This is a genomic window from Nocardia sp. NPDC004068, from assembly GCF_042874315.1.
GTDB lineage: Bacteria > Actinomycetota > Actinomycetes > Mycobacteriales > Mycobacteriaceae > Nocardia.
In genome coordinates, this window is record NZ_JBIAMW010000013.1 from 56,615 (window position 1) to 171,669 (window position 115,055).

General features: G+C 70.6%; 101 protein-coding genes, 4 tRNA genes and 2 pseudogenes (2 of these 107 running past the window's edge). 58 read left to right on the forward strand and 49 right to left on the reverse strand.

All coding sequences use genetic code 11. The features are described 5' to 3' along the window. The 3 genes from ACFYTQ_RS28630 to ACFYTQ_RS28640 form a co-directional block, all read right to left on the reverse strand. Positions 1-89: the start of a DUF4395 domain-containing protein gene (locus tag ACFYTQ_RS28630; protein WP_387367689.1), read on the reverse strand. 412 nt of this gene lie to the left of the window's left edge; only the first 89 of its 501 coding nucleotides appear in the window; the start codon lies at positions 87-89; the stop codon falls past the left edge of the window. Between the two features lie 264 nt (positions 90-353). Next, on the reverse strand, positions 354-806 hold the full coding sequence (locus ACFYTQ_RS28635; protein ID WP_387367692.1) for a thioredoxin family protein: 453 nt from the start codon (positions 804-806) through the stop codon (positions 354-356). Next, entirely contained in the window at positions 803-1,603 is an 801-nt protein-coding gene (locus ACFYTQ_RS28640) for an LmeA family phospholipid-binding protein (protein ID WP_387367695.1), read from the reverse strand. Before ACFYTQ_RS28640 ends, ACFYTQ_RS28635 begins: the two co-directional genes overlap by 4 nt. Positions 1,604-1,820: 217 nt before the next feature. On the opposite strand from ACFYTQ_RS28640, the gene ACFYTQ_RS28645 reads away from it, so the two are divergent. The 7 genes from ACFYTQ_RS28645 (at position 1,821) to ACFYTQ_RS28675 (ending at position 8,949) form a co-directional block, all read left to right on the forward strand. Next, positions 1,821-2,591, forward strand: coding sequence for a winged-helix domain-containing protein (locus ACFYTQ_RS28645; RefSeq protein WP_387367698.1), 771 nt, complete (start codon positions 1,821-1,823; stop codon positions 2,589-2,591). After that, on the forward strand, positions 2,588-3,496 hold the full coding sequence (gene mshD, locus ACFYTQ_RS28650; RefSeq protein WP_387367701.1) for a mycothiol synthase: 909 nt from the start codon (positions 2,588-2,590) through the stop codon (positions 3,494-3,496). Before ACFYTQ_RS28645 ends, mshD begins: the two co-directional genes overlap by 4 nt. Positions 3,497-3,712: 216 nt before the next feature. Next, positions 3,713-4,834 carry a phosphate ABC transporter substrate-binding protein PstS gene (gene pstS, locus ACFYTQ_RS28655; protein ID WP_387367704.1) on the forward strand — a complete coding sequence of 374 codons (1,122 nt, stop codon included), beginning with the start codon at positions 3,713-3,715 and terminating at the stop codon, positions 4,832-4,834. Positions 4,835-4,922: 88 nt separating this feature from the next. Next, positions 4,923-5,903, forward strand: coding sequence for a phosphate ABC transporter permease subunit PstC (gene pstC, locus ACFYTQ_RS28660; RefSeq protein WP_387367707.1), 981 nt, complete (start codon positions 4,923-4,925; stop codon positions 5,901-5,903). Beyond that, on the forward strand, positions 5,903-6,805 hold the full coding sequence (pstA, locus tag ACFYTQ_RS28665) for a phosphate ABC transporter permease PstA (RefSeq protein ID WP_387367710.1): 903 nt from the start codon (positions 5,903-5,905) through the stop codon (positions 6,803-6,805). The genes pstC and pstA overlap by 1 nt, the downstream gene beginning before the upstream one ends. 19 nt (positions 6,806-6,824) lie before the next feature. Further along, entirely contained in the window at positions 6,825-7,601 is a 777-nt protein-coding gene (gene pstB, locus ACFYTQ_RS28670; RefSeq protein WP_387367712.1) for a phosphate ABC transporter ATP-binding protein PstB, read from the forward strand. Positions 7,602-7,674: 73 nt separating this feature from the next. Further along, positions 7,675-8,949 carry an MFS transporter gene (locus ACFYTQ_RS28675; protein WP_387367715.1) on the forward strand — a complete coding sequence of 425 codons (1,275 nt, stop codon included), beginning with the start codon at positions 7,675-7,677 and terminating at the stop codon, positions 8,947-8,949. Here ACFYTQ_RS28675 and phoU read toward each other — a convergent pair. From phoU to ACFYTQ_RS28695, 4 genes are all read right to left on the reverse strand, one after another. Further along, a complete protein-coding gene (gene phoU / locus ACFYTQ_RS28680) occupies positions 8,946-9,617 on the reverse strand; it encodes a phosphate signaling complex protein PhoU (protein WP_387367718.1) in 672 nt (223 codons plus the stop codon). The genes ACFYTQ_RS28675 and phoU overlap by 4 nt on opposite strands. Positions 9,618-9,668: 51 nt before the next feature. Further along, on the reverse strand, positions 9,669-11,840 hold the full coding sequence (locus ACFYTQ_RS28685; protein ID WP_387367721.1) for an LCP family protein: 2,172 nt from the start codon (positions 11,838-11,840) through the stop codon (positions 9,669-9,671). Positions 11,841-11,957: 117 nt separating this feature from the next. After that, positions 11,958-13,106: a tRNA dihydrouridine synthase DusB gene (dusB, locus tag ACFYTQ_RS28690; protein WP_387367724.1), complete on the reverse strand. Its 1,149-nt coding sequence runs from the start codon at positions 13,104-13,106 to the stop codon at positions 11,958-11,960. A 52-nt stretch (positions 13,107-13,158) separates the two neighbouring features. After that, entirely contained in the window at positions 13,159-14,130 is a 972-nt protein-coding gene (locus ACFYTQ_RS28695; RefSeq protein ID WP_387367726.1) for an acyl-ACP desaturase, read from the reverse strand. A 553-nt stretch (positions 14,131-14,683) separates the two neighbouring features. On the opposite strand from ACFYTQ_RS28695, the gene ACFYTQ_RS28700 reads away from it, so the two are divergent. From ACFYTQ_RS28700 to ACFYTQ_RS28725, 6 genes are all read left to right on the forward strand, one after another. After that, a tRNA-Lys gene (locus ACFYTQ_RS28700) sits at positions 14,684-14,756 on the forward strand. Between the two features lie 916 nt (positions 14,757-15,672). Continuing rightward, positions 15,673-16,332, forward strand: a complete 660-nt coding sequence (locus tag ACFYTQ_RS28705; protein ID WP_387367729.1) for a TetR family transcriptional regulator — start codon at positions 15,673-15,675, stop codon at positions 16,330-16,332. Between the two features lie 113 nt (positions 16,333-16,445). Further along, positions 16,446-16,518 (forward strand) — tRNA-Glu (locus ACFYTQ_RS28710). 27 nt (positions 16,519-16,545) lie between these two features. Continuing rightward, a tRNA-Asp gene (locus tag ACFYTQ_RS28715) sits at positions 16,546-16,619 on the forward strand. 33 nt (positions 16,620-16,652) lie between these two features. Further along, positions 16,653-16,726 (forward strand) — tRNA-Phe (locus ACFYTQ_RS28720). Between the two features lie 730 nt (positions 16,727-17,456). Next, positions 17,457-18,158, forward strand: coding sequence for a polyprenol monophosphomannose synthase (locus tag ACFYTQ_RS28725; protein ID WP_387368041.1), 702 nt, complete (start codon positions 17,457-17,459; stop codon positions 18,156-18,158). Here the strand turns inward: ACFYTQ_RS28725 and ACFYTQ_RS28730 are convergent. Both ACFYTQ_RS28730 and ACFYTQ_RS28735 read right to left on the reverse strand, forming a co-directional pair. Beyond that, a complete protein-coding gene (locus tag ACFYTQ_RS28730) occupies positions 18,155-19,609 on the reverse strand; it encodes an HAD-IB family hydrolase (protein ID WP_387367732.1) in 1,455 nt (484 codons plus the stop codon). The genes ACFYTQ_RS28725 and ACFYTQ_RS28730 overlap by 4 nt on opposite strands. Further along, positions 19,609-21,987 carry a glycerol-3-phosphate 1-O-acyltransferase gene (locus ACFYTQ_RS28735; RefSeq protein ID WP_387367735.1) on the reverse strand — a complete coding sequence of 793 codons (2,379 nt, stop codon included), beginning with the start codon at positions 21,985-21,987 and terminating at the stop codon, positions 19,609-19,611. The genes ACFYTQ_RS28730 and ACFYTQ_RS28735 overlap by 1 nt, the downstream gene beginning before the upstream one ends. Positions 21,988-22,152: 165 nt before the next feature. Here ACFYTQ_RS28735 and ACFYTQ_RS28740 point away from each other — a divergent pair, with 165 nt between their 5' ends. Beyond that, a complete protein-coding gene (locus ACFYTQ_RS28740) occupies positions 22,153-23,502 on the forward strand; it encodes a salicylate synthase (protein ID WP_387367738.1) in 1,350 nt (449 codons plus the stop codon). Here the strand turns inward: ACFYTQ_RS28740 and ACFYTQ_RS28745 are convergent. Beyond that, positions 23,484-25,112, reverse strand: a complete 1,629-nt coding sequence (locus tag ACFYTQ_RS28745) for a (2,3-dihydroxybenzoyl)adenylate synthase (RefSeq protein WP_387367741.1) — start codon at positions 25,110-25,112, stop codon at positions 23,484-23,486. The genes ACFYTQ_RS28740 and ACFYTQ_RS28745 overlap by 19 nt on opposite strands. Positions 25,113-25,224: 112 nt before the next feature. Here ACFYTQ_RS28745 and ACFYTQ_RS28750 point away from each other — a divergent pair, with 112 nt between their 5' ends. From ACFYTQ_RS28750 to ACFYTQ_RS28770, 5 genes are all read left to right on the forward strand, one after another. Further along, a complete protein-coding gene (locus ACFYTQ_RS28750) occupies positions 25,225-28,692 on the forward strand; it encodes an amino acid adenylation domain-containing protein (protein ID WP_387367743.1) in 3,468 nt (1,155 codons plus the stop codon). Positions 28,693-28,702: 10 nt separating this feature from the next. After that, a complete protein-coding gene (locus ACFYTQ_RS28755; RefSeq protein ID WP_387367746.1) occupies positions 28,703-29,587 on the forward strand; it encodes an oxidoreductase in 885 nt (294 codons plus the stop codon). After that, the gene (locus tag ACFYTQ_RS28760; RefSeq protein WP_387367749.1) at positions 29,584-29,874 is read left to right on the forward strand and encodes a hypothetical protein; all 291 of its coding nucleotides are present in this window, start codon (positions 29,584-29,586) and stop codon (positions 29,872-29,874) included. The genes ACFYTQ_RS28755 and ACFYTQ_RS28760 overlap by 4 nt, the downstream gene beginning before the upstream one ends. Positions 29,875-29,973: 99 nt before the next feature. Further along, complete coding sequence (locus ACFYTQ_RS28765) at positions 29,974-30,447, forward strand: carboxymuconolactone decarboxylase family protein (protein WP_387367752.1); 474 nt, start codon at positions 29,974-29,976, stop codon at positions 30,445-30,447. A gap of 222 nt (positions 30,448-30,669) precedes the next feature. After that, complete coding sequence (locus ACFYTQ_RS28770; RefSeq protein ID WP_387367754.1) at positions 30,670-31,761, forward strand: 3-deoxy-7-phosphoheptulonate synthase; 1,092 nt, start codon at positions 30,670-30,672, stop codon at positions 31,759-31,761. On the opposite strand, the gene ACFYTQ_RS28775 is transcribed toward ACFYTQ_RS28770, so the two are convergent. Next, a complete protein-coding gene (locus ACFYTQ_RS28775; protein WP_387367757.1) occupies positions 31,755-32,918 on the reverse strand; it encodes a pyridoxal phosphate-dependent aminotransferase in 1,164 nt (387 codons plus the stop codon). The genes ACFYTQ_RS28770 and ACFYTQ_RS28775 overlap by 7 nt on opposite strands. A gap of 180 nt (positions 32,919-33,098) precedes the next feature. Between ACFYTQ_RS28775 and ACFYTQ_RS28780 the strand changes: the two genes are divergently transcribed. Next, positions 33,099-33,287 carry a hypothetical protein gene (locus ACFYTQ_RS28780; protein ID WP_387367760.1) on the forward strand — a complete coding sequence of 63 codons (189 nt, stop codon included), beginning with the start codon at positions 33,099-33,101 and terminating at the stop codon, positions 33,285-33,287. 4 nt (positions 33,288-33,291) lie between these two features. Here ACFYTQ_RS28780 and ACFYTQ_RS28785 read toward each other — a convergent pair whose 3' ends face one another. Further along, the gene (locus ACFYTQ_RS28785; RefSeq protein ID WP_387367763.1) at positions 33,292-34,206 is read right to left on the reverse strand and encodes a sigma factor-like helix-turn-helix DNA-binding protein; all 915 of its coding nucleotides are present in this window, start codon (positions 34,204-34,206) and stop codon (positions 33,292-33,294) included. Positions 34,207-34,308: 102 nt separating this feature from the next. On the opposite strand from ACFYTQ_RS28785, the gene ACFYTQ_RS28790 reads away from it, so the two are divergent. From ACFYTQ_RS28790 to ACFYTQ_RS28805, 4 genes are all read left to right on the forward strand, one after another. Then, complete coding sequence (locus ACFYTQ_RS28790; RefSeq protein ID WP_387367766.1) at positions 34,309-35,967, forward strand: DNA repair helicase XPB; 1,659 nt, start codon at positions 34,309-34,311, stop codon at positions 35,965-35,967. A 40-nt stretch (positions 35,968-36,007) separates the two neighbouring features. Continuing rightward, a complete protein-coding gene (locus ACFYTQ_RS28795; protein WP_387367769.1) occupies positions 36,008-36,673 on the forward strand; it encodes a DUF3239 domain-containing protein in 666 nt (221 codons plus the stop codon). Positions 36,674-36,704: 31 nt separating this feature from the next. Continuing rightward, positions 36,705-37,343: a LysE family translocator gene (locus tag ACFYTQ_RS28800; protein ID WP_387367772.1), complete on the forward strand. Its 639-nt coding sequence runs from the start codon at positions 36,705-36,707 to the stop codon at positions 37,341-37,343. A gap of 84 nt (positions 37,344-37,427) precedes the next feature. Further along, positions 37,428-38,858, forward strand: a complete 1,431-nt coding sequence (locus ACFYTQ_RS28805; RefSeq protein WP_387367775.1) for a M1 family metallopeptidase — start codon at positions 37,428-37,430, stop codon at positions 38,856-38,858. A gap of 1 nt (position 38,859) precedes the next feature. On the opposite strand, the gene ACFYTQ_RS28810 is transcribed toward ACFYTQ_RS28805, so the two are convergent. Beyond that, positions 38,860-39,747 (reverse strand): hypothetical protein, encoded by an 888-nt coding sequence (locus tag ACFYTQ_RS28810; protein WP_387367778.1) that lies wholly within the window; start codon positions 39,745-39,747, stop codon positions 38,860-38,862. 162 nt (positions 39,748-39,909) lie between these two features. Between ACFYTQ_RS28810 and ACFYTQ_RS28815 the strand changes: the two genes are divergently transcribed. Further along, positions 39,910-40,422: a hypothetical protein gene (locus ACFYTQ_RS28815; RefSeq protein ID WP_387367781.1), complete on the forward strand. Its 513-nt coding sequence runs from the start codon at positions 39,910-39,912 to the stop codon at positions 40,420-40,422. A 21-nt stretch (positions 40,423-40,443) separates the two neighbouring features. On the opposite strand, the gene ACFYTQ_RS28820 is transcribed toward ACFYTQ_RS28815, so the two are convergent. Beyond that, positions 40,444-42,756, reverse strand: a complete 2,313-nt coding sequence (locus ACFYTQ_RS28820; RefSeq protein ID WP_387367784.1) for a helicase-associated domain-containing protein — start codon at positions 42,754-42,756, stop codon at positions 40,444-40,446. 89 nt (positions 42,757-42,845) lie between these two features. Here ACFYTQ_RS28820 and ACFYTQ_RS28825 point away from each other — a divergent pair, with 89 nt between their 5' ends. Next, positions 42,846-43,034, forward strand: coding sequence for a hypothetical protein (locus ACFYTQ_RS28825; protein WP_387367787.1), 189 nt, complete (start codon positions 42,846-42,848; stop codon positions 43,032-43,034). A gap of 80 nt (positions 43,035-43,114) precedes the next feature. On the opposite strand, the gene ACFYTQ_RS28830 is transcribed toward ACFYTQ_RS28825, so the two are convergent. Beyond that, complete coding sequence (locus tag ACFYTQ_RS28830) at positions 43,115-43,741, reverse strand: transglycosylase family protein (RefSeq protein ID WP_387367790.1); 627 nt, start codon at positions 43,739-43,741, stop codon at positions 43,115-43,117. 279 nt (positions 43,742-44,020) lie between these two features. Further along, entirely contained in the window at positions 44,021-44,254 is a 234-nt protein-coding gene (locus ACFYTQ_RS28835) for a hypothetical protein (protein WP_387367793.1), read from the reverse strand. A gap of 178 nt (positions 44,255-44,432) precedes the next feature. Here ACFYTQ_RS28835 and ACFYTQ_RS28840 point away from each other — a divergent pair, with 178 nt between their 5' ends. Further along, on the forward strand, positions 44,433-44,849 hold the full coding sequence (locus tag ACFYTQ_RS28840) for a cold-shock protein (protein ID WP_387368044.1): 417 nt from the start codon (positions 44,433-44,435) through the stop codon (positions 44,847-44,849). A 12-nt stretch (positions 44,850-44,861) separates the two neighbouring features. Here the strand turns inward: ACFYTQ_RS28840 and ACFYTQ_RS28845 are convergent, their stop codons facing one another. From ACFYTQ_RS28845 to ACFYTQ_RS28855, 3 genes are read right to left on the reverse strand one after another with little or no spacing between them, the layout of a single operon-like run. Then, positions 44,862-45,395, reverse strand: a complete 534-nt coding sequence (locus ACFYTQ_RS28845; RefSeq protein WP_387367796.1) for a DUF2771 domain-containing protein — start codon at positions 45,393-45,395, stop codon at positions 44,862-44,864. Continuing rightward, complete coding sequence (locus ACFYTQ_RS28850; protein ID WP_387367799.1) at positions 45,392-47,080, reverse strand: MFS transporter; 1,689 nt, start codon at positions 47,078-47,080, stop codon at positions 45,392-45,394. Before ACFYTQ_RS28850 ends, ACFYTQ_RS28845 begins: the two co-directional genes overlap by 4 nt. A gap of 54 nt (positions 47,081-47,134) precedes the next feature. After that, positions 47,135-47,920, reverse strand: coding sequence for a glutaminyl-peptide cyclotransferase (locus ACFYTQ_RS28855; RefSeq protein WP_387367802.1), 786 nt, complete (start codon positions 47,918-47,920; stop codon positions 47,135-47,137). Positions 47,921-47,937: 17 nt separating this feature from the next. Here ACFYTQ_RS28855 and ACFYTQ_RS28860 point away from each other — a divergent pair, with 17 nt between their 5' ends. Continuing rightward, entirely contained in the window at positions 47,938-49,386 is a 1,449-nt protein-coding gene (locus tag ACFYTQ_RS28860; RefSeq protein WP_387367805.1) for a DUF3027 domain-containing protein, read from the forward strand. An 8-nt stretch (positions 49,387-49,394) separates the two neighbouring features. Next, positions 49,395-52,136: a sacsin N-terminal ATP-binding-like domain-containing protein gene (locus ACFYTQ_RS28865; protein WP_387367808.1), complete on the forward strand. Its 2,742-nt coding sequence runs from the start codon at positions 49,395-49,397 to the stop codon at positions 52,134-52,136. On the opposite strand, the gene ACFYTQ_RS28870 is transcribed toward ACFYTQ_RS28865, so the two are convergent. Next, positions 52,124-52,750: a TetR/AcrR family transcriptional regulator gene (locus ACFYTQ_RS28870; RefSeq protein WP_387367810.1), complete on the reverse strand. Its 627-nt coding sequence runs from the start codon at positions 52,748-52,750 to the stop codon at positions 52,124-52,126. The two genes, ACFYTQ_RS28865 and ACFYTQ_RS28870, sit on opposite strands and share 13 nt — an antisense overlap. Before the next feature lie 58 nt (positions 52,751-52,808). Next, positions 52,809-53,045 carry a DUF2530 domain-containing protein gene (locus ACFYTQ_RS28875; protein WP_387367813.1) on the reverse strand — a complete coding sequence of 79 codons (237 nt, stop codon included), beginning with the start codon at positions 53,043-53,045 and terminating at the stop codon, positions 52,809-52,811. A 63-nt stretch (positions 53,046-53,108) separates the two neighbouring features. On the opposite strand from ACFYTQ_RS28875, the gene ACFYTQ_RS28880 reads away from it, so the two are divergent. Beyond that, positions 53,109-53,546 carry a MarR family winged helix-turn-helix transcriptional regulator gene (locus ACFYTQ_RS28880; RefSeq protein WP_387367816.1) on the forward strand — a complete coding sequence of 146 codons (438 nt, stop codon included), beginning with the start codon at positions 53,109-53,111 and terminating at the stop codon, positions 53,544-53,546. Positions 53,547-53,550: 4 nt separating this feature from the next. Here the strand turns inward: ACFYTQ_RS28880 and ACFYTQ_RS28885 are convergent, their stop codons facing one another. The 6 genes from ACFYTQ_RS28885 to pdxH form a co-directional block, all read right to left on the reverse strand. Continuing rightward, entirely contained in the window at positions 53,551-53,940 is a 390-nt protein-coding gene (locus ACFYTQ_RS28885) for a YccF domain-containing protein (RefSeq protein ID WP_387368047.1), read from the reverse strand. A 46-nt stretch (positions 53,941-53,986) separates the two neighbouring features. Next, positions 53,987-55,186, reverse strand: coding sequence for a GNAT family N-acetyltransferase (locus tag ACFYTQ_RS28890; protein WP_387367819.1), 1,200 nt, complete (start codon positions 55,184-55,186; stop codon positions 53,987-53,989). A 9-nt stretch (positions 55,187-55,195) separates the two neighbouring features. Continuing rightward, positions 55,196-56,386: an AI-2E family transporter gene (locus ACFYTQ_RS28895; RefSeq protein WP_387367822.1), complete on the reverse strand. Its 1,191-nt coding sequence runs from the start codon at positions 56,384-56,386 to the stop codon at positions 55,196-55,198. Positions 56,387-56,527: 141 nt separating this feature from the next. After that, positions 56,528-57,841, reverse strand: a complete 1,314-nt coding sequence (locus tag ACFYTQ_RS28900; RefSeq protein ID WP_387367824.1) for a citrate synthase — start codon at positions 57,839-57,841, stop codon at positions 56,528-56,530. A 182-nt stretch (positions 57,842-58,023) separates the two neighbouring features. Then, positions 58,024-59,304 (reverse strand): MFS transporter, encoded by a 1,281-nt coding sequence (locus ACFYTQ_RS28905; RefSeq protein WP_387367827.1) that lies wholly within the window; start codon positions 59,302-59,304, stop codon positions 58,024-58,026. Positions 59,305-59,395: 91 nt separating this feature from the next. Next, positions 59,396-60,031: a pyridoxamine 5'-phosphate oxidase gene (gene pdxH, locus ACFYTQ_RS28910; protein ID WP_387368049.1), complete on the reverse strand. Its 636-nt coding sequence runs from the start codon at positions 60,029-60,031 to the stop codon at positions 59,396-59,398. A gap of 203 nt (positions 60,032-60,234) precedes the next feature. Between pdxH and ACFYTQ_RS28915 the strand changes: the two genes are divergently transcribed. Both ACFYTQ_RS28915 and ACFYTQ_RS28920 read left to right on the forward strand, forming a co-directional pair. Next, positions 60,235-61,380 (forward strand): citrate synthase 2, encoded by a 1,146-nt coding sequence (locus ACFYTQ_RS28915; RefSeq protein ID WP_387367830.1) that lies wholly within the window; start codon positions 60,235-60,237, stop codon positions 61,378-61,380. A 49-nt stretch (positions 61,381-61,429) separates the two neighbouring features. Continuing rightward, positions 61,430-62,311, forward strand: a complete 882-nt coding sequence (locus tag ACFYTQ_RS28920) for a polysaccharide deacetylase family protein (RefSeq protein ID WP_387367833.1) — start codon at positions 61,430-61,432, stop codon at positions 62,309-62,311. Here ACFYTQ_RS28920 and ACFYTQ_RS28925 read toward each other — a convergent pair. Next, on the reverse strand, positions 62,298-62,939 hold the full coding sequence (locus ACFYTQ_RS28925; RefSeq protein ID WP_387367836.1) for a hypothetical protein: 642 nt from the start codon (positions 62,937-62,939) through the stop codon (positions 62,298-62,300). The genes ACFYTQ_RS28920 and ACFYTQ_RS28925 overlap by 14 nt on opposite strands. 126 nt (positions 62,940-63,065) lie before the next feature. Here ACFYTQ_RS28925 and serC point away from each other — a divergent pair, with 126 nt between their 5' ends. From serC to ACFYTQ_RS28940, 3 genes are all read left to right on the forward strand, one after another. Continuing rightward, positions 63,066-64,193 (forward strand): phosphoserine transaminase, encoded by a 1,128-nt coding sequence (gene serC / locus ACFYTQ_RS28930; protein WP_387367839.1) that lies wholly within the window; start codon positions 63,066-63,068, stop codon positions 64,191-64,193. Positions 64,194-64,328: 135 nt separating this feature from the next. Further along, positions 64,329-65,393, forward strand: a complete 1,065-nt coding sequence (gene sepH, locus ACFYTQ_RS28935; protein WP_387367842.1) for a septation protein SepH — start codon at positions 64,329-64,331, stop codon at positions 65,391-65,393. A 156-nt stretch (positions 65,394-65,549) separates the two neighbouring features. Further along, complete coding sequence (locus ACFYTQ_RS28940) at positions 65,550-66,287, forward strand: DUF6928 family protein (protein ID WP_387367844.1); 738 nt, start codon at positions 65,550-65,552, stop codon at positions 66,285-66,287. Here ACFYTQ_RS28940 and ACFYTQ_RS28945 read toward each other — a convergent pair. Both ACFYTQ_RS28945 and ACFYTQ_RS28950 read right to left on the reverse strand, forming a co-directional pair. Next, positions 66,284-66,571: a DUF2537 domain-containing protein gene (locus ACFYTQ_RS28945; RefSeq protein WP_387367847.1), complete on the reverse strand. Its 288-nt coding sequence runs from the start codon at positions 66,569-66,571 to the stop codon at positions 66,284-66,286. The genes ACFYTQ_RS28940 and ACFYTQ_RS28945 overlap by 4 nt on opposite strands. Then, positions 66,568-67,371, reverse strand: coding sequence for a TrmH family RNA methyltransferase (locus ACFYTQ_RS28950; protein WP_387367850.1), 804 nt, complete (start codon positions 67,369-67,371; stop codon positions 66,568-66,570). Before ACFYTQ_RS28950 ends, ACFYTQ_RS28945 begins: the two co-directional genes overlap by 4 nt. A gap of 119 nt (positions 67,372-67,490) precedes the next feature. Between ACFYTQ_RS28950 and ACFYTQ_RS28955 the strand changes: the two genes are divergently transcribed. Further along, positions 67,491-67,853, forward strand: coding sequence for an FKBP-type peptidyl-prolyl cis-trans isomerase (locus tag ACFYTQ_RS28955; RefSeq protein WP_387367853.1), 363 nt, complete (start codon positions 67,491-67,493; stop codon positions 67,851-67,853). Here ACFYTQ_RS28955 and ACFYTQ_RS28960 read toward each other — a convergent pair whose 3' ends face one another. The 6 genes from ACFYTQ_RS28960 to ACFYTQ_RS28985 all read right to left on the reverse strand — a co-directional run bounded on the left by ACFYTQ_RS28960 (position 67,854) and on the right by ACFYTQ_RS28985 (position 74,323). Next, the gene (locus tag ACFYTQ_RS28960) at positions 67,854-69,023 is read right to left on the reverse strand and encodes a hypothetical protein (protein WP_387367855.1); all 1,170 of its coding nucleotides are present in this window, start codon (positions 69,021-69,023) and stop codon (positions 67,854-67,856) included. It abuts the gene before it with no gap. A 27-nt stretch (positions 69,024-69,050) separates the two neighbouring features. Beyond that, positions 69,051-70,442 carry a sensor histidine kinase gene (locus ACFYTQ_RS28965; RefSeq protein ID WP_387367858.1) on the reverse strand — a complete coding sequence of 464 codons (1,392 nt, stop codon included), beginning with the start codon at positions 70,440-70,442 and terminating at the stop codon, positions 69,051-69,053. Next, a complete protein-coding gene (locus ACFYTQ_RS28970; RefSeq protein WP_387367861.1) occupies positions 70,439-71,152 on the reverse strand; it encodes a response regulator transcription factor in 714 nt (237 codons plus the stop codon). Before ACFYTQ_RS28970 ends, ACFYTQ_RS28965 begins: the two co-directional genes overlap by 4 nt. 28 nt (positions 71,153-71,180) lie before the next feature. Next, positions 71,181-71,561 (reverse strand): hemophore-related protein, encoded by a 381-nt coding sequence (locus ACFYTQ_RS28975; protein WP_387367864.1) that lies wholly within the window; start codon positions 71,559-71,561, stop codon positions 71,181-71,183. Positions 71,562-71,713: 152 nt separating this feature from the next. After that, the gene (locus tag ACFYTQ_RS28980) at positions 71,714-72,121 is read right to left on the reverse strand and encodes a hemophore-related protein (protein WP_387367867.1); all 408 of its coding nucleotides are present in this window, start codon (positions 72,119-72,121) and stop codon (positions 71,714-71,716) included. Positions 72,122-72,247: 126 nt separating this feature from the next. Next, the gene (locus tag ACFYTQ_RS28985) at positions 72,248-74,323 is read right to left on the reverse strand and encodes an AMP-binding protein (protein ID WP_387367869.1); all 2,076 of its coding nucleotides are present in this window, start codon (positions 74,321-74,323) and stop codon (positions 72,248-72,250) included. 1,857 nt (positions 74,324-76,180) lie between these two features. On the opposite strand from ACFYTQ_RS28985, the pseudogene ACFYTQ_RS28990 reads away from it, so the two are divergent. Continuing rightward, positions 76,181-76,492: pseudogene (locus ACFYTQ_RS28990) on the forward strand (sensor histidine kinase); the annotation flags it as partial. Positions 76,493-77,641: 1,149 nt separating this feature from the next. Here the strand turns inward: ACFYTQ_RS28990 and ACFYTQ_RS28995 are convergent. Next, positions 77,642-77,902, reverse strand: coding sequence for a pentapeptide repeat-containing protein (locus tag ACFYTQ_RS28995; protein ID WP_387368052.1), 261 nt, complete (start codon positions 77,900-77,902; stop codon positions 77,642-77,644). A gap of 1,007 nt (positions 77,903-78,909) precedes the next feature. On the opposite strand from ACFYTQ_RS28995, the gene ACFYTQ_RS29000 reads away from it, so the two are divergent. The 5 genes from ACFYTQ_RS29000 to ACFYTQ_RS29020 all read left to right on the forward strand — a co-directional run bounded on the left by ACFYTQ_RS29000 (position 78,910) and on the right by ACFYTQ_RS29020 (position 82,780). Further along, positions 78,910-79,323 carry a roadblock/LC7 domain-containing protein gene (locus tag ACFYTQ_RS29000; RefSeq protein WP_011207200.1) on the forward strand — a complete coding sequence of 138 codons (414 nt, stop codon included), beginning with the start codon at positions 78,910-78,912 and terminating at the stop codon, positions 79,321-79,323. Between the two features lie 7 nt (positions 79,324-79,330). Then, positions 79,331-79,702 carry a DUF742 domain-containing protein gene (locus ACFYTQ_RS29005; protein WP_387367872.1) on the forward strand — a complete coding sequence of 124 codons (372 nt, stop codon included), beginning with the start codon at positions 79,331-79,333 and terminating at the stop codon, positions 79,700-79,702. Further along, a complete protein-coding gene (locus ACFYTQ_RS29010; RefSeq protein WP_171982855.1) occupies positions 79,683-80,285 on the forward strand; it encodes an ATP/GTP-binding protein in 603 nt (200 codons plus the stop codon). The genes ACFYTQ_RS29005 and ACFYTQ_RS29010 overlap by 20 nt, the downstream gene beginning before the upstream one ends. Positions 80,286-80,346: 61 nt before the next feature. Continuing rightward, positions 80,347-81,855 carry a carboxyl transferase domain-containing protein gene (locus ACFYTQ_RS29015; RefSeq protein WP_387367876.1) on the forward strand — a complete coding sequence of 503 codons (1,509 nt, stop codon included), beginning with the start codon at positions 80,347-80,349 and terminating at the stop codon, positions 81,853-81,855. A 64-nt stretch (positions 81,856-81,919) separates the two neighbouring features. Then, positions 81,920-82,780 (forward strand): aldo/keto reductase, encoded by an 861-nt coding sequence (locus ACFYTQ_RS29020; protein ID WP_387367879.1) that lies wholly within the window; start codon positions 81,920-81,922, stop codon positions 82,778-82,780. Between the two features lie 3 nt (positions 82,781-82,783). Here ACFYTQ_RS29020 and ACFYTQ_RS29025 read toward each other — a convergent pair whose 3' ends face one another. Continuing rightward, positions 82,784-83,929 carry an NAD(P)-binding domain-containing protein gene (locus ACFYTQ_RS29025; RefSeq protein ID WP_387367882.1) on the reverse strand — a complete coding sequence of 382 codons (1,146 nt, stop codon included), beginning with the start codon at positions 83,927-83,929 and terminating at the stop codon, positions 82,784-82,786. Positions 83,930-84,013: 84 nt separating this feature from the next. On the opposite strand from ACFYTQ_RS29025, the gene ACFYTQ_RS29030 reads away from it, so the two are divergent. From ACFYTQ_RS29030 to ACFYTQ_RS29050, 5 genes are all read left to right on the forward strand, one after another. Then, positions 84,014-84,739, forward strand: coding sequence for an enoyl-CoA hydratase (locus ACFYTQ_RS29030; protein WP_387367885.1), 726 nt, complete (start codon positions 84,014-84,016; stop codon positions 84,737-84,739). Then, positions 84,739-85,914, forward strand: coding sequence for an MBL fold metallo-hydrolase (locus ACFYTQ_RS29035; protein ID WP_387367888.1), 1,176 nt, complete (start codon positions 84,739-84,741; stop codon positions 85,912-85,914). The genes ACFYTQ_RS29030 and ACFYTQ_RS29035 overlap by 1 nt, the downstream gene beginning before the upstream one ends. 12 nt (positions 85,915-85,926) lie before the next feature. Further along, positions 85,927-86,211: an antitoxin gene (locus ACFYTQ_RS29040; protein ID WP_387367891.1), complete on the forward strand. Its 285-nt coding sequence runs from the start codon at positions 85,927-85,929 to the stop codon at positions 86,209-86,211. A 92-nt stretch (positions 86,212-86,303) separates the two neighbouring features. Beyond that, a complete protein-coding gene (locus tag ACFYTQ_RS29045; RefSeq protein ID WP_387367894.1) occupies positions 86,304-88,565 on the forward strand; it encodes an ATP-dependent DNA ligase in 2,262 nt (753 codons plus the stop codon). A gap of 114 nt (positions 88,566-88,679) precedes the next feature. Then, positions 88,680-89,912: a lipase family protein gene (locus ACFYTQ_RS29050; RefSeq protein ID WP_387367897.1), complete on the forward strand. Its 1,233-nt coding sequence runs from the start codon at positions 88,680-88,682 to the stop codon at positions 89,910-89,912. A gap of 55 nt (positions 89,913-89,967) precedes the next feature. On the opposite strand, the gene ACFYTQ_RS29055 is transcribed toward ACFYTQ_RS29050, so the two are convergent. From ACFYTQ_RS29055 to ACFYTQ_RS29065, 3 genes are all read right to left on the reverse strand, one after another. Continuing rightward, positions 89,968-90,621 carry an ammonium transporter gene (locus ACFYTQ_RS29055; protein WP_387367900.1) on the reverse strand — a complete coding sequence of 218 codons (654 nt, stop codon included), beginning with the start codon at positions 90,619-90,621 and terminating at the stop codon, positions 89,968-89,970. A 216-nt stretch (positions 90,622-90,837) separates the two neighbouring features. Continuing rightward, positions 90,838-91,575 carry a CbiQ family ECF transporter T component gene (locus ACFYTQ_RS29060; protein WP_387367903.1) on the reverse strand — a complete coding sequence of 246 codons (738 nt, stop codon included), beginning with the start codon at positions 91,573-91,575 and terminating at the stop codon, positions 90,838-90,840. Beyond that, on the reverse strand, positions 91,572-93,650 hold the full coding sequence (locus tag ACFYTQ_RS29065) for an ATP-binding cassette domain-containing protein (protein ID WP_387367906.1): 2,079 nt from the start codon (positions 93,648-93,650) through the stop codon (positions 91,572-91,574). Before ACFYTQ_RS29065 ends, ACFYTQ_RS29060 begins: the two co-directional genes overlap by 4 nt. A gap of 83 nt (positions 93,651-93,733) precedes the next feature. Between ACFYTQ_RS29065 and ACFYTQ_RS29070 the strand changes: the two genes are divergently transcribed. Continuing rightward, a complete protein-coding gene (locus ACFYTQ_RS29070; RefSeq protein ID WP_387367909.1) occupies positions 93,734-94,786 on the forward strand; it encodes an AraC family transcriptional regulator in 1,053 nt (350 codons plus the stop codon). Here the strand turns inward: ACFYTQ_RS29070 and ACFYTQ_RS29075 are convergent. The 7 genes and pseudogenes from ACFYTQ_RS29075 to ACFYTQ_RS29105 form a co-directional block, all read right to left on the reverse strand. After that, the gene (locus ACFYTQ_RS29075; RefSeq protein ID WP_387367912.1) at positions 94,737-95,552 is read right to left on the reverse strand and encodes a metallophosphoesterase; all 816 of its coding nucleotides are present in this window, start codon (positions 95,550-95,552) and stop codon (positions 94,737-94,739) included. The genes ACFYTQ_RS29070 and ACFYTQ_RS29075 overlap by 50 nt on opposite strands. A 126-nt stretch (positions 95,553-95,678) precedes the next feature. Then, complete coding sequence (locus ACFYTQ_RS29080; protein WP_387367915.1) at positions 95,679-96,437, reverse strand: RluA family pseudouridine synthase; 759 nt, start codon at positions 96,435-96,437, stop codon at positions 95,679-95,681. Positions 96,438-96,466: 29 nt separating this feature from the next. Then, positions 96,467-97,828 (reverse strand): wax ester/triacylglycerol synthase family O-acyltransferase, encoded by a 1,362-nt coding sequence (locus ACFYTQ_RS29085; RefSeq protein WP_387367918.1) that lies wholly within the window; start codon positions 97,826-97,828, stop codon positions 96,467-96,469. Between the two features lie 115 nt (positions 97,829-97,943). Continuing rightward, positions 97,944-99,743: an acyl-CoA dehydrogenase gene (locus ACFYTQ_RS29090; RefSeq protein WP_387367921.1), complete on the reverse strand. Its 1,800-nt coding sequence runs from the start codon at positions 99,741-99,743 to the stop codon at positions 97,944-97,946. Positions 99,744-99,858: 115 nt separating this feature from the next. Then, a complete protein-coding gene (locus tag ACFYTQ_RS29095) occupies positions 99,859-100,416 on the reverse strand; it encodes a TetR/AcrR family transcriptional regulator (protein WP_387367924.1) in 558 nt (185 codons plus the stop codon). Between the two features lie 5 nt (positions 100,417-100,421). Further along, a pseudogene (locus ACFYTQ_RS29100) lies at positions 100,422-101,653 on the reverse strand (cytochrome P450). A 55-nt stretch (positions 101,654-101,708) separates the two neighbouring features. Next, entirely contained in the window at positions 101,709-102,401 is a 693-nt protein-coding gene (locus tag ACFYTQ_RS29105; protein ID WP_387367926.1) for a phosphoribosyltransferase, read from the reverse strand. A 186-nt stretch (positions 102,402-102,587) separates the two neighbouring features. On the opposite strand from ACFYTQ_RS29105, the gene ACFYTQ_RS29110 reads away from it, so the two are divergent. From ACFYTQ_RS29110 to ACFYTQ_RS29145, 8 genes are all read left to right on the forward strand, one after another. Then, entirely contained in the window at positions 102,588-103,850 is a 1,263-nt protein-coding gene (locus ACFYTQ_RS29110) for a hypothetical protein (protein ID WP_387367929.1), read from the forward strand. A 29-nt stretch (positions 103,851-103,879) separates the two neighbouring features. Next, the gene (locus tag ACFYTQ_RS29115) at positions 103,880-104,818 is read left to right on the forward strand and encodes a glutamate ABC transporter substrate-binding protein (RefSeq protein ID WP_387368054.1); all 939 of its coding nucleotides are present in this window, start codon (positions 103,880-103,882) and stop codon (positions 104,816-104,818) included. 7 nt (positions 104,819-104,825) lie between these two features. Next, positions 104,826-106,010, forward strand: a complete 1,185-nt coding sequence (locus ACFYTQ_RS29120; protein WP_387367932.1) for a hypothetical protein — start codon at positions 104,826-104,828, stop codon at positions 106,008-106,010. After that, positions 106,007-108,193 (forward strand): tetratricopeptide repeat protein, encoded by a 2,187-nt coding sequence (locus ACFYTQ_RS29125; RefSeq protein WP_387367935.1) that lies wholly within the window; start codon positions 106,007-106,009, stop codon positions 108,191-108,193. The genes ACFYTQ_RS29120 and ACFYTQ_RS29125 overlap by 4 nt, the downstream gene beginning before the upstream one ends. Beyond that, positions 108,190-109,191, forward strand: coding sequence for a zinc ribbon domain-containing protein (locus ACFYTQ_RS29130; protein ID WP_387367938.1), 1,002 nt, complete (start codon positions 108,190-108,192; stop codon positions 109,189-109,191). Before ACFYTQ_RS29125 ends, ACFYTQ_RS29130 begins: the two co-directional genes overlap by 4 nt. Positions 109,192-109,193: 2 nt before the next feature. Beyond that, positions 109,194-110,480 (forward strand): VWA domain-containing protein, encoded by a 1,287-nt coding sequence (locus ACFYTQ_RS29135; protein WP_387367941.1) that lies wholly within the window; start codon positions 109,194-109,196, stop codon positions 110,478-110,480. Beyond that, complete coding sequence (locus ACFYTQ_RS29140; RefSeq protein ID WP_387367944.1) at positions 110,480-111,151, forward strand: FHA domain-containing protein; 672 nt, start codon at positions 110,480-110,482, stop codon at positions 111,149-111,151. Before ACFYTQ_RS29135 ends, ACFYTQ_RS29140 begins: the two co-directional genes overlap by 1 nt. A gap of 116 nt (positions 111,152-111,267) precedes the next feature. Next, the gene (locus ACFYTQ_RS29145) at positions 111,268-112,689 is read left to right on the forward strand and encodes an amino acid permease (protein WP_387367947.1); all 1,422 of its coding nucleotides are present in this window, start codon (positions 111,268-111,270) and stop codon (positions 112,687-112,689) included. On the opposite strand, the gene ACFYTQ_RS29150 is transcribed toward ACFYTQ_RS29145, so the two are convergent. Continuing rightward, positions 112,690-113,586, reverse strand: a complete 897-nt coding sequence (locus ACFYTQ_RS29150) for a DMT family transporter (RefSeq protein WP_387367950.1) — start codon at positions 113,584-113,586, stop codon at positions 112,690-112,692. Between the two features lie 290 nt (positions 113,587-113,876). On the opposite strand from ACFYTQ_RS29150, the gene ACFYTQ_RS29155 reads away from it, so the two are divergent. Both ACFYTQ_RS29155 and ACFYTQ_RS29160 read left to right on the forward strand, forming a co-directional pair. Continuing rightward, positions 113,877-114,602, forward strand: a complete 726-nt coding sequence (locus tag ACFYTQ_RS29155; RefSeq protein ID WP_387367953.1) for a ParA family protein — start codon at positions 113,877-113,879, stop codon at positions 114,600-114,602. Beyond that, a protein-coding gene (locus tag ACFYTQ_RS29160; RefSeq protein WP_387367956.1) for a hypothetical protein crosses the window boundary here: on the forward strand, positions 114,602-115,055 show its 5' portion. It continues 374 nt past the right edge of the window; 454 of the gene's 828 nt are visible here — the first part of the coding sequence; its start codon is at positions 114,602-114,604; its stop codon lies beyond the right edge, outside the window. The genes ACFYTQ_RS29155 and ACFYTQ_RS29160 overlap by 1 nt, the downstream gene beginning before the upstream one ends.

A 115,055-nucleotide genomic window follows, 5' to 3' on the forward strand; every position in this document is an offset into this window, starting at 1 on the left:
GCCGCGAAGCGGGGGCCGCGCACGTCGACGTGGCCTTCGGGGATTCGGGACGATAACGGGCTATCGGGGGTAGCGGTGTGCTCCGACATCGGAAAACTCCTGCGCTGCAATCGATTTCGGCTGTCAACGGATCCGGTGGAAGAACGGGATCATCGGACGGTGGAAAAACCGGTCGGCGTCAGAAGGAGGGTGCGAAAGGCCGACCGGCTAGATGCACAGGCAGCAACAACCGCCGAGCCGGCACAGATCGACCGTGCGGCGTCGGGTGAGCATCAGCTCTCGGCGGGTTTGCACGAGAAGCAGTTTACCCGGTTCGGCGCGGGAATTGGACCCGGGGTCCGGAACTCGCGTACCTAAGCGGCTTCGGGCACGGTCAGCGGGCTGAGCGCGCTGCGCAGGTCACCCGCCTTCGGCACCCCGGAGATGCGGAATCGCTCGCGGCCGCGGGCGTCGAAGACGAAGGTCGTCGGCAGCGACAGGACGTTGAGTTCCTTGGCGAGCGCGGGTTCGGCGTCGATGTCGACCTCGACGTCCTGCGGCGGCTGCGGGGTCTGCGACAGATCGGCGACCACCCCGGCCACCACCCGCCGGACCGCCGCGCACGGGCCGCACCACTCGGCGGAGAAGTGCACCACCGCCGGGGCCTCGCCCCGCACGCCGACCGCGGCGAGCAGTTCGGTCCGGGTGTCGTCGGAGGTCTCGATGCGCCGCGACGAGGTGCGCACGCGGCCCTCGCGCAGGCGGTAGGCCAGGCCCACCGCCAGCCCGGCGGCCAGTACCAGCACCAGAATCGTGATCTGCGTCATGATCGGGCAAACCTGTTCATATCGATCGTCATGTCCTCGCCTTCGCCCTCGACGATGATGTCGCCGCCGAGCGCCTGGACCTTGGTGGGATGCACGCCGAACGGCAGATCCCGGGTGTCGATGGTCCTGGTGAAACGGGCCAGCACCGCGGTCTTGTCCAGATCCGGGCTGTTCAGCGCGGCGGTCGTGGTGTCGGCCTCCTCACCACGATAGATATCCGTGGCGACCACGCGCACCTGGTCGCCGTCGAGCAGCAGGTTCACCTTGACGCTGACCCGCGCGGTGCTGCGCGCCTCCGGGCCGAGCGCGATCGTCCCGGTCAGCAGATAGGTATTGCCCTGGGTGGTCATTCCCGTGCCGCCCGAGCCGCCGGTGCCGTCGGATTTGTCGGCGGGCGGTCCGGTCAGCGACAGGTTGGGGATATTGAGCAATCGGCCCAGTTCCAGGGAGTCGATGCGCATCCGCCCGGCCACCTGATCCACCGGCACCGCCCGCAGATTGCCGCCGACCAGGTCGTCGACCGGGATGTGCACGCCGTTGAGGGTGGCCTCGACCAGGATCTCGCCCGGAATCTCGGGATGATTGGCGCGCGCCCGGATCTCGACGTTGCGGTAGTCGCCGCGCCAGCTCTGGACGGTGAACGGGAAACCGTGGATGGTGACCTCGGGGTCGGCGCTCAGATCGCCGCCCGCGCGCAGGGCCCGCGACACCCGGTACTCGGTGTAGGCCGCCGCGGTGAAATCGGCCACCACCGCCAGCGCCAGCACCAGCAGCACCCCGACGATCACCTTGCGCATGGACGACGGCCCTCGATTCCGGGTGAACAACGCATGCACGCACGATATCGGTTGGTACAGAGCGCGGCTCGAGCCCGCGGGGTGCGTCGGTTGCCCGGAATGCGTGGTCGATGGCGTGCACGCGCTAATGTAGGCACGGATTACCTGTGCGAACGAGCATGGAATCGCGAATGACACCGAGGTTGCCGCGGACATGCCGAGATTGGGAGGAGAGCTGATGGAGCTGCTCCTGCTGACCTCCGACCCGAATCCGGAGTCGGTGCTGCCGTCGTTGTCGCTGCTGCCGCACAACGTCCGGCCCGCGCCGACCGAGGTGGCCTCGCTGCTCGAGGCCGGGACGGCCGACGTCGCGCTGGTGGACGCGAGAACCGACCTGGCCGCCGCGCGCGGGCTGTGCCGACTGCTCGGCAGCACCGGCTCGTCGGTTCCGGTGGTGGCCGTGCTGACCGAGGGCGGTCTGGTCGCGGTGAACGCCGACTGGGGTCTGGACGACATCCTGCTGCCCGGCACCGGGCCCGCCGAACTCGACGCCCGGCTGCGCCTGCTGGTGGCGCGCAACGGCGGGGCCGCGAGCCCGGAGAACAGCGGCAAGATCACCCTGGGCGAACTGGTGATCGACGAGGGCACCTACACCGCCCGGCTGCGCGGCCGCCCGCTCGATCTGACCTACAAGGAATTCGAGCTGCTGAAGTACCTCGCCCAGCACGCGGGCCGGGTGTTCACCCGCGCCCAGCTGTTGCAGGAGGTGTGGGGCTACGACTTCTTCGGCGGCACCCGCACGGTCGACGTGCACGTGCGGCGGCTGCGCGCCAAGCTCGGCAGCGAATACGAATCGCTCATCGGCACGGTCCGCAATGTCGGGTACAAGGCCGTGCGCCCGGCGCGCTCGGCGAAAGGCGATGCGGCCCCGGCCTTTCCGGACGAGGACGACAATCCCGACGGCACCGACGATTCGCAGCTGACGCAGGTCAACGGGTCGCTGTCGTGACCGCGCCGCTGACCGGCTGGTCCGACGAGGTCGCCCCCGAGACCGCGCGCCGCGTCGCCGAGACCGTCGAGCGGGCCGCCGCCGCCGACGGCGTCGCACCCGTTTCCGAACAGGCGATCCTCTCGCTGACCCGCCCGGCCGCCGCCCGGCATCTGCTGGTCGAGCGCGACGGCGTGGTGACCGGATACGCGAATCTCGTTGCGGCGCACGGGGATCACCCCGCGATGGCGGAGGCCGTGGTGGATCCGCGTTCGCGCGGGCGGGGCATCGGGGCCGCGCTCGTGGCGGCGGTGCTGGCCGCGGGCGGGCCGGGCGCGCGGGTGTGGGCGCACGGGAATCTCGCCCCGGCGCGGGCCGTCGCGGGGCGGTTGGGGCTGACCGTCGCGCGCGAGCTGTGGCAGATGCGACGCTCGCTGGCAACGCCCGAGCTACCGGAACTGGCGGTGCCCGAGGGCATCACGATCCGCACCTACGCCGGGCCCGAGGACGACGCCGAACTGTTACGCGTCAACAACGCCGCCTTCGACTGGCACCCCGAACAAGGGGGCTGGAGCGAATCGGAGATCGCGGTCCGCCGGGAGGCCGCCTGGTTCGATCCCAAGGGCCTGTTCCTGGCCTTCGATCCGGCCGCGCCGGACCGGCTGCTGGGCTTCCACTGGACGAAGGTGCACGACGACGAGAATCCGCCCGTCGGCGAGGTCTACGTCGTCGCGATCGACCCAGGTGCGCAGGGGCGCGGGCTGGGCCGCCTGCTCACCCTGGCGGGCCTGCACCACCTGCGCGAGCGCGGCCTGTCCGAGGTGTTGCTCTACACCGAGGCCGACAACACCGCGGCCGTGCGCACCTATACCCGGCTCGGCTTCGAACCGGCCCATGTCGACGTGGCCTATGCCGCCCGCCAGTAACTGTGCGGCAAATGTCACACATATAAGACGCAATCGCGCCGGGTTGTTCACCCCGCGTTCACTTACCCTGGTCCAACTGTCAACCGGTCGAATCTAGGTTGGCTGTGGGCGGCTCTCCGCTGCCTGGTGCGCAAGTTCCCCGCGAACGCGCGCGCCACAGCACCCGCCCGGTCGTTGAGGGATCGGGCGCGTACCGATGATTCCCGGAGGAATTAGGTGAATCTCAAGCGCAGCAGCGCCCTGGTCGGCGTGCTGGCCGCGAGCGCTGCCCTGACCTTGTCCGCGTGTGGCAGCGACGACAACTCGAACTCGGGCGGCGACGGTGGCAGCAAGGTCAGCGTCGCCTGCGGCGGCAAGAAGTCGCTGAAGGCCAGCGGTTCCTCGGCGCAGAAGAACGCCATGGACCGCTTCGTCAACGCCTACGAGTCCAACTGCGACGGCTTCAACCTGGACTACACCTCCAGCGGCTCCGGTGCGGGTGTGAACGAATTCGTCGGCGGCCAAACCGATTTCGGTGGTTCGGACTCCCCGCTGGACGCCAAGAAGGGGGAGACCGACAAGGCCGCCGCCCGCTGTGGCGCCCCCGCCTGGAACCTGCCGACCGTGTTCGGCCCGATCGCCGTGACCTACAACCTGGACGGCATCACCGATCTCGCGCTCGACGGTCCCACCGCGGCCAAGATCTTCAACGGCCAGATCACCAAGTGGAACGCGCCGGAGATCCAGAAGCTGAACACGGCCAGCGCGTCGAAGCTGCCGGATTCCGACATCCACGTGATCTTCCGCTCCGACGAGTCGGGCACCACCGACAACTTCCAGAAGTACCTGGACGCCGCGAGCAACGGCGCGTGGGGCAAGGGCGCGGGCAAGGCGTTCGCCGGTGGTATCGGTGAGGGCGCCAAGGGCAACGAGGGCACCTCGGCCGCGATCAAGAACACCAAGGGTGCGATCACCTACAACGAGTGGTCGTTCGCCAAGTCGCAGAACCTGTCGGTCGCGCGCATCCTCACCGATGCCGCCGTCAAGCCGGTCGAGCTGACCGTCGACTCGGCCCAGAAGGCCGTCGCCGCGGCGAAGATCAGCGGGCAGGGCAACGACCTGGTCATCGACACCAGCTCGTTCTACAAGCCGACCGATCCGGGCGCCTACCCGATCATGCTGGCGACCTACGAGATCGTCTGCTCGAAGTACAGCGACGCCGACACCGGCAAGGCCGTCAAGGCGTTCCTCACCTCGGCGATCAACAACGGTCAGAACGGTCTGGACCAGGCCGGCTACGTGCCGATCCCGGATTCCTTCAAGACCAAGCTGACCACCGCCATCAACGCCATCTCCTGATCGCGGAACTCACATGACCGTTCACGACGAAGTCACCGCGGGCCAGTCGGACTCGACCGGCCCGCGGGCGGGCGGAGATACTGCCTCCATGCCGAGCGACAGCAAGACCGGGCCGGGCCGCACGAACCTCGAGAGCAGCAAGAGCCACAACACGCGCGCGGAGACGATCTTCCGCTCGCTGGCCACCGCGGCGGGCGCGACCATCGTCGCGGCCATCGCGCTGATCGCGCTGTTCCTGTTGATCCGGGCCGTCCCGTCGATCGGCGCCAACGAGGCGAACTTCTTCACCAGCACCGAATTCAACACCTCCGATGCCAATCACCTGCGGTTCGGTATTCGTGACCTGTTCATGGTCACGGTGCTGAGTTCGATCTTCGCCTTGGTGATCGCGGTGCCGATCGGCGTCGGAATCGCGCTGTTCCTGACGCAGTACGCGCCGAAGGTGCTCGCCCGGCCGTTCGCGATCCTGGTGGATCTGCTGGCGGCGGTGCCTTCGATCGTGTTCGGTCTGTGGGGCTACCTGGCGCTGGCCGGGGAGATCGAGCCGTTCCAGGAGTGGCTGAACCGCAATCTGGGCTGGTTCTTCCTGTTCTCCGACGGCAATGTCTCGATCGGTGGCGGCGGCACCATCTTCACCGCGGGCCTGGTGCTCGCGGTGATGATCTTGCCGATCATCACCTCGGTCAGCCGGGAGGTCTTCCACCTCACCCCGCGCGCGCACATCGAGGCCGCGCAGGCGCTCGGCGCCACCAAGTGGGAGGTGGTGCGGATGACCGTGCTGCCGTACGGGCGCAGCGGTGTGATCGCCGGATCCATGCTAGGGCTCGGCCGCGCGCTCGGTGAGACCATCGCGGTCCTCGTGGTGCTGCGCACCTCGGCGCAGGCCGGGCACTGGTCGCTGTTCGACGGCGGCTACACCTTCGCCTCGAAGATCGCCTCGGCCGCTTCGGAATTCAGTCAGGCGCTGCCCACCGGCGCCTATATCGCCGCCGGTTTCGTGCTGTTCGTGCTGACCTTCGTGGTCAACGCGCTCGCGCGGATCGCCGCCGGCGGGAAGGTGAACGGCTGATGTCTGCCACCACACTCGATCGTCCGGTCAAGGCGCCCGCCTTCCGGCAGGTCAGCGCGAGCCGCAAGGTCCGCAATTCCATTGCGACCGTGGTCATGTGGCTCAGCTTCCTGATCGCGCTGGTGCCGCTGGGCTGGGTGCTGGTCCTGGTGCTCAACAAGGGTCTGCACGCGATCACCCGCAACGGCTGGTTCACCAAGTCGCAGAAGGGCATTCTGCCCGATCAGTACGGCGGCGGCGTGTACCACGCGATCTACGGCACCATCGTGCAGTCGGCGGTGGCCGCCGTCATCGCGGTGCCGCTGGGCATTCTCGCGGCCATCTTCCTGGTCGAGTACGGCCGCGGCTGGCTCGCCAAGGTCACGACGTTCATGGTCGACATCCTCGCCGGTGTGCCCTCGATCGTCGCGGCGCTGTTCGTCTTCGCGCTGTGGATCGCCACGTTCGGCCTGCCGCAGAGCGCGTTCGCGGTATCGCTCGCGATGGTGCTGCTGATGCTGCCCGTCGTCGTCCGCAGCACCGAGGAGATGCTCAAACTCGTGCCCGACGAATTGCGCGAGGCCTCGTACGCTCTGGGCATCCCGAAGTGGAAGACGATCGTGCGGATCGTGGTGCCCACGGCGCTGCCCGGCATGATCAGCGGCATGCTGCTCGCGATCGCCCGCGTGATGGGTGAGACCGCGCCGGTGCTGGTGCTGGTCGGCTACTCCAAGTCGATCAACACCGACATCTTCAACGGCAATATGGCGTCGCTCCCGCTCATGATCTACCAGGAGCTGGCCAACCCCGAACCCGCCGGACGCATGCGGGTGTGGGGCGCGGCCCTGACGCTCATTCTCATGATCGCGGTGCTGTACCTCGGGGCGGCGATCGTCAACAGGCTGCTCACGCGGAACCGATAGAAGCGAACGGATATTCGACATGGCCAAGCGGATCGACGTCAAAGACCTCAACATCTACTACGGCAAGTTCCACGCCGTGGCCGATGTCGCGCTGACCGTGCTGCCCCGCAGCGTCACCGCCTTCATCGGTCCCTCCGGGTGCGGTAAGTCCACGGTGCTGCGCTCGCTCAACCGCATGCACGAGGTGACCCCGGGCGCCCGCGTCGAGGGCGCGGTGCTGCTCGACGGCGAGGACATCTACGGCTCCGCCGTGGATCCCGTCGGCGTGCGGCGCACCATCGGCATGGTGTTCCAGCGCCCGAACCCGTTCCCCACCATGTCCATTCGCGACAATGTGGTGGCCGGGCTGAAGCTACAGGGCGTGCGCAACCGCAAGGAGCTCGACGAGGTCGCCGAGCGCTCGCTGCGCGGGGCGAACCTCTGGAACGAGGTGAAGGACCGCCTCGACAAGCCGGGCGGCGGCCTGTCCGGCGGTCAGCAGCAGCGCCTGTGCATCGCCCGCGCGATCGCGGTCTCGCCCGACGTGCTGCTGATGGACGAGCCCTGTTCGGCGCTGGACCCCATCTCCACGCTCGCGATCGAGGATCTGATCGCCGAGCTGAAGAAGGAGTTCACCATCGTCATCGTCACGCACAACATGCAGCAGGCCGCGCGCGTGAGCGATCAGACCGCCTTCTTCAACCTCGAGGCCCAAGGCAAGCCCGGCAAGCTCATCGAGATCGACGAGACGGAGAAGATCTTCTCCAACCCGGCCCGCAAGGAGACCGAGGACTACATCTCCGGCCGGTTCGGCTGAGTTCTCGGCGAAAAGCGCAGTCCCCCAACAGAATACGCAGGGCGGCCCCGGCATCTGCCGGGGCCGCCCCGTCATGTCCGGGCTCGGGGCGCTGTCGACCGGGCTCGGGCAGGTGATCGCGGCGCGGGCCGGGATGGGCGTCTTCGCGGCCGCGGTGTTCCCGGCCACCCTGGCGCTGCTCATCCACCTGTTCCCCGAGGCGCGTCCGCGGGCGGCCGCGATCGCGCTGTGGACGGCCATGGCCGGGGTCGCGGTCGCCATCGGTCCGGTCACCGGCGGCTATCTGCTGCGCTACTTCAGCTGGCATTCGGTGTTCTGGATCAACGTGCCCGTCGCGCTGGCCGCCGTCGTGGCCGTGCTCGTGGTGGTGCCGGAGTCGCGGAGCGCGCGCGGCGGGCGGTTGGACGTCATGGGAATCGCGCTGTCGCTCGTCGCGGTCACCACGCTGGTGTGGACGATCATCGAGGCGCCGAAACACGGCTGGCTCAGCGGTATCAGCCTCGCCGGATACGCGATCTCGCTGGCGCTGCTGGTGGCCTACGCCGCGTGGGAGCTGCGCGTCGACTCACCCGTGCTGAACGTGCGCCTGTTCCGGATCCGCCGCTTCTCGATTCCGGCGGTCGCGATCACCGTGTCCTACTTCTGCGCCTTCGGCTTCCTGTTCCTCATCACGCAGTACTTCCAGGGCGTGAAGGAGTACAGCGCACTGGAATTCGGCATCCACTCCCTGCCGTTCGCGGCCGCGGTCGGAATCGGCGCGCCCGCAGCCACTCTCGTGGCCCAGCGCCTCGGAGTCACCGCGACGATCGTCACCGGCCTGCTGACGCTGGCGGCGGGCATGTACCTCGCGGGCCGCGTCACCGTCGAAACGCCTTATCTGGGAACGGTTCTGGTGTCGATGGTGCTGATGGGCATCGGCTTCGGCGTGGTGCAGGGCCCGGCCACCGCGGCCATCATGAACGCGGTGCCCGAGGCCGAGGCGGGCGCGGGATCCGCGGTCAACGACACCACCCGCGAGGTCGGCGGCACCCTCGGCGTCGCGGTGCTCGGCTCGATCATGACCTCGGTCTACACCGACCGGGTGGGCGCGCGCATCGACGCCATCCCGAACGCGATCATGACGCCCGAGCAGAAGTCCATCGCCCGCGACACCCCGATCAGCGTGCTGGAAGTCGTTCGCGCGCCGATCAACTCGTTGTTCGCCGGGGCCAAGGCCGATCTCGTGCACGCGATGAAGACGGCCGCCATGGCGGGCGCGCAGACGGCCTCCTTCGTGGCCGTCGGCGCGCTGCTGGCCTGTGCTCTCGCGGTGGCGGTGCTGCTGCCCCGGCGGGCCGGGCGGGACTAGATGCGCTCGGCCTCGGCGTCGACCTCGGACGGCAGCACACCGGTTACCAGGAAGACCACGCGGCGGCCGATCTCGACGGCGTGGTCGGCGAAGCGCTCGTAGTAGCGGCCCAGCAGGGTGACGTCCACGGCGGCGGCGACGCCGAACTTCCACTCGCGATCCATGAGCAGGGTGAACAGGTGGCGATGCAGGTCGTCCATCGCCTCGTCCTCCTCGGTGAGCTGCGCGGCCCGCTCGGGGTCGCGCGTCTCGAGGACCTCCTTGGCCGACGCGCCCATGCTCACCGCGATCCGGCCCATCTCGGCGAAGTAGCCGTTGACGGCCTCGGGCAGGGCGTGATTGGGATGCCGTCGCCGCGCGACCTTGGCCACGTGCAGCGCGAGCGCGCCCATGCGGTTGACGTCGGCGACGATCTGGATCGCGCTGACCACCTGCCGGAGGTCCCCGGCCACCGGCGCCTGCAACGCCAGCAGGGCGAAGGCCTTCTCCTCGGCCAGCGTGTTCATCTCGGCGATCCGGTCGTATTCGGTGATCACCTGCTCGGCGAGCGTCAGATCGGCCTGCAGCAGCGACTGCGTCGCGCGCTCCATGGCCGAGCCGGCCAGGCCCGCCATCTCGCCCAGGAGGTTGGCGAGATCAGCCATTTGTTCGTTGTAGATGACACGCATGGAACCCAACAGTAGTTCCTCACACTGACCGAGTCACGAACGGTGAGTGAACTATTTACACAGGTCATCGGCGGCGTTGACATGTTCGAGATCCGACGGCAGCGGCGCCGGGGTCTCCGACGAGCCACCGGCGGAGGTGGGCACGTCGGGCAGCGGCTCGCCGAAGGCGACCGGCGCGCGGACCGTGCCCGCGTAGTCCGTGCCGAGCACCACGTCCACGATGCTGCCCAGACTCGACGTGGTCTCGAGCGTCGCGCCCGGAATCGCGGAGGCGACCGTCGCCGCCTCGCTCTCGTGCCCGGCGGAGTAGCGCACCTTCGTCGTGGAAACCGGTGCGTTCGAATAGTTTCCGACGTTGTAGATCTGGAAGCCCTGATTGGCCAGCTTGTTCGCGGCCGTGGCCGCGGTGCCGCCGACGCTCGTTCCGTTGGAGACCTGCACCGAGACCGTGCTCGGATCGACCGCGGTGAGCCGCTTGGGAGCGGGCGCCTCGGTGGTCGGCGGCGGGGTGAGCGGTTTCTTCTCGCCCGGCAGCGGCTGGTCGTCGATGATCGCGTTGAAGATCGCCCTGATATCGGACTCGCGCGGAATCTCGTTGCCGTAGGACGTGGTTCCGGCCGTGGGAACGGTGAGGAACGTGATGGCCCCGGCGTCCACCTTCTGTAGCGAACGGCCCAGCGTGAGCAGGTCGTTGACCTTCACGTTGTCCATCAGGGCGTGGCCGGAGAAGGCGTTGATGAAGGCGTTCATCTTGCCCGGATCGAACAGCGTCTTGTTCGACAGCGCGCTGCGCAGCAGCGAGGACATGAACCGCTGCTGCCGGTTGATGCGGTCGTAGTCGCTGCGGAACTCGCCCTGTACGTGCCGGGCGCGCACGTAGTCCAGTCCGGTCGAGCCGTTGATGATCTGCTTGCCCGGCGTGGGCAGGATGGTCCCGAGTTCGTCGTCGACCAGCGGTTTGGACGTGCAGACCTCCACGCCGCCGACCGTGTCGACCATGGATTGGAAGCCGCTGAAGTCCAGGCCGATGAAGTGGTTGATCTTCAGGCCGGACAGTTTGTAGATCACCGAGGTGAGGCATTTGGGGCCGCCGAGGGCGTAGACGGCGTTGAGTTTGTCGCCGATCGCGGGCGGGAAGGTGGTGCCGGTGTAGCGGCGGTTCTCGTTGTCCCAGCCCTCGCACGTCGGGCGGGAGATGTCCAGATCGCGCGGGAAGGAGACCACCACGACGCGCTGCCGGTTCTCCGGGATGTTCACCAGCATGACGGTGTCGGCGCGCGCGCCCTCGGCGTCGTCGGTGGTGCCCGCGCCGATCTGACCGTCCGCGCCCGCGCGGGTGTCGTTGCCGATGATGAGGAAGTTCTCGTCGCCGAGCTGACCGGCCGGATTGACGATGTCGCTGGAGTTCTCGTCCACCGCCGACACCCGGCTGAACCCCCCGTCGGTGGCCCGCAGATAGTTCCAGCCGACCCCGGTCAACACCAGCGCGAACACGGCCACCGCCGCGGTCGTCCCCCGAGCGATCAACCGCACCCGCCGAACCCGCCGCTGCCTGCTCGCCGCCAGCCGCGACATCGCGGCCTTCCCGACCACCGCGGGTTCGGCCTTCCCCCGCCCCCGCGCCACCCCCGGCGGCGGTTCGTCCGGATCCGCCAACGGCAGAATGTCGGTCGGCTGATCCACCACCGCCGTGCGCGCCCCGCCCCGCTGCCCCCCGGCTTCATCGGCCCCGGCCGCCCGATGCCCGGCCCGTGGGGCAGCGGGTTCATCCGATGCGGGGGCGCGATGTCCGACCCGTGGGGCGGCGGGTTCGTCCGATGTGGGGGCCCGATGTCCGGCCCGTGGGGCGCTCGGTTCATCCGATGCGGGCGCGCGGCGTCCGGCCCGCGCGGCGGCGGCTTCGTCCGATGTGGGGGCGCGGTGCACGGAACGAGGAGCCGATGGCTCGTTGGAGGCGGGGGCGCGGTGCGCGGAACGTGTTGGGGCCGAATCGGTTCCGGTGGACTGGGCGGGGAGGGTGCTGTCGGTGGGGAGGTCGGCGATGCGCTCGCTGTCCACCTTCTGCACCAGGTCGTGCACCGTGACCGGGCCCGCGGCGGACGGGGTCTCCTCGGCGTGGCGGTTGCGGCGGGACGGCCGGTCGCTCTCGGTTGTGGCGTAGCGCTCCCAGGGGGCGCGACCTCCGGGCCCGGGCGGCTGCCCACGCCGATCGTCGTCACCCACCAACGAACCTCGCTTTGCTCACTCTCGGGGATCGGCTTGCCGGTTCAACGGCAGCGCCCTTCGCAATGATAACGATTGAGCCACGAGGGGCCACCGGACACGTCGGACGAGCGCGCCTCAGCCGCCCGAATGCATGACATCGGCGGCCAGCGGGACCGCTCGATCCTCCGGATCGTCGAGCCAACCGTGGGGGAGGCTGACCTTACCGGGCGACCCCTGCCGACCCCGGGGGCCCTCCGCGTCCGCGGGGAAGGGCGCGGCCGGATCCAACTGCCCGATCAGATCCCGCAATTCGCTCAGGGTCGATACCGCGGCGAAGGAGCGGCGCAGTTCGGCGCCGACCGGGAAGCCCATGAGATACCAGGCCATGTGCTTGCGCAGATCGCGCATGCCCTTGTCCTCGCCGTAGTGCTCGGCCAGCAGGGCGGCGTGCCGGTAGAGGATCTCCCCGACCCGGCCCAGATTCGGGCCCGCGGGCACCGGCTCGCCGCGCAGGGCCGCCTGGAGTTCGGCGAACAGCCACGGGCGGCCCAGGCAGCCGCGGCCGACAACGACTCCGTCGCAACCGGTTTCGGCCATCATGCGGACCGCGTCGCGCGCGGCGAAGATATCGCCGTTGCCGAGCACGGGAATCGTGGTGACGGCCTGCTTGAGCCGCGCGATGGCCGACCAGTCCGCCGCGCCGGAGTACCGCTGCGCCGCCGTGCGGGCGTGCAGGGCCACCGCGGCCGCGCCCTCGGATTCGGCGATGCGGCCCGCGTCGAGATAGGTGATGTGCTCGTCGTCGATGCCGATCCGGAACTTCACGGTGATCGGCACGCCCGCGGGTTCGGCCGCGCTCACCATCGCGCGCACGATCGCCTCGAACAGCCGCCGCTTGTAGGGCAGCGCGGCGCCGCCGCCGAGGCGGGTCACCTTGGGCACCGGGCAGCCCAGATTCAGATCGATGTGATCGGCCCAGCCCTCGCCGACGATCACCCGCACGGCCTCGCCGATGGTCTTCGGATCGACCCCGTACAGCTGCATCGAGCGCGGCGACTCGTCCGGCCCGAACGACATCATGTGCAGCGTCTTCTCGTTCCGCTCGACCACCGCGCGGGCGGTGATCATCTCGCACACGTAGATCGAGGACGCGCTGCCGAACTCCCGGCACAGCGTGCGGAAGGCGACATTGGTGATCCCCGCCATCGGGGCGAGAACGACCGGCGGATCGACCCGATAGGGGCCGATCCGCAGGTCGTTTCCGGTCTCGAGCGCGACGGTCATGAACTCCAGTCTCCCATTGCCGCGGGAGTGCCCGGAATCACGCCGGTCCGACTCAGCCCGCGGTGGATCCGGCGAACTCGCGCTCCCGCTTGGCGGCCTCGCGGGCCAGCATGCGGTCGCGCTGCTCCTCGAACTTCACGACGTCCTTGCTCAGCTTCTCGAGGAACAGGGCCAGCCGCTCCCGGGTCGCCTCGCCGCGCGCGGTGAAGTCGTCGCGCTCGAAGATGCGCCACTTCTTCAGCACCGGCATGACGACCTCTTCGTGGTGCTGACGCAGGTCGTAGATGCCGTGCTTGGCCATCAGCACGCCGTTGCGCCGGAAGTTCGGCATACCCGCGCCGGGCATCTGGAAGTTCTCCAGGATCAGGGTGATCGCGTCGAGCGCCTGATCGGGAGCCAGGTCCAGGGCCGCGCCGCACATGTTGCGGTAGAAGATCATGTGCAGGTTCTCGTCGGCCGCCACGCGCTGCAGCATCCGGTCGGCGATGGGGTCCTCGCAGACCTTGCCGGTGTTGCGGTGGCTCACGCGGGTGGCCAGCTCCTGGAAGGTCACGTAGGCGACCGAGTGCAGGAAGCCGGCGTCGGCCTCGGCCGGGGAGGCGAAGCCGTTGGTCATGTGGATCATCCGGGCCTGCTCGAGGGCGACCGGATCCACGCCGCGGGTCACCACAAGGTAGTCGCGCATGACGATGCCGTGCCGGTTCTCCTCGGCGGTCCAGCGACCGACCCAGGTGCCCCAGGCGCCGTCCTGAGAGAAGTTCTCGGCGATCTCGCGGTGGTACGAGGGCAGGTTGTCCTCGGTGAGCAGGTTGGTGATCATGGCCGCCTTGGCGACCTCGTTCAGCCTGGACTGGGACGGGTCCCAGTCGATCCCACCGAGGGCCGCGAAGTTGCGGCCGTCGTCCCACGGCACGTAGTCGTGCGGATGCCATTCCTTGGCCATGGAGAGGTGGCGGTTGACGTTCTGTTCGGCAACCGGCTCCAACTCCGTCAGCAGTTCGAGTTGAGTCAGATCCCTTGCCATATAAGTGCGCCCTTCGCTGTTGTCGTGCGATCTTGCTCGTCGACCCCCTGTGACCGTTCGGTCGCGGCCTCATACCTTACGGCACCGTAAGTGTGATGCGAAACGCATCCGAGCGACCGGACGGTATCCGTGACGGAACTCATACGGCCTCCTCGGCGGCGATTCCGATCGATACCGAGTGTAGGCGCGAGATCCGCACCGCGGTTGTATCGCTCATCACCGCTGTACGTTAGCCTGCCTGTGAAAAACCGCCTCTGCCAAGGGCAAACGGGTAGTTCACAGCGTTTCGAGACCATCCGCTGTGACCGGTCACCCCGCCCGGCCGGCCACGCGGCGGCACTGCCCGGGGGTTGCGGCAAGATCGGAAGCCGGGCCCGCCACGCGGCGACACGCCGCGGCGGTTCGCGGAACGTGCTGGGTGGCAACAAGATTGCCCAAATTTCGCTGTCCCCGGGAACAGGGGTCTGTCCCGCGGTGTCCCGCGACCGTCGTCCGCGCGCGTCGCGTCCGATGTGGGGTATACGGGGGCTGTGTTGTAGTCTGACCCAGCCGAGCCCCTATAGCTCAGTTGGTAGAGCAGCTGACTTTTAATCAGTGGGTCCCAGGTTCGAGCCCTGGTGGGGGCACCCGCTCGCGCGGAACGCCGTGTGCGCCGCGCCGATCCGTGAACCCCTACCGGTGGCGCTCTCCATATATCTGCCGGACAATCGATCAATTTCCGCGCGGTAATGGCCGCCGCGACACTTCCCCGGCGAGTCGACACGCGGCAACCGCGCGCCGGGCGATACACGAAGGCCGCTTCCGACGATAGGGCTTCGGAACACCCGGTGGAACCTCGCCGCGGCGAGCGGCCGCAGATTCTCCGGGGCTCCAATTTGTTTCGTGGCTTTAACTGTAAATATCATTCAAAGACGATGCGTGGCAACGCAATTGGTAGCGGAGGATGACAGTGTCGCAGGAGCGGTCCCGGAGGCGGTGGGGAACGGGATGGTCGAGGGTGGTCCGGGGCGGGTGGACCGCCGCCGGATCGGGCGGGGATGAACGGCGCTGGGGCGCGCGGGAATTCGCGAAAGGCGCCAATCGCCCACGCGGTTGCGAGCTATTTGCCATAAGGGATGAAACGCAATCCAGCGAACTGACTTGCCGGTACGCCCTACGGCGCGCGGTGAATCGAGGTACGGTGACCGCTCGGTGAATTCCGACGGAACCGAGTGTGCGTCGGTGGGGCGGGATTCGGCCGATGATTGATGTGCCCGAACGTGTCGCGACCGGTCTGGCCGCTCGCGATGCCCTGGAGACCGTGTCGCAGGAGGCAGATCCGAGACGAAGAAAACGCCCGGGTGCGCACCCCCTGCAGCGCACCCGGGCGTCGAGAACTATACCACTTGGTGTGCTTCAGGTTTCTCGTCATTTTTCGTACCAAAAGTTTGAAAACCGGGCGGTAGCCCGAGTGGAAGTAATTGAAAATCTCATAACTTCGCGCCGACGACCGTTCCTGCCAGGGGGTCTGCGGCGGCAAGTAGCTTCGGAGGCGTTTCGAGCATGGCACGGCAGCAAGAGCGGGCCCGCCGGACACGTGCGGCGATCATCAGGTCCGCCGCCGTTGAATTCGGGAAGAGCGGCTACGCCGCGGCATCGCTGAACCGCATACTGGAGGGGTCGCGCGCCACCAAGGGCGCGATGTACTTCCACTTCGACTCCAAGGAGGACCTGGCGCGGGCGGTGCTGGAGGCCGCCGTCGAGCGCTACCGGGCGACCACCGAAAGATGGCTCACCCGAACCGATCTCGGCCCGCTCGACGCGCTGCGCGGGCTGGTCGACGAGGTCGCGTTGCGGCTGGAGAACGACATCATCATCCAGGCCGAGTTCCGCCTCATCATCGAGCCGGAGTTCTACCGCGACGTCCAGGCCGGCGGCGGGCGCATCCTCGGGCGGGCCGCGCGGCAGCTGGCCGTGCGGGCCATCGAGCAGAAGCAACTGCGCCCGGACGCCGATCCGGACCGGTTCACCCGCACCCTCACCGCGGCGCTCGCGGGTCAGCGCTACATCGTGGACCTGCTCGGCCCCGGCGTGGATCTGCGCACCCGGTTCACCGAGGCGCTCGAGGTCATCATCGAGTCCATGGCCACCCCCGAGTGGCTCGACGAGTTCCGCCGCACCGGCTGGCGGGCCGGCGCCCGGATGGAGGACCTCAGCGTGTAGGCCACCCCATTCGGTCCATTGACCAGCCGATTTGGGTTTCCCGCGGCGGCTGTCATAAGCTATGCGGGCTCCCAACGGAAGTCGTTGAGAAACGAACCGGAGACATCCGGCGGGCCCCCTTCGTCTAGCGGCCTAGGACGCCGCCCTTTCAAGGCGGTAGCGCGGGTTCGAATCCCGTAGGGGGTACGGTGGCGACACCGTGGAGCAGAGCAAGGCCCTGTGGCGCAGTTGGTTAGCGCGCCGCCCTGTCACGGCGGAGGTCGCGGGTTCGAGTCCCGTCAGGGTCGCACGGTATGCTAGGCATTCGGTTCGGGTGCCCCGGCCAGGTAGCTCAGTTGGTACGAGCGTCCGCCTGAAAAGCGGAAGGTCGCCGGTTCGATCCCGGCCTTGGCCACCCTCTCAGGCCCTCCCTTGCTCAGGGGGGCCTTCGCTTTTTTCGAGGGTGATATGTGGGGGGCTCGCCCCCCACGCCCCCAGACCAGGGGGGGTGCCCCCCTGGACCCCCCTTTCTGGGGCTGGTATTTCGGGGGTGTCTGGGTTATAGGGGTGTTGCGGGGGCGTTGGCGATGGTTCTGTTTGGGGCGGGGTGGGTTTGGGTGGGGGGTTGTGCAAAAAGCCAAAGACGTGTCATCTTGTTTGGGGGAATGGGTTCTTTCAGGCGGGGATTTTCGGGATCTTGAAAGTTGTTTGCACTCAGTTGTTTTGGTGGGTTTGTGTTTTGGTGGGGGTTCATCGATTTGATAGTTGATGGCAATCGATGCAATAGGTATTGGTGATCTTTTGTGTGGGGGTGGTGACAAGATCTTTCGGGGGTGGTTGGGTGGGGGGTATGGGTGACTCTTCTGGGAGTTGGTACTACTGCTTGAAGCATCATCGGGCCGAGCAGGGGAAGCGGTGTTGGTTCGCGGATCGGATGGGGCCCTATCCGGATCGGGCTACCGCTGAGCGGGCGTTGGACATCGTGCGGGAGCGGAATGCTCGGGAGGATGCTCGAGACGAGTCCTGAGGTCGGGGGCGGGGCCGGGCCAGCTCAGAGTTCCCATAAGTGCGTCCGCTACGGTCTGTGCTGGCAGGATAGAGCGCTGTATCGAGCGGGAGGGCGACTTGTGAAGGTGACCGTGGTGGTGCCGACCTACAACGAGCGGGAGAACCTGCCGGTGGCGGTGGGGCGGTTGACCGCGCTACCGGTCGCCGACCTGCATGTACTCGTTGTGGACGACAACTCGCCGGACGGGACGGGGGAGGTGGCCGACAAGCTGGCCGTCGAACTGCCCGACGCGGTGGGGGTGCTGCACCGGGTCGAGAAGGACGGGCTGGGGCGGGCCTATGTCGCGGGGATCACGCGGGCGCTCGACGAGGGGGCCGACGTCGTCATCCAGATGGACGCCGATCTGTCCCATCCGGCCGAGGTCATCCCGGCCATGCTCGACAAGCTCGAGACCTCCGGGGCGGGGGTGGTCCTCGGATCCCGGTATGTCCCGGGCGGATCCACGGCCGCGGAATGGAAGTGGTACCGCAAGGCGCTGTCGGCGTGGGCCAACTTCTACGTCAACGCCATCCTGCGGCTCGGCGTCAAGGACGCGACGGCCGGATTCAAGGCGTGGAAGGCCGAGACGCTGCGCGCGATCGACGTCGCCTCGATCCAGAGCAACGGCTACTCCTTCCAGGTCGAGATGAACTACCGGACCATCAAGAAGGGCTACACCATCGCCGAGGTGCCGATCCGGTTCGAGGAGCGCACCGCGGGCGCGTCCAAGATGAGCCTGCGGGTCCAGCTGGAGTCCGCCCTCATGCCGTGGCAGCTGCTGTTCGGGCGGCGGCTCTAACGCGCGGTCAGCGCCGCGTCGGGGGCGGGCCAATCCAGCAGGGTGTCCACGAACAACCCGCGCACCCGCTCGACCTCCGCGTCCATCGCCCGCGGATCCCAGCCGCTCACATCGATCGGCGGTAGCACCGCCACGTCGACGACGCCCTTGCGCACCACCGCCGAATTGCGCCAGGCGATCTCGCCCGCGTTGCGGATCACGATCGGCACCACCGGCACCCCGGCCTGGATCGCGATGTGGAACGCGCCCTTCTTGAACGGGCCCACGCGTGGCGTGAACGAGCGCGTCCCCTCCGGCGCCACCACGATCGACAACCCGCCGCGCAGCGTGTCCACCACCGGCGCCAGCGCCGCGCGCGTGCCCGCCGAATCCGACCGATCGATGAACGTCGCGCCCGTGAACCGCAGCAGCGGGCCGAACACCGGATTGGCGGTGATCTCCCGCTTCGCGATCGCGGTGAAACCCCCGCCGAGCACCTCGCTCAACACCACCATGTCGAACTGACTTTGATGGTTGAACACGAACACCGCGGGCCGCGGCGCGAGCGCGTGCTCGCGGCCGGTCACCCGGACCCGAATCCCGGTGGCGCGCAACGTCGCATCGGCCGCCACCTCGATCATCGAATCCGCCATCGCCCGCTGATCGCGCGTGCCCGCCTTCGCCGCCACGCCGACCGCCGCGCCGCCCAGCAGACTCGCGAAACCGAGCGCGGTCCGGGCCAGATCGAGCGCGCCGGGATCGGACCGCGGCCGGAAGGTCAGCACCGGCCAGGAGCGTTCGGTGGCCTCGATCGCGGTCCGCGGATCCGGATTCACCGCCGTGGGATGCCCGACCAGTTCCAGCAGCGGCAGATCCGGGGCGGCGTCGGCGTAGGCGTGACTCGCGGCGAGCTCGAGGTCGTGGTCGCGGGCGAAGCGGCGCACCGCCTCCGCTTTGCCGCTGCGCCACAACGGTTTTCCGTCCACGTAGCCGGTGAGCACCCCGTCCTGCGCGGCCATCGGCGTGTACAGCACATGCTCGATCCCCAGCTCCGCGGCGGCGGGCAGCACCTGGAACCGGGTCAGGCAGGTGGCCAGCACCAGCGTGTGTCCGGCCGCCTCGTGCGCGCGGATCAGCCGCCACGCCTCCGGGTACAGGTGGCCGTACAGCGTGCGCTGGAACAGCTTCTCGCCGAGTTCGGTCAGCTCGGCCTCCGAGTGCCCGGCCCAGGCGTGCATGGTGCGCTGGAGGAAGCGTTCGTACTCGCCCTCGGCCCGCGCGCCGCGCACGCTGGTGAGCAGGCTGTCCGCCAACGGGTTTCGGCGCAACCAGCGGCCCGGCCCGGACGGTGGGGTGAAACCGTGCACGACCGTCCCGCCGAAATCGAAGATCGCCCCCACCCGCGGCCCCTGGGGACCCGAGCGGATCGCCTCGATCGCGGCGTCGACGCTCCACTCACCGCCCGCGCTCATCACAGCTCCACTCGATTGGACGGATCCAGCGTGGCGGCCCGCGAGATCCGCTGGCCGAGGGTGCGCAGTTCGTCGGCGAAGGCCCGCCGCCGCGCGGTCAGGTCGTCGCCGTCGGGGTGCAGCAGGCCGTGGTTGTCGGCGAGTTTCAGTGCGGTGGCGAACAATTCCGACGACACCGACTCCGGGCTGTGCAACCGCTGCTGCAACAGCATCTGCCGCCCCACGGCCAGACAGTCCTCGATGAATCGCTTCCGATCCACCGGCGTCGTGGGATCGTGGGCGGCCAGCCGCTCGGCCACGACCAGCTGCGCGTCGAAGAACGACCGCAGCACGCGATGGGCCATGATGAATCCGGTGTCGGCCAGTTTGGCCAGGATGTCGGAGCCGACCGTGCCGCCGTCCGCGGTGCGCCGGTGCCAATCCGGGTCCACCAGCAGCATTTCCGCCGAGAGCTGCTCGCCGAACTCCGCCCGCTCCGGGAAGAAGAACTCGAACTTGAGCAGATCCCGCAGCCGGTAGGCGGTGTCCCAGCCGACGCGCAGCTGATCGCCCTCCTGCGCCTCGACCGAGGTGAGCACGGCCAGTTCCAGGATCGCCCGGTTCACGAACCAGTGCACCGCGCTGTTGCGGTAGAACGCCGCCTCGAGGTGCGCGCCCGCCTCGATCGAGTAGACCGGTTCCAGTCCACCGCGATACACGGTCACGACCTTCGCCACCGACAGCTGGTCGAGCACCACCGCCAGGCCCTGATCGTCGCGCAGCGTGGCCAGTTCGCCCCCGGGCAGACCACGCCGCTCGATGTAGCCGAGCACGGGCAGCACCACCGCGCGCACCTCGCCGAGAGTCAGCGCGCGCTCGTGCACCCCCAGCAGGGCCAGGGTGACCAGCGCGTTGACCGTGATCGGGGTGACCCGGTTGATGCCGACGGCCACCTCGAACGCCAACCGCTGCACGGCCTTGCGCTCCTGCTCGCGGACCTCCTCCGGAAGTGGTTGCGCCGGACCGTGATCGGGCCGCAGCGGATCGCCGTGCGCGGCCAGCCGCTGCCGCGCCGAGAGCGGCTCGCCGAACCGCACGTACACGTGGCCCGCCGAATGCTGTTGATTGCGGATGTAGCGGGCCAGCCAGGTCAGCCCCTCGGCCTTCTTCACGCCCCCGGCCTGTTCGGTGGCGATCGCGCCGAGTTCGTTGAGCCGCTCGTAGGTGATCGACACCGGCACCAGCAGCACGTCGTCGACCCGTCGGGCGCGGATCGCGGCGGCCAGATAGTTCAGCAGGCCGTAGCGGGGCGGGCGCAGTTTGCCGGTGCGGGTGCGGCCGCCCTCGAAGTACCATTCCATATTGAACCGCTTGGCCAGCAGATACGCGAAGTACTCCTCGACGACCGCCTTGTACACCTCGTCGTCGCCGAAACTGCGGCGGATGAACACGGTTCCGGTGCGCCGCGCGATCGGGCCCATCGGCCAGAAGCTCAGATTCGCCCCGCCGATCACGTGATTGGGCGGAAAGTCGGTGCGCGCCAGCACATCCCCGAGCACGAACGCGTCCACATAGGAGCGGTGCGAGGGCAGGAACACCAGCGGATGACGCCGATTGAGGCGACGCAATCCGGCCAGCCCCGACGGTTCGAAGTCCACCTTCCACGCCGAGGCGTGCACCGGGCGCATGGCCTGGGTGAACAGGTCCGACACCAATCTGCTCTGCGCGGCGACCAATTCGCGCAGCGCCTTCTCCGCGCGGCGGTACACCTCGCCCGGTTCGCAGCCGATGTGCGCGGCGATGCCGTCGAGGCGGCGCAGGAACTCGGGGGAGTCGAGGATCTCCTCGGCCACCAGCCGGGGCACCTTGTAGCGGTCGCCGATGACCGACCGCTCGGCGCGTTCGAGCGCGACGATGCCCGCGCGAACGACGGCCCGCGCGAACGGTTCCGCGCTCGACGCCACCGTGGCGTTGTTGGCGCGCAACTCGCTGAGCCGGGCGGGCTGACCGGTGAGGACCAGATGCCGATCGGGCGACTTGGCGACCAGGCGGCGTTGCAGGATCCGATGCGGTTTGCGCGGATCGCCGAAGGTGACCAGATCGGCGAAGGTGGTGCGGCGCACGCCGTCTCGCTCGGGCGGCAGCCACACCACCCGCACGGGCACGACCAGCGGATCGTCGCGCCGCCCGACCAGGCGCTGGGCCACCGCGGCGGCGTCCAGATCGAGCTGCACGACCGGTATGTCCAGGCCGTACTCGGCGGCGATGCCGCCCTCGGCGAGCCAGCCCCCGATCAGCTCGCGCTCCACCGCGGACGCGGCGTCCACCAGTGCGACGGCCGCGCGCGGCGTCGAATTCGAGGTGGTCGCCGTCGGGACCTCGGCGCGGTGATCGATCATGGGACCTCCATCAGGTGGCGCTTCCCCATTGAAGCGCGCCTCCGGGTCCTTCCGACGCGAATTTCCTCCGATTGGTCCCGCTGTGCGCTCCGGCACACCGCCGGAGAACTGAGGTAATGCTAGCCTTACCCCTCGAAGTTAGGTGAGCATAACCTTGGAGGAAGCGTGTCGACCACGGACGAGCGAGTGCGATGCGGGTATGGGGACGGTCCGGGGGCGGCATTCACACAGGCGGGCGGAATCGACCCGGTGGCAGCGGTTTCCGCGCTCGCGGCCGCGGACCGGTTCGGCGAGTACGTCATGTACGAGCGGCCGGGGGAGTGGGTGTTCGCCGCGGATCCGCTCGGCGGCGTCGAACTCGACGCCCACGAACTGCGCGTCGAGTGGGCGGGCCGGGTCACCGCCGAACCGTGGCAGGGCAGCCCGGCGGCCGTGATCGATCGAGCGCTGGCCGGACTGGACGCCACGGACCGGCACGCCTACGGCTGGATCGGCTTCGAGTTCTGCGCCTGGGCGCTGGGCGCCACCGCTCACCTCGACCCGCGAACTCCGTTGGCGCACTTGATGATTCCGCGCATAGAGGTTCGCATCGGCGCGACCGGGATCCGAATCGACGGGGCGACCGCGGCCGAGGCCGAGGAGATCCACGCGCTGATCGCCGCCGCGCAGGCGACCGCGTTGCCGGTCGCACGGGCCGCCGACATCACCCTCGACCCCACCGCCTACCGCGACCGGGTGGCCGGTGCCGTGGCCGAGATCCGGGACGGGCGCTATCAGAAGGTGATCCTCTCGCGGAAGGTCGATCTGCCGTTCGTGGTCGACGTGCCCGCGACGTATCGGCTGGGCCGCGCCCACAACACGCCCGCGCGCTCGTTCCTGCTGCGCCTGGGCGGGCTCGAGGCCGCGGGCTTCAGCCCCGAACTGGTGGTCGCGGTCGACGACGGCCGGGTGGTGACCACCGAACCCCTCGCGGGCACCCGGGCGTTCGGCCGGGGCGCCGACGCCGACCGGGCGGCGCGCGCCGAACTCGTCGGCGACCCCAAGGAGATCGTCGAACACGCGATCTCCGTGCGGACCTCATTCGCCGAGATCGCCGCGGTCGCCGAGCCGGGCAGCACGGCCGTGTCGGACTTCATGGCGGTGCGGGAGCGCGGCAGCGTCCAGCACCTGGCCTCCACCGTGCGCGGGCGGCTCGCCACCGACCGCAGCGCGTGGGACGCGCTGGCGACGCTGTTCCCCTCGGTGACCGCCTCGGGCATCCCCAAGGCCGCGGGCGTGGACGCCGTGTTCCGCCTGGACCACGATCCGCGCGGGCTGTATTCCGGTGCGGTGCTGACGGTTTCGCCGTCCGGCGCGCTGGAGGCCACGCTCGTCTTGCGCGCCGTCTACCAGACCACCGAGGGGGCGTGGCTGCGCGCGGGCGCGGGCATCGTCGGGCAGTCCCGCCCGGACCGCGAATTCGAGGAGACCTGCGAAAAGCTGTCCAGCATCGCGCCCTACGTCGTGGAGGCGTGACCCCGCAACGCCTTCTTATCGATCTTGCCCACGGCCGTGACCGGCAGCCGATCCACGGTGCGCAGGGTGTCGGGAAGTTTGTAGGCCGCCAGCCCCCGCCCGGTGAGGAAGGACTTCACCTCGGCCAGGGTCGGCGGCTCCCCGGAGACCACCAGGACCGCGCAGACCCGCTCGCCGAGCGCGGGATCAGGCAGCCCCACCGCCGCGGCGTGCCGCACCGCCGGATGCGCGAGCAGATGTTCCTCGAGCTCGTCACAGGAGACGTTCTCGCCGCCGCGGTTGATGACGTCCTTGATCCGGCCCGACACCACCAGATGACCGGACGGCAAGCGCCGCACCAGATCTCCGCTGCGGTAGTAGCCGTCCGGGGTGAAGGCGCGCGCGTTGTGTTCGGGCGCGCGGTAGTACCCGCGGATGGTGTAGGGCCCGCGGGTGAGCAACTCGCCCTCCGCGCCCGGCGGCACGTCGTTTCCGTCGGCGTCGACCACGCGGATCTCGTCGGCGGGGGAGAGCGGGCGGCCCTGGGTGCCGCACACCAGATCCGCGGCGTCGTCGAGCCGGGTGTAGTTGAGCAGGCCCTCGGCCATGCCGAACACCTGCTGCAACCGGGTGCGCAGCGCGGGTTCCACGGCGCGGGCGTTCACCTCGGCCAGCTTCGCGCCGCCGACCTGGAGCAGCCGCAGGCTGGACAGATCGGCCTCCTCCCATTCGGTTGCGGCGCTCCACAATTGGGCCAGCGGCGGCACCACGGCGGTCACCGTCACCCCGAACCGTTCGATGGCCGCGAAGGCGTTCTCCGGGCTGGGATCGTCGATCAGCGCGATCGAGCCGCCGACCCCGATCGTGCCGAGGACGCCGGGGCACGACAGCGGGAAGTTGTGCGCGGCGGGCAGGGCCGCCAGATACACGTCCGCGCAGTCCAATTCGCACACCTCGGCGCTGGCGCGGGCGTTGTAGGCGTAGTCGTCGTGGGTGCGCGCGATCAACTTGGGCAGCCCGGTCGTGCCGCCGGACACCAGCATGAGCGCGATGTCGGCGGGATCGATCTGCGGCAACGCGTCGCCGTCGCAAGCGATGCCGCGCACGTCCACGTACGGCCCCGGCTCGCCCAGCACGAACACCCGGCGCACCGAGGCCACCCGCTCGACCAGCGACCCCGCCAGCTCGCGATAGTCGAAGCCGCCCGCCCGATCCGCGATGAGATAGCCCGCCGCGCCGGACAATTCGGCCAGATGCTCGATCTCGGCCCGGCGGTGCGCGGGCAGCGCGAGCACCGGAATCGCCCCCGCGCGCAGCAGCCCGAACAGCAGCGGCACGAATTCGGCCACATTGGGCAGCTGGACCAGGACCCGGTCGCCGGGCGCGATGCCCTCGGCGCGGAAGCCGTGCGCGTAGCGGTCGGCCTCGGCGTCGAGTTCGGCGTAGGTCCGCACGCGGTCCTCGGCGTGCACGGCCGGACGCTCCGGCCAGGTGCGCGCGGCCGTGCGCAGCAGTTCGCCCAGCGACTGTCCGGCCCAGTAGCCCGCCGCGCGATAACGCTCCGCGAATTCGGCCGGGAACGGGACGAATCCGTCGCGATGATCCGATGCGGTCTCAGATGTCGAAGTCACGGTCAGCCTCACGGTCGCGCACGAGTTATCAGGGTCACCTAATGTAGGTTAGGCAACCCTATCTCATTGCGTTACGCTGTGGCCGATCGGCCAGCGAAGGAGTACAGCGGACATGGAGCCACGACAGCGCGACGGCATCGACCGGGACGAGATCCGCGCGGCGATCGCCGCGCAACTCGGTATCGACGCGGCCGATATCGCCGGGGACGAGGACCTCATCCAGCTCGGCCTGGACTCGATCCGCACCATGAAACTCGCGGGCGGCTGGCGCAAACGCGGCCTCGACGTGAACTTCGCCCAGCTGGCCGCCGCGCCGTCGGTGGACGCCTGGTACGAACTGCTCGGCGGAACCCCCACGCCCGCAACCGAATCCGAGCCGCCCGCCGAACCCGTGGACGCGGCGGCCGACGAGCCGTTCCCGCTGGCCACCATGCAGCACGCCTACTGGGTCGGCCGCTCCGACGAACAGGAACTCGGCGGGGTGGCGGCCCACCTGTACGTCGAATTCGACGGCGGCGCGGTCGATCCCGCGCGGCTCGAGCGCGCCGTCGCCGAGCTGGTCGAGCTGCATCCCATGCTGCGCACCCGGGTGCTGCCCGACGGCACCCAACAGACCCTGTCCCGGCCGGGGCGGCCGGTGTTCGCGGTGGTGGATCTGCGCGGCCGGACCCCCGACGCGGTCGAGGCCGAACTGGAACGCCTGCGCGACACCAAGACCCATCAGCGGCTGTCGCTCGAGGAGGGGCAGGTTCTCGACATCACCCTCACCCTGCTCGACGGCGACCGCAGCCGCCTGCACCTGGACGTCGACATGCTGGCGGGTGACGCGATGAGCTACCGCGTGCTGACCGCCGACCTCGCCGAGCTGTACCGCGGCGGCCGGATCGCGCCCCCGGACTACAGCTATCGCCGCTACCGCACCGAGCACACGGTGGATCCCCAAGCGCGCGAACGGGATCGGAGCTGGTGGCGGGAGCGGCTGCCGGAACTGCCCGGGGCGCCGGAACTTCCGACGGTGCCGGTCGCCCGCCGCGCCGAACCGCACCGCACGGTGCGCTTCGACCACTGGCTCGCCCCGGAGGCGAAACAGCGGCTGCTCGCGGCGGCGCACCGGCGCGGCGTCACCCCCGCGATGGCCCTGGCCGCGGTGTTCGCCGAGACGATCGGCGGCTGGTCGGCGCGGCCGCGCTTCCTGCTGAACGTGCCGTTGTTCCACCGCGAGCCGGTGCATCCCGACATCGACCGCGTCATCGGCGATTTCACCTCCTCGATCATGGTGGAGGTCGACGTCAGCGACGATGTCACCGTCACCGAGCGGGCGCGGGCGCTCCAGCGCACGATGCACGACAGCGGCGCGCACGCGAATTACGCGGGGCTCGAGGTGCTGCGGGATCTGAGCCGGTATCGCGGCGAGCCGGTGCTGGCCCCCGTCGTCTACACCAGCGCCCTGAATCTGGGGGAGCTGTTCGCCGACCGGGTGACCGAGACCTTCGGCGACCCGGTGTGGATCATCTCCCAGGGCCCGCAGGTCCTGCTCGACGCGCAGGTCACCGAGGTGCGAGGCGGTCTGCTCCTGAACTGGGACGTGCGCCGGGACGCTTTCCCCGACGGCATGGTCGAGGCCATGTTCGATCGCTACACCGCCGCGATCGGGCGGCTCGCCGACGAGGCGGGCTGGGACGCCGAGGCCGCGGTGCGGTTGCCGATCGACCAGGCCGCGGTGCGGGCGCGGGTCAACGCGACCGACGGTCCGGTCAGCGGGCGCCGCCTGCACGAGGGCTTCTTCGCCCACGCCGCCGCCGCGCCCGACGACATCGCGGTGGTGTGGGGGCTCGGCGACGACGACGGCTCGTGGAGCTACGGCGAATTGTCCGAGCGCGCACTGGCTCTCGCGGGCGCGCTGCGCGATCGGGGTGTCGAGCCGGGGGACGCGGTGGCGGTGCAGCTGCCCAAGGGGCGCGATCAGATCGCGGCCGTGCTGGGCGTGCTGGCGGCCGGGGCGGCGTATGTGCCGATCGGTTTCGACCAGCCGGTGGCTCGGCGTGCCGAGATCCTGCGGACGGCGGGGGTCGCGGCCGCGGTGAGCGTCGCGGGGGCCGACATGGGTGATCCGGCGCTGCCCTGTCTGGCCGTCGACGAGGCGTGCGCGCATCCGACTCCGTTGGCGCGCCCCGTGTTTCCCGATCCGGCGGAGATCGCCTACGTCATCTTCACCTCCGGGTCGACCGGGACGCCCAAGGGGGTGGACGTGCCGCACAGCGGCGCGATGAACACCATCGACGCGGTCAACGACCGGTTCGGCGTCGGCGGCTCGGATCGGGTGCTGGCGTTGTCGGCGCTGGAGTTCGACGCCTCGGTGTACGACGTCTTCGGCATGTTCGCCGTCGGCGGATCGATCGTCGCGGTGGACGCCCGGCAGCGCGCGGAGGCCACCACCTGGGTGGAACTGCTGGTGCGGCACCGGGTCTCGATCCTCAACTGCGTGCCGAGCATGCTCGACATGATCCTCGAGATCGGCGGCGACCGGCTCGGCGACTCGCTGCGAGCGGTCACCCTCGGCGGCGACTGGGTCGGGGCGGATCTGGCGCGGCGGCTGGCCCGGCAGGTCCCCGGCTGCCGGTTCTCCGGGCTGGGCGGGGCCACCGAGACCTCGATCCACCACACCATCTGCGAGATCGCGGAGCCGCCGGAGGACTGGACCGCGATCCCGTTCGGGGTGCCGCTGCGCAATGTGCGCTGCCGGATCGTCTCGCCCGCCGGGCGCGACTGCCCCGACTGGGTGCCCGGCGAACTGTGGGTCGGCGGGGCCAATGTGGCCGCCGGGTACCGCGGCGATCCGGAGCGGACCGCGCGGCGCTTCGTCGACCACGACGGGCTGCGCTGGTACCGCACGGGGGATATGGCCCGCTACCGCCCCGACGGGATCATCGAATTCCTCGGCCGCGCCGACGATCAGGTGCAGATCCGCGGCTATCGGGTCGAACTCGGCGAGGTGGAACAGGCCCTGCGCCGCGCGCCCGGCGTGCGGCACGCGGTGGCGGCGGTGCTCGACGGCGGCGCGCCCAAACTCGTCGCGGCCGTGTCCGGGGCGATGACCTCCACCGCCGACGTGCTCGCGCGCGCGGCGGAACTGTTGCCCGCCTACATGATTCCCACCCGGGTGGAGATTCTCGATCCGATGCCGTTGACGCCCAACGGGAAACTGGATCGGCGCGAGGTGCTGGCCCGGCTGCGCGCGAATGCCGCCGAGGCGCAGGACAATTCGCCGCGGGGTCCGCTCGAGACCGCGCTGGTGGATATCGTCGCCGGGGTGCTGGGCGCCGAGCGGGTCGGCGTCCACGACGACTTCTTCGCCCTGGGCGGCGACTCGGTGCTGGCCACCACGGTGATCGCGCGGGTGCGGGAATGGCTCGACGCCCCGCACGCCGTGGTCTCGGATCTGTTCGCCACCCGCACCGTCGCCGGGCTGGCCGAGCGCCTCGCCGCCCGCGAGAGCGATCCGGCGCGGCTGACCACGGTCGCCGAGCTGTATCTGGAGGTGGCCGCCATGAGCGACGAGGAGATCCTCGCGCAGACGTAAACTCGGGGACGTGAGCGGTTGGGACACATCCGATATCCCCGATCAGAGCGGGCGCACGTTCATCGTCACCGGCGCCAACAGCGGTCTCGGGGCGGCCACCACGCGGGCACTGGTCGCCGCGGGCGGCCGGGTGATCATGGCGTGCCGCGACGAGGTGAAGGCCCGCGCGGTCGCCGACACCCTCGGCGCGGGCGCGGTGGTGCGGCGGCTGGACCTCGCCGATCTGGGTTCGGTGCGGGAGTTCGCCGAATCCGTCGAACCGGTCGACGTGCTGATCAACAATGCCGGGGTGATGGCGGTGCCGCTGCGCCGCACCGCCGACGGCTTCGAAATGCAGTTCGGCACAAACCATCTCGGCCACTTCGCGCTGACGGGCCTGCTGCTGGACAAGGTTCGCGAGCGGGTCGTCACGGTCGCCAGCGGGGCGCACCACTACGGCAAGCTCGACCTGTCCGATCTGAACTGGGAGCATCGCCGCTACAACCGCTGGGCCGCCTACGCCCAGGCCAAACTCGCCAATCTGATCTGCGCCTACGAATTGCAGCGCCGGTTGACCGCGGCGGGCTCGCCCAAGCTCTCGGTGGCCTCCCACCCCGGCTACGCCGCGACCGAATTGCAGTCGCACACCGAGTCGTTCCTCGACACGATCATGGCCCTGGGCAACCGCATCCTCGGCCAGACCCCCGAAATGGGCGCCCTCGGAACCCTTTACGCCGCCACCGTCCCCGACGTCGACCCCGGCGGCTACTACGGCCCCACCGGCTGGCGCGGCCTGCGCGGCCACCCGGTCCGCTGCGGCTCCTCCGCCGCCTCCCGCGACGAGGTCACCGCCCGCCGCCTCTGGGACCAGTGCGAACAACTGACCAAGGTCACCTACCACTTCGACCGCCGATGACGGCCCCGGATCCGCTCGAATTGGACCGTCGCCGAGGCGAATTGCGCGATCGGCTCGCCGAGCTGCGGGCCGCGCTGCGCGAACTCGCCGACGACTACCGGGCCCTGCCGGAATCGGGCGTGCTGCTGGACACTCCCGGCGTCGGCGCGCTGACCACGCCCGGTTACTGCATCGCCGGGACGCTGGAGATCTTCGACGAGGCCGCGCTCGAACTCGACGCCGCCGACGACGCGCTCGACCGGGCCGGGCGGTACAGCGGGCGGCTGCGCCCGGTTCCGCTCGTGTGATCCGGCTCACGGTCACTCGCTGTCACACCGCCGTGGGGTGCGGCGTCTTCTCGGTGTAGGCAGCCGCGTACGCGGCGCGTTCGAGTGAGGAGTCCGGTCATGGAAGCACGGTTCGACATGTTCGCCAACGAGGTCGCGGGCAAGTTCGTCAAGCGGATCGGCAACGCGGGTCAGGTCATCGATCAGAGCTCGCTGCCCAAGGCGACGCAGGAGCTGGTGAAGATTCGCGCCAGCCAGATCAACGGGTGTGGGTTCTGCACCGATATGCACACCAAGGACGCGACGGCCGCGGGCGAAACGCCGGTGCGGCTCAACCTGATCGCCGCCTGGCGCGAGGCCACGGTCTTCACCGAGGCCGAACGCGCCGCGCTGGCCCTCGCCGAGGAGGGCACCCGCCTCGCCGACGCCCACCACGGCGTCAGCGACGAGACCTGGGAGCAGGTGCGCAAGCACTACGACGACGAGCAGATCGGCGCGCTGATCTCCCTGGTCGCGATCATCAACGCCTACAACCGTTTGAACGTCATCGCCCGCATCCCCGCGGGTTCCTACCAGCCCGGCATGTTCGGGTAGAGCTGTGGGAATGGTCACCCGGGGGCGGCTCGCCCGGCCGCCCTCGCTCGACCGCCTGGTACAGTCCCTGTCGTGCAGCGCGCGTATTTCTGGTTTACCGAGCCGGCCCCGGGTGGGCCGGTCGGCGAATCGCGCTGACTTCTTCCACCCCGAGCCGGACGACACAGACCGGCTCGACGGGAATTCGGTTCCGTGGGTCGGACTGGGAAAAGGACACCCACGATGACAACCGCCGCAGCCGACAGCGCGGTCCAACCCGCGGATCTCGACGATCAGCGCACGCTGAGCATCTCCCCGCTGCTCTCGCCCGCCGACGTCCGCCGCGCCCATCCGATCGATGACGCGCTCGCCGACACGGTGCGCGCGGGCCGCAAGGCCACCGTCGACGTGCTCGACGGCACCGACGATCGGCTGATGGTGATCGTCGGGCCGTGCTCGGTGCACGACCCCGACGCCGCGATCGACTACGCCCGCCGCCTCGCCGCCAAGGCCGCCGAGGTGTCGGATCGGCTGCACGTGGTGATGCGGGTCTACTTCGAGAAGCCGCGCACCACCCTGGGCTGGAAGGGGCTGATCAACGATCCGCACCTGGACGGCTCCTTCGACGTGAACACCGGGCTGCGGCTGGGCCGCCGACTGCTGGTCGAGATCACCGCGCTCGGCCTGCCCGTCGCCTGCGAGTTCCTGGATCCCATTACGCCGCAATACATCTCGGACCTGGTCTCGTACGGCGCGATCGGCGCCCGGACCGCGGCCAGCCAGGTGCACCGGCAGCTGTCGAGCGCGCTGTCGATGCCCGTCGGCATCAAGAACGGCACCGACGGCGATGTGCAGGTGGCCGTCGACGGCGTGCGCGCGGCCGCGGCCAGCCACGTCTTCCCCGGTACCGATCTCGACGGCCGCGCGGCGCTGATCCGCACCGCGGGCAATCCGGACTGCCACGTCATCCTGCGCGGCGGCAGCACCGGCACCAACTACGACGCCCACTCCGTCGCCGAGACCCGCATCCGGCTGGAGAAGGCGGCGCTGCCGCAGCGCGTGGTGGTCGACGCCAGCCACGGCAACAGCAACAAGGACCACAACCGGCAGGTCGACGTCGTCACCGATATCGCCGAACGGCTGGCCGCGGGCGAACCCGGCGTGGTCGGGGTGATGATGGAGAGCTTCCTCGTCGCCGGACGCCAGGACCTCACCCTCGGCCGCGCCGCCGATTTGACCTACGGGCAGTCCATCACCGACGCCTGCCTGGACTGGGACACCACGGCCGCCCAGCTGGACCGGCTCGCCGACGCGGTGGCCCGGCGTCGTCAGTGAGCGGCGTGCAGGCGGCGGACGGCCTCGTCGAGGGTCTCGTCCCGTTTGCAGAACGCGAAGCGCACCAAGCGATTCCAGCCGGCCTTGTCGTCGGCGAACACGCTGATCGGCACGGCCACCACGCCGAGACGTGCCGGTAGTTCGCGGCAGAAGGTCAGATCGTCGGCGTCGGTGAGCGCGGAGATGTCGGCGGTGACGTAATACGTTCCGTCGCTGCGTTTCACGTCGAAGCCCGCGTCGGTGAGCGCCTCGGACAGCCGGATCCGCTTGTCGGACAGGCTGTCCCGCAGCTCGCTCACCCAGTGCTGCTCGTGCTCGAGGGCGTAGGCCACCGCGGGCTGGAACGGGCCGCCGCCGACGAAGGTGAGGAACTGTTTGGCGGTGAGGATCGCGTCGAGCAGTGGGGCCGGGGCGCACGCCCAGCCGATCTTCCAGCCGGTGACGCTGAATGTCTTGGCGGCGCTGGAGATCACCACCGTGCGCTCGAACATGCCGGGCAGCGTGGCGATGCTGATGTGCTCGGGACCGAAGGTGAGGTGCTCGTACACCTCGTCGGCGACGACGATCAGATCGTGTTCGATCGCCACCTCCGCGATGGCGGTCAGATCGCCGCGCCCGAGCACCGTGCCGGTCGGGTTGTGCGGCGAATTCAGCAGGATCATCCGGGTTTTCGGCCCGACGACCGCGCGCAGGCTGTCCAGATCCAGGGCGAAGCCGTCGCCGTCGGGCACCAGCCGCGCGGTGCGCCGCACGGCTCCCGCCAGCGCCACCGCCGCGTCGTAGGAGTCGTAGTACGGCTCGACCAACACGACCTCCGCGCCGGGCTCGACGAGTCCGAGGATGCTCGCGGCGAGGGCCTCGGTCGCGCCCACGGTGACCAGCACCTCGCGGTCCGGGTCGTAGTTCAGCCCCGAGCGCCGGGCGCGGTCGGCCGCGATCGCGGCGCGCAGGCCCGGCACGCCGCGGCCGGGCGGGTACTGGTTGAAGCCGTCCGCGATGGCCCGCCGCGCCACCGCCAGCATCTCGGCCGGGCCGTCGGTGTCCGGGAAGCCCTGGCCCAGATTGACCGCGCCGTGGCGCACGGCCAGTTCGGTCATCTCGGCGAAGATCGTCGAGGCGAACGGGCGGAGACGGGCGACGGTGGCGTTGGGCTGCATGGTGTCAAACGTAACCGGTAACCTCCGGTTCACTGCGGTTGCGACGCGATAGCGAAAGTCTATGTTTCACTTTATGTTCGGCGCCCTGAACTGGGCGGTTGTGTGGTTTCCCGGTGGCGGCTAGCCTGCCGGTGTTTCAACTCACACACCCCTCGCGGTGGTGTTCGAAAGGGGCGAGGAATGGCCTCCTACATCGACCTTCTCCTGCATCCGATGCTCGGTCTCGTGCACGACTTCCTGCGTGACATCGTCAGCAGCGGCTGGGGCTGGGGTTCCGCCACGCCGGATTGGGGGCTGGGCTCCTCCACCGGGAACTGGGGGACGGGTTCGTCGACGGGCGACTTCTTCACCGGTTCGACGACGCCCTGACCGGTCAGGTCTGGGCCGGGCGGAGCGGAACCCGAAGTCCGCGACGGAGTTTCGCCGGATCCGACAGTTCCCGCACGGTCCGGACCCGACCCTCGTCCACGGTGAAGGCGAGCACGCGCGGCAGCCAGCCGGGAACGCCGTCGCGCGGCGCGCGTTCGTGCAGCAACAGCCCGAGGCGGCCGTTGACGCGAACCGGGTCGAATTCGACATTTCCGCGTTCGGAGATGTCGAGGCGGTAGCGGCGCAGGAGTTCCACGGCGCGATCGGCGATATTGCGCGCTCCCGCAACGGAATTCAGCGGATTGTCGCCGCCCGGTTCGGCCACGACGGTCGCCTCCGCGTGCAACGCGTCGGCCAGGGCGTCCGGATCGGCGGCCGCCAGCGCGGCCAGCAGTCGCCGCACGGCCGCGTCGTGCTCGCCCTCGCTCACCACTACGGGCATGGGCGGCAACGCCTTCCGCGCCGCGTCGGCCGTCTCCCGCGCCTCCTCGACGGAGACCTCGAGAATATCGGCGACCTCCTCGACCGGCACCCCGAATTCGTCCCGCAGGACCAACGCCACCCGCTGCCCCGCCGTGAGCACCTCCAGCGCCGCCAACGCCTCGATCCCGAATTCCGCTCTGCGCGCGAGCCTTTCGAGCTCATCCACCGCCCCCGACAGCACCGGCGCCGTCACCACGAACTCCGGCATCCTCCCACCCGCTCGCACCCCCAACCGCATCAGACAGATTTTCCCCACAACCCCCACCAACCACCCCCGCAAATCCTCGATCTCGTACTGCGGCGTCGAGACCAACCGCAACCAAGCCTCCTCGAGCACCTCCTCGGCCTCCCGCAAACTCCCGGTCAGCCGATACCCCTCCCCGAACAACCGCCCGCGCTGGGCTTCGAACAGACCGACGAGCAACGCGGAGACCATTGCGACGATTCTACGGGGGCCCGCGGACGCGCCTCACCGCAGCTCACGGCCGGGCTGTCGGACCCATCGGGGACAATAGGGGGCGGACTCGAGGAGGTGCTCATGACGGATGGTCCGTTGATCGTGCAGAGCGACAAGACGTTGTTGCTCGAGGTCGAGCATGAGCGGGCGGATGCGGCTCGGCAGGCGATCGCGCCGTTCGCGGAGCTGGAGCGGGCGCCGGAGCATGTGCACACGTATCGGGTGACGCCGTTGGCGTTGTGGAACGCGCGGGCGGCGGGGCACGACGCCGAGCAGGTGGTGGACGCGCTGGTGGCGTATTCGCGGTACGCGGTGCCGCAGCCGTTGCTGGTGGACATCGTGGACACGATGGCTCGGTACGGGCGGTTGCAGTTGGTGAAGCATCCGGCGCACGGGCTGGTGTTGGTGAGTCTGGATCGGGCCGTGCTGGAGGAGGTGTTGCGGCACAAGAAGATTCAGCCCATGTTGGGGGCGCGGATCGACGAGGACACGGTGGCCGTGCATCCGTCCGAGCGCGGGCGGATCAAGCAGATGCTGCTGAAGATCGGGTGGCCCGCCGAGGATCTCGCGGGGTACGTCGACGGCGAGGCGCATCCCATCGCGCTCGACTTCGGCACCCACGCCTGGCATCTGCGCGACTATCAGGAGATGGCGGCCGACTCGTTCTGGGCGGGCGGTTCCGGCGTGGTGGTGCTGCCCTGCGGCGCGGGCAAGACGATGGTCGGCGCGGCGGCCATGGCCAAGGCGCAGGCGACCACGCTCATCCTGGTCACCAACACCGTCGCGGGGCGGCAGTGGCGGCGCGAGCTGCTGGCGCGGACCTCGCTCACCGAGGACGAGATCGGCGAGTACTCCGGCGAGCGCAAGGAGGTCCGCCCGGTCACCATCGCCACCTACCAGGTGATCACCCGCAAGACCAAGGGCGAGTACAAGCATCTGGAACTGTTCGACAGCCGCGACTGGGGCCTGGTCATCTACGACGAGGTGCACCTGCTGCCCGCTCCCGTCTTCCGCATGACCGCCGACCTCCAGTCCCGCCGCCGCCTCGGCCTCACCGCCACCCTGGTCCGCGAGGACGGCCGCGAGGGCGACGTGTTCTCCCTCATCGGCCCCAAGCGCTACGACGCCCCGTGGAAGGACATCGAGGCGCAGGGCTGGATCGCCCCGGCCGACTGCGTCGAGGTGCGCGTCACCCTCACCGACGCCGAACGCATGAGCTACGCCACCGCCGAACCCGACGAGCGCTACAAGCTCTGCTCCACCGCACGCACCAAACTCCCCGTGGTCGAGTCGATCCTGAAGCGCCACAAGGATTCCCAGTGCCTGGTCATCGGCGCCTACCTGGACCAGCTCGACGAACTCGGCGAGCACCTGAACGCCCCCGTCATCCAGGGCTCCACCCGCACCAAGGAGCGCGAGGCGCTGTTCGAGTCGTTCCGGCAGGGCGAGATCCCGGTCCTGGTGGTGAGCAAGGTCGCCAATTTCTCGATCGATCTGCCGGAAGCCTCGGTCGCCGTCCAGGTTTCGGGTACGTTCGGTTCGCGCCAGGAGGAGGCGCAACGGCTGGGACGGCTGCTGCGGCCCAAACACGACGGCGGACAGGCGCATTTCTACTCGGTCGTCGCCCGGGACACGCTCGACGCCGAGTACGCGGCGCACCGGCAGCGTTTCCTGGCCGAGCAGGGGTATGCCTACCGCATCACCGACGCGGACGACCTGCTGGGACCCGCGATCGGCTAGATGGAGGAATTACCTCCGCAAACGTGTTAGGAATGAGGACGTGCGACGCTTCGAATTCGCGGTGGATCGCGAGCATGCCAGGGCGGTGAACGAAGTCGTCGCCAATCTGCGCCGGCTGCGCCTGCTCGCCCTCGCGGCGGCCATCGTGCTCGGCCTGGGCACGGCCGGGCTGATCTGGTTGAACCATCCCTATTCCTTCCTGCTCGCGATCGCCTTCGCGCTGGGCACGCTGATCGCGGTGTTCGTCGCGGTCTGGACGCCCTACCGGTCCCGGGTCGACAAGCTCTACGCCGAGGGCGATCTCGTGCCCGCGGTGGTGTCGGGCCCGCACGCCAAGGGCGTCACGCTGCTGGCGCTGGTGAATCTGGCCAAGCCCGAGGCGGATCCGCGGTACGCGCTGATCACCCGCGTGGTGCGCGCGCTGCCCGGACACCGCGTCGAACCCGGCGAGCAGGTGCCCGCGGTGACCGTGCGCGCCGATCGGGTGCCCCGCTCGGTCGCCGATCTGCGCCAGGTCGTCAGCGCGATGCCGATCGCCTGGGGGACCCGCGACGGCGCGGTGATCGAGCGCGCCCGCGCCGCCATCGGCGAGGCCGAGTGGAAACTGTTGGCCGACAACCTGTCCCTGGCCTCGAAGGTGCAGGGCGTGGACACCAAGCGGCTGCTGCTCGATCCGCACCAGCTGCCCGAGGAATTGCGCGGCTGAAACCCCTTGCGCCGGTTCGTAGAATCGAACAATGGTATCCGCCGACCATCTGATCGCGTTCGCGATCGCCGCCGCCATCCTCATCGTGATCCCCGGCCCGGGCGTGCTGTTCACCATCGGCCGCGCGCTGAGCCAGGGGCGGCGCGCCGCGCTGGTCTCGGTGCTCGGTCACGCCCTGGGCATCCTGATCACGCTGATCCTGGTCGCCGCCGGACTCGGCATGATCCTCGCGGCCTCCGCGCTCGCGCTCACGATCATCAAGTTCGTCGGCGCGCTGTACCTGATCCACCTCGGGATCCAGGCGATCCGTGAGCGGCGGTCGCTGCGCGACGCGCTGGCCACCCGTGCCGAGGCGACTCCCGTGCGGCGGATCTTCCGGCAGGGCGTCATCGTCGGGCTGACCAACCCCAAGGGGATCATCTTCTTCTCGGCCGTGTTGCCGCAGTTCGTCGATCGCGATCGCGGCGCGGTGCCGCTGCAACTGTTGATCCTCGGGCTGGTCTTCCTGGCCATCGCGCTGGTGTCCGACAGCGCGTGGGGTCTGGCGGCGGGCAGCGCCCGCGACTGGTTCGCGCGCTCGCCGCGGCGGCTGGAGGCGGTCGGCGGCGCGGGTGGGCTGATGATCATCGGCCTGGGCGCGAGCGTGGCGGTGTCCGGCACCGGGGACTGACGGCGGGGTGCCCCGGTCCGGGCGGCGGCCCGGGATAGCATCGTGGCTTCCGTGTCCGCGTGCTGAAAGGGGTGGCTTCGTCGCATGGGTAGGCGCAACCGAATTCGATGGTCGGTCACGGCCGTCCTGGCGCTCACGCCCCCGCTGGTCGTCGCGATGGCCGGGGTCCCCCCGACCACCACGCAGGCGCACGCCGATCCGTTCGCCGGCGCGCCGGGGGCGGGGGAGCCGTACTACCCGGAGGACGGCAACGGCGGCTACCGGGTCCAGCACTACGACGTCGCCATCTCCTACGACCCGCCCAGCCATCGGCTCGGCGGCACCGCGCGGCTCGACGCCGTCGGCACCCAGATCATGCGCGCGTTCAACCTCGACTTCGACGGGCCGGACGTGCGCCGCGTGACGGTGAACGGGCAGCCCGCCGAATTCGACCGCCACGGCGAGCACGAACTGACCGTGACCCCGGCCTTGCCGGTCCTGCCCGCGCTGCCGTTCACCGTGACGGTCGAATACGCCGGGGCCGCAACCCAACACGACGAGGGCGGCTGGACGTTCTCCCCCAGCGGCGGGGCGTTCGCCGCCGGGGAACCGCATTCGGCCGCCACCTGGTACCCGCTCAACGACACCGTCACCGACAAGGCCACCTTCGATCTGCGCGTGACGATCCCGAGCGAATGGCAGGCGGTGTCGAACGGCCTGCGCGTGCGCGACACGGTGGACGGCCCGAACCGCACGGTGGAATGGGCGTCCCGGCATCCCACGGCCGGCTACCTGACCACCGTGGCGATCGACCACTTCGACTTCCTCGACCAGCGTCGCGCCGACGGCACCCCGTTGATCAGCGCCTTCGCGCCGAAGGCCGGACGCGCCCGGGAACTGGAACAGCGCCTGCCCGAGGTGCTGGACTTCCTCGAATCCCTGTACGGCCGTTACCCGTTCGAGAGCGGCGGCGGCATCTACGTCGACACCGACCTGAACTTCTCGCTGGAGACCCAGACCCGGCCGATCTACGCGCCCTGGACGGATCTGAACACGGTCGTGCACGAGAACACCCACCAGTGGTGGGGCGATTCGGTGTCGGTGAAGCGGTGGTCCGACGTGTGCCTGAACGAATGCTTCGCCAGCTACACCGCGGACTACCTGTGGCCCGAACGCAAGGAGGGCGACGACGTCGACGCGCGGTACCGCAAGACGGTCGCGGAGAACCTCGACAATCCGAAGTTCTGGGAGATCCCGTTGCAGAACCCCGGCGCGGGAAGGGAATTCACCTCCGTGTACTACCGCGGCCCGCTGTTCCTGCACGCGCTGCGGCGCACCGTCGGCGACGCGGTGTTCTTCCCGGCCGTCCGGGACTTCGCGCAGGCGCACGCCTACGGCAACGTGTCGATGCCGGAGTTCCGGCAGTTCGTGCAGGCGCGCGCGGGCCGGGATCTGACCGGGTTCTTCGGCGCCTGGCTCGACCACGATACGGTGCCCGCGCCGGAGTACCTGTACCCCGGCTCGTTGCGCGCCTGACTCACGTCCGGTCCGGCAGCCGGGACCGGGCCTTGTCGGCCCAGCGTTCGACCCGGTCGAGTTGCCGTTCGGCCTTGTGCACGGCCTCCTGGGCCGACCGCTGGGCCGCCGCGGCGAAGCGGCGTCGTTCCTCGGCGCGGTCGAGTTCGGCGCGCAGGCCGCCGATGCGCGAATCCAGTTCGGCCAGTTCGGATTCGCGCTCGGTCAGCTCGGAGCGGGCGGAATCGATTGCCTCACGGGCGGATTCGAGCGCCGCGAGCGCGTCGTCGAGTTCCTGCCGGGCCGCCGCGTCGGGGTCGGCGGGCGGTTTCGTTTTCGCGTCGCCGGGCGCGCGCCGGGCAGCGGCGGCGTGGCCGGTGGGTCGTTCGGACTTCGCCCCGGCGGCGGGTTCGGGGGCCGAGGCCAGGGCGGGTCCGGCCGGGCCGAAGCCCTCGTAGTTGGCGGACGTGGTGAGGGTGCCGTCGCGAACCTGTTCGGCCACAGCGGAATCCGCCAGGGCCGCGTGCAGGGTCTGGCCGACCTCGCGCAGCACGGATTCGCCGAGTGAATGGCCGTGTTCCTCGGCGAGTCGACCGGCCTTGTGCGACAAGGCGTTCACCACCTGCTGGCGCTGGGTGGTGAGGGTGCGCAGCTCGTCGCCCGACAACCGGCGCTGGGCATCTTGCAGGGCCGCACCGAGATTCAGCAGCGCGCCCACCTCGTCGGTGGCCTCGCGGGCCAGCAGGTTGACCGCCCACGCCGCGACCGTGGGCTTGCGCAGTTTTCCGATCGCGGTCGCCAGTTTCCTGTCACCGGCCGCGCGGGCGGCCTTGACCTGGGCATCTCGTGCCCGCACGAATTCGCCGGGATCGATCCCGTAGAGCTCCCGGATGACGTCCTCGAGCCTCATGTTGCAGAGCGTAACGATCTCCCCGACGATATCGACACAGATCACGATGTACGCCTGGGCATTCGTCCAGCATTTTGCGAAAGGCTTCTTTGTGAACACCCTCGGCTTCCAGTTGCTCAACACCCTCGTGCCCAGCATCATCAACCACTCGCTCTGGGCGCTGTGGTCGCTGCGCGGGCTCTGATCGCGCGGGTCCGGCCGGCGCCGCTGGCGCTGGCGCTGATCGCCGCGGCGGTCGGCGGCTGCGCGGTCACCGGCCGTTCGGCCGCCGCCGGGGCCGCGGTCGGGGACTGTCTGGAGGTCACCGAGGGGGCGGTGAACCAGGCCCGCACCACGCCGGTCGACTGTGCCTCGGGCCGCGTGGTCTACACGGTCGTGTCGGCGTCGGATCGCAAGCGCGACTGCGGTCCCGAGTACTCCTCCTACGAGGAGACCGCCGCCGGGCAGACCACGGCCTTCCTCTGCCTGGCCCCGAATCTCAAGGCGGACAGCTGTTATCACCGCGATTCGGCCACCGGCTTCACCCTCGCCGACTGCACGGCCCCCGAGGCGACCGTCCGCGTGGTCGCCCGCTTCGACGGCCGCGCCGACCGCGCGCTCTGCGACCCGGCCGCGACCTATCTGACCCTCGCCGAACCGGCGACCACATTCTGTTTCGTCAACCCCCGCGCCTGAGGGGGCCGCGCGACTCGTGTGTCACTGCTCGACGAGCGCGACCGACGCGATGCGGTGCAGCGTGAAATGCCGGACCGCGCCCGTCACCGGGTCGAGGGCGTCCAACTGGCCCCCGGCCACCTGAAGGGGCTCGACGATGCGCTGGGTCGCCACGCCCTGGGCGTCCACGTAGCCGATGTGCACCGGCCGCCGGGTCCGGGCCGCGAGTTGCAGCAGCGCGAGGGTGGCCGCGGTGCCGGTGCGGGTGCCGTCGGAGCGGACCGACTGCCCGGGCCGGGCCTTGGCCGCCTTCTCCCCGGCGCGCAGCTCCGACACCAGCAACCGCAGCTGCTCGGCGCTGGGCGGGGTCGGCCGCCACGACTGACGGGGGTTGGGGCGCAACGGGATTCGCGCGCCGCGCGGGCGCAGATCCACGATGACACCGGCGGAGTCCTCACCCGCCGGGGCGAAACCCGCGCCGCGCAACGCCTCGAGCACATCGCCGAGCGGGGCCTGGGAGATGGCCACCGTCGGCGCGACCGCGCGCAGCGCCAGCCGATCCGCCACCGGCGCGGCCAGCACCTCGGCCAGCAGCGCCGGATCCTCGCTGCGCACGAACGACTGCGCCAGCCCCGCGCGCAACCGCCCGTGCCGCCGCGCCACGTCATCGATGAGATAGGTCAGCGACTGCGGCACCGGGGTCCGCGAGTGCGCGGTGAACAGCTGATGCAGCTCCGCGGCCGTGAGCCCGGCGTCCAGCGCCCGCCGCACCGAGGTCTCCGAGATCCGGTACACCGTTGCGGCCCCGGCGGATTCGACGTCGGCGACCAGCGCGACCCGCTGCTGTAGCTCCGGCACCAGCGGCCCCGGGGCGATCACGGTCATATCCGCCTGCACCAGAACGTGATCCACCGGTTCCGGCAGCGCGGACTCCATCTCGGCCTCGGCGTCGCCGAGCGCCTCGTGCAGCAGCGCCCGGCCCGCGGAGGTGAGCGCGCCCCGGCCGACGACGCCGAGCGCGGCGGCCTCGGCGAGGGTCTGCTCGATCGCCTCGACCCGGAAGTGCCTGCGCCAGCGCGGTTGTCGCCAGGCCAGCACGGTCGCGATATCGGCCGCGGACACCGCGGAGCCGGGCGGGTACGCGGCGAGCAGGTCCAGGATCGCGCGGCGGTCGCGCACCGCGTGCATATTGCGCAGCTCCAGCGACAGCGCGGCCAGCGGTTTGTCGTTGGCGTCGCGCAGGCCGATCATCCATGGGAAGCGGTCCAGTTCCAGCCAGGCGTGCGCGAGCACCACCCAGCGCCGAGCGGGCGGGCCCTCGAGCCAGCCGTCGGCCGAACCGGTGGGCGCCCAGAAGTCGTCGACGGCGTCCGCGTCCGGCGGGGGTTCGGGAATTCCCTTGTCCACCAGGCGCGCCGCGGCCAGCACCTCGGCGAGCAATCCGACGCGGGACTCCTCGATGCCGGTCTGCTTGGCGACCCGGCGCAGTTCGCGCACGCCGAGTCCGCCGGAGCGCAGCGCGGGGGCGGGCGCGTCGCCCAGCACCGCGAGGATGTCGCCGCAGTGCCGCAGCAGCTCGCCGACCTCGCCCGCGGCGGCGGCGTTCACATCGGCGACGGGATGTTCGGCCGGGCGCGGGTTCGGCCGGGTCAGCGCGTGCGGATCGGTCACCGGTTCGCGGCGCAGCACCTGGCCGACCGAGGGCGGGAGTTCGACGGTCTCCTCGTCGATCCACTCCAGCAGGCGCGCGGCCAGCAGGCGCTGGATCGGACGATCGGCGGGCGTGCCGGGGGCGGCGTCGCGGGTGCGCCCGCGCGGGCCGGTGGTCGCCAGCTTGTCCAGCAATGCCCGTTCCGCCGAACCGATCTCGGCCAGGGCCGCGCGAATCTCCGGTTCCGTCAAGGCGTCCGGAATGTCCGTGGTGCTGCCCAGCGGCCACGGCAGCGCGTCCTTGGCCGCCCCGGCGAGGAACAACTCCTCCTCGCCCCACACGAGCGCCCGCGCGGCGAGGCGGTCCACCGCCGCGTCGATCTCGGCGCCCGGCACCCGATCGCCGAGCAGTTCGCGCAGCCGTCGGCGCGGTAGGGGGGTCGCCGTGCGGCCGGGGAAACTCGCGCCGTGCACGGCCAGGGTCTCCACGACCGCGAAATCGAGGGTGTCCAGCTCGTCGGTGGCGCGCAGGACCGACGCCCGCTGTTCGGCCCGGGCCGCGAGCACCGCCATCGAACCCGGCAGCGGGACGGCCAGATCCGGGCGCAGTTCCAGCAGCGTCACCAGCTCCTCGTCGGTGCGGGTGGTCAGCCAGTCGGCCAGCGTGGTTTCGGCCGAGCCGGGCCGGGAGTCGGTCGTGGTCATCCCGTCCAGCGTACGGCCGGGTTTCGCGGCCCGCCGAGGTGTGTCGAACCTGTCGCGCTACCGGGTTGCCGCCGTGCCAGAATGACAGCGTGGTGAACAAATCGAAGAAACCCTACGTCGACAACGGCTGGCCGAAGCTGGACAACGGCGACCACGCCGTGACCGAGCTCTCGTCCGCCCGTTCCGGTGGGCTGTCGCCGTACGGCGAGGACACCGAGTTCCCGGTGCCGGCGGAAGAGGTGCCCTACGTGCACCCGCACACGGTCATCAATCGCTGACACGAAAGACGAAGAAGGCCCCCGTCTCCGAGAGGAGCGGGGGCCTTCTTCGATGTCGTGCAGAGCGCGGGGGCGCGGACTCAGTTGGGCAGCGCGCCCTTGTTCGCCTCGAAGAAGTTGACGACCGCCGGATCCAGCTTGGCGCCACTGGACTTGAACGCGTTGTAGGCGTCGAGCGCCTGCTGCGGCACGGCGAAGCCCTGGGACTGCGCGGCGGCGACGGCCTGGTCGACGGCCTGGAAGACCTCCTGCGTGCCGTCGGCGGGCGCCTGCGGCGCGGCGTCGGTCTGCGGGGTCCAGTGCGGGGTGGTGGCGGCGGGAGCGGTGCGCTCGGTCGGTCCGCTGTGCAGGCCCAGGTGCGAGGAGCAGGACGGCCACGCGCCCCAGCCCTGGCTGGCGAGCACGCGCTCGGCCACGGTGATCTGCTGCTCGCGGGTGGCCTGGTTGGCGGAGGCGGCGTACTCGGTGCCGCCGTGCGCGGCCCAGGTGCTCTGCGAGAACTGCAGTCCGCCCTGGAATCCGTTGCCCGTGTTGATGCCCCAGTTGCCGCCGGACTCGCACTGCGCGAGCTTGTCCCAGTCGGAGTCGGGAGCGGCGGCCGCGTGTCCGGCGAGAGCCACACCGGCACCGCCCATGATCGCGGTGGAGACGGCGACCTTGGCTACCGTGCGGCCGGTGTTGGTCGGCTTGCGATGGCGTCCACTCATATCGGGTGTCTCCCTCTCATACGCACCTGCGAGTGAGCTCGGTCCCGGGACTGCTCCCGGCTGGATAGAACGGTACGACGATCGCCGGGAAAAATCACTATTTGGTAACCGGCGCGTGCCCGTGGGTCACGGTCTGGCGCAACATCTTCCGCAACCCCGTCTGCGCAGGTAATAGGGGTTCGTCCGCGAGCGGCGGCCGCCGTGATCACCCTGTGATCTTACCGTGATGTGACGAGAATCACAGAGGCGCCGGGATAACGAACCGGGCGAACGGTGTTGTCAACGCGCCCGGCGGCCGGACCACAGCGCGAACGCGATCGCCAGCAACAGCCCCAGCGGGGTGGCGGCCATCGCGAGGAGATACAGCCACAGCGCGGGTTCGGCGTCGCTCACGAGCGGGACGACGAAGATGGCCACGATCGCCAGCAGGCCGATCGCGAACAGGCCGAGCGCGGCGAGCAGCAGCGGCTGGCGGGGACGTCGGGGCGCGGGGTTCGGCGCGGAATCGGGCACGGGTGCACCGTAAAACTGATGTGCTCGGTGCATCGGCACCGGGGTAGACTCGAAGACATCGCGTCCTGCATACCTGTGGGGCGCGTTCTTTTCGCGAGCAGAAAGGTTCCGGGGCACACCCGGGGCCCATGGTTGTGTCCGGGCGGTTCCGGGCATCGATGACGAACGGGTGAGCGCAGTGCCGACCGGCAAGGTGAAGTGGTACGACGTCGAGAAGGGCTTCGGCTTCCTTTCCCAGGATGAGGGCGAGGACGTCTATGTTCGGTCGTCCGCGTTGCCCAAGGGTGTCGAGGCGCTGAAGCCCGGGCAACGAGTGGAATTCGGGATGGCCGCGGGCCGCCGCGGACCCCAGGCGCTGAGCCTGAAGCTGCTCGAGCCGCCGCCCTCGGTGCGAGGTGGCCAGGGCCGCAAGGAAACTCCCGCCGCCCAGCCCCGCAAGTCCCCCGACGACCTGCACGGCCTGATCGAGGACATGATCAACCTGCTGGAGGCCACGGTCCAACCCGACCTCCGCAAGGGCAAGTACCCCGACCGCAAGACGGCCCAGCGCATCGCGGAGGTCGTGCGCGGCGTGGCCCGGGAATTGGACCACTGAACCCCGAATCCGCTACGCCGTCTTGATCGACCACGCCTGGTAGGGGGCCAAGCCCTCGTTCCCGGCCTGGTCGCGGACGGGCACGAGCAGTTCGACCTCGAGGCCGCCCAGGCGCAGACCGGGTTCGGGCAGCGAATTCACCGTCACCGCACGGGTTTCCGCGGGGTAGTCGCGGTAGGTGAGCAATCGCGGTTCGGGGGTGCCGTCCGGGCGTAGGTACGTCGCGCGAATCGCCCAGGGCGCCTGGGCGATCTCGAGCGGCAGCGACAGCTGCACCGGATATCCGGGCGGGGTCTCCAGGGCCACGCTCTCGGCGCTTTCCGGGCGGCAGTTCAGGCCGAGGCCGCCGTCCGCGTCGGACCGCGTCACCGTGCAGTACCGATAGGGGGCGACCGTGACGGTCCGGCCGTGCGCGTACGCGGTGACCGTCGGCTCCTTGTCGCCCGCGTGCCGCACGGCCACGATCACCACCGCGGCGACGGCCACGAGCACCACCAGCACCCCGGCGGCGGAGAGCGCGAGGGCGAGACGGGTTTTCGGCTTCACTGGGGCGGGTTTCCTGTCGCTTGTCGAACTTCTTCCGGTTCCGCGTGCTGCGGGCGATTGCCGCCCAGACCGGGCAGCAGCGAATGCCCACGGTAACTCACCGTGGTTTGCAGCAGTCCGACCGCCAGGACCGCGGTGACCACCGCGAAGCCCTTCCAGTAGTCGGTCGGCAGCAGCACGCCCCCGGCCCCGCCGATCACCCACGACAGCTGGAGCACGGTCTCGGAGCGACCGAAGCCGGAGGCGATCGACTCCGGCGGCAGGTCGTCCTGGATCGAGGCGTCCAGCGACACCTTCGCCAGCGCGCTCGCCCCGGCGGCCACGAGGGTCGCCGCCGCCGCGCCCAGCAGATTGTCCAGGAACGCGGCGACCAGCGCGACCGCGGCGCAGCTTGCCGTGCAGCCCAATACGATCAGGGCCGGGCGGCCCAGTTTCAACCGCGCGCCGGTGGCATTGCCGACGAAGTTGCCGATAGCCGCCGACGCGCCGACCACGCCCAGCATCGCGGCCTGCTGCACGGGCCGATGCTCGGTCGCCTTGGCCACGAACGCGATGTAGAAGGTGAGGAATCCGGTGAGCACCCGAATCGAGCTGTTGCCCCACAACCCCGTCACCACCGAACGGCCCAGCGGCTGACGGCGTTTGCCGGGTTTGCCGGTCGGGGGCGGGGTCTCGGGCAGTACCTGCGTGCGGGCCTCGCCGCCGTGATAGCCGAGCGTGGCGGGCACCTCGCCCTCGGTGACCTCCACCCAGGACGGAATCCGCAGGCTCAGATACGTTCCGCCGCAGGCGATCAGCGCGGCGAACACCAGGGCCCCCATCGAACCGGTGACCGCGGCGATCAGACCCGCGACCGCGCCCGCCCCCAACGTCCCGCCCACCAGGCCGAACACGGTGAGCCGGGAGTTGGTGCGCACCAGATCGATTCCCGGCGGCAGCACGCGCGGCGTGACCGCGCTCTTGAGCACCGCGAAGGACTTGCTGAGGATCATCATGCACAGCGCGAGCGGATACAGCGCCCAGGTGTCGAAGCTGAAGATCAGCACCAGCGCCACCACCACCCGGATCGCGAACGATCCGGCCAGCGCCAGGCGGCGACCTCGTTGCAGCCGGTCGAGCATGGGCCCGATCAGCGGCGCGATCACCGCGAAGGGGGCGATCGTGATCAACAGGTACAGCGCCACCTTCGATTTCGACTCCGCGGTGGCGCTGGCGAAGAACAGCGTATTGGCCAGGGCCACCGCGATCGCCGCGTCCAGCGCGAAGTTGGCCATGGTCGCGTAGACCAGCGCGGTCAGCCCGGACCGGTCCGCGCCGTCGGCCTTGGCCGCGCGCTGGAAGGTCTGGAAACCCTTCTCGGTCAGCTCGATGCTGCGCATGGCCACGACGCGGGTCACGGTGAGCTTGCGCGGGACGCGTTGGCGGCCGGACGTTTCGGCGGGCTGCTCGACGGTGGGCTCCGCGAGGGTGGGCGCGGGTTCGGGCGGCGGTCGCCGATCGCGGTTCGCCATGAACTCCGGCACCTCCGGCTCGACGCCGCGCCGCGGCAACGGGGGTAGCCGGTGTTGTGCCGCGGGGTTGGGCGGCGGATAGCGATCGTAGCCGGGGTGACGCGGGGTGAGCGGATGGTCCTCGCCGCCCCACCGACCAGGCTCGGTACCGGAGGGTTCACGGGAGGCAGTCACAGTATCGATTCTCTCGCAGGTTGTCGGGTGAGGAGGCGCAGGTCCGCGGTTCGGTCATGCCCGGACGAACCGTACTTCGAACATTGTCGGCCAGTTCTTGCCGGTGACGAGGAAGCGATCGGTGCCGGGGAGTTGCGCGATGCCGTTGAGGACGTCGGCCCCGGCGCGTTCGGTGGCCGACAGCAGGCCGCTCGCGTCGATGTCGGCGAGGACCGCGCCGGTGTCGGGATCGATGCGCAGGATGTGGTCGGTCTTCCAGACGTTGGCGTACACCGAACCGTCCGCGGCGCAATCCAATTCGTTGAGTCGGGCCTGGTCGTGGCCGCTGACGCGCACCGAACCGGTGGCGGCGAAGGTGACCGGATCGCGGAAGGTGAGGGTGGTGCCGCCGTCGCTCATGACGAGGCGATCGCGGCGGGTGCACAGGCCCCAGCCCTCGCCGTCGTAGTGGGCGCGGGCGCGTTCGGCCAGGGTGCGCGGGTCGCGGGCGATGGCGACGCCGTCCTTCCACGTGATCTGCCACACGGTGTCGCCCGCCTCGGTGACGCCCTCGCCGAAGTACGGGGGCGGGAGTTCGACCCGGGCGAGTCGCTCGTCGGTGGTGAGCGAGGTGGCGCGCAGCTCGGATCGGCCGACCAGTCCGGTGCTCTCGTAGAGCACGTCGCCGTCGATCTCCAGGCCCTCGGTGAAGGCGGCGGTGTCGTGCGGGCGGGTGCTGACCACCTCGACGCGGTAGCGCGGCGTGTCGTCGGTGTTCGCGCAGCCCGCGGTGGTCGTGGACACGGCCGTCGCCAGCAAGATCACACCAGTCGCGGCCCACGAACGAGGTTTGGCTGCCATACGGCAAAATGTAGGACGTGAGCGCAGTTTCTGTTTCCGAGTCCGGTGTGCGACCGATCCTCGCGGAGGCGGTCGAGCTGGCTCGCCGTGCGCTCCTCGAGCTGCAACCGACCGGTGTGGGCGAGCATCTGGGGGTCACCGCCGAGGACGAATGCGCGGCCACCCATCACTTCCGGGCCACGCTGCCCGGCTATCGCGGGTGGCAGTGGGCCGTGGTGGTCGCCGCCCCGCCGGAGGCCGAGTACGCGACGGTCAGCGAGTCCGCGCTGCTGCCCGGGCCCGACGCCCTCGTCGCCCCCGACTTCGTGCCGTGGGATCAGCGGGTGCGCCCGGGGGATCTCGCGCCCGGCGATCTGCTCGCCCCGCCCGCCGACGATCCGCGCCTGGTGCCCGGATACGTGGTCACCGACGATCCGGTGGTCGACGACGTCGCCGAGGAGATCGGCCTGGGCCGCCCGCAGGTGCTCAGCCGCGAGGGCCGCGCCGAGGCCGCCGAGCGCTGGTACGCCGAATACGGCCCCGATACCGATATGGCCCGCTCGGCCCCCTCGACCTGCGGCGTCTGCGGCTTCTTCGTCCCCCTCGCCGGAGCCCTGCGCGCCGCCTTCGGCGTCTGCGCCAACGCCATGGGCGCCGACGGCCACGTCGTCCACACCGAGTACGGCTGCGGCGCCCACTCCGACACCACCCTCCCCACCGGCGGCGGCTCCCCCCTCTACGAGGCCTACGACGACGCCTCCGTCGAACTCATCCCCACCGCCGACCTCCGCCCCGAAGCCCCCACTCCCGAGTCGGCGAATACGCCCGCGCCCGAAGCGAATTCGACAGCAGAGGTTGCGCCCGAGGCCGAGGCACTCCGGGCGGAAGGGTCTGCGCCCGAGGCAACGGACGCGCCGGTAGCCGAGGAGCCTTCGCCCGAGGCGGCTCCGGTGGCGGAAACCACGCCCGAGTCGGCGAACGTGCCCGCGCCCGAGGCGGATTCGGCCGAAGTGATCGCGGCCGAGGCAGAGGCGGCCCCCGCGGAAGGGGCTACCCCCGAGGCGACGAATGCGCCCGTGGCCGAAGACGCTTCGGCCGAGCGGGTTGCGTCCGAGGGAGAGGGTTCGCCCGAGACCGAGGCGGCCCCGGCGGAAGGGGCCGCGCCCGAGGCGACGAATGCGCCCTTGGCCGAGGAGCCTTCGCCCGAGCAGGGTGCGGCCGGGGGAGAGGATGCGCCCGTGGCCGAGGTGGCCCCGGCGGAGGAGGCCACGCCCGAGGCGGTGGATGCGCCTGTGGCCGAGGCGGGTTCCGGCGAGCAGGTCGCGGCGGAGGATTCCGGGACCGACGAGGCGGAAGAGGTTGCGTTGCAGCCGATGTTGACCGCCGAGGCGATCGAGGAGGGGGCGGGGCACTATCACGATGCCTGGGCGGTGTCGGCGGTTCGGGTGGAGCCGGGGGAGCGGCCCGGGGCGGCGGACGAGGACTGAGCGCGCGGGTGGATCCGTTCGGGACCGCGGAGCTGCGGGGTGGGGTGGTCGCGGCGTGGCGGGATTCGCCGACGCGGTTGCGGGAGGACGCCGCGACCGAGGCGGATCTCGTGCGGGCGGGCTATCGCGATCGGCTGCTGACCGAGCTGGCACAGAACGCGGCCGACGCGGCGCGCAAGGCGGACGTACCCGGGCGGCTGGCGGTGTGGTTCGCCGGGGACGCCCTCCACATCGCGAATACCGGTGTGCCGCTGGATGTCTCGGGCGTGCACGCGCTGACCGCGCTGCGCGCCTCGGCCAAATCGGACGCGTCGGCGGTGGGCCGCTTCGGCGTGGGGTTCACGGCCGTGGTCGCGGTCTCCGACGAGATCGAATTCCGTTCCCGCACCGGCTCGTTGCGGTTCTCGCGCCGACGCACCTGGGCGACGCTGCGCAATCACGACATTCGCATTCCGGAGGACGACGGATTCGCGCCGCCGGTCCTGCGCCTCGTATGGCCGGTCGACACCGCCCCGGCCGCGGGCTTCGACAGCGAGATCGTGCTCACCCTGCGCGAGGACGTCGACCCGGGGCGCCTGCTGGCCGAGTTGCGCGACGAGGCCGCCGACCTGCTCCTGGAACTCCCGGCCCTGTGCGCGATCCGCATCGCGGACGACGAGATCACCTCGGCGACAACCGAACTCGGTGACGGCCTGACCGAGGTGCGGCTGACCGACCCGGACGAGCCCGACCGCGTCTGGTGGCAGTACCGCACCCCACGCGCCCGCTGGCTGCTCCCGATCCGCGACGGCCGCCCGGTCCCCGCCGACCCGGACGTCCTGCGCGCCCCCACCCGCTCCGACGAGGAACTGTCGCTGCCCGCCCTGCTCATCGCCGATATCGCGATGCAGCCCGACCGCCGCCGCCTGCTCCCCGGTGCCCGCGTCGCCGAATTGGCGCACGGCTACGCCGATTTCGCCCGCGCCCTGCCCGCCCGCGACCGACTCGTCCTGGTGCCCGCCCCCGGCTTCGCGCGCGGCGAGGCCGACGGCCTGCTCCGCGAGGCGGTGATCGCCGACCTGCGCGCGGGTGAGTGGCTGCCCGTCCTCGATCCGACCGGCGCCCCCGCCGTGGCCGCACCCCGGCGCAGCAGCGTATTGCCCGGCGCCACCGAGGAATTGACCGCCCTGCTCGCCGATGTGATCGGCCCGCTGGTGATCGCCGACCTGTCCGGCCGCGCCGCCGCCGACATCCTGGCCGTCCTGGACGTGCATCGCATCGGACTGGCCCGCGTCGCCGAGCTGTCCGCGGGCCTGGAACGCCCGCCGAACTGGTGGTACGCGTTCTACGACGCGCTGGAACCGTTCGTCACCGACCCGCTCTCGGTCGAGGAACTGGGCGCCCTGGCCGTCCCGCTCGTCGACGACCGCCTGGTCACCGGCCCGCGCACGGTCGTGCTCGACGACCATCTCGACACCACCCTGCCCGTCCGCTGGGCGCGCCTGGTCCACCCCGAGGCCGCGCACGAGCTGCTCGGCCGCCTCGGCGCTCGCGCCGTGAGCGCCGAGGATCTGCTGAACGATCCCGCGCTGCAAGGGGAATTGGAACTCGACGCCGCCGACCCGGATACGGTCGCCGCCGTCCTCGGCCTGGCCGCACAGCTCCCCGAGGGCACCGTCCTGCCGCCGTGGCTCGGCCTGCTCGAACTCCCCGACACCGCGGGCGATCTCCGACCCGCCGACGAACTGCTGCTCCCCGACGCCCCGCTGGCGGACGTGCTGGTGGCCGATTCACCGTTCGGCACAGTCGATTCCGCGCTCGTGGACCGCTTCGGTCCCGCCGCGCTGCGGGCCGTCGGCGTGGGCTGGGCGTTCACCGTCGTCACCGAATCCGATCCGACCGGCCCCGATCATCAGCTCGACGACGAGGAGACCTGGTGGGCGGGCCTCGCGGAGGATCCGCCGGAACTGGCCGCCGTGCGCGATCTGGATCTGGTCGCCGACGCCGCGTGGCCGAAGGCGTTGCGGCTGTTGCTGTCCGACCCCGCCACCCGCCCGCTGCTGGCCGACCGCGACGGCTACACCGCGTGGTGGCTGCGCACCCACGCCCGTGTGGACGGCGTACCGCTCGGCCGTCATCGCGCGCCCGGCGATCCGGTCTTCGCCGGTCTGCTCCCCGAACTCACCGGGTTCGCGCCCGCCGAACTCACCGCCCTGCGCGCCGTGCTCGCCGATCCGGACGCCATCGGCCAGGACCTGGCCGCCGCGCTGCTGGACGCGCTCGCCGACCCCGCGAAAACCCCGTCGCCCGAAGCGATCTCGCGCACGCACGCGCGACTGGCCGCGGCCGCCGACCGGCTCGACCTGGACGCGCTCGCCCCGCCCGACCGGGTGCGCGCGCTGTCCGGCGCGGTCGTCGACCCCGCCGCCGCGCTGGTCCTCGATCGACCCTGGTACGGCCTCGCGCTGCCGCCGGACCGGCTGGTGGTCGGCGATCTCGACCACGCGGAGGCGCTGGCGAACCTGCTGGATCTGCCGCTGGCCGCCACCGCCGTCGACGCCGAGATCCTCGACGCGGGCGACCCGGCGAGCTGGACCGACGACCCCTTCGGCGTCCTGCTGCGCCTGCAATTCGGCGCCGCCGCGGGCGAATTGGTGCTGCACGATCGGCTGCGGGTCCGGCTCACCGGCGCGTACGAGGCCGAGGTCGAGGTGCCGTGGTGGCGCGTGGACACCACGACACACGTCCGGCGGCAGGGCTACTTCGCGTAGTGCGAGATCATCTCCGCGAGCAGGTCCAGTTGCGCGCGGACCGCGGCGGAATCGTTGTCGACCAGCCAGCGCAGCACGACGCCGTCGATCACGTTGAGCGTGAACCGGCTCAGCGTCTGCACCGGAACCGACCACGTGGTGCCGGTGGCGTCGCGGGCGTGTTCCAGGACGTCGGCGACCGTGGAGTCGTTGAACGTGTACTGCTCGCGCGCGATGGCGAGTTTGGCCGGGGTCTGCTCGCTTTCGCGCAACGCGTAGGTGGTCGTTTCGTAGGTGAGCAGTTGCCGTTCGGGCGTGGCCTCGATGTTCAGCCACAACAGTTCCAGGCTCGCGCGCACCAAATTCTGAAGCGATTCCTTTCCGCTTCCGACGTCCTGCCAGACCGTTTCATTGGTCTCGACGGAATCGCGTAATTCCATCGACAACGCCTTGACCAACTCGGTCATGAGGGCGTCCTTGTTTTCGAAACAGTAATGCACCACACCGAGCGAAACCCCGGCCGCCTGAGCCACATCGCGTGTGGTTACCCCGGCGACGCCCTTTTTTTCGGCAAGACCGATGGCCGCCTCGATAAGGTGGGCTCGTCTTTCTTCGACGCTCAATCGGGAGGACACCCAACGCAGTTAAGCCGTAAGGGCGCGAACAGTCAATTCGCGGGGCGGCAAAAGTGTGTCAGAGGCCTTTTTGCGCGCCCTTGTCCCCGCGCCGGGCCGAACGCCGTTGCAGCGCGTAGATGCCGTAGGCGAGCCCGCCCACCGCGATACCCATCAGGCAGATCGGCCGCGCGTCGGCCCAGCGGTCGACCGACCACACCACCACGGTCGCGATCACCCAGGCCAGCACCCCGACGACCAGCACCGGACGGGGATCGGTCAGGCGCGGCGGAATCTCGGGGACGGCACGGTTCACGTCCTCGAGCTTAGCGACGGGAACGGCCGTTGGCCGCCGTGCGGTCCCGTATCGTTTGCCTCTGTGACAACGTCTTCCGACATTCGCGCGCTCGCCGCCGACCTCTCGCTGGCGGTCGTGCGTCTGACGCGTCACCTGCGCGGCCGCCGCGCCGACGCCCAGATTTCGCTGACTCAGCTGTCGGCCCTGGCCACGCTGAACCGCGAGGGCGCCATGACGCCGGGCATGCTCGCCGCCAAGGAGCGGGTGCAGCCGCCGTCGATGACCCGGGTCATCGCCTCGTTGTCGGAACTCGCACTGGTGAACCGCAATCCGCATCCGACCGACGGGCGGCAGGTCATCGTCTCGCTGTCGGAGAGCGGGCGCGCGCTGATCCAGGACGAGAACAACGCCCGCGAGGCGTGGATGACCGAGCAGTTGTCGGGCCTCGACCCCGAGCAGCTGCGCGTGCTGCGCGACGCGGTCGCGATCATGAAACAGATTGTGGACCAATCGGAATAGCGTCTCAGGCCGCGAAAGCCCGCTCGCTGTCGACGATCTCGCGGCCCAGCGGCATCAGCGAGATCGGGATGAGCTTGAGGTTGGCCCAGCCGAACGGGATGCCGACGACGGACACGAACAGCGGGACGCTGGTGAACAGGTGCCCCAACGCCAGCCACCACCCGGCCACCAGGAACCAGATGACGTTGCCGATGAGCGAGGGCGTGCCCGCGCCGGGCCGCGCCACCGCCTCGCGCCCGAACGGCCACAGCACGTACCCGGCGATGCGGAACGAGGCGATGCCGAACGGAATGGTCACGATCAGCACGCAGCAGACGATCCCGGCGAGCAGATAACCCAGAGCCATCCAGAACCCGGCCAGTACCAGCCACAGCACGTTCAGCACGAACCGGATGAGCGTCACGTCCCCAGCATGCCAGCGGTTGGCCCGGACGTCGACCTCAGAAGAACCAGCCGAGCACGGCCTCGCGGTCGCTGCCGAAGGCGGTGTCCAGGGCGCGCAGCACCTCGGAATCCTTGGCGTGCAAGCGATTCGCCGCGGCGAAGGGCCGGGCCCGGTGCGCGCCCAGGTACAGCGAGCCGAGCACATCGATGCCCAGTTCGGCGTCCGCGGGACGGGTGGTCGGCTCGCATTCGGCCGTCCCGTCCCGCGCGCGCAGCGCGAAGGCGCCGCCCGCGTCCCGGAACGGATCGTCCACGGCCAGCACCACATCCAGATCGCCCTGATAGGTCCGGGCGGACAGCGCGGCGGGGACGTCCATGAGCCGGGTCCACAGGCCGTCGGACCGCCCGACCGTGCGCACCAGCCGGGGATCGGTGAGCAGATACGGCAGCGGATCGTCGGTGGCGACGACGGCCTCCACGACCGTCACCAGATCCAGGCCCAGTAGCGCCCGCCACAGCGCCGCGTGCGCCTCGTCGGTCACCGCCCGCAGCTCGAGCACCTCGGCGTGCAGCCGATCGTCGGGCCGCCGGAACCGGTAGAGCGCGTACCCGTCCGGATGCAGCAGGACGTACACCCCGCCCTCGCGGCCCAGCGACAGCAGCCGCACCCGCCACGCCGCCTCCGGGCGGACCTGCGCGCCGGGCGTGCGGCGGCGCCAGCGATCGTAGATCCCGGGCAGCCGCGGCACCGCCTCGTCCAGGGCGACGAGCCGCACCCCGCCGGGATCCGGTGCGCCGGAACGGAATTCGGCGAAGCGGCGATCGATGCTCACCCGGTTCTCCACCACCGCCGGGCCGTAGCCGAAGCGGCCGTAGATGCCGCCCTCGCTGGCGGTGAAGATGGTCAGCGGCAGTCCGGCGCGCTCGGTGCGGCGGTGCTGTTCGGCGTACATCGCGCGCAGGATGCCGCGGCGGCGGTGGGTGGGCGCGACCGCGACCGCCGCGACGCCGCACGCGTCGACGGTCCGCTCGCCGGGGACGGTCACGGTCATCGTGCGATAGCCGGTGTGCCCGACGATGCGGTCGCCGTCGACCGCGACGATCGCGTCCTCGGTGCGGAACAGCCGTCGGCGCTGTTCGGCCAGCTCGGGTTCCACCTGCGGTTCCCCGCCGAACGCGTTGGCGAGCAGGAGCCGCAGCGCGGGCTCGTCGGCCGTCGTCGCGGTGCGCAGGGTGATTCCGGCGGGAAGGGACATTTCTCGACCTTACGACTCGCCCTGTTCGGGGTCGACCCGTTTGATTCGGCGATTGCGCCGAGAACGCCTGCGCATCATGGCCTTTCGCTCGCGCCGGGGCGCGGTGCGTTCGATGCGCGGATCCTCGGGCACCTCGTAGCGCGGCACGTACTCGCTGAGGAACGCCTGCACGGTCGCGGTCGCCGGAATGGCCAGCAGCGCGCCGACCGCGCCCAGCAGCGCCGCGCCCGCGAGCACCGCCAACAGCGCCACCGCCGCGTTCACGTCGACCGTGCGGGCGGTGATCCGCGGTTGCAGCAGGTAGTCCTGGAACCACTGGTAGAGCACGACGAAGATCAGCAGCCACACCGCGTCGAAGGGGTGCACGGTCAGCGCCACCAGAATCGGCAGCACGCTGGCCAGATAGGTGCCGATGGTCGGCACGAAGGAGGCGATCACGCCGAACCAGACCCCGAGCGCGATCGGATTGGGCAGGTTCAGGATCGCCAGGAAGATCGCGTGCGTGACCGCCGAGATCACCGCGAGCAGCGCGCGCGAGTACAGGTAGCCGCCGGTCTTGTCGATGGCCAGATCCCACGCGTGCAGCACATCGTCCTGGCGTTTGGGCGGCAGCATCGAGCACAGCGTGCGGCGCAGCTTCGGGCCGTCGGCGGTGAGGTAGATGCTGAACAACGCGATGGTCAGGAACTGGGCCAGCCCGCCGAGGATCGTGCTCGACAGGCCCCAGATGTTGTTGGCCGCGGTCTGGGCGTAGTTGTTGAGGATGTTCGAATCGTGCAGCAGGCGATCGCGCAGCTGATCGATCGTGAAGTGTTGGTGGAAGGTGTTGTTCACCCAGCCGACGAGATCGTTGAGCAGCCCGGGCAATTCGTTGAGCAGGTTGCTCACCGTCTCCACCAGCAGCGTCACCAGCGCGGCGAGAAAGCCCGCCACCGCGGCGAACAGCACCACGAACACGATCCCGACCGCGAGCCCGCGCGGCACCTTGCGATGGGTGAGCAGATCGACCGCCGGTTCCATCGCCAGCGCGATGAAGAAGGCGACCAGCATCATCGTGATCAGCCCGAGCAGTTTGTGGAAGGCCCAGTCACCGATCTGATACGCGGCCAGGAACGCGAACCCGAGCAGCAGCGCCCGCGGCAGCCAGCGCGGCATCCGTTCCGTCTCTCCCGATCCGGGAGTCGATACATCCTCGGCCACGCCACCAGTCTCCCGGACCTCGCCCTGTGTTCTCGGCTGCGACCCGCGTCGGGTCTGCTCCGGCTGTAGCCCGTCGAGCGGGTCCGGAAACCCGAAAACCCGCCACCGCCGGACGCGGTAGCGGGTTTTCGCGAAAGTGGTTCAGCGACCGCTGATCTCGTGGTAGTCGCGCTCGCCGTAGCCGGTGTAGATCTGGCGGGGGCGGCCGATCTTCAGCGGCTCGCGGTGCAGTTCGCGCCAGTGCGCGATCCAGCCGGGCAGCCGGCCCATCGCGAACAGGACGGTGAACATGCGGGTGGGGAAGCCCATCGCGCGGTAGATGACGCCGGTGTAGAAGTCGACGTTCGGGTACAGGCGGCGCTCGACGAAGTAGTCGTCGGACAGCGCGGCCTCCTCGAGCTGCTTGGCGATGTCGAGCAGCGGATCCTGCACGCCGAGCTTGCCGAGGATCTGGTCGGCGGTCTTCTTCACGATGGTCGCGCGCGGGTCGTAGTTGCGGTAGACGCGGTGTCCGAAGCCCATGAGCTTCACCCCGTCCTCCTTGTTCTTGACCTTGCGGATGAACTCCTCGACGTCGCCGCCGGTGTTCTGGATGCCGTCGAGCATCTCCAGCACGGCCTGGTTGGCGCCGCCGTGCAGCGGACCCCACAGCGCGTTGATGCCGCCGGAAACCGAGGTGAACAGGTTGGCGTCCGACGAACCGACCAGGCGCACGGTCGAGGTCGAGCAGTTCTGCTCGTGATCGGCGTGCAGGATGAGCAGCATGTCCAGCGCGGCGGCGACATCGGGGTCGACCTCGTAGGGTTCGGCCGGGAAGCCGAAGGTCATCCGCAGGAAGTTCTCCACCAGCGACAGCGAGTTGTCGGGGTAGAGGAACGGCTGGCCGACCGACTTCTTGTAGGAGTAGGCCGCGATGGTCGGCAGCTTGGCCAGCAGCCGGATCGTGGACAGCTCGACCTGCTCGGGATCGCGCGGGTCCAGCGAATCCTGGTAGTAGGCCGACAGGGCGTTGACCGCCGAGGACAGCACCGGCATCGGGTGGGCGTTGCGCGGGAAGCCGTCGAAGAAGCGCTTGAGATCCTCGTGCAGCAGGGTGTGTCGGCGGATCCGATCGGTGAAGTCGTCGAGCTGGGCCTGGGTGGGCAGCTCGCCGTAGATCAGCAGGTAGCTGACCTCGAGGAAGGTGGAGCGCTCGGCCAGCTGCTCGATCGGGTAGCCGCGGTAGCGCAGGATGCCCGCCTCGCCGTCGATGTAGGTGATCGCGGACTTGGTGGGGGCGGTGTTGGTGAAACCAGGGTCGTAGGTGACGTATCCGGTGCTGGCCAGCAGCTTGCCCAGATCGATCCCGTCGTTACCCTCGGCGGCCTTGGCCACGGTCATGGCGTATTCGCCACCGGGGTAGGACAGTACCGGCTTGGCGTCGTCGTCGACGTTGATGATGTTCTCAGCGGGCACGGAAGGATCCCTCTCTGGCTAGAACCATAGGCATCGGGCGCGGTCGGCGTCCGATGCGCCTGCTTCAACGCTAGTCGCTGGCCGGCGCGGCCGAATCGCGAGGGTCGGTGTTGCTACCTCACGGTCACCCGCGCACGATGTGAGCGTCGCGGGCGCGGCGTGGTATCGCGCGGAAGTGCCCGTCACACCGGCAGTTCCGACTGCGCGCGGGGCACGCGATAACGCATGAACGCCGGGAAGACCACCGCCGCGACCAGCATCCCGACCACCACCAGGCCACCGCCCCCGGCCGAGGCGAGCGCGGTACCCAGGGCCGCGGCCGCGAAACCGTGGGCAACATCACCGATGCGCGGGCCGCCCGCGACCACCACGATGAACACCCCCTGCAACCGGCCGCGCATCTCGTCGGTGGCGACCTGTTGCAGCATGGTGCTGCGCAGGGCGGCGGAGAACATGTCCACCGCGCCGCCGAATGCCAAGCAGCCCAACGCGATCCACAGCCCGAGGGAGCGGCTCAGGTGCGCGCCGGTGAGCCCGACCGCGACGCCGAAGCCGACCATGCTCACCCCCCACAGCGCGATGCAGACGACGACGGCCAGCCCCTGCCGCCGCACATGACTCAGCCAGCCCGAGCAGATGCCGCCCGCGACCGCGCCCGCCGACAGCGCCGCGAACAGCAGGCCCAGCGCGCTGCCGCCGTCGACCGGATCCCCGAAGGTCTCGTGCGCGATCTGCGGGAACAGCGCCCGCGGCATGCCGAACACCATGGCCACGATGTCCACGGCGAAGGACGCGAGCAGGATGCGCTGGGTCGCCAGATACGCGAAACCCTCGACGACGGTACGCAATCCGGCCCGCCGCACCGCGCCCGTCGGCGGGATCGGGGGCAGCCGCCAGACCGCCCACAGCGTGGCCAGCAGGGCGACCGCGTCCAGGAGATACAGCGTCGACAGGCCAGCGACCGGAATGAGCGTGCCCGCCAGCAGGGGTCCGGCGATCGCGCCGAACTGGAAGACGGTCGAGTTGAGCGAGTTCGCCGCCGGGAGCAACTCACCCGGCAGCAGCCGCGGGAAGATCGCGCTGCGGGTGGGCTGGTTCACCGCGAAGAACGCCTGCTGCACCGCGAACAGCCCGAACACCAGCCACACGTTGTCCACCCCAGCCGCCGCCTGCGCCCAGAACGCCAGCGCCGTGGCCCCGGTCCCGAAGCTGGTGATCAGCAACAACTTTCGCCGATCCATCACATCGGCCAGCGCCCCGCCCCACAGCCCGAACACGATCAGCGGCACCAGCCCGAACAGCCCCGCCAGCCCCACATACCCGGAACTGTGCGTGATCTCGAAGAGCTGCTGCGGCACCGCCACCACGGACAGCTGCGCCCCGACGACGGTCACGATATTGGTCACCCAGAGCCTGCGAAAGTCGGTGTGGCGTAAGGGGGCGACGTCGGCGAGCAGTTTCACCGAGGTGAGGGTATGGGATGAAGGCCCGGGGCAGGGGGCCGTGGGGGGTGAATCATCCCATGAATATAACCCTTGACGGGCGGCCGGAAGCCTACGGCTGCAGGCGTTCCAGCTCGGTGCCGTTGGGGCCGAGGGTGAGGCGGATGCGGTTGTGGAGGCGGCTGCGGCGGCCCTGCCAGAATTCGACGGTTTCGGGGCGGAGGATGAAGCCGCCCCAGTCGGCGGGGACCGGGATCCGGTCCACGCCGTCGAAGCGGGCGGTGGTGTCGGCGAGCAGGCGGTCGAGGTCGGCGCGGGAGGCGATCGGGCGGGACTGCTGGGAGGCCCAGGCGCCCAGTTGCGAATTGCGCGGGCGGGAGCGCCAATACACGGCGGTCGCCTCGGCGGAAACCCGATCGACCGGGCCGCGCAGATTCACCTGGCGGCCGAGCGCGGGCCACGCGAAGGTGATCGAGGCATAGGGAACGGCCGCCAATTGCGTGCCCTTGGCGGAACCGTAATTCGTGTAAAAAGTCACACCCGCTGTCGAGAGTCCTTTGCAGAGCACCGTGCGCGAGGCCGGGCGCGGCCCGCGTTCGGTGGGTTCGACCGTGGCCAGCACCATCGCGTTCGGCTCGGCGACACCGGCCCGGGTGGCCTGCTCGATCCACGAGCGCAACACCGGTTCCCACCCGTCGACCAGCCACGATTCGTCGAGATCGGGATCGCCGCCGTATTCGGCGCGCATGGCGGCGATATCCATCTCGGCCCGCGTCGCGGGATCGACCTCGGCGGTTTCGACGTCGGTTTCCCATTCGGGTGAGCCAAGTGAATTCTGCTCGTCGCGCATGGCCCAGACGTTACTCCGGAGTAGTCGAGCGACTAAGGTTCTAGGTGATCGGCGTGGCCGCCCGGAGAACGTGCGGCCCGAATTGCAAGGAGAGTCACAACATGACTGCCAGCGCTGCGGCTCCGACCGGGCCTGCCGTACCCCCCGATTTCGTGAGCGGCCTGGAAGGCGTGGTGGCTTTCACCACCGACATCGCCGAACCGGACAAGGACGGCGGCGCGCTGCGCTACCGGGGCGTCGACATCGAGGACCTGGTGGCCAACAAGGTGACCTTCGGTGACGTCTGGGCCCTGCTGGTCGACGGCGAATTCGGCCGCGGCCTCCCGCCCGCCGAACCGTTCCCGCTCCCGGTGCACACCGGCGACGTGCGCGTCGACGTGCAGGCGGGCCTGGCCATGCTCGCCCCGATCTGGGGCTACCAGCCGCTGCTGGACATCGACGACGACACCGCGCGGGACAACCTGGCCCGCGCCTCGGTCATGGCCCTGTCCTATGTGGCCCAGTCCGCGCGCGGCATCTACCAGCCCGCCGTGCCGCAGCAGAAGATCGACGAGTGCGACACCATCACCGAGCGGTTCATGACCCGCTGGAAGGGTGATCCGGACCCGCGTCACATCGAGGCCATCGACGCCTACTGGGTCTCCGCGGCCGAGCACGGCATGAACGCCTCCACCTTCACCGCCCGCGTGATCGCCTCCACCGGCGCCGACGTCGCGGCCTGCCTGTCCGGCGCGATCGGCGCGATGTCGGGTCCGCTGCACGGCGGCGCCCCCGCCCGCGTGCTGCCCATGATCGAGCAGGTCGAACAGACCGGGGACGCACGGGCTCTGGTGAAGGGCATCCTCGATCGCAAGGAGAAGCTGATGGGCTTCGGCCACCGGGTGTACCGGGCCGAGGACCCGCGCGCCCGGGTGCTGCGCGCGACCGCGAAGCGGCTCGGCGCACCGCGCTACGAGGTCGCCGCCGCGCTGGAGGACGCCGCGCTGGCCGAACTGCGCGAGCGTCGTCCCGATCGCGCCATCGAGACCAATGTCGAGTTCTGGGCCGCGGTGATCCTGGACTTCGCCGAGGTGCCCGCGCACATGATGCCCGCCATGTTCACCTGTGGCCGGACCGCGGGCTGGTGCGCGCACATCCTCGAGCAGAAGCAACTGGGCAAGCTGGTCCGCCCGGCCGCCATCTACACCGGCCCCGAGCCGCGCCCCGCCGCGAGCGTGGCCGGCTGGGAGAGCGTGGCGCGCAAGTGATCTCGGCCGCCGTGGACTAGCGCCCGCCCGTCGCGTACCATCCGGTCGCGTGGTGGACAGGGCGTTGTCTCGGCGCGGACTACTGGCAGCGGGAGCGGCCGCGGCCGCCGGTCTGGTCGCGGGATGTACCGCGGCACAAGGCGATTCGCCGGTCCGGCGCACCACGTCCGCGGCGCCGACGGGCGCGGCCCTCGGTCCGGCCGATCCCGTGCAGGCCAAGATTCCGGTGGCGCCCACGGCCCTCCCCGACGATGTCGCCGCCCGCTACGCGGGTCGCCAGCCCGCCCAGTGGGGGATGGATCTGCCGGGCATCCTCACCACCGTCCCGGCCGCGGGCAAACAGATGGCGCTCACCTTCGACGCCTGCGGCGGACCGGACAACGACGAGATCAACGATGTGCTGATCAATTTCCTGATCCAGCAACGGATTCCGGCGACGCTGTTTTTGAACAAGCGCTGGATCGACTTCGACCCCGGCCGCGCGGCGCGGCTCGCCGCCAACCCCCTGTTCGAACTCGCCAATCACGGCACCCGCCACTGCCCGCTGTCGGTGAACGGCCATGCCGCCTACGGCATCGCGGGCACGCTGTCCGCGCAGCAGGCGGTCGACGAGGTGTGGGGCAACCACGAGACGCTCACCGCTCTGCTCGGCCACCCGCCGCGCTTCTTCCGCGCGGGCACCGCCCACTACGACGAGGTGGCCGTGTCGATCGTGCGCGATCTGGGGGAGCAGCCGGTCGGCTTCAGCGTCAATGCCGATGCGGGCGCGACCTATTCGGCCGCGCAGGTGCAGCAGGCCATGAGCCAGGTCGAACCCGGTGCGATCAGCATCGCGCACATGCATCGGCCGAACTCCGGCACCGCGCCGGGCATGCTGGTGACGCTGCCCAAACTGCGCGCGCAGGGCTACGAATTCGTCAAACTTCCCTGACCTGCTGGACCTCCTGCGAGGCGGCCCAGTCCACCGCGACCGACTCGCCGCGATCGATGGTGAAGAACGCGACCTCGAGATGCCGCCCCAGATCGACCAGTTCGATGGCGGTCAGCGGCACCGGCTGGATCACCCGTACCCGCCACGGCCGGGACTCGTCCCACGCGCGCAGCTCCAGATCCAGCCGCAGCACCGGATCGTCCTGGCCGGAGTAGTCCGCGGCGACCGGGGTGGCGGCCAGCACGGTGGCGTCGGCGCGGCGGCCGTCGGCGAGGATCTTCGAAATGCTCACGCGGGTGGCCTCTTCCGGGCTCGGCACGTAGAGCACGAGGCGGTCGCGGTCGCCGGGATCGACGCGGCAGCCCACCACGTCGCCGGGCTGCATGGCCGCCAGATCGGCCGCGCTCACCCGCTGCCGCACCCGGGTCTCGTAGGGTGGCTGCCCCTCGACCTGCACGCGCACCCAGAAGCGGTGGCCGGGTTCGGTGCGTCGCGGGCGCACGCCGAGGATCGTCGCGGTCCCGGCCAGACCGCGCAGCAGCAGTTCGCGGCGCGCGGCGGGGGAGAGCGCGCAATGGGTCGACCACCGGCCGAGTAAGCCCGGTCCGCCCGAGGCAACCATGCTCATGGCGCAACGGTAGCTGGCGGATGGCCCGCGCCACGCCGGAAATGGACGTGCAGATGAAAAATCGTTCCGGCGCACAGGGGGTGCCCCACGGTGTGATCAGCGCGGGCGACCTCTAGGCTTGAGCCCATGACCGCTGCGTTCCCGACCATTCCCGCCGATCTGTTGCCCGCCGACGGACGGTTCGGCTGCGGACCGTCCAAGGTCCGGCCCGAGCAGTTGCGCTCCCTCGTCGAGGTGGGCGCGTCCGTGATGGGCACCAGCCATCGGCAGAAGCCCGTCAAGGACGTGGTGGCCCGGGTGCGTTCGGGCCTGCGCGAATTGTTCTCGCTGCCCGACGGTTACGAGGTGGTGCTCGGCAACGGCGGCACCACCGCGTTCTGGGACGCCGCGGCGTTCGGTCTGATCCGGGAGCGTTCGCTGCACCTGACCTACGGCGAGTTCAGTTCCAAGTTCGCCGCGGTGGCCAAGAAGAACCCGTTCATCGGCGACCCCATCGTGGTCTCGAGCGAGCCGGGCACCGCGCCCGAGCCGACCGCCGACCCCGCGGCCGACGTGATCGCCTGGGCGCACAACGAGACCTCCACCGGCGTCGCGGTTCCCGTCCGGCGCCCGGCCGGTTCGGAGAACGCCCTCGTCGCCATCGACGCCACCTCGGGTGCCGGTGGTTTGCCGGTGAACCTCGCCGACGCCGACGTCTACTACTTCGCCCCGCAGAAGTGCTTCGCCGCGGACGGCGGACTGTGGGTCGCGCTGATGAGCCCGAAGGCGCTCGAGCGGGTGAGCGAGATCGCGGACTCGGGTCGCTACACCCCCGAATTCCTGTCGCTGCCCATCGCTTTGGACAACAGCACCAAGGATCAGACCTACAACACCCCCGCGCTGGCCACGCTGCTGCTGTTCGCCGATCAGATCGAATGGCTGAACGGCAACGGCGGTCTGGACTGGGCCGTCAAGCGCACGCTGGACTCGTCCTCGCGGCTGTACTCGTGGGCCGAGTCGAGCGAGTTCGCCACCCCCTTCGTCGCGGATCCGGCGCATCGCTCGCAGGTGGTCGGCACGATCGACTTCGCCGAGTCGGTGGACGCCGCACAGGTCGCGAAGGTCTTGCGCGCCAACGGGATCGTCGACACCGAGCCGTACCGGAAGCTGGGTCGTAACCAGCTGCGCGTGGGCATGTTCCCGGCCATCGATCCCGACGACGTCTCCCAGCTCACCCGCTGCGTCGACTGGGTCGTCGAGCAGATCGCCGGGTAGCCTTCGGGTTCGGGGAAGCAGAACAGATTAGCGCGCGGGAGAGTCCGTCGCCGGATTCTCACGCGCGTGTCTTGCCCCACGAATCCCAGAAGTGCACTACTGTTCCATAAGTGGGCGCGCGATAAGGAGGTAACGGTGCGTGAACTTCGAGTGATCGGATTGACGCCCGATTCCGCGCATATCGTGTGTGCCGATACCGAGACGGGGCAGAAGTACCGGCTGCCCGCCGACGAGAAGTTGCGTGCCGCCGCCCGCGGCGACCTTGCCCGATTCGGCCAGATCGAGATCGAAACGGAAGCCACGATGCGTCCTCGCGATATCCAGGCTCGGATCCGGGCCGGTGCCTCGGTGGAACAGGTCACCGAGGAGTCGGGCATGCCCGCGAGCCGGGTCGAGCGGTTCGCCTACCCGGTGCTGCTCGAGCGCGCCCGGGCCGCGGAGCTGGCGCAGAAGGCCCATCCGGTGCGCAAGGACGGCCCGGCCGTAGAGACCCTCATCGATGTCGTGGCCGCCGCGTTCGCCGAGCGCGGGCACAACATCGACATCGCCGAGTGGGACGCCTGGAAGGACGAGAAGAACTACTGGGTGGCCCAATTGCAGTGGCAGGCGGGCCGTTCCGTGATCGCCGCGCACTGGCGCTACCAGCCCGACGCGCACGGCGGTTCGGTTGTCCCGCTGGACGATCCGGCCAACGACCTGATCGATCCCGATTTCGGTCGCGCGCTGCGCGGTCTGGCCACCATCCTGCCCGAGCCCGCCGCGGAACCCGCACCGGTCGAACCGGTTCCGCCGACCCCCGCCCCGCGCGAGGAGGTCGCGGCCACCCCGGCCCGGACCACCGATACCGAACCGGAGTTCTACGAGCAGCGGGCCGCGGTGGGCGGCGCCGCGGTTCCGGTCGCCGCCACGGCGCCCGCGAGCCCGGCCAAGTCCGCGCCCGCGGCCAAGGCCACCCCGGCGGCCAAGGCCACCCCGGCCAAGACCGCGCCGCCCGCGCCCGCGAATCCGCCCGCGCCCGCGGCGGATTCGACTCCCGCTCCGGAGGCGACGGCCCCGCCCGCCGAACAGCCCGCCCCCGCGGCCCCGGCCGCCACCGCACAGCAGCCCGCCAAGACCGCGCCCAAGAAGCCCAAGCGCGGCAAGGCCCCCATGCCGTCCTGGGAGGACGTGCTGCTCGGGGTGCGCAGCTCCGGTCACTGACGGACACTCGAGCGGACACGCCTGTCCGGTATGCGAAGCCTCGCGGTTCCGGGCGTGTTCGAGAGGTAGATTTCTTCCGAGCAGGTCACGGGAAATCGGGTGTGCGCCCGGCCTTGGCCGGACCACCGCCCGAACCAGTACCGGGAGGTGTCGGGAGTGCCGTCTACTGCGTCGTCCGTGTGGTACATCGACGATCCGGATCCCGCCGCGGTGCTGCGGGCCCACCCGGACCCCGATCCCGAGGCCGCGTTCGCCCTCGCCAAACAGCTGCATCCGGATCGTGACGTGGTGCCCGCCGCGTCGGGCACGCTGAAGGTCTGGGCGGGACCGGATCCCGGCTCGGTGTACATCGGGTGCTATCCGGGGGTGACGGTCGTCTGCACCACGCGGGCCCTGCTCGGCCATCCGCGGCTGCTGCCCGAACCGCTGGTGCGGCCGCTCGCCTCCGAGCACACCTATCTGGTGGCCTTCGACATCCCGCGCGGCTGGGGCGCGTTCGCCCATTGGGAGCGCGGCGAATTCCGCCGGGCGTTCAGCTCCACCCGGGTCAACATCCTCCAGGACGACGGCCTGCCGCTGGTGTGGGAACGGCCGTTCTGGGCGGGTGAGCATCCGGTGCCGCTGCGCGCGGGGGAACTGCCCGATCCGCAGATCCTGCCGTTCGATCCGCCCGCCTTCGCCGACGCGGCCAACGAGGAGTGGCTCGGCTTCCGCTATCACGGCGGGACCGGCCCGGAACCGTTGCGGCCCAACGAGATCGAGGTCTGCGGGTTCAGCCTCTACCCGAAGGGCGAGGCGCCGCCGCTGCTCGCGCCCGAGGCCGAACCGATCGCGACCGCGCCCAACGGGAAACGCTGGTTCGGCTGGCTGCGCGGCCGGGACCGGGTGTCCTAGGCCGCGATCGCGGTGATCAGCAGCACGAGCCAGCCCAGCCCCACCCCGGCCGCGAGCCCGGCGACGACCCAGCGCGTCACCGGGGTGGTGCGCCAGCGCCACGCGGTCGGGGCCGCACCGCCCACGGCGATCAGGTTGACCGCGACCGAGAGCGTCCAATGCACCTGTGCCAGCGCGAATCCGAAGGAGTAGACCCCGGCGGCGGTGAGCGCGGCGACGAATACGGCGACGGCCACGCCGGGCGCCCAGGGCGTGGGCTCGGGGGCGGGCTGGTAGGGGGTCACGAGGTGCGCACCCTTTCGTAGAAGGCCATCGCGGCCGCGGTGGCGACGTTCAGCGAATCGGTGCCCGGCGACATCGGGATCCGGGCGCGAATGTCGGTGGCGCGCATGGCCTCCTCGGTCAGGCCGGGTCCCTCGGCGCCGAGCAGCAGCGCCACCCGGTCGCCGGTCAGCGCGGTCGCCAGGTTCACCGCGGCCGGATTCGGGGTCAGGGCAATGATCCGGAAACCGCGCTCGCGCAGCAACCCGAGCCCGCCGGGCCAGGACGGCAGGCGCGCGAACGGCACCCGCAGCACATGTCCCATCGAGACGCGAACCGCCCTGCGGTACAACGGGTCCGCGCAGCGGTCGCCGAACAGCACCGCGTCCGCGCCGAGCCCGGCCGCGTTGCGGAAGATCGAACCGATGTTCTCGTGATCGTTGACGCCCTCCAGCACGGCGACGGTCCGCGCGCCGTCGAGCACCTCCGCGACGCCGCGCTCCGGCGGCCGGTACGCGGCGGCGAGCACCCCGCGATTGAGATGGAAACCGACCACCTCGGCCATGACCTGCGCCGACGCCCGGAAGTACGGCACGTCGACGTCGTCGAGATCGGCCGCCAGCTCGGCGAATCGGCGGTCCACGCCGAGCAGCGCGAACGGCCGATAGCGCGAGGCGAGCATGCGCCGCACGACCACCGCGCCCTCCGCGATCACCAGACCCTTGCGGCCCGGCAGGTCCGGGCGGCGATCCGCGGAGTTGAGATCCCGGAAGTCGGCGACCCGGGGATCGGCGGGGTCCTCGATGTCGATCACGTCGGCCACGGGCATCCATATTGCCCGTTCCGACCGTGCGGAGGATCACCCGGGCGGTGCGAGAGGTTTCGCGAGCAACGATATGGTGAACCCTACGTCGGCTTTACCCATCGAACGGAAGAGGACGCATGACCAAGCCGGAAGTCGAGTTCCAGGACGGCCCCGCCCCCACCCAGCTGGTGATCAAGGATCTGGTGGAGGGTGACGGCGCCGAAGCGGTCCCCGGCGGCACCGTGCAGGTTCACTACGTGGGCGTCGAATACGACACCGGCGAGGAGTTCGATTCGTCGTGGAACCGCGGCGAGGCCATCACCTTCCCGCTGCGCGGCCTGATCCAGGGCTGGCAGGACGGCATCCCGGGCATGAAGGTCGGCGGCCGCCGTCAGCTCACCATCCCGCCGGAGCAGGCCTACGGCCCCGCGGGCGCGGGACATCAGCTGTCGGGCAAGACCCTCGTGTTCGTCATCGACCTGCTCGACGTGGTGAACTGATCACTCTCGCACCACATCCACCGGATTGCTCAGATTGGTAGCGATCGCGGTCTGCGCCGAGCCGCTGTGGGCGGGCAGGGCGTCCAACGCCTTTCCCGTCTGCGCGCTCAGATTGGCCACGATCTGCTGGAGCTGGGTCACCCCGCCCGAGAGGGCGGCCAGCGCGCCGGTCAGCTGGCTCGCGCCCTGATCGGCGAGCTGCGGGACCTGCGCGGCCAGCGCGGCGCCCTGGTTCAGTTGCGCGCCCGCGGCGCTCAGCCGGGCGGCGGCATCGCGCAGCAGGGTGCCCACCGGGGTGCCGGGATCGGTGCCGCTGCCGGTGAGCTGGGCGAATCCGGCGAGCTGGGTTCCGGCCTGGCTCGAAACACCGTGCAGCGCATCGAGTTTCGCGATGGCGTCGGCGAGCCGCGGATCGCTCGCGAACGGTAGCGCGCGCAGCAGCGGCAGCACCTGGTCGAGTCCGGTGGTCACGGTGTTCGCGGTCGCGTCGATCTGCCCGAGCGTCAGTCCCGTGGCGTCGAGGGTCGCGGCGAGGCTGTTCGCCTGGGCCGTGGCCGCGGTGAGGGCGTCGTTCAATTGCCCGATGCCCGAGGTCAATTGGCTCGCACCGGATTTCGCCGTATCGAGGAATCCGAGCATCTGCTGCGCCCCGCCGCCGAATTGAGCGGACGCGTCGGCGGCGAGGTTCACCCCGGCGCCCAGCAACTGCGTCGTGAAGGCGGCCTGCTGCATCGAACCGCGCGCGGAGGACATGGCGGCCAGCGCGCCGTCCACGCCCGCCGCGCCGATGCGCTGGGTGACCTGGTTCACCGCGTCGTTCACCAGATTCGGATCGGCGTCGCGATTGGTCGCGACGGTGAGCCGCGCCCGATGCGGTCGCGCGGTCGCGAGCGAGTCGACCGAGGACGACAGGTCGGCGGGCAGCGTGACGACCGCGGCGTAGCGATCGGTGCTCGCGTCCGCCGCCCGCACCGCGTGCCACTCGTGGGTTCCATCGGCCCGCAACGCCTGCACCACCCGCGCCCCGGTGGGACCGGTGTCGTCGTTCACCAGCGCGAGAGCGGTCGGCGCGGCGGCGGGCCGCAGCCACCACACCAGGCCGCCCGCGAGCGCGCCGACGGCCACGACGGCGGTCACGAAAAGGATCCAGCGAGCGCGTTTTCCGGTCACGGCCCGACTCTAGGACCCGGACCTGCGCTACGGGTGGCGGCCGTCTGAGGGTTCGGTAAGGGTCGGCGGCCGATCCGGCAGCGCCAGGACCAGGCGCACCCCGCCCAGCGTGCCGTCGTCGAACCAGGCTCGCCCGCCGTGCAATTGGGCCTGCTGGGCCACCAGCGCCAGCCCCAGCCCGGATCCGCCCTTGCCCGCGCGGCTGCCGCGGAAGAACCGGTCGAACACCGCCGCGCGTTCCTCGGGCGGGATGCCGTCGCCGTTGTCGTCGACCGAGATCACGACGAATCCGTCCGGCCGCCGGTGCGCCGACACCAGCGCCCGCGTCGCCCGCCCGTGCCGCGCCGAATTCGCCAGCGCGTTGTCCAGGGCCAGCCGCAGCCCCGCGGGGAGGCCGCGGGTGATCAGTTCCGGATCGGTGTCGATGCTCACCTTCAGCTCGGGGAAGTGCCGCATGGCGTCGTGCGCGGCCTTGTCGACCAGATCGGCGACATCGGTGTCGACGTGATCGCGCTCGTCGACGAGTTCCCCCGCCGCCAACCGCTCCAGCGCCGACAGCGTCGCCTCCACCCGGCCCTGACCGCGATGCAGGTCGGCGAGGATCTCCGCGCGCTGGGCCTCGTCGAGATCCAGCGTGCGCAGCACCTCGAGGTCGGTGCGCATGGCGGTCAGCGGGGTGCGCAGCTCGTGGGCGGAGACGGCCGCGAAATCGCGGGCGGTCTCGAGCGCGGCCGCGGTCGCCGCCTGCGCCCGGTGCACGCGGTAGAGCAGCGAATTGATCGCCTCCGCAAGCTGTTCCGCCTCCCGCACGCCGGTCACGTCCACCGGCGCCTCGGGTTCGCCGGTGCCGCTGCGCGCGCCGACCTGCCGGGTCAGCTCCGCGATCGGCCGCACCGCGCGCCCGCCGAACACCCAGCCCAGCCCGGCCGCCGCCGCCACCGCGAGCCCGGCCGCGCCCAGCACCCAGCGCCGCTGATCGGCCGTGGTGCGATACGCCTCGGTGAGCGGAATGCCCAGGGAGACAAGGTGTCCCGCGGGTTGATTCGCCGCGGTGGTCAGCACCCGCCACGGCGTCCCGTCGATGGTGAGGGTGTGCGACCCCGGGGTCAGCTCGGGCAGCCGCATACTCGTGGTCGCCAGCACCGCCCCGTCGGCGCGGACGGTGACCGCGATGTCCTGGTTCGGTCCCACGAACGACAGCAGCCCGACCGCGAGCACCGGTTGCAGCAGAACCACCCGCGAGGCCAGGGTCAGTTCCTGATCGGCGTGCGCGATGTTGTTGCGCTCGAGCGCCTGCACCGAGACCCAGCTCAGCACGGCGGTGATGATGAACGCGCCCAGCGCGGCCGCCGCCGCCACCCGGGTGCGCAGCGAGTACGACCGACCGCGGCGGCGGAGAAACCTTGTCCGCCAGGTCATTTCGGGGTCCGAAGCACGAAGCCCACGCCCCGGATGGTGTGCAGCAGCCGCGGTGTGCCGTCGCTCTCCAGCTTGCGGCGCAGGTAGCCGACGAACACGTCGACCACATTGGTGTCGGCGGCGAAGTCGTAGCCCCACACCAGTTCCAGCAGCCGCTCCCGGCTCAGCACCACGCCCGCGTTGCGCGCCAGCGTGGACAGCAGCTCGAATTCCCGCTTGGTGAGCTCGATCTCGCGGCCGTGCAGCAGCGCGCGGTACCCGGCCTCGTCGACCTCGAGCGGGCCGACGGTGATCGAGTCGGTCGGCTCGGGGGAGGCCGCGGCCGGATCGGCGCGGCGGCGCAACAGCGCCTTGATCCGGGCCACCAGCTCCGCCAGCACGAACGGTTTGACCAGATAGTCGTCGGCCCCCGACTCCAGGCCCGCGATGCGGTCGTCGACCGAACTGCGCGCGGACAGCACGCAGATCGGCACCTCGTTGCCCATGGCCCGCAGCGCGGTGACCACGCCCGCGCCGTCGAGGACCGGCATGTTCATATCGAGCACGATGGCGTCGGGGGACTGCTCACCCACACAACGGAGCGCGGCCGCGCCGTCGCGGGCGATCAACACCCGGAAACCGGACAGGCGCAGGCCGCGCTCCACCGAGGCCAGCAGGTCCTCGTCGTCGTCGACCAGCAGGACCGTCGGAGTCTCACGCTCGCTCGTCACGGGTCCATTGTGGTCATAGCGAGCTGGATCAGTAGTTGGCGCAGGTGTCGGCGAGCCGCTGGATCAACTGCTGGGCCTGCGCGGCCCGCGGATCGTTCTGGGCCCGCTGGACCTGGTCGGGATGCTCGGCCAGGTACTGCTCGGCCTGCGCCCGGCGCTGCTCGATGGGCTGGTCGAAGGCCGCCTTCAGCTGGGCCTTGGCGTTCGGGTTGGCATCGAGCGCCGACGCCAGCTGCGGCGCCTGATCGTGCAGGGCGGCGTCGACCTGGGCGAACGAGCAGGTCGAGTTCAACAGCGGGGCGAGCTGATCCATCGGGGCGGCCGAGGCGGCGCCGGGCAGCAGCACGGCGACGCCGGTGAGGGCCCCGGCGGCCAGGGTGGTGAGGGCGAATCGGGTACGCGCAATCATCGGGTACAGCCTTTCGATCGGTTGTCTCCCGCCGCGACGGAGCGGGCTCGGGCGGGATCCCGGTCCCGCGTCCGCCGCGCTACGGGCGATTCGACGTTAGGCTCCCCGTCTGATCGGGTTGTGAACCAATCGTGAGAAAAGTGTGAGGGCCGTCACTTGGTCTTGCAGTCCTCGGCCACCTTCTCGAACACCCCGCGCAACTCGGCCAGCCGAGGGTCGTTGGCGACCCTGGCCGCCTCCGGATCGGACTGGATACGCTGTTCGACCTCCGCGCGATGCGCCGCGATCTTCTCCTGCCGCTGGTCCAGCGGGGTGTCGAGGATGGCCTTCAACTCCTCGCGCTTGCCGGGTGTCTTGTCCAGTTCCTCGGCGAGCATCGAGGCCACCGGGTCGTCGTGCATGGCCCGGTCGACCTGATCGAAGGAGCAGCTCGAGGTCAGCACCGGTTCCATGATGTCCAGCGAGTCGGCCGCGGCGGTGCCCGCGAGCAGGGTGGTGGCGGCGGCGAATCCGCCGAGAGCGAGAGCCGTCCGAGTGAATCGAGCACGCGACGAGATCATCAATGGTCCCTTTCGTCCGAAACGTCTGCGGAACTACCTCTTTCGTCGCGCAGACCCTACGACCGCGGGGGACCGAGCCGGGGAAGCGACACCGGCGCGGACGCTGAGAAAACTATGAGGGTGTGATCAGGGTGCGACGGTCTCGCCGTCGGGCGCGCTGTCGTTGTCGGTCACCTCGCCGGCCGGATCGGCCGCGTCGGCGCGGGCCGCGAGGATCTGATCCTCGAGGGCCACCAGCACCGCGGGGTCCTCGATGGTCGCGGGCATCTCCCAGGTCTCCCCGGAGGCGATCTGACGCATGGTGCGGCGCAGGATCTTTCCCGAACGCGTCTTGGGCAGCGCCTGGACGATCACCACGTCGTGCAGGGTCGCGATCGCCCCGATCTGCTCGCGGACCCGCGCGATCAGTTCCTCCCGCAGCCGCTCGTACGCCACGTCGGCGTCGCTCTTGAGCACCACGTACGCGATCGGCCGCTGCCCCTTGAGCTCGTCGGAGACGCCGATGACCGCGCATTCGGCGACCGCGGGATGCCCGGCGACCGCGGCCTCGATACCGCCCGCCGACAGCCGATGCCCGGCCATGTTGATCACGTCGTCGCTGCGGCCCAGGACGTAGAGATAGCCGTCCTCGTCGAAGTAGCCGGAGTCGCCGGTCAGATAGTGGCCGGGGAAAGCCGACAGATACGAGCGGGTGAACCGTTCGTCGTCGCCCCACAACCCGGTCAGCGTGCCCGGCGGCAGCGGCAGGCCGATCACGATATTGCCCTCGGTGCCGGTGGGTACCGCGTCGCCCTCGTAGTCCAGCACCCGCAGCCGATAGCCCGGCACCGGCACCGACGCCGAACCCGGTTTGATCGGAAGTTCTTGCAGCCCAAGGGGATCCGCGCAGATCGGCCATCCGGTCTCGGTCTGCCACCAGTGATCGACGACCGGGCAGTCGGGCCGATCGGCCAGCAGCGTGTCGCGGGCCCACTCGTAGGTGGCCGGATCCAGCCGCTCCCCGGCGCAGAACAGCGCGCGCAGCGTGGACAGGTCGTGGCGGTGCGCGGCCGCGGCGTCCGGATCGGCCCGGCGGATGGCCCGCAGCGCGGTCGGCGCGGTGAACATCACATGCACCCCGTGCCGTTCCACCAGCCGCCAGAACGCGCTCGCGTCCGGGGTACCGACCGGTTTGCCCTCGTAGAGCACGGTCGTCGCGCCCACCAGCAGCGGGGCGTAGACGATGTAGGAGTGTCCGACCACCCAGCCGATATCGGAGGTGGTCAACATGACCCGGCCGGGGCCGACGTCGTAGATGTTGCGCATGGACCAGGCCAGCGCGACCGCGTGCCCGCCGTTGTCGCGCACCACGCCCTTGGGCTTCCCCGTGGTGCCCGAGGTGTAGAGGATGTAGAGCGGATCGGTCGCCGCCAGCGGGACCGGATCGGCGGGCTCGGCGTCGCGGATCATGTCCGACCAGTCCAGCCATTGCGCCGCAACGGTTTCCGTGTGCCCCGGTAGGTGCTCGGTGGACAGGCTGAACCGGATGACGTCGAAACCCGGCCGCTGCTTGACCACCACGTGCCGCGGCGCGGCGATCCGCGCGAGATCCAGCGCCTGCAACACGATCGGCGGGTACTCGACGCGCTTGTTGGGCTCCAGCCCGCCCGAGGCGGTCACGATCAACACGGGCTGCGCGTCATCGATGCGCGCGGCCAGCTCGTGCGCGGCGAACCCGCCGAACACCACCGAGTGCACCGCCCCGATCCGGGCGCAGGCCAGCATGGCGACGACCGCCTCGGGGATCATCGGCATGTAGATGACGACCCGATCCCCGGTCCGCACCCCGAGCCGCAGCATGGCGCCCGCGAAAGTGGCCACCTCGTCGAGCAATTCGGCGTATGTGTAGACGCGTGTGGCGCCCGTCATAGCGGAGTCATATATTAGGGCCGGTTGGTCGGCGCGGCCGCCGGTCGGTCCGAGGGAGTCGGCTCCTGTCGAGTCCTCTTCCGATGTGAGATCGCGCACATGACGGTCGAGAGCGTTGTAGGAGGTGTTCAGGCGAGCGTCCGGAAACCAGCGGGCCGTCGGACGGGCGGTGCTGTCCAGGATCGTTTCGGGCGGGACATCCCAGGTGATGGAGTCAGCGGCGGAACGCCAGAAGTCGGAGGGATCGACCAGGCTCGTCTGGTAGGTAGGCCGGTACTCCTGCTTCGCCTTCAACCGTGTGACTCCCTGCCTCGCATCGATGCCCGCCTCGATAGATCAGCCTGATTGTGGCAGACTTCACGCGACGTCCGGGCGGACGCCGCGACCTTCGATTTTGCCTGAAACCGGCAGGTCACCGGCCGGTAGTTGCCCAGAGGTCACACAAGAAGTTATTGATCCGTTAGAATCGCATGTCACATATTTCGGCCGTCATGGACGCAATTTCTCGGCCAGCCGCAGTTCTCGGCCCGCACTGCCTGCCGAGCCGCGCGTGCGATCGCGGAGGCTCGCTGATGGCGCGTGGCTGGGGCCAGTTTGGAAAGTGAGTGGGAGATGCGTGACGCCGCTAGGTCCGGCAACAAGCGTTGGGCGCTTAGCAACTGGGACCTGCGCTGGAAGGTTACGGCGGTCCTGGCCGTGCCCCTCCTCGTCGCGGTGGTGCTCGGAGCATCCAGGATTGCGGCACAGTTCGGGGACTCGAGCGAGCTCTCCGACGCCGTCAAGCACGTCCAGGCGATTCCGGCCGTCACCGGCCTGAGTGCTCAGCAGGGTGTCGTCGCGGTCGAGCAGATGATCATGCTCAGCCCCACCCAGTCCCTGGTGCAGGACGCGGACCTGACCGCGCTGGACGGCGCGATCGCCGCGGCCGAGAAGGCCGCCCCGCGCCTGGACGGCGTGGCCGGTGGTCGCACCGCGCTCGATCAGATGATCGCGGGCTCCAAGGCGATCCGGCAGCAGGGCACGATGCCCTCGAAGTCGATCCAGGACGCCATCAACCAGGAAGAGGCGATCCGCCAGAACAGCGTCCGCACCGCGGAGGCGATCACCTCCACCATCTCCGACCCGAAGGTCGAGGAGTCCAAGCTCCGCCTGATCGACGCGCTGAACACCCGCGCGGTGATGGTCCAGGAGAGCGCGGCGCTGGCCGAGGCGCTGCGCAATCCGGCGGGCGTGAAGGACGCGGTGCAGAACGCGCTGATCGCGGGCAACACCGAACGGCAGATGCTCGGCATCATGGCCCACCGGTACCCGGACAACGATCCGATCATCACGGATCTGAACCAGCTGGTGAACAACCGCATCCAGATGCTGTCCAGCCCGCAGGTGGCGACCGGGCAGATCCCGTTGCAGGATCTGCGGCAGTCCTCGGTGGACAGCCTGGACCAGTATCAGAAGATCGTCGACAAATCCAGCGCCGACGTCATGACGCGTGTCAACGCGCTGGCCGACGACGCCCGCTTCGGCGCCATCCGCTACGCGGTGATCGTAGTGCTCACCATCCTCGCGGCCCTCGTGCTCGCGGTGATCATGGCCCGGTCGATGATCGTGCCGCTGCGCAAGCTGCGCCTGGCCGCGCTGCGCGTCGCCGAGCACGACCTCGGCCACGAGGTGGCCCGCCTGCGCGACGGCGCGAGCCCGGAGGACGTGCCGCTGGAACCGATGCCGGTGCACACCGACGAGGAGATCGGTCAGCTGGCCCGCGCGGTCGACGACATCCACGGGCAGGCGCTGCGCCTGGCCGCCGATCAGGCCGCCATGCGTACCCAGGTCAACGACATGTTCGAGACCCTGGCCCGGCGCTCGAAATCCCTTGTCGACCATCAGCTCTCGCTCATCGAGGCGATGGAGTACGACGAGAAGGACCCGCGCCTGCTGGAGAACCTGTTCCGGCTGGACCACCTCGCGGCCCGCATGCGCCGCAACGGCGACAACCTGCTGATCCTCGCCGGTACCCGGCAGCGGCGGACCAAGTCCGCGCCGGTCGAGATCGCCGACGTGCTGCGCGCGGCCATCTCCGAGGTCGAGGACTACGAGCGCGTCAAGCTGGGCGCGACCCCGCGCGGCGCGATCACCGAACCGGCCGCCTCCGATATGGCGCACCTGTTCGCCGAGCTGCTCGACAACGCGCTGCGCGCCTCGCCGCCGGAGACCGACGTCAAGTTCACCTTCGCCCAGGCCGACGACCAGGGGCTGCTGATCGAGGTCGCCGACCGCGGCATCGGTATGCCCCCGGCCGAGATGGAGGTCATCAACCGCCGCCTGGCGTCCACCGCCGAGGTCGGTCCGGACACCGCGCGCCACATGGGTCTGTTCGTGGTCGGCCGGTTGGCCGAGCGGCACGGGCTGTTGGTGCGGCTGCGCTCGACCTTCGACACCGCGCGCGATCCCGGCGTGACCGTGACCGTGCACGTGCCCGGTTCGCTCATCGTGGCCCCGGGCGGCAGCGCGCTGACCGTTCCGCCGCAGCAGCAACACCAGCCGACCCGGCAGGCGCCGGGACCGCAGGGTCCGCAGGGCCAGCAGCCGCAGCAGCGGCCGAGCGCGGCGGCCGCCATGCAGATGCGCGCGGTCACCCGCACGCCGAGCGGCAATGTCATGGTGACCGTGGATCCCGGTGTGAGCGGGCCGATTCCGGCCGGTGAGCGCGGGGAACGTCCGGGTGCGCCCGCGCCCGGCGGCGCACCGGCGGCCCCCGCCGCCGCGGGTGGTCTGCCGCAGCGGCAGCCGGGTTCGGCCGCGCCGGGCGGACTGCCTCAGCGCCAGCCCGGCGCGAACGGACCGACCGTGCGGCACGGCCTCGCCGACGCCCGTCCCGGCGACCCCGACAAGGGCGGCCTGCCGCAGCGTCAGCCCGGCGCGAACGGGCCGCTGGCCCCGCCCGCGCAGCCGGGCACCGGCCTGCCCCCGCGGGGTCCGGGTGGCCCCGCCGGACCGCAGCCGGGTCTGGCCGCCAATATGCTCAAGCGCCAGCCGGGCGGCGGCGCGCAGCCGCCGCGGCCCGCGACGCCCGGCGGTGGTCTGCCGCAGCGTCAGCCCGGCGCGAACGGTCTTCCGCCGCGGGAGCCGAGCGCCGGTGGTCCGCCCCCGCGCGGCGGTTCCGGTCTCCCGCAACGCGACCCGGGTGCGGCCGGACCGGCCGGTGGCCCGCCGCCGCGGGAGCCGGGCGCGGGCGGCCTGCCCCAGCGGCAACCGGGCGCCAACGGTCTCCCGCCGCGCGGCCTCGGCAACAGCGGCCTGCCGCAACGCGAACCCGGCGCGGCCGGACCCGACGCCACCCCCGGCCTGCCGCAGCGCGGCGGCTCCGAAACCGGCCTGCCCCAGCGTGTTTCCGGCGAGACGGGCATCCCGCCCCGCGACTCGGGCGCGATCAGTCTGCCGCAGCGCGGCGCCACCGGATCGGGGCTGCCACAGCGCGGTGCCCCCGAATCCGGGTTGCCGCCCCGGGACTCCGGAGCGATCAGCCTGCCCCCACGCGGGACGACGGAGTCGGGTCTGCCCCAGCGCGGGACGACGGAATCGGGTTTGCCCCAGCGCGGGACGACCGAATCGGGTCTACCGCAACGCGGGACGACGGACTCGGGTCTGCCGCAACGCGGTTCGACCGAATCGGGCCTCCCGCAGCGCGGCACCTCCGAAACGGGTCTGCCGCAACGTGGCTCGGGCTTGCCGCAGCGTGGCACCTCGGAAACCGGTCTGCCCCAGCGTGGTTCGGGTCTGCCGCAGCGCGGCTCCACCGAATCGGGCCTCCCGCAGCGAAGCACATCGGAAACCGGTCTCCCGCAACGCGGTTCGACCGAATCCGGACTCCCGCAACGTGGCACATCCGAAACGGGCCTGCCCCAGCGTGGTTCGGGTCTACCGCAGCGCGGCTCGACCGAATCGGGCCTCCCGCAACGCGGTTCCACCGAATCGGGCCTGCCGCGCCGCGGCCTGACCGACTCCGGCCTACCCCAGCGCGGCACGTCCGACACCGGCCTACCCCAGCGCGACACCTCGGCCACCGGCCTCCCGCAGCGGGGCGCCTCCGATACGGGCCTACCGCAGCGCGACAGTTCGATCCCCGGTCTACCCCAGCGGGGCACGTCCGAGACCGGCCTACCGCAGCGGGCGGCCGGGGCGACCGGCCTGCCGCAGCGTGAGGCGGGCAAAACCGGTCTGCCGCAACGGGAACCGGGCGCGAACGGCCTCCCGCAGCGGGGCGCCAACGGTCTGCCGCAACGGGACTCCGGCGATTCGGCGCCTCGGCATTCCGCCGCGGGCGGGTTGCCGCAGCGTCAGCCGGGCGCCGGATTGCCGCCGCGCCCCGCGCCCACCCCGGGCCTGAGCCTGCCCAAGGCCGAGCGCCCGGCGCCGGAGCGGCCCGCCGCCGACGCCGGTGACGGTGGACGCGAACGCGGCCGCCACAGCTTCCGGTCCAACCCGGAGAAGACGGCCGCGTTCTTCCAGACCCGCTTGCAGCCCACGGTCGAGTCGAGCGCCTCGGCCGACAGCCCGATCTTCGCGGAGATGATGTCGGCCTGGCTGTCCGATCCGAATCCGGACCGGTCCCAGGTGGCCGCCTCCTTCGAATCACCGGGTGACGAGGGCTGGCAGGCCGCTCGGCGCGCGGTGGAGGCGCAACCGGAGAAGCGGACGGCCGCCGGGCTGCCGCAGCGTGATCCCGGCAATCGGCTCGTTCCCGGTGGCGTCACCGGAACCGCCGACCGTGCGCCGCGTCGTGACCCAGAATCCATCAGGTCAAGTCTGAGTCGTCACCAGCAGGGCGTCCGGGATGGCCGCGCAATGAGAGCAATGAACCTAACCGGAGATAAAGGAGACCGATGAACCCCGATCTAGGTGGTACGAACCGTCAGCTGGATTGGCTGGTTTCGAACTTCGCCAACGAGGTTCCGGGCGTCGCTCATGCCGTGCTGGTTTCGGCGGACGGTCTGTTGATGGCCGCGAGCGCTCAGTTGCCCGTGGACCGCGCCGAACAGCTGTCGGCTGTGACCGCGGGACTGGCCAGCCTCTCGGTGGGCGTGTCGAACCTGTTCGAAGGCGGCACGGTATTGCAGTCGGTGGTCGAGATGGAACACGGCTACCTATTGCTGATGGCGGTCGGCGACGGTTCCTACCTCGCGGTCCTGACCAATACGTCCTGCGACATCGGGCAGGTGGGATACGAGATGGCGTTGTTGGTCGAGCGGGTTGGCCAGACAGTACAGGCCACGCCTCGCGTCACGATGGGTTCCTGATGGTGGGATGGAAATAGACAACCAGCGCGTGGGGAGCGAGCCAAGCCTCGTCCGCCCGTATTCCTTGACCTCCGGTCGCACGCGGCCGAAGGTGGATCTGGCGTTGGAGGCGCTCGTCGCATCGCATCCGGTCGCCCTCGAGCGGCAGTTCGAACTCACCAACATCGAGACGTCAATCGTGGAGTTGTGCAGAGAATCGCCGTCTGTCGCCGAAGTGGCTGCCCGGCTGGGCATTCCGATCGGGGTGGCGCGAGTACTCGTGGCCGACCTCATCGAGGCCGGCCACGTACGAGTTTCGGCGACTTTGAAAGACGATTCGAGCGACGATGAACGTCGCGAGCTGATCGAAAGGGTTCTCAGTGGACTCCGGCGTATTTGATTCGACGGCCCAGGTCGATACCCGTACCAGCAAGCCAACGTCGGCCAAGATCGTGGTCGCCGGTGGCTTCGGCGTCGGCAAGACGACGCTGGTCGGTGCCGTCTCGGAGATCGTTCCGCTACGCACCGAGGCGTTGGTGACCAATGCCAGCGTCGGCGTCGACAGTCTGGCGGCCGTGCCGACGAAGGCCACCACCACGGTGGCCATGGACTTCGGCAGGATCAGCCTCGCCGACGACCTCGTGCTCTACCTGTTCGGCACGCCCGGCCAGTACCGCTTCTGGTTCATGTGGGACGACCTCATCCGCGGCGCCATCGGCGCCGTGGTGCTGGTCGACACCCGACGACTGGAGGACAGCTTCGCCGCGGTCGACTACTTCGAGGCGCGCAGCCTCCCGTTCCTGGTGGCCATCAACGAGTTCGACGATGCGCCCCGGTACCCGATCGAGGACATCCGTCAGGCCCTCGCGGTCCCGGCCGACGTCCCGATCCTGTCGATCGACGCCCGGCGGCGGGAGCCGGTGAAGCAGGCGCTGGTCTCGGTCACCGAGTACGCGTTGCGCAAGGTCGTGCAGGGCTACTGAACCGGCCCGGCACCGCGGCGGGGATTCCGGAGCTGCGGTGTGGGCCGGTTAGGCTTCGCGCGTGACGATCTCGGCGCGTGAGTTGCTGGACGGACTGCTCGACCCCGGCTCGTTCGAGAGTTGGGACCGTCCGCCGCTCGCGGTGTCGGCCTCGGCCGAGTACGACGCCGAACTGCGCGCCGCCGAGCGCCGGGCGGGCACCGACGAGTCGGTGCTGACCGGCGCGGGGACCCTGCGCGGGCGGCGGGTGGCCGTGATCGCCTGTGAATTCGGCTTTCTCGCCGGTTCCATCGGGGTCGCGGCGGCCGAACGGGTCGTCGCCGCGGTGGAGCGGGCCACCGAACTGGGCCTGCCGCTGTTGGCGTCACCGGCCTCGGGCGGCACCCGGATGCAGGAGGGCACGGTCGCCTTCGTGCAGATGGTCAAGGTGGCGGGCGCGGTCGCCGCGCACAAGGCCGCCGGACATCCCTATCTGGTGTATCTGCGTCATCCGACGATGGGCGGCGTCTTCGCGTCGTGGGGATCGTTGGGGCACATCACCTTCGCCGAACCGGGCGCGCTGATCGGCTTCCTCGGGCCGCGCGTGTACCGGGCGCTGTACGGCCGCCCGTTCCCGGACGGGGTGCAGACCGCCGAAAACCTGTATCGCAGTGGGGTGATCGACGGCGTGGTCCCGATTCCGGTGTTCCGGCGGATCGTGCATCGGGTGCTGAATGTGGTGAACGGCGTTGGGGGTCAACCGATTTCGCCAGTGCCCGCCGAAAGCTATGTGCCGCAACCGATTACGGATTCCGAGGACGCCACCTGGCGTGCGGTGCTCGCCTCCCGCCGCCCGGACCGCCCCGGCATCCGCGCCCTGCTGCGCCGCGCGACGGACCGGGTTCCGTTGAGCGGCACCGGACAAGGCGAATCCGATCGCACGGTGGTGCACGCCCTGGCCCGGTTCCGGGGTCGGCCCTGCGTGGTCTTCGGGCACGACCGCTCCGGCCAGACCGGCGAGAACACCATGGGCCCCGCCGCCCTGCGCGAGGCCCGCCGCAGCATGCACCTCGCCGCCGAACTGCGCCTGCCGCTCGTCCTGATCATCGACACCGCGGGCGCGGCCCTGTCCCGCGAGGCCGAGGAACGCGGCCTCGCCCCCGAGATCGCCCGCTGCCTGGCCGACCTGGTCACCCTCGACACCCCCACCGTCTCGGTCCTGCTCGGCCAGGGCAGCGGCGGCGGCGCCCTGGCCCTGCTCCCCGCCGACCGCGTCCTCGCCGCCGCCAACGCCTGGCTGGCTCCCCTTCCCCCGGAGGGCGCCAGCGCCATCGTCCACCGCGACACCACCCACGCCCCCGCCCTCGCCGCCGCCCAGCGCATCGCCGCCCCCGCCCTCCACGCCGACGGCATAGTCGACCGCATCATCCCCGAAACCCCCGACGCCGCAACCGAACCCACCGCCTTCGCCCACCGCACCATCACCGTCATAGCCGAGGAACTGGCCCTCCTCACCACCACCCCCACACCCCGGCTACGCGCCCTCCGCCAGTCCCGCTACCGCCGCCTCGGCGTCCCGACCGACCGCTGAAATCGGGTCGAACACACGAACCGGGCTGTTTGACCAGGGGCCGAACCGCTTCTACCGTCGGAACGTGACCTTCAAAAACGAGAGCACCCCCGTACCCTCGGTCGTTCTGAACGACGGCACCGTGATTCCCAAGCTCGGCTTCGGGGTCTTCCAGGTGCCACCGGACGAGGCGGTCGCCGCGGTGAGCACGGCGCTCGAGGTCGGCTACCGCAGTATCGACACCGCGGCGATCTACGGGAACGAGGCCGAGGTGGGGCGGGCGATCGCGGCGTCGGGGCTGGCCCGCGACGAGGTCTACGTCACCACCAAACTCTGGAACGGCGAGCAGGGATACGACTCCACCCTGCGGGCATTCGACGAGAGCATGACGAAACTCGGCCTGGACTATCTGGATCTGTACCTGATCCACTGGCCGGTGCCGCGCCTGGACCGCTACGTCGACACCTTCCGGGCCTTCCAGGCGCTGAAGTCGCAGGGCCGCATCGGCTCGATCGGCGTGTCCAACTTCAATCGCGACCACCTCGAGCGTCTCATCGACGAGACCGGCGAGACCCCGGCCGTGAACCAGATCGAGCTGCACCCGACCTTCGCGCAGGCCGAACTGCGCGCTTTCCACGCCGAGCACGGCATCGCGACCGAGGCGTGGAGTCCGCTCGGCCAGGGCGCGGAGCTGAAGGATCGGACCGTCACCGAGATCGCGCAGGAGACCGGGCGGACCCCCGCTCAGGTGGTCATCCGCTGGCACCTCCAGCTCGGCAATGTGGTCATCCCGAAGTCGGTGACGCCCAGCCGGATTCGGGAGAACTTCGACGTGTTCTCCTTCGAACTCACCCCGGAGCAGATGGACCGCATCGCGAAACTGGACTCCGGCAACCGGATCGGCGGCGACCCCGAGACCCTCACCCTCGGCGTCGATCTGGACTGATCCCTACGAACGGACGGACAGACCCAGTTCCGCCGTCAGCTCGACCGCGGCGGCGCGACCCGCGCGGTTCGCGCCGATGGTGCTGGCCGACGGCCCGTAGCCGAGCAGATGGATGCGCGGATCCGCCGCGACCCGGGTGGCGAGGCGGCCGTCCATGGCGATGCCCCCGCCGGGCCCGCGCAGCCGCAGCGGCGCGAGATGGTCGAGGGCGCTGCGAAATCCGGTGGCCCACAGGATGACCTGGGCCGGTCGGAACGTCCCGTCGGCCCAGCGCACCCCGTCGGGTTCGATCCGCGCGAACATCGGATGCCAGTTCAGCGCGCCGCGGGCGCGGGCCGCGCGCACGCGATCGTCGACGGGCAGTCCGGTCACCGACACCACCGATCGCGGCGGCAGCCCGCGCCGCACCCGATCCTCCACCATCGCCACCGCGCGCCGGCCCGCCTCGGGCGTGAAAGGCCCGTCGCGCCACCGGGGTTCGGTGCGCGACACCCATGTGGTGGTCGTGACCCGGGAGATCTCGTCGAGCAGCTGCACCGCCGAGATGCCCGCGCCGACCACCACCACATGCTTGCCCGCGAATTCGGCGGCGTCGCGATAGTCGTGCGCGTGCAACTGCCTGCCCGCGAAACTCCGCGCGCCCGGGTAGTACGGAATGTAGGGCCGATCCCACGTCCCGGTCGCGTTCACCAGCCCCCGCACCCGGAACGTCGGGCCCGCGGCCCCGTCCGGCCCGACCGTCTCCGCGTGCAGGAAGCCGTCCGCCTCCCCGGCCGCGCAGGTCGAGGTCGTCGCCCGATCGCACACCACCCGCACCGACAACGGCCGCCGCACCCGCAACTCGAACCGCTTCTCGTACAGCTCGAAGTAGTGCGGCACGGCCGTCGCCGCGGGCACGTCCGCCGACCCCTCCGGCAACGTCTCGGCGAACGTCATACCGGGCAGATCGTGCACCCCGTTGACCGTGCCGATAGTCAGTGACGGCCACCGGAACTGCCACGCCCCGCCCGGTCCGGGCGCGTGATCGACGATGAGAAAGTCCGTCCCGGGCCGCAATCCGAGCCGCCGGAGGTGGTACCCCGCCGACAATCCGGCCTGTCCGGCGCCGATCACGAGGATCGCGAAATCGGAGGGGGTCACCGACGTCACGCTACGCCGGGTGCGTCGGGTGCCGGGGAGCGACCTCGGGCCGAATACAGTGAAAGGACCGACACGCATTACTGGGGAGGCCAGATGCTGGGAGTGAGCCGCGACGGCGACGTGGTCACCATCGAATTGCAGCGCCCCGAGCGCCGCAACGCGCTCAACGCCGAATTGGTGACGCGGCTGCGCGACGCGGTGCCCGAGGCCGCCGAGACCGCGCGGGTGATCGTCCTCACCGGCCAAGGCCCGATCTTCAGCGCGGGCGCGGATCTGAGCGGGGTGTACTCGCAGGACTTCCTCGACACGCTGGTCGACATGTTGCACACCATCGAATCCGTCCCGATCCCGGTGATCGCCGCCATCAACGGCGGCGCGCTCGGCGCGGGCGTGCAGCTGGCGCTGGCGTGCGATCTGCGGGTGATGACCCCCGACTCCTATCTCGCGATCCCGGCCGCGAAACTCGGCCTCACCGTGGACGGTTGGACCGTGCGCCGGCTGGTGTCGCTGATCGGCGGCGGCCCGGCGCGCACCGTCCTGCTCGGCGCGGAACCCGTATCCGCCTCGGACGCATACGCTTTCGGCTTCGCCAACCGGATCGGCACGCTCGCCGACGCGCAGGAGTGGGCCAAGTCGATCGCCGAGCTCGCGCCGCTGTCGCTGCGGCATCTGAAACTGGTCCTCAACGACGACGGCACCCGCGGCGCAGACACCCCCGAACAGGTGAGCGCCCTCGAGGCCGCCTGGACCAGCGCCGACGCGCAAGAAGCAAGGTCGGCGCGGGAGCAGAAGCGCGCGGCGAAGTTCGTGGGCCGCTGATGAGCCCGCGCACGGTGTTCCGATTCGCGCGCCGGGCCGCCCTCGGCGTCGCCGCGGCGACGGGCCTGACCTGGGCCGTGCGCGCCGCGTGGGGCCTGCCGTCGGCGATGGGCGCCTCCCCGTCGTCCATCGCGCCGGTGGCCGCGGGCTCCGCGCGCTACCGCAACCGGCAGTTCTCCAATACCGAACCCAGCACCCAGGTCGCGCCCGGCTCCGCGGTGTCGCTGATCCTGTCCGCGCTGACCCGGCACCGGGTCGGCCGCCCGCCCGGCGAAATCCCCTTGGCCACACCGGAAGTCCCCGACCGCGCGGGCGATCTCGCGGTCACCTGGTACGGCCACGCCTCGGCGCTGATCGAGGTGGACGGCTTCCGGGTGCTCACCGATCCGGTCTGGAGCGACCGCGTCTCGCCGTCGGCGGTGGTCGGCCCGATCCGCATGCATCCGGTGCCGGTGCCGGTGACCGAGCTGCCGCCGGTGGACGCCATCCTCATCTCCCACGACCACTACGACCACCTGGACCGGGAAACCGTGCGCGCGCTGGTGCGTTCGCAGGACGCCCCGTTCGTGGTGCCGATCGGCATCGGCGCGCATCTGCGCAAGTGGCGGGTGCCCGAGCGGCGCATCGTCGAATTGGATTGGGGCGCTTCGTATTGCGTGACCGCGACCGGACCCGGCGCCGGTGATCTCGTGCTCACCTGCACCGAGGCCCGGCACTTCTCCGGTCGCGGGCTGCTGCGCAACACCACGCTGTGGGCGTCGTGGATCATCGCCGGACCGCGGCGGCGGGCCTACTTCGGCGGCGACACCGGATACACCAAGGCGTTCGCGGAGATCGGCGCGACCTCGGGCCCGTTCGATCTGACGCTGCTCCCGATCGGGGCCTACGACGTGCACTGGCCGGACGTGCACATGAATCCGGAGGAGGCGGTGCGCGCGCACGCCGACGTCTGCGCCGGCGACGCGCGGCACGGCCTGCTCGTGCCGATCCACTGGGCCACCTTCAACCTCGCCTTCCACGGCTGGTCGGAGCCGGTGCGGCGGCTGGCGGCCGCGGCCCGCGCGGCCGGGACATCGGTGGCCGTGCCGCTGCCGGGCGGCCGCATCGATGCCAATGCGGTATCGCCGCAGGTCCGGTGGTGGGAAGATGTCGACAAGGCAGTGACCGACGAGTAAGGAGTTGAGCTGATGAGTCTGCTGGACACTCTCAAGGGCCTGGTCGGCAAGGGCCGCGAGGCGGCCGCCGAGAACGCCGACAAGATCCACGGTGCCGTGGACAAGGCCGGTGGCTTCATCGATCAGAAGACCGGGGGCAAGTACTCCGATCAGATCGGCAAGGGCGCGGAGGCGATCAAGAAGGCGGTTCCGGAGCAGAGCGGCGGCACCCCGCCGCCCGCCCAGGAGCCCCCGGCCCCGCCGACCCCGCCGACGCCCCCCACGCCGCCGACCCCGCCGACGGGCGAGGGCTCGTAGTCAGAGGGCCTGTCGGTGGTGGCCCCGCCGACGGGCCAGGGCTCCCAGCGCGGACGCGGGAACCTGTCGGTGGTGGCCCCTAGACTTGGAACATGGTGTCCCGCCGGGATTTCGGGGGTGTCGAGGTTGAGCTGAGCAACCTCGACAAGGTGCTGTACCCGGCGACCGGCACCACCAAGGGCCAGGTCATCGAGTATTTCACCACCATCGCGCCCGCCCTGCTGCCGCATATCGCGGGGCGGGCGGTCACCCGCAAGCGCTGGCCCAACGGCGTCGACGAGCCGTCGTTCTTCGAGAAGAACCTCGCCGCGCACGCGCCGAAGTGGATCCAGCGCCACAAACTCGAACACTCCGACCGCCGCGTGGTCTACCCCGTCATCGATTCGGTGGCGGGCCTGGCCTGGCTGGGCCAGCAGGCGTCGCTGGAAATCCATGTGCCGCAATGGCGTTTCGTCGAGGGCGCGATGGGTCCGGCCACCCGCCTGGTCTTCGATCTGGACCCCGGCCCCGGCACGGGTCTGGCCGAATGCGCCGAGGTGGCGCTGTGGATCCGCGATACGGTGGCCGACGTCGGCCTGCGCGCCTACCCGGTCACCAGCGGCAGCAAGGGCATCCACCTGTACGTGCCGCTGGACCGGGAGCTGAGTTCCGGCGGCGCGTCCACGGTGGCGAGACAACTCGCGACCGGACTCGAGCGGCTGCACCCCGATCTGGTCACCGCGACCATGTCCAAGGCGGCGCGGCCCGGCAAGATCTTCCTCGACTGGAGCCAGAACAATCCGGCCAAGACCACCATCGCCCCGTACTCGCTGCGCGGACGCGCCGAGCCCACGGTGGCCGCGCCACGCACCTGGGACGAGATCGAGGACCGAAAACACCTGCGGCACTTGACCTTCGACGAGGTGCTGACCCGCTGGCGGGCCGACGGCGACCCGCTCGCGGACCTGGACCCGCCCCTGGCGTCGGACGCCGATCCGCTGACCACCTACCGTTCCATGCGCGACGCGTCCCGCACCCCCGAGCCGGTGCCGCCCGGTCCGCCCGGCGCGGGCGCGGACGACCGGTTCGTCATCCAGGAACATCACGCCCGGCGGCTGCACTGGGATCTGCGGCTCGAACGCGGCGGGGTGCTGGTGTCCTGGGCGGTGCCCAAGGGCCCGCCGACCTCGAGCGACGAGAACCGGCTGGCCGTGCACACCGAGGACCATCCGCTCGAGTACCTCACCTTCCACGGCACCATCCCCAAGGGCGAGTACGGCGGCGGGGAGATGACGATCTGGGACACCGGCACCTACGAGACCGAGAAGTGGCGCGAGGACGAGGTCATCGTCCGCCTGCACGGCGACCGGATCGACGGCCGGTACGCGCTCATCCGGACCAACGGCAACCAGTGGCTCATGCACCTGATGAAGCCCGACCCCGACTCCGGCGAGGGGGCCGCCGCGAATCCGTCGCGCCGGAGCGCACCCGCCGACCTGCCGCGCGGGTTGACACCCATGCTCGCCACCCCCGGCGACGTGTCCACCCTCGACGACCGGGACTGGGCGTTCGAGACCAAATGGGACGGCTTCCGGCTCATCGCCGAGATCGAGGACGGCGCGGTCACCCTGCGCAGCCGCAAGGGCCTGATCGTCACCGGCCGCTATCCCCGGCTCGCCGCGCTGGGTCGCGAACTGTCCGGACACAGCGTGGTCCTCGACGGCGAGGCGGTGGTCTTCGACGATCACGGCGTCGCCAATCTCGGCCTGTTGCAAGCGGATTCGGCGCAGGCGGTCTTCGTCGCGTTCGACGTGCTGTACCTGGACGGCACCTCGCTGCTGCGCAAACGCTACGCGGATCGCCGCCGGGTGCTGGAGGCGCTGGCCGGGCGCGCGCCCTCGCTGGTGGTGCCGCCGCGACTGGACGGCCCCGGCGCGGAGGCGCTGCGCTACAGCCAGGAACAGGGCATGGAGGGTGTGGTCGCCAAGCGCCGCGATTCGGTGTACCTGCCCGGCAAGCGCGGTCACTCCTGGGTCAAGACCCGCAACTGGCGCACCCAACAGGTGGTGGTCGGCGGCTATCGCCGCAGCGACGCACGGCAATTCGCGTCCCTGCTCGTCGGCGTCCCGCACGACGGCCGCCTCTACTACGTCGGCCGGGTCGGCACCGGTTTCAGCGATCAGGAGATGGCCGAGTTGGCCGCGAGATTGCGCCGCCTGGAACGCAAGACGATGCCCTTCGACAACGACCTCACGGCCGAGGAACGCAAGGACGCCGTCTGGGTCGGCCCCAAGCTCACCGGCACGGTCCGCTACATGAACTGGACAGAAGCCGGCCGCATGTGGCACCCGGCGTGGATTCCCGCCTCGGACTGAACAATCGGACACTCCGGACATCCGGGTCGTTGACCTGCGCGTTTCGCGGGGATACCGTGAATTCACAAGAGCGGGACACATCCTCGATCGTGGATCGGCGAACGGGGGTTCGGTGTGCGAGAGCGTGCGGTGATCCCGGCGCGGCGGATTCGGTTGGTCGTGCTGACGAGTGTGGCGGCGGTGTTGCTGGCCACGGGGTGGCTGCCCGGTGCGCGTGCCGATGTGCCGTTTCCGGACGACGATCCCTTCTACGCCGCGCCCGCGGATCTGGCCGCTCGGCCGCCGGGTACGGTTCTGGGCACGCGCCCGATCTCGTTGCTCGGCCTGTCTGTTCCGGTGTCGGCGTGGCAATTGCGGTATCGCACAACGGATTCCGCGAATCGGCCGACGCTGAACGTGACGACGGTCGTGGTGCCGCCGCAGCCCGCGGCCGGGCCGCGGCCGCTGCTGGCCTATCAGATTCCCGAGGACAGTTTCGGCACCCGCTGCGCGCCCTCGTACGCGCTGCGCGGCGGGCGGGACCCGGGCGTGGTGAACACCCTGATCGATCTGCCGTTCCTGGCCGAGACGCTGCGCCGGGGCTGGGCGGTGGTGCTCAGCGATTTCGAGGGCCCGGGGTCGCGCTTCTTCGACGGGGTGAACGCCGCGCACGGTGTGCTCGACGGGGTGCGCGCGGCGCGCTCGTTCGCCCCGGCCGGGGTCACCGCCGCGAGTCCCGTTGGCGCGTATGGATATTCGGGCGCGGCCTTCGCCACGCTCTGGGCCGCCCAGCTGCGTAAGGAGTACGCCCCCGAGGTGGTGTTCGCGGGGGTCACTGCGGGCGGCGTCCCCGCCGATATCGCCGGGATGGCCCGCTCGGTCGACGGCGGTCAGTTGTCCGGGCTGGCCCTGTTGACCCTTCTCGCCCTGGCCCGCGATTATCCGGATTCCGGACTGACCGAGTTGTTGAACGACCGGGGCCGCGCGGCGGCCGCCGAGAGCGCCGGAGCCTGCGGTTCGGAATTCGTCCCGAAATACGCCGGAACGCGCTTGGACGAATTCACCCGGGCCCCGAACATTCTGGACAGTACGGCATTTCGGGCCGCGGTCGCCCGCGCGGAACTCGGCGCCCGAGTGCCGGACGCTCCCCTGTACCTCTATCACTCCCGAACCGACGATCGGATTCCCGTCGCGGGTTTCTCCGCGCTCGTCGACCGTTACTGCGCGGGCGGCGCCACGCTCACCGCCGTCCATTCCCCGTTCCCGACCCACAACGGGGGAGCCCTCGGCGAATTCCTCGGCGGAATGGATTATCTGTCGGACCGTTTCGCGGGCCGCCCGCTCGCACCGGGATGTCACATTCGCTGATCCGGAGACGACCGTGGGGCGCGGGTGTGCCGGACCCGCGGCCCACGTGTTCGATTCAGCGACGGCCGGTGGTGTCCATCCACTTGGTCGTGCCGGGCGGTGCGGTCAGCGTGTTGATCAGGTCGATTCCGGCGACGATCAGCGCCGGGCCGCCCACGACCAGGGTGCCGATGATGCCGCCGATGCCCGCGCCCGTGATGATGAGCACGGGGTCGACCGGGAGCACGGCCAGGCCGATGATCGCCCCGACGACCGCGCCGATGGCCGTGCCGATGAATCCGCCCACGGCCGTGGCGATTCCGAACTGGGTCGCGAACGCCTCCATGGCCTGCTGGTTCTCGGCGTTCGACGCCACCGGCGTGGCCGGCGCCGGGCGGGCCGCGGCCTCGTTCTTCACGGCCGTGAGGTCCAGGACGCGTCCCGAATCGCGCACCTGGAAGGGGAGGGGGTATTCCTTTCCGTCCTGCCGGAAGGACAGGGGCAGCACCACGACGGCGGCCCCCGCCTTGTCCTGGATCGCGACCGTCCGCTGGTCGTCGGAGACCGCGAAGGTTCCGCCGTCCAACGTCGTCTCGACGACATTGCCCACCAATTTCGCCTCGTAGCGCACTGTTTCCGGCGCGCCGGGATCTGCATGGACCGTGCCCGCCCCGAGGGCCACGGTCACGACCGCCGGTGCCACGGCGGCAGTGAGCTTGTGCAGATTCATTCCGGTATTCCCATCTTCATCAGGTGTAGCGAGCGGTCGAAACCGCCGGAGAAACGCGCGTGAAAGAAGAACCGATGATCCTCCCGTCTCACCACCCCGGTGCGCGCGTGGCCGCGATGCGACCGACTCTCAAACTTAACCGTACCTTCACTGAGAAGACAAGAAGAGTGAATTTCGGCTGATGACAATATGTTTCGCCATACCGACGGGTTTGCCCTAACCGAGGATCCCGATGGCGATCGACACCGCGCAGACCGCGAACACCACCGCCAGCGCGAGCGCGTCCCGGCGGCCGGGCGCGGTGGGATGGGCCGTGAGCTGGCCGATTCCGCCCCGCGCGGTGATCGCCTCGGCCAATTCCCCGGCCCGACGGGTGGATACGGCCATGGCCGCGGTGAGGATGTCGACGATCGGATTGTCGGTGGCCCGCCGCATCAGTCCGCTCTTGGGCCGCAATCGGCGCGCGGCGCGCAGCACCCGCATCTCGTCCAGCAGCAACGGCAGCCCGCGCAGCGTCAGCGCGACCACCACGGCCCATTCGTCCACGGGCACGCGCACTTTCCGCAGCGGCGCCCCGAGGGTGGCCAGGGCGGGCGCGATCTCGCCCATCGGCGTGGTCCAGGCGATCAGGAACGAGGCCGTCAGCAGGATCAGGCCGAAGACGGTGACCTGGGCGTAGCGCAGCAGCGCCGGGCCACCGCCGGGAATGTTGAGCACCGCGCCCAGCGCCATCAGGCCCCAGAACCAGGCGGGCAGGCGCGGCAGCGCGCCCAGCGGCAGCCGGGCCAGCAGTCCGATCAGGATCAGGAACGTCACCATGATGCCGAGCACCGGCCAGGTCGGCCAGAGCATGAGCACCACGCTGATCGCGAAGGCGCCGATCATCTTCGTGCCCGCCCAGAGCCGATGCACCGGACTGGGGACCGGAACCTCGCGCAACAACACCACACTCATCGCGGCTCTCCCGTCCCGGTCGGTTCGGCCACCGATTCCGCGGCCGACGCGTCGGCGGGATCGTCGGCGATGCGCCCCGCCCGCAACCGGACCGTCCGATCGCACACACCCGCCAGATCCTCGACGTCGTGCGAGATGACGATCAGCGTCAGACCCGAATCCCGCAGCCGCGCAAGCAGTTCCACGATCTCTGCGCGGCCCTGCGGATCGAGTCCGGCCAGCGGCTCGTCCAGCACCACGACCTGCGGGCGGCTGGCGACGATGGCCGCGAGGACCACGCGTTTGGCCTGTCCGCCCGACAGTTCCTCCACCGAGCGCGAGGCCGTCATCCGATCCAGCCCGACCGCGTCGAGCGCCCGGCCGACCGCGCCCGACCCGGTGCCGCTGCCGCCCCAGTCCTCGATCTCCGCGCCGACGGTCTCGCGCTGCAATTGCAGGCGGGAGTGCTGGAAGGCCAGCGCGACCCGGCCGATGCGCTTGTGCACCGGGCGCGCGCCCGCGTAGTCGCGCAGTTCGCAGCGGCCCGCGGTGGGCACGACGAGCCCGGCCATGATCCACGCCAGGGTGGACTTGCCGGAGCCGTTGCCGCCCACGACGAGCAGGGCCTCACCGCGCCGGACGGTCAGATCCACCCCGTGCAGGGCGGGCGCGGACCACGGGGTGCCGCGGTTGTAGGTGTGGTGCACATCGCGCAGTTCCAGCAGCGGTTCGCCCATCGGGCGGCGGCGCGAATCCCGAACGGGCCGTGGCCAACTCGGCAACCGGTCGACCTGCCGCCCGGCGTCGAGATGGACCACCCGGTCGGCCGCGGCCGCGTCTGCCTCGTGATGGGTGACCAGCACGACGGCCATCGGATGGCGGCGCGGCAGATCGGCCAGCAGCGTGACCAGTTCGCGGCGGCCGGCCGGATCGATCATGGCGGTCGCCTCGTCGGCCAGCAGCAGCGCGGGACGGCGGGCCAGCGCGGCGGCGACGGCCAGGCGCTGCTGCTGACCGCCGGACAGCGTCGCGGTCTCCATCCGGCCCAGCCCGGCCAGGCCCACCTCGCTCAGCAGCGCCTCGACGTCGACCTGGGCGGCGAGTTCGGGCGGCAGACCCCAGACCACGTCGTCGGCGACCAGGACACCGAGGGTCTGACTCTCGGGGCGTTGCAGCACGAGCGCGGTCCCGCCGAGCAGTCCCAGCCCGGCCGAACCGGGTCGCTCGACCGTGCCACCGGTCGGCGGCCGCCCGGCCAGCACCCGCGTCAGGGTGGATTTCCCGGAGCCGTTGTGGCCGACCACGGCCACGAATTCGCCCGTCCGCACGGTCAATTCGATGCCGCTGAGCGCGTCGACACGGGCATTGGGGTAGCGGAACGACACATCGCGCAGGGTGACCGGCAGCGGTTCGACGCGCCGATCGTCGGGCGGCGCGTCGAGCAGATCGCGGCCGGGCAGCCAGGTGAGCCGGTCCAGGACCGACCCCAGCACGAACCAGGACAGCAGCGCGGTGGCGATCACCCCGACGAAGGCGCCGGCCCCGATGTAGAGCCACCACCAGCGCAGCACCGCGTCCGCCGCCGCGGTCACCGCGTGGCCGACCTCGGCGAGGTGGAGTTGGTCGGTGGCGATGGCGGCCGCGCCGTGCGCGGAATTGCGGATGTTGTCGAAGATCAGTTGCCGCGTGGTGCCGAAGACCAGCAGGAACACGACCGGCACGGCCGCCCAGAACACGCCCGCGACGGCGGACATCCCCAGCACGACGATCAGCCCGCCGCCGCGGCGCTTGACCGTGCCGATGATCCCCCCGACGGTGGCCGCGGCCACCAGGCTCACGGCCGCGAGCAGGCCGGCCGCCACGAAACTCACCAGCGCGGCGGCGGCCGTCGCCGACACCGAGGCGCGCAGCCGATACCGCTGCGCGAGCAGTCCGAGCGGAACGGCCGCGATGAGATTGAGCGCGGCCGCGGCCGGGACGATCGAGCCCAGCGTCACCAATCCGACGGTCAGCCCGCCCAGAACCGCGCCGGTGGCGAGTTCGATCGGGCGCAGCGGGCCGTGGATCGTCGAGGGGACGTCGGGTGGAGCGGTCACGGATCAAGTCTGCCAGCCCGCGAGCCCGGCGCGGGCCGACCGAAGTTCTTCGCGCGATTCACATATTCGGCCATAATCGGCGGATGGCGACGGTGCAGCAGCCGGTGATCCGGAACTGGGATTTCCCGCGAGGTGTGGCGAGCGCCGCGCTCATGGTCGGTTACGCCCGCGAGCACGGCGTCTCGACCGCTCGCATGTTGCGCGGCACCGGACTGACCGAGCGGGCCCTCGCCGATCCGGACGCGCAGATCGACGCGCGCACCGAACTGGCGGTGATCCGCAATCTGGTGCGCGCGCTGGCGGACGAGCGGCCCGCGCTCGGCGTGGAGGTGGGCCGTCGCTACCGCATCACCACCTTCGGCATCTTCGGCTTCGCGTGCGTGTCCAGTCCGACGCTGGGCGAGGCGATCTCGTTCGCGATGCGCTACCTCGAACTCAGCTTCACCTTCTGCATCCCGGTATTGCGTTCGGAGCCTGGCGAATTCGTGGCCTGGATCCACGACGAGCAGGTTCCCCCCGACGTCCGCCGCTTCCTCGTCGAACGCGATTCGCTGGCCATGCACCAGATGATGAACGATCTGCTCGGCCACGACATCGCGCTGTCCCGCGCCGAATTCGATTATCCCGAACCGGAATACGCCGACCTGCTCACCGAGATCGTGGGCGTGCGCCCCGCCTTCGACCGCCCACAGAACCTGTTCGTCCTCGATCCCGCACTGCTCGAGCAGCCCCTCCCGCAGGCCAACGAGCACACCTGGGCCATGTGCCTGGCCCAGTGCCGCGATCTGGTCCATCGCCGCCGCGCCCGCACCGGCATCGCCGCCGAGGTTCGCGAACGCCTCGTCCCGCGCGGCGGCGCCGACGGGTTCGCCGCGCCGCCCGGGATCGACGCGGTCGCCCGGGATCTGAACATGAGCACGCGCACCCTCCGGCGACACCTCGACGCGGCCGGGACCAGTTACCGGGCGCTGCTGGACGAGGTGCGCCGGGCGCTCGCGGAGGAAATGCTCACGGCGACACCGCTTTCCGTGAGCGATGTGGCGATCCGGCTGGGCTATGCCGAGGCGTCCACCTTCATCTACGCGTTCAAGAGGTGGACCGGGACCACGCCGTCGGCGTATCGGAAGGAGGCATGACCGCGATCCGTCCGCCCATCGGAACGGTCCGGACGATCGAGGTGAGCCGCCCGTCCTCGACGATGTGCAGGACGAGGGACGGGTCCGGGGCGTAGTCGATCGGAACATGGCCGGGCGCGGGCACTTCCCACGCGCCGCCGATGAGCGAGGCGACGCTCGGTGCGACGATGAGCGGCCGGGTGCCGAACAGCGTGGTGGCCATCGCGTGCATATGGCCGGTGAGGGTGCCCAGGACGCGCGGATCGGCGGCGATGATCCGCTCGAGACGGTCGGGATCGGCGAGGCGGATCGGGTCGACGACCGTGCTGTACATCGGCAGCGGCGGATGGTGCAATGCGATGAGAACCGCTGTGTCGCTGGGGGTTTCGTCGAGCAGCGCGGTGAGCCAGGCGTAGGTGGCGTCGGCGAGTTCGCCGTGGCTCGCGCCGGGGACGGTGGAGTCGAGCAGGGCGACGGTCAGGCCGTCCAGGCGCAGCGCCTGGTTGATGGGGGCGTCGGACGGCGGCTCGTCGAGGAGGATCTCGCGGAGATTGGCGCGGTCGTCGTGGTTGCCGGGCAGCACCCGCAGCGGGACGTCGGCCACCAGGCTCGCGCGCGCCTGCTCGAACTCCTCGGCCTTTCCGGAATCGGTGATGTCGCCGGTGACCAGGATGGCGTCGGGGCGGCGCGGGAGGTCGGCCAGGAAGCCCATGACCCGTTCGACGCGTTCGGCATTGCGCGTGTGCAGGTCGAAATGCGTATCGCTGAGCTGCGCCAGCAGAATCATCGGCGTTCGCTTTCTCGTGGGGACCGCGCCATTGCGCCCGAACTGCCCGAGGGCACCATTACCAGGCTAAATGACCGCGGCCCCGGCGTGCGCGTGAGGCACGCCACCGGGCGTGCCCCGCGCCTATCACTCCGCGGCCGCGCCGAGCAACGCCGCCGGGTCGTCGGTCAGGGCCGTGCCCGCGACCGTCCAGAAGTCCGCGCCCGGCGCGGCGGTCGGGGCCAGTTCGCCGGAGGCGCGCCACGGGGCTTCGAGCCGCAGCCGCCAGGAGTGCAGGTGGGTGCGCGCGTGCGTGCCGGACCGGTCGAACAGCGGATCGCCCGCGATGGCATGGCCGATCCACGCCAGATGCACGCGGATCTGATGCCGCCGCCCGGTGATCGGCCGCACCGTCAACACCGTGTACGCGTCGGTCCGCAACACGGTCGCGAACTCGGTGCGCGACGGATAGTTCCGGCCCGCCAGCACATCTCGTTCCGCGACCGTCCAGCGGTCCCCGTCCCGCACGATGCTCTCCCGCGGCGCGGCGATGCGCACCCGGTTCTTGCGGCCCACGCTCAGCGGCAGGTCGATCACGCCCCGATCCGGCAGACCCGTCGACGCGGTGATCGCGAGGTAGGTCTTGTCGGCCGTGCGCTTGGTGAACTGCCGCGTCAGCTGGCCGTGCGCCCCGAGTTCCTTGGCCAGCAGCACCAGCCCCGAGGTCACCTTGTCGATCCGATGCACCGGATACAGCGTCTCCCCGCAGCCGGCCGCCAGCTCCACCAGATCGGTGTCGTGCCGCTCGCCGGTCACCGAGATCCCGGCGGGCTTGTTCAGCGCGAGCACCGCCTCGTCCTCCTCGACCAGGCATTCCTCCCGCAACCGCGGCCACCGTTCGTCCACGCCCCTACCCTAGAGCGCGGGCGGCGGCCTCAGACACGAGCGCAGGCGGCGGCCTCCATTTCCCGCAACGCCGTCTCGATGTGCCCGATGAACCGGGACAGGTCCGGGACCGAGCGACGGCAGCCGACGAGCCCGAAGTCCAGATTGTCGGCGGTGCTGGTGACCGTGATGTTCATGGCCTGACCGTCGAAGGGGATGGACAGCGGATAGTTGCTCTCCAGCCGGGCCCCTTGCAGGTACACCGGTTTGCGCGGGCCGGGCACATTGGAGATGACCACGTTGAACGGAACCCGGGGCAGCGCTTGGAATCCCGGCGCGAACACCAGCGGCAGCGGGGACAGCAGCAGGGCCGACAGGGCGACGGCCTCCAGCGGCGGCAATTGGGCGAAGACCTCCTTGGACCGCCGCATGGACTCGCTGATGGTGTGCAGCCGCGCCACCGGATCGGCGATATCGGTGCCCAGATTGCACAGCAGCGCCGCGACCATGTTGCCATCGGAGTCGGCGTCGGTCTCCCGGCGCAGATTCACCGGCACCATGGCCGTCAAGGGCTTGTCCGGCAACGCGTTCCGTTCCAGCAGGTAGGCCCGCAGCGCCGCGGCCGACAGCGCGAGCACGACGTCGTTGACGGTGGTGCCCGTCGCCTTGCGCACGGCCTGGACGCGTTCGATCGGGAACGATCCGACCGCCACGTCGCGCGCCGCGCCGACCGGCACGTTGAGCATGGTCGGGGGCGCCGACATCGGCAGTTCGAGCCGTCCCTCCCGGACCGCGCGCAGCGTCGCCGCGCCCGCCCCGACACTGGTTAACAACCGAGGGGCGATGCCGCGCAACTGATCCCACACATTCGGCGCCTCGTCCGGATCGGTGGCGTCGCGGCCCATCGTCCACGGCACCCGCAGCCGCGTGTCCAGCGGATCCTCGGTGCAGGTGCGCTGCAACAGCCGCAGCGCGGACACCCCGTCCATCAGTGCGTGATGGATCTTGACGTACACGCCGAACCGGTCGCCGCGCAGCCCCTCGATGATCCGCCCCTCCCACAGCGGCCGGTTCCGATCCAGCGGGGTCGCGTGCAGCCGGGCGGTCAGATCCAGCAGCTCGGCCTCCCCGCCGGGCGCGGGCAGCGCGCACCGGCGCAGGTGATAGCCCAGATCGATCCGATCGTCGTGCGCCCAGGACACATTCGTGAGGTTCCCCAGGAGCTTGCGCGGCCTGCGGCGGAAGCGCGAGCGCACCTCGGTGGCGCCGCTCAGCCCCGCGTAGAGCTCGCGGACGAAATCCTCGCCCGCGTCGGCGGGTGGCTCGAACACCTGCAGACCGCCGACATGCATCGGATGCTCACGGGTCTCGGCGGCAAGGAAGATGGCATCGATCGGATTGAGCAGGTCCATATCTGTTCCCCACGGGTGGCCGGAGTGCGCGTGCAGCGGCGCCGTTGCCCTCGCGTCGGTGAACTATCAACAACCTTACCACCCTGCGGTTTTGCCAAACCTGGCTCGGGACAGATCACAAACAGCCGTCGTCGAGATCCAGCGTCGTCCGGTCCAGGGAGTCGAGCAGATCGAATTGCGCTGTGGTGCGCGGTAATTCCCATCGGAAGAAATAGCGCGCCGCCGCCCGCTTGCCGTCGTGGAACCGGCTCGTGCGCCCGTGCGCGGCGACCGCCTGCGACAGCCAGATCCAGGCCAGCACCACATGCCCGAACGCCTCCAGATAGGCGGCCGAGTTGGCGAGCGCGAGGTCGGGATCGCCGTCCTTCCACAGCGTGGCCGTGGTGGTGGCGATCCGGCCCGTCGCCTGGGCGAGCGCGTCCGCGAAGTCCCCCAGTTCGGCGTCGGCGGTGGCGCGGGCGGCGGCGACGGTGCCGCCGATGGTCTCGAGCAGCAGCGCCGTGCCCGCCCCGTCGTCGGCGACCACCGCGCGTCCGAGCAGGTCCAGGCTCTGAATCCCGTGCGTCCCTTCGTGAATAAGGTTGAGCCGGTTGTCGCGATAGTGCTGTTCGACGTCGTAGTCGCGGGTGTAGCCCGCCCCGCCGTGCACCTGGATGGCCAGATCGTTCGCGGCCAGGCACCACTGGCTGGGCCAGCTCTTGGCGATCGGGGTGAGGATGCGCAGCAGCGCGCCCGCGCGCTGGTACTCCGCGCCGCCGGGGGCGCTGCGCTGCTCGTCGATCAGGGTCGCGCAGTACAGTTGCAGGGCGAGCGCGCCCTCGGCATAGGACTTCTGCGCCAACAACATTCGGCGCACGTCGGGATGGCGGACGATCGGCACCTGCGGGGTGCTCTGACCCTTGACCGTCACCGCCCGGCCCTGCGGTCGGGTCCGCGCGTAGTCGAGGGCCTTCAGATAGCCGGTGTAGCCCAGCGCCGTGGCGGCCAGACCGACCCCCAGCCGGGCCTCGTTCATCATGTGGAACATGTAGGCGAGCCCGCGGTTCTCCTCGCCGACGAGGTAGCCGACCGCGCCGGGCGCGCCGCCGGGCAGATAGGCCCCGTCGCCGAAAACCGGTGCGGTGTTGACGGTTCCGCGCCAGCCCATCTTGTGATTGATCCCCGCCAGCACCACGTCGTTGCGCTCACCGAGCGAACCATCCTCGGCCACAAGGTATTTCGGCACGATGAACAGCGAGATGCCGCGCGTGCCGACCGGCGCGCCGGGCACCCGGGCCAGCACCAGGTGCACGATGTTGTCCGAGAGTTCGTGGTCCCCGCCCGAGATCCACATCTTGCGCCCGAACAGCCGGTAGGCGCCGTCGTCCTGCGGGACGGCCTTGGTGGTGATGTCGGCGAGGCTGGATCCGGCCTGCGGCTCCGACAGCGCCATGGTCCCGAAGAACCGCCCGGCGATCATCGGGCGGACATAGCGGTCGATCTGCTCGGGGGTCGCGTGCGCGGCCAGCAGGTTCGCATTGCCCATGGTCAGCATCGGATAGCTGGTGGTGGCCACGTTCGCGGCGTAGAACCAGGCCATGCAGGCGGTGAAGACGGTGTGCGGCAATTGCATTCCGCCGACCCGCTCGTCCATGCCCGCGCCCACCAGCCCCGCCGCCGCGAAGGCGTCCAGGGCCTGCCGCACCGCGGGCAGCAGATGCACCTTCTCCCCGTCGAAGGTCGGCTCGTGCAGGTCGTTGTCGCGATTGTGCGGCGCGAAGTACTTCTCGGCCAGATCGCGGCTGAGTTCGAGCACCTGATCGAAGGTCTCCCGGGAATGCTCCCGATACCGCTCCCGATCGAGGAACCTCGTCACGTCCAGCCACTCGTAGAGCAGGAACTCGAGGTCGCGGGCGGACATGATGAGCGAAGTCATGCCCCCAACCCTCCAGCCCGCCGCCTCGCCGCGCAACCCGTCATCCGTCCCAGCCGAAAGCATCCGGGGTCGGGTGCGCCCGAAGCGTCCGAGGTCGGGCGCGGGGTCGGGGCGATCAGATGTGAGCGTTCACGAACAACGGGGCGACGAACCGTCGCAGCATCTCCCGCTCCTCGTTCTCGTCGCGGCCCGGGACGGTCAGCAGCGAGACGATGATCCGGGTCAGCCAGCGCGCGAGCAGCGCCGGATCGCCGTCGCGCGGGCGGGCGCGCGCGCCGAACAGGGAGACGGCGATGGCCTCGATGACCTCGGAGGTCTGGGCGATGCCCAGCGCGATGCCCGCGTCGCCGGGCCGGAACCAGGCGATCAGCAGCGGATCAGCCCGCACCGCACGCAGACTCGCCGCCACGCCCGCGACCACGCGCGCCCCCGGATCCTCGAGGGCGCCGATCTCGGCGGCCACGGCCGCGCCGATCCGGCGGGCCTCCCGATGCACGAACGCCGACTGCACGGCCTGGCGACTGTCGAAATAGCGGTACAGCGTGGCCCGGGAGCAGCCCGCGGCCTTGGCGATATCGGCCATCTGGGTGGCGGCCACCCCGCGTTCGGCGAACAATCCGGCCGCGGCGTCGAGAATGCGCTCGGCCGCGCCCAGCGACCGCGGCTCGGCCATCCAGTTCACGAGCCCGCCACGAACGGCACGTGCACCGGCCACCGCACGTAACTGCCCTCGGAGTAGCGCACCCCGTCCAGGTCCACGGTGAAGTCCGGGCAGCGGGCCAGCAGCTCCCGCAGGGCGATGGTGGCCTGCATGCGGGCCGCGGCCGCGCCGAGGCAGTGATGGTTGCCGTTGCCGAAGGTGAGGATGTTGCGCGGCCCGCGCGTCACATCGAGTTCGCCCGCGTCCGAACCGAATTCGCGTTCGTCGCGATTGGCCGACGCGTACAGCAGCAGCACCCGCCGCCCGGCCGGAATGGTCACGCCCTCGATCTCCACGTCCCGGGTGGCGGTGCGGGCCAGGCCCTGCACGGGCGAGGTGAGCCGCAGGAACTCCTCGACCGCGCCCGGAATCAGCCCGGAATCAGCCCGGGATCGTCGAGCAGCCGCCGCCGCTGCTCGGGATACGACGTCAGCAGTTGCACTGCCCCGCCGAGATTGCCGGTGGTGGTGTCGTTGCCGCCGGTGATCATGGTGAAGGCGAATCCGAGGATGCGCAGGATCCCGCTCACGTCACCGTCCGCGCCCAGCCCCGCGGCGACCAGATGGGAGATGGTGTCGTCCCCCGGTGCGGCGCGGCGGCGTTCGATCATGGCCGTGAAGTACCCCATGAGCTCGCCGACCGCGTCCTGAGCGTGCTGCACCCCGCCGTGCGCGGAGGCGGCCACGATGGCCTCGCTCCACTCGTCGAATTTCGGCCGATCCGCCTCGGGCACACCGAGATAGTGCGCCACGACCATCGTCGGCAGCGGTTTGAACAGCTCCACCGAGATGTCCCCGCCCCCCGTCGCGCGCAGCCGTTCCAACCGGTCGATCACGAATTCGGTGACGGCGGGGCGGATCTCGGCCACCTGCCGGGGGGTGAAGCCCTTGGCCACACTGCGCCGGAATACGGTGTGGTCCGGCGGATCGGTGAACACGAAGGGCCGGTCGTCGCCCAGCCCGATCTCGCTCAGATTGTTGTAGTCGACCGTCAAACCCAGTGCGGAGGAGAAGGTTTCGGGATCGCGTACGGCCTCGTACACGTCGGCGTAGCGGGACAGCACGTAGTAGTCCTCGTGCTCGCGCCCCGGGGGCACCACGTGATGCACCGGATCGTGTTCGCGCAGCGCCGAATACATCGGCCAGGGGTCGCGCCAGCCGTCGCCGGACCGCAGCTCGAACCGCGCCGCGTGAGACACATCGCTTGTCATGTCTCGACGGTAAGACACCGCGCCCCGGATGTCTAGAACCTGTTTCAGTAGCCGATCATGGTCCGGCGGGTTCGCGATGCAACCGGATCGGCTGGGTCGGGGGAGTGCGCAGCAGTTCGGCGGCGCTGTCGAGCAACTCGCCCACCGCGCTCTCGTGCACCGGCTCGAAGTCGCCGTACCAGTGCCCGATCGTGTGGAACAGCTCGGGCGTCTCCAGGCAGATCACATTGTCCGCGTGCGCGGCCAGCGCCCGGATCGGGCGGCACGAACCCACCGGCACCGCGAACACCACCCGCGCGGCGCCCCGGCGGCGCGCCAGCAGGCAGGCCGCCCGCGCGGTCGCGCCGGTCGCGACGCCGTCGTCGACCAGCACGGCCGTCCGGTCGGCCAGCGACAACCGCTCCTGGACGCGGCGGAACCGAGCGGCCCTGCGCAACACCGCTTCTCGCGCCTCGCGTTCCAGCCGCGCGCGTTCCGCGGGCGAGACGAACGCGCGCACCAGCAACTCGTCGTCGACCACCCGCACGCCGCCCTCGGCGGCCGCGCCGAACACCAGCCGCGGCCGGTGGGGCACCTCGAGTTTGCGGACCACGGCGACATCGAGCGGGGCGCGCAGCGCGGTCGCCACCTCGTACGCCACCGGTACGCCGCCGCACGGTAATCCGAGCACCACGGTATCGGGCCCGCTGAACGCCCGCAGGCGTCCGACGAGCCGTCGGCCGGCTTCGCGGCGGTCGAGAAATGGCATCGTCACACCCGGATGTCGGAGGTGGGAGGGGGAGCCGCGGTTCTGGACTCGGAAGACAGCTGGCAACTCTACGCCGAGATCGCCCGGGAGGGAGGCGAATCGGCCGCGAACGGACTCGCGGGCAACGCGGGCGAACCGGCGCGTGCTCCCGTACGATCGCGATCGGAGGCAGACAGAGGGGGGCGCGTGGAGTTCCGGGCACCGGGGCAATGGCTGCGCTGGGTGCGTCGCTTCGCCGCGACCACACCCGGCGTCCTCGTCGCCGTCGTGATCGGCGGCGTGCTGGCGTGCCTGCTCACCGGCCTGGTCTGCGCGCAGGAGGCGAGCGCGCGCACGGCCCGCCGCGACGCGGCCCTGCAACACACCGAACCCCTCGCCGACGCCGCGCAGCGGCTGTACGTGGCGCTGTCGAGCGCCGACGCCGCCGCGGCCACCGCCTTCCTGTCCGGCGGCATCGAATCCCCGAGTGTGCGTGCGCAATACCAGCAGGCGCTCGCCGACGCCGCCGACGCGCTGGCCACCGCCGCCGCGGGCGCCGCCGACGAACCGACCCGGCAGATCGTCGCCCGTGTCGCCGCGGACCTGCCCGCCTACACGGGTCTGGTGGAGACCGCGCGGGCGAACAACCGGCAGGGCCTCCCGGTCGGCGCGGCCTATCTGCGCGAGGCGTCGGGCCTGATGCAGAAGTCGTTGCTGCCGAACGCCGCTCGGCTGACCGAACAGCGGTTGGCCGCGGTGCGCGCCGATCAGCGAGCGGTCACCGGGCCGCCCTGGTTCGCGCTGATCCTGTTGGTGCTGGTGATCGGCGGCGCGGTCGCGGTCTCGCGAGTCCTGCTGCGCCGCACCAATCGTCGCGTGAATCTCGGCCTGGTCGCCGCGGCGGGCGCGGCGATCCTGGCGCTGCTGTGGTTCGTGGTGGCCACCGTCGTCGCGGGCAACGCCGTCGACGGCGCGCCGCACGGGCCCACCGCGCGCGGTGAGAACCTCTCGCAGGCAAGGATTCTCGCGCAACGCGCGCGCACGGACGAGACGCTGGAGCTGATCACCCGCGGCGACCCCACCGAGAGCGAACAGGCCTTCACCGCCGATACCGACCGCCTGAGCGCGACACTGGACCGCGCGACGACCGCGGATTCGCCCGCGCGCCGGCAACTCTCGCAGTGGCTGGCCGGGCATCGCGCGCAGCTGGATCGCTACAACTCCGCCGACTATCCGGCCGCGCTGAACCAGGCGATCGGCGACGGCCCCGACTCCTCGGCCCGGCGGTTCACCGACCTGGACACCAGCCTGCGCGACGGCCTGGCCGCGACCCGCGCGGAGCTGCGGCGGCAGATCGGCGGGGCCGGGACCGCCTGGTTCGGCGCGGCACCGGGCACACTGGTGTTGATGGTGTTCGCGGCCACCGGCATCGCCGCCGGGCTCTGGCCGCGGCTGAAGGAGTTCCTGTGATCGGCGGGCGGGTGGCGTGGGCGGCGGCGATGATCGCGATCGCCGCGACGACGGCGGGCTGCGGCGCCGATCCGGCCGTCCCGGTCCGGCCCCCGGTCGCGGCGGTGGCGCCCGAACCGCCCGCCGCCGCGGAGCTGACCACCGCGCCCGCGGCCGAGGGCGGCTGTGACGCCGAGGCCAGCCTGCGCCCCGGCCCGCAGCCGAAACCCGGTACGCCGCTGCCGGATTCGGCGCTGGCGCGGATCGTCGCCAAGGGCCGGGTCACCGTCGGCGTGGATCAGAACACCTATCTGTTCGGCTTCCGCGATCCCGGGACCGGACAGCTGCGGGGCTTCGACATCGATCTGGCCCGCGAGATCGCCCGCGATCTGCTCGGCGATCCGAATCTGGTCGAGCTGCGCTCGGTCTCGACGGCCGAGCGGATCCCCGCGTTGCAGCGGCATCAGGTGGATCTGGTCGTGCGCACCTTCTCCACCACCTGTGACCGCCGCCGCGACATCGACTTCTCGGCCGTGTACTACCGTGCGGCGCAACGCATTCTGGCCCCCGCGGGTTCGGGGGTGAACGGCGCGGCCGACCTGCGCGGCAAGCGAGTGTGCGTGACGTTCGGCTCCACCTCGGCCCGGCCGCTGTTCGCGCTGCCCGATCGGCCCACCGTGCGCGCGGTCGACAACTGGACCGACTGCCTGGTGCAACTGCAACAGGGTCAGGTCGACGCGGTCAGCTCCGACGAACCGATCCTGACCGGACTGGCCCAGCAGGACCACAACCTGCGCGTGGTCGGCGATCCGCTCGGCTTCGAGTCGTACGCGATCGGCATCCCCAAGGGCGAACCGGAGCTGGTGCGGTTCGTCAACGGCGTGCTCGAACGCATCCGCGCCGACGGCACCTGGCAACGCCTCTACGCCGCCCATCTGACCGCGCTCGGTCCCGGCTCCGGGCCCCCGCCCCCGCGCTACAGCGATTGAGCCGCCGATGACCGTGCTCACCGTCGCCGAGATCGACACCGAATTGGCCGCCCGCGGACGGGAACTCGACGCGATCACCGCCACCCTGCTCGAGCTGGACAAGCATCCGGGCCTGACGCTGCTGCGCGGCTACCCGCCCACCGGCGTGACCGCCGAACGCTGGCGGCCGGTGCGGCGGCTGCTCGATCTGATGTGGGAGGACTTCGGGCGATTGCAGACCATCCTGGAGCAGGCCCGCGTGCTGCGCGCCCGGCACACCACCCCCACCGACGCCGAGCGCGTGGAACTCACCCGGCTGTTGCGCGACCGCCCGCACGAACTGTCCCGGGTGCCGATCCCGATGGCCGAACGCTCGCTCACCGGACCGAGCGAGAAGGTGCTGTTCGTGGGGATCGCCGACACGCTGCACCGGATGCGCACCTCGTTTCCCGTCATCGCCGAACTGCTCGACGCGGTCGACGCGGTCAACTCCCGGGTGCTGTCCGGTCTCGCGCCGGTGCAGGCCCAGCTCGACCGGCTGGGCGGCGCGTCCCCGGAACTGCGCGCGATCGCCGCCGCCGTGACCGACCTCGTCGCGCGCTCGGCCACCGATCCGCTCGCCCTGACCGTGCCCGAGATCGACTCGCGCACAAGCGAACTCGCCGACCGGCTGCGGCGGGAGTCCGACGCCCTGGTCCGGTTGCGGGCCATGACCGCCGACTGGGACGCGAGCCTCGCCGAGACCCGGGCCCGGCTCGCCGATCTGCGCGCGGTGCACGAACGGGCCGCGACCGTGCGCGCGGAGGTGGAACGGAAGATCATCACCGCGCCGTTGCCCGCGCACGGCGATCCCAGCGCCGCGCTCGCCGCCGAACTGGACGCGCTGCCGCGCCCGGACGGCGAATCGGCCCTGACCGCCGCGCGGGCGCTGCTGGAGTTCCGGTTGCGCGTCGCCGCCGCGCTGGACACCGCCGCCACCGACGAACAGCTGGCCCGCGGGCTGCTGGACCGCCGCGCCGAACTGCGCGGACGGCTCGTGGCCTACCAGGCGAAGGCCGCCCGACTGGGGGTGAGCGAAGATCAGGATGTGCTGTCGTCCAACCGCATCGCCACCGGCCTGCTGTCGCGCCTGCCGTGCGATCTGGCCGCGGTGACCCGCGCGGTGGCCGACTATCAGCAGATCATCGCGGAGAAGGCGGGGCGGCGGGCATGAACTGCGGCGAACCGGGCTGCGCCGGAACGATTGTCGACGGCTACTGCGACACCTGCGGCATCGCGCCCGAAACCCCCACCGCCACAACGGAAACCACGTCTTCGGCCACGACCCGATCGGCGCGCACCCGATCCACCTCGGCGCGGTCGCGGCGCGGGCGGCTCGGCGCGGGCATGGTCGAGGTGCCGCGGGTGCCGCGCACGGACCCGGCCGGCGCGGTGCTCGTCGATCCCGTGGTGCCGGAGAGCAAGCGGTTCTGCGCCACCTGCGAACGGCCCGTCGGCCGCGCCCGCGCGGGCACGCCGGGCCGCACCGAGGGCTTCTGCCCGCACTGCGGCACCCGATTCTCCTTCTCGCCCACGCTGAGCGCGGGCGATCTCGTCGGCGGTCAGTACCGGGTGGCGGGCCCGATCGCGCACGGTGGGCTGGGCTGGATCTATCTGGCCACCGACACCAAGGTCGACGACCGATGGGTGGTGCTCAAGGGGCTGTTGAACGCGGGCGACCACGAGGCCGCCGCGGCGGCCGCGGCCGAACGGCGGTTCCTGGCCCAGGTCGAACACCCCAATATCGTCAAGATCTTCAACTTCGTCGCGCACGAGGGCACCGACTACATCGTCATGGAGTACGTCGGCGGCGTCTCCCTCAAACAGGTGCTGCGCCGCCACCGCGAGACCGAGGGCGCCCCGCTGCCGCCCGCGCAGGCCATCGCGTACGTGCTGGAAATGCTTCCGGCGCTGGGTTATCTGCATTCGCTGGGCCTCGCCTACTGCGACTTCAAACCGGACAATGTCATGCAGACCGACGAGCGGCTCGAGCTGATCGATCTGGGCGCGGTCATGGCGATGGACGACGAGCACAGCGCGATCTACGGCACCGCCGGATATCAGGCTCCCGAGATCGCCGACACCGGTCCCACGATCGCCAGCGAGGTCTACACCGTGGGTCGTACCCTGGCGGTACTGATGCTCACCGTGCCGCAGCGCGACGGACATTTCGCGGAGCTGCCCGGGCCCGCCGCCGAACCGGTGCTGGCCCGGCACGATTCGCTGTACCGATTCCTGTTGCGCGCCACCGATTCCGACCCGCGGGCGCGGTTCACCTCGATGGAGGAGACCGCCGACCAGCTCACCGGAGTGCTGCGCGAGGTGCTCGCGGCCGAGGACGACACCCCGCGCCCCGGCCTGTCGGTGAACTTCGGCCCGCCGCGCGCGGTGTTCGGCGCGCGCCCCGAGGGACTCGGCGACGCGCGCGCGATCGTGGCCGCCCTGCCCGTGCCGCTGGTCGACCCCGCCGACAGCGGGGCGGCGCTGCTGGCCACCACGGGCGGCACGACGGTCCGGGAACTGGAACCGGCGCTCGCGGCCGGGCTGCGGTCGGTGGTGACCGGATCGGCGGAATCGGTGGAGATCCCGCTGCGCCTGGTGCGCGCGGCGCTGGAGGCGGGCGACGCGGCCGACGCGCGGACCCGGCTCGACGCCCTCGCGCCCACCCTGGGCGAGGACTGGCGGCTGGCCTGGTACGGCGGGCAGGCGCACCTGATCGCGGGTGAATTCGCCTCCGCCGCAACCGATTTCGAGTCGGTGTACGCCACCCTCCCGGGCGAGGCCGCGCCCAAACTGGCGCTGGCCGTCGCGGCCGAGCTGGCGGCGCGCGACGGCGCCGACCCCGACCGCGACCGGGCGCGCGCCGCGGACTGCTACGCGACCGTGTGGCGGACCGACCGCGCCTATGTCAGCGCCGCGTTCGGGCTGGCCCGGCTGCGCCGCGCGGACGGTGACCGCGCGGGCGCGGTGACGGTCCTCGATCAGGTGCAGCCGTCCTCGGCGCTGTACACCGAGGCGGGCATCGCCGCGGTGGAGGCGCTGCTCGACGACGGCGGCCCGGTCGACGACGGGGTGCTGCGCGAATGCGGCGAGCGGATCGAACGGCTCGGCATCGAGTCGAAACGGCGTGCGGCCCAGGTGCGGCTGCGGGTATTGGAGGCGGCGTTGGCGTGGTTGGCGGCGGGACGCGGTCCCGCGAAGGAGGGCCCGTTACTGGGACGGGCCTTCGACGAGGCGGGGGTGCGGGCCGGGATGGAGCGGTGTTACCGGGAGTTGGCCCGGGAGACGGAGGACATGTGGGCTCGATTCGAGCTGGTGGACCGCGCCAACGCGGTCCGCGCGAGGACGACACTGTGAGCGCGGCGAACTGCCCGGAGTGCGGTGCGGCCGTCGGCTCCGGCGACCGGTTCTGCGAGCAGTGCGGCGGCGAGCTCGGCGTCCGCCGCGCGGCCCTGCCGGAACTGGATCCGGCGACGGCCGCGGCGTGCGCGTCCTGCGGCGCGGCGACGTTCGACGGCGACGGCTATTGCGCGTCCTGCGGCGAGTTGCGCCGTCCGCCCGATCGGGCCAGCGCGGATCTGGGCATGGTCCAGCTGGTCACCGATCGCGGAAAGGCGCACGCGCGCAACGAGGACGCGGTCGCGGCGGCCGTGCTCGGTGCGGACACCGTGATCATCACGGTCTGCGACGGGGTGTCGACCTCCGAGGATCCGCAGGCCGCCTCCGGTGCGGCGGCCCGCGCCGGGGTGGATGCCTGCCTGACCGCGCTGGCCGCCGACCGCGCCGCCACCGACGCGGTGATGGCCGGGCTGGAGGCGGCGTTCCAGGCCGTGCGCGAGGTCTCGGTGGCCGCCGGGCACAATCCGTCGTGCACCTACGTGACCGCGGTGCTGCGCGGTTGCGCCAATGGGGAATTCGAGATCACCGTCGCGAATGTCGGTGACAGCCGGGCCTATTGGTTGCGCGCGGGCGGCGCGAGCGCCGACCCGCCCTCGCGGCGGCTGACCGTCGACGACTCCTGGGCGCAGGCGCTCGTGGACTCCGGCGCGATGGACGAGACCGCGGCCATGCGCGATCCGCGCGCACACGCCCTGGTCCGCTGGCTCGGCGCGGACTCCCAGCACTCCGCGGCCGAGACCGCGGTGCGGTCGCTGCGCGTGCGCGGACCGGGCGTGCTGTTGCTGTGCAGCGACGGCATGTGGAACTACCTGCCCGACGCCGGAGATCTGGCCGGGATCGCGACCACCGCGCCGCCCGCCGTCGCCGCGCGCAATCTCGTGGACTACGCCATGCACTGCGGTGGCGGGGACAACATCACCGTCGCCGTCGCGCCGGTGGGACAGCCGGGGGAGTGAACGTGGGTTCGCAAGAGGGACAGGGCGTTTCGGTCGCCGTCGATCAGAACCAGTATCTGGCGGAGGGCGCCGACACGGTCGACGCGATCGTGACCGTCACGGCCGGAACGGATTTCGCGGTCGCCGCGCCGCCGCCGGAACGGCTCGAGATCATCATCATCGACTGTTCCGGCTCGATGGCGGCGGGCGATCGGTTTCCGGGCGCGCGCCGCGCCACCGCCGCCGCCCTCGACGAACTGCCCGACGGCACTCTGTTCGCCATCGTGCAGGGCACCTCGGAGGCTCGGGTGGTGTATCCGGCGCGCGGCCCGCTCCAGCGCGCGAGCGCCGAATCCCGCACGGCCGCACGGCATGCGCTGGACGCGTTGCGTCCCTACGGCGGCACGGCGATGGGCACCTGGCTGGGTCTGGCCCGGCAGATCGCCGCACAGCATCCGGCCGCGATGGCACACGCCATCCTGCTCACCGACGGCAAGAACGAGCACGAGACGCCCGAACAGCTCGCCACCGAGATCGAGCGGTCGCTGGGGGCGTTCACCTGCGACTGCCGCGGCGTCGGCTCGGATTACGTTGTCGCCGAACTGCGTTCGATCGCCTCGGCCCTGCACGGGTCGGTGGACGTGGTGCGGGAGGGCGCGGAGCTGGCCGGGGACTTCCAGGCCATGATGCGGTCCGCCCTGGCCAAGACCATCCCCGATCTCACGCTGCGGGTGTGGACCCCGGCCGGGGCGACGGTGCGGTTCGTCAAACAGGTGGCGCCCACCATCGAGGACCTCACCGGCCGCCGCGTCGACACCGGACCGCAGGTGGGCGAGTACCCGCTCGGCTCGTGGGGCGCGGAGGAGCGCGACTACCACGTGCAGGTCCGGCTGGAACCCGCCGCGCCCGGACGGGAGAAGCTCGCCGCCCGGATCAGCGTCGCCGTGGGCGCGGAGGTGGTGGGCCAGGGCCTGGTGAAGGCGGTGTGGACCACCGAGACCGAGCTGTCGGCGCGCATCAGCCGCCGCGTCGCCCACTACACCGGCCAAGCCGAACTCGCCCAGGCCGTGCAGGAGGGGCTCTCGGCGCGCAAGGAGGGCGATCCGATCACCGCGACCGCGCGGTTGCAGCGCGCGGTGGAACTCGCCGCCGAATCCGGGAACGAGGACACCGCGAAGCTGTTGCGCACGGTGGTCGAGGTCGACGAGCGCACCGGTACGGTGCGGTTGCGCCGCACCGTGGACGCCTTCGACGAGGCCGCGCTCGACGCCCGCTCGACCAGGACCGCGCGGGTGCGGAAGGAGCAGTGATGGTCACCTGTCCCGAGGGGCATCCGTCCACGGCGACGGACTACTGCGACGTCTGCGGGACGGCGCTCGGGGCGAACCCCACCGCCGTGGAGGCGACGGCCGAGTGCGCGGTGTGCGGGGCGCCCATCGCGGGCCGGTTCTGCGAGGCGTGCGGCCACGATTCGGCCCTGCCCCCGCTCTCGCGCGCGGCCGAGACCGTCGTGGTCGCTCCCGCGGAAGAGGTTGCGGCGCAGGAGATCTGGACCGCCACCGTGACCGCGGACCGCGAATTCTACGAACGCGTACAGGCGCGCAAGGGGCCCGACGCCGACCAGGTGCAGTTCCCGTCCTACTACCCGCCGCGCCGGATCGCCCTGCGCGGCAACGATTTCCTGATCGGCAAGCGCAGCGTCTCGCAGGGCGTGCACCCGGACATCGACCTCGGCATCGCGCCGATCGACATCGGCGTCTCCCGCGCGCACGCCCGGCTGCGGATCGACGGCGACGCGATCACGATCACCGACCTCGGCTCCACCAACGGCACCTCCCTCGACGGCAGCGACGACCTCATCCCGGCCGACACCCCGGTGCCGCTCGCCGACGGCGCGCGCATCCACGTCGGCGGCTGGACCACGATCACCGTGACCCGCGGCCCCGCCGCCGCGGGGACGAGCGGGAACACATCGGACTGACCGACGTCTCGTCCCAGCGGACGAAATCCGACGAGGGCATTCGTCCGAAAAGACAAACGGGATGTTACCGCTCACATCTACACTGCCCCGGACCAGGTAGTGCAAGGAGCGACGTTATGCCAGGCAGTCCAGTCATGCGGGACCTCTTCCGGCGCAAGCCCATCGAGCAGATCGACGACGAGTCCAGCGGGCTGCAACGGGCCCTGGGCCTGTGGCAGCTGACCGCGATCGGGGTCGGCGGCATCATCGGCGCGGGGATCTTCGCGCTCGCCGGCGCGGTCGCGCACGAGAAGGCCGGTCCGGCCGTGCTGATCTCGTTCCTCATCGCCGGGGTGGCCAGCGCCGCGGCCGCGCTGTCGTACGCGGAGTTCGCCGGACTGATCCCGAAGGCCGGATCGGCCTACACCTACGGGTACGCGGTGCTCGGGGAGCCGGTCGGCTGGTTCATCGGCTGGGATCTGCTGCTGGAGTACACCGCGATCGTGGCGGTGGTGGCCATCGGGATCTCGGGCTACATCTCGTTCCTGTTGGAGCAGTTGGACATTCACCTGCCGGTGTGGATGCTGGGCGCGCCCGGCACCGGCGCCGGGCACAAGGTGGATCTGTTCGCGGCCCTGCTGTGCCTGCTGATCGCGTACCTGCTGACGCGGGGCATCAAGGCGGCGGCGCGGTTCGAGACGGCGGTGGTCGGCATCAAGATCGCGGTCGTGCTGGTGGTGATCGTGGTGGGGGCCTTCTACATCAAGGGCGCCAACTACCACCCGTACTTCCCGTTCGGCTTCGGCGGCGCGGTGACGGGCGCCTCGACGGTGTTCTTCGCGGTGTTCGGCTACGACGCGATGTCCACCGCGGCCGAGGAGTCGGTGGACGCCAAGCGGCACATGCCCAAGGCGATCATCTACTCGCTCGTCGTCTCGATGGTGCTGTACGTGCTGGTCTGCCTGGTGCTCACCGGTATGCAGCACTACACCGAGATCAATCCCAAGAGCGGCCTGTCCTCGGCGTTCGAATCCGTCGGCCTGTCCGGCCTGGGCAGCCTCATCGCGGCGGGCGCGATCGTCGGCATCATGACGGTCCTGTTCACCTTCATGCTCGGCGTCACCCGCGTCTGGTACTCCATGAGCCGCGACGGCCTGCTGCCCCGGTGGTTCGCCAAGACCGATCCGGTTCGCAAGGTGCCCACCCGCATCACCTGGATCGTCGGCATCGCCTCGGCCGTCCTCGCGGGCCTGCTGCCCATCGGCCAGGTGGCCGAGCTGACCAATATCGGCATCCTGCTGGCCTTCGTGGTCGTCTGCGCGGCCGTCATCGTCCTGCGCTACCGCCAGCCCGACCTCCCGCGCACCTTCCGCACGCCGCTCATGCCGGTCATCCCCCTCGTCGGCATAGCGTTCTCCGTCTGGCTCATCACCTACCTCGAACCCGTCACCTGGCTGCGCTTCGCCGTCTGGTTCGTCATCGGCATGATCATCTACTTCGCCTACAGCCGTCGTCACTCGCTGCTGGCTCGGGGATCCGAATCCTCGGGCGTGCGTTGACTATTCGCGCGAGGTGAGCGCCAGGGCGGTGACGAGCAGCAGCGCGCCGCCCCAGCCCCACGGCGAGAGGCGCTCGTGCAACAGCGTCACCGACAACAGGGTCGCGGTGAGGGGTTCCAGCAGCGCGGCCACGGCGGCGAAAACCGCTGGGGCCGTGCGCAATCCGCGGAAGTAGAGGGTGTAGGCGAGGGCCGTGGGCACACTCCCGAGATAGGCGGCGGTCGCCAGCGTGCCGGGCGACAGGGGAAGGGTCATGCCGAAGGGCAGGGCCAGCGGCGTCAGCAGCAGACCACCGATGAGCATCCCGAACGCCGTGGTGCGCAAGGGATTCAGCCCCGGCACGGGGGTGGTCGTGAGCAGGGTGAGGCAGGCGAAGCCGAGGGCGGCGGCGAGGGCCGCGCCGACGCCGAGCAGCAGCGACCAGTCCGCCGCGGCGTCGAGGCGCGAACCCGTGAGCAGGCCCAGCCCGGTGACGGCGAGACCGATCGCGGCGAGGGTGCCGGAATCGGGCCGGCGGCGATCGCGCACGGCCGCGCCCAGCGCCACGAACACCGGCAGCATGCCGATGGTGGTCATGGTCGCCAGGCCCACCGAGGTGGCCCGCACCGCAACGAAATACGCCCCCTGGAATAACCCGAGCAAGGCCCCGGTGACCAGGATCCGGCGCGCGGCGGCCCGGGTGCGCGGCAGTCCGCGCAACCCGCCCGACAGCGCCAGCCCCACCACGGCCAGCGCCCCGCCCAGCAGCAGCCGATAGGCCGCCACCCCCAGCGGGTGCAGGCCCGTCGAACGGGCGAGCAGGGTTCCGGCGAGACCGCCGGTGCCCCAGAGGATTCCGGCGGCCACCAGGGCCACCGCGGAACGGTCGCGCGCGGGCGCGACGATGTCGACAGACATGAAAAGGAGTGCTCCTGCGTCGAAGGACAGCGAACGACGACGCGGGGCAGTCGGTTACCGGACTCCCGGCTGGAGGGCCGCCCCGCTCAGGAGGCGGGGGGCGGGGTGACGGAGAGGACTCGATGCACGAGCGCGAGCCTAGCACGGGCCTGATGAACATCATTTTCAACAAATGTGTCCAATTGGACACAGCCGCAATCGGACACGCCGGGAAATGAAACGGGTTCGACTTACACCCGTGTAAGACTGGCCACGCACAGTAATGCTCTCCTCATCACAGGAGGACGTCTATGGCGAATTCTGTTGCACCGCTCGATCTGCCCACACCCTTGGTGATCACCCTGGGAAATCTGAAGGGCGGCGTCGGCAAGACCACTTCCGCCTTTTTCCTCGCCGGTTACTTCGCGCGGGTGCACAACCTGCGGGTGCTGGTGATCGACGCCGACCCACTGAGTCAGACCGGCTACTCCTGGTATCGCCGGTTGCTCAAGGGCGAGATCGAGGTGCCCTTCACGCTCATCGCGTTTCCCTCCCGGCACGTCGACGATTGCATCGCCGACAATTCCGGGAACTACGACGTGGTGATCGTGGATGCCGGAGGTGAATCGGCGGATATCTTCAAGGCCGCCATTCCCTCGACCGACGAGCTCGTGTTGTTGACGAGTGTGAGTCCCTCGGAGGTGAAACGAGTGCCGAGTACATACCGGGCCGCCGAGGAGGCGGCCGCCGACGCGGATCGCGAGATCCGGGTCCGAGTGCTGATGACGAAGGTTCCGGTCACGATGAAGAACGGCGTCAACGTCTCCACCGAATATCGCACCCAGCGTTCGCATCTGGAGGACGCCGGGTACGAGGTGTTCGAGTCCTATCTCAGCGCGTGGAAGTGGTATCGGGAAGCCGCCGATGGGGAAGTCGGCGAGGGGGCCGAGAATCCACTGCACGATCTGGGCGAATACGGCCGGGTCGGCGACGAGCTCGTCGCGCCCTACCGCGTCGCGCTGGGGGTGCCCGCCTGATGCCTCCGCAACGCAGGAAATCGGTCATCGGCGGCGCCGCCGCGGCCAATCCGCTCGCCGACACCGCCGAGCACACCCCACCGGTCTCGCCGCTGCGCGACGCGGAGTGGCGTCGCTCCGGCGCCGCGCTGTCGGTGGTGCCGCCCGCGCCCGATCCGGCGTCGAACGTGCTGACCATGCCGCTGCCCGATCCGGGCGACGGCCCGCTCAGCGAGCACGAGCAGGCGCAGCTCTCGGACTGCGAAACCTCCATCGGCACACTGCGACTGGCGTTCTGGGCGGCCGGTCGGGCGTTGCAGATCGTGCGTGACGGCCGTCTCTACCGCGACGCCTACGCCACCTTCGACGACTACGTGGAACAGCGCTGGGACATGCAACGCTCCTACGCCCACAAGCTGATTCGCGCGTGGCCGCTCGCCGCCCGGCTGCATCCGATGGCCCCCGGCATCAACG

Excerpts from the sequence above, each read along its gene's own strand:
- ACFYTQ_RS28805 (WP_387367775.1), top strand. The coding sequence starts at position 37,428 with ATGGGTAGGCGCAACCGAATTCGATGGTCGGTCACGGCCGTCCTGGCG.
- phoU (WP_387367718.1), bottom strand. The coding sequence starts at position 9,617 with ATGCGTGTCATCTACAACGAACAAATGGCTGATCTCGCCAACCTCCTG.
- ACFYTQ_RS28675 (WP_387367715.1), top strand. The coding sequence starts at position 7,675 with ATGTCCGGGCTCGGGGCGCTGTCGACCGGGCTCGGGCAGGTGATCGCG.
- ACFYTQ_RS28770 (WP_387367754.1), top strand. The coding sequence starts at position 30,670 with ATGACAACCGCCGCAGCCGACAGCGCGGTCCAACCCGCGGATCTCGAC.
- ACFYTQ_RS29095 (WP_387367924.1), bottom strand. The coding sequence starts at position 100,416 with ATGGCCGAGCCGCGGTCGCTGGGCGCGGCCGAGCGCATTCTCGACGCC.
- ACFYTQ_RS28780 (WP_387367760.1), top strand. The coding sequence starts at position 33,099 with ATGGCCTCCTACATCGACCTTCTCCTGCATCCGATGCTCGGTCTCGTG.
- ACFYTQ_RS28760 (WP_387367749.1), top strand. The coding sequence starts at position 29,584 with ATGACGGCCCCGGATCCGCTCGAATTGGACCGTCGCCGAGGCGAATTG.
- ACFYTQ_RS28975 (WP_387367864.1), bottom strand. The coding sequence starts at position 71,561 with ATGATTGCGCGTACCCGATTCGCCCTCACCACCCTGGCCGCCGGGGCC.
- ACFYTQ_RS28925 (WP_387367836.1), bottom strand. The coding sequence starts at position 62,939 with ATGAGCATGGTTGCCTCGGGCGGACCGGGCTTACTCGGCCGGTGGTCG.
- ACFYTQ_RS29090 (WP_387367921.1), bottom strand. The coding sequence starts at position 99,743 with ATGACTTCGCTCATCATGTCCGCCCGCGACCTCGAGTTCCTGCTCTAC.
- serC (WP_387367839.1), top strand. The coding sequence starts at position 63,066 with ATGACCGCTGCGTTCCCGACCATTCCCGCCGATCTGTTGCCCGCCGAC.
- pdxH (WP_387368049.1), bottom strand. The coding sequence starts at position 60,031 with ATGCGCGCCGAATACGGCGGCGATCCCGATCTCGACGAATCGTGGCTG.
- ACFYTQ_RS29105 (WP_387367926.1), bottom strand. The coding sequence starts at position 102,401 with ATGCCATTTCTCGACCGCCGCGAAGCCGGCCGACGGCTCGTCGGACGC.
- ACFYTQ_RS29120 (WP_387367932.1), top strand. The coding sequence starts at position 104,826 with ATGACCGTGCTCACCGTCGCCGAGATCGACACCGAATTGGCCGCCCGC.
- pstC (WP_387367707.1), top strand. The coding sequence starts at position 4,923 with ATGCCGAGCGACAGCAAGACCGGGCCGGGCCGCACGAACCTCGAGAGC.
- ACFYTQ_RS29070 (WP_387367909.1), top strand. The coding sequence starts at position 93,734 with ATGGCGACGGTGCAGCAGCCGGTGATCCGGAACTGGGATTTCCCGCGA.
- ACFYTQ_RS28730 (WP_387367732.1), bottom strand. The coding sequence starts at position 19,609 with ATGAGCGCGGGCGGTGAGTGGAGCGTCGACGCCGCGATCGAGGCGATC.
- ACFYTQ_RS29145 (WP_387367947.1), top strand. The coding sequence starts at position 111,268 with ATGCCAGGCAGTCCAGTCATGCGGGACCTCTTCCGGCGCAAGCCCATC.
- ACFYTQ_RS29060 (WP_387367903.1), bottom strand. The coding sequence starts at position 91,575 with ATGAGTGTGGTGTTGTTGCGCGAGGTTCCGGTCCCCAGTCCGGTGCAT.
- ACFYTQ_RS28635 (WP_387367692.1), bottom strand. The coding sequence starts at position 806 with ATGACGCAGATCACGATTCTGGTGCTGGTACTGGCCGCCGGGCTGGCG.
- ACFYTQ_RS28820 (WP_387367784.1), bottom strand. The coding sequence starts at position 42,756 with ATGACCACGACCGACTCCCGGCCCGGCTCGGCCGAAACCACGCTGGCC.
- ACFYTQ_RS28705 (WP_387367729.1), top strand. The coding sequence starts at position 15,673 with ATGGCACGGCAGCAAGAGCGGGCCCGCCGGACACGTGCGGCGATCATC.
- dusB (WP_387367724.1), bottom strand. The coding sequence starts at position 13,106 with ATGACCGTCGCGCTCGAGACCGGAAACGACCTGCGGATCGGCCCCTAT.
- ACFYTQ_RS29000 (WP_011207200.1), top strand. The coding sequence starts at position 78,910 with ATGAACCCCGATCTAGGTGGTACGAACCGTCAGCTGGATTGGCTGGTT.
- ACFYTQ_RS29075 (WP_387367912.1), bottom strand. The coding sequence starts at position 95,552 with ATGATTCTGCTGGCGCAGCTCAGCGATACGCATTTCGACCTGCACACG.
- ACFYTQ_RS28775 (WP_387367757.1), bottom strand. The coding sequence starts at position 32,918 with ATGCAGCCCAACGCCACCGTCGCCCGTCTCCGCCCGTTCGCCTCGACG.
- ACFYTQ_RS28765 (WP_387367752.1), top strand. The coding sequence starts at position 29,974 with ATGGAAGCACGGTTCGACATGTTCGCCAACGAGGTCGCGGGCAAGTTC.
- ACFYTQ_RS29125 (WP_387367935.1), top strand. The coding sequence starts at position 106,007 with ATGAACTGCGGCGAACCGGGCTGCGCCGGAACGATTGTCGACGGCTAC.
- ACFYTQ_RS29040 (WP_387367891.1), top strand. The coding sequence starts at position 85,927 with ATGAGTCTGCTGGACACTCTCAAGGGCCTGGTCGGCAAGGGCCGCGAG.
- ACFYTQ_RS28695 (WP_387367726.1), bottom strand. The coding sequence starts at position 14,130 with ATGGCAAGGGATCTGACTCAACTCGAACTGCTGACGGAGTTGGAGCCG.
- ACFYTQ_RS28790 (WP_387367766.1), top strand. The coding sequence starts at position 34,309 with ATGACGGATGGTCCGTTGATCGTGCAGAGCGACAAGACGTTGTTGCTC.
- ACFYTQ_RS28830 (WP_387367790.1), bottom strand. The coding sequence starts at position 43,741 with ATGAGTGGACGCCATCGCAAGCCGACCAACACCGGCCGCACGGTAGCC.
- ACFYTQ_RS29085 (WP_387367918.1), bottom strand. The coding sequence starts at position 97,828 with ATGGACCTGCTCAATCCGATCGATGCCATCTTCCTTGCCGCCGAGACC.
- ACFYTQ_RS29055 (WP_387367900.1), bottom strand. The coding sequence starts at position 90,621 with ATGAATCTGCACAAGCTCACTGCCGCCGTGGCACCGGCGGTCGTGACC.
- ACFYTQ_RS29035 (WP_387367888.1), top strand. The coding sequence starts at position 84,739 with ATGAGCCCGCGCACGGTGTTCCGATTCGCGCGCCGGGCCGCCCTCGGC.
- ACFYTQ_RS29155 (WP_387367953.1), top strand. The coding sequence starts at position 113,877 with ATGGCGAATTCTGTTGCACCGCTCGATCTGCCCACACCCTTGGTGATC.
- ACFYTQ_RS28980 (WP_387367867.1), bottom strand. The coding sequence starts at position 72,121 with ATGATCTCGTCGCGTGCTCGATTCACTCGGACGGCTCTCGCTCTCGGC.
- ACFYTQ_RS29045 (WP_387367894.1), top strand. The coding sequence starts at position 86,304 with ATGGTGTCCCGCCGGGATTTCGGGGGTGTCGAGGTTGAGCTGAGCAAC.
- ACFYTQ_RS29005 (WP_387367872.1), top strand. The coding sequence starts at position 79,331 with ATGGAAATAGACAACCAGCGCGTGGGGAGCGAGCCAAGCCTCGTCCGC.
- ACFYTQ_RS28785 (WP_387367763.1), bottom strand. The coding sequence starts at position 34,206 with ATGGTCTCCGCGTTGCTCGTCGGTCTGTTCGAAGCCCAGCGCGGGCGG.
- ACFYTQ_RS29150 (WP_387367950.1), bottom strand. The coding sequence starts at position 113,586 with ATGTCTGTCGACATCGTCGCGCCCGCGCGCGACCGTTCCGCGGTGGCC.
- ACFYTQ_RS28645 (WP_387367698.1), top strand. The coding sequence starts at position 1,821 with ATGGAGCTGCTCCTGCTGACCTCCGACCCGAATCCGGAGTCGGTGCTG.
- ACFYTQ_RS28640 (WP_387367695.1), bottom strand. The coding sequence starts at position 1,603 with ATGCGCAAGGTGATCGTCGGGGTGCTGCTGGTGCTGGCGCTGGCGGTG.
- pstA (WP_387367710.1), top strand. The coding sequence starts at position 5,903 with ATGTCTGCCACCACACTCGATCGTCCGGTCAAGGCGCCCGCCTTCCGG.
- ACFYTQ_RS28955 (WP_387367853.1), top strand. The coding sequence starts at position 67,491 with ATGACCAAGCCGGAAGTCGAGTTCCAGGACGGCCCCGCCCCCACCCAG.
- ACFYTQ_RS28800 (WP_387367772.1), top strand. The coding sequence starts at position 36,705 with ATGGTATCCGCCGACCATCTGATCGCGTTCGCGATCGCCGCCGCCATC.
- ACFYTQ_RS28965 (WP_387367858.1), bottom strand. The coding sequence starts at position 70,442 with ATGACCTGGCGGACAAGGTTTCTCCGCCGCCGCGGTCGGTCGTACTCG.
- ACFYTQ_RS28890 (WP_387367819.1), bottom strand. The coding sequence starts at position 55,186 with ATGTCCCTTCCCGCCGGAATCACCCTGCGCACCGCGACGACGGCCGAC.
- pstB (WP_387367712.1), top strand. The coding sequence starts at position 6,825 with ATGGCCAAGCGGATCGACGTCAAAGACCTCAACATCTACTACGGCAAG.
- ACFYTQ_RS28750 (WP_387367743.1), top strand. The coding sequence starts at position 25,225 with ATGGAGCCACGACAGCGCGACGGCATCGACCGGGACGAGATCCGCGCG.
- ACFYTQ_RS28810 (WP_387367778.1), bottom strand. The coding sequence starts at position 39,747 with ATGAGGCTCGAGGACGTCATCCGGGAGCTCTACGGGATCGATCCCGGC.
- ACFYTQ_RS29115 (WP_387368054.1), top strand. The coding sequence starts at position 103,880 with ATGATCGCGATCGCCGCGACGACGGCGGGCTGCGGCGCCGATCCGGCC.
- ACFYTQ_RS28735 (WP_387367735.1), bottom strand. The coding sequence starts at position 21,987 with ATGATCGATCACCGCGCCGAGGTCCCGACGGCGACCACCTCGAATTCG.
- ACFYTQ_RS28855 (WP_387367802.1), bottom strand. The coding sequence starts at position 47,920 with ATGGCAGCCAAACCTCGTTCGTGGGCCGCGACTGGTGTGATCTTGCTG.
- ACFYTQ_RS29030 (WP_387367885.1), top strand. The coding sequence starts at position 84,014 with ATGCTGGGAGTGAGCCGCGACGGCGACGTGGTCACCATCGAATTGCAG.
- ACFYTQ_RS28915 (WP_387367830.1), top strand. The coding sequence starts at position 60,235 with ATGACTGCCAGCGCTGCGGCTCCGACCGGGCCTGCCGTACCCCCCGAT.
- ACFYTQ_RS29140 (WP_387367944.1), top strand. The coding sequence starts at position 110,480 with ATGGTCACCTGTCCCGAGGGGCATCCGTCCACGGCGACGGACTACTGC.